Annotated in this window: 116 protein-coding genes, 4 tRNA genes and 4 pseudogenes (1 of these 124 cut by a window edge); 76 read left to right on the top strand and 48 right to left on the bottom strand. The window is 52.7% G+C overall.

Annotated features, from left to right (window positions below):
* The 13 genes from AAYN39_RS00980 to AAYN39_RS00920 all read right to left on the bottom strand — a co-directional run.
* Window positions 1-495, bottom strand: partial view of a phage baseplate assembly protein V gene (locus tag AAYN39_RS00980; RefSeq protein WP_000993754.1) — the 5' portion only. The gene continues 84 nt to the left of window position 1, outside the view; only the first 495 of its 579 coding nucleotides appear in the window; the start codon lies at window positions 493-495; the stop codon falls past the left edge of the window.
* Between the two features lie 68 nt (window positions 496-563).
* The gene (locus AAYN39_RS00975) at window positions 564-1,010 is read right to left on the bottom strand and encodes a phage virion morphogenesis protein (RefSeq protein ID WP_000829146.1); all 447 of its coding nucleotides are present in this window, start codon (window positions 1,008-1,010) and stop codon (window positions 564-566) included.
* On the bottom strand, window positions 1,003-1,434 hold the full coding sequence (locus AAYN39_RS00970; protein WP_001039939.1) for a phage tail protein: 432 nt from the start codon (window positions 1,432-1,434) through the stop codon (window positions 1,003-1,005). Before AAYN39_RS00970 ends, AAYN39_RS00975 begins: the two co-directional genes overlap by 8 nt.
* Window positions 1,397-1,645, bottom strand: a complete 249-nt coding sequence (gene lysC / locus AAYN39_RS00965; protein ID WP_223229653.1) for an Rz1-like lysis system protein LysC — start codon at window positions 1,643-1,645, stop codon at window positions 1,397-1,399. Before lysC ends, AAYN39_RS00970 begins: the two co-directional genes overlap by 38 nt.
* Entirely contained in the window at window positions 1,530-1,958 is a 429-nt protein-coding gene (gene lysB / locus AAYN39_RS00960; protein ID WP_001080928.1) for an Rz-like lysis system protein LysB, read from the bottom strand. Before lysB ends, lysC begins: the two co-directional genes overlap by 116 nt.
* Window positions 1,955-2,332, bottom strand: a complete 378-nt coding sequence (locus AAYN39_RS00955) for a DNZ54_00345 family protein (RefSeq protein WP_000727853.1) — start codon at window positions 2,330-2,332, stop codon at window positions 1,955-1,957. Before AAYN39_RS00955 ends, lysB begins: the two co-directional genes overlap by 4 nt.
* Before the next feature lies 1 nt (window position 2,333).
* Entirely contained in the window at window positions 2,334-2,846 is a 513-nt protein-coding gene (locus AAYN39_RS00950; protein WP_001069905.1) for a lysozyme, read from the bottom strand.
* Window positions 2,827-3,042, bottom strand: coding sequence for an HP1 family phage holin (locus AAYN39_RS00945; RefSeq protein WP_000171568.1), 216 nt, complete (start codon window positions 3,040-3,042; stop codon window positions 2,827-2,829). The genes AAYN39_RS00950 and AAYN39_RS00945 overlap by 20 nt, the downstream gene beginning before the upstream one ends.
* 3 nt (window positions 3,043-3,045) lie before the next feature.
* The gene (locus tag AAYN39_RS00940) at window positions 3,046-3,249 is read right to left on the bottom strand and encodes a tail protein X (protein ID WP_000868175.1); all 204 of its coding nucleotides are present in this window, start codon (window positions 3,247-3,249) and stop codon (window positions 3,046-3,048) included.
* Entirely contained in the window at window positions 3,249-3,713 is a 465-nt protein-coding gene (locus AAYN39_RS00935; RefSeq protein ID WP_000673504.1) for a head completion/stabilization protein, read from the bottom strand. The genes AAYN39_RS00940 and AAYN39_RS00935 overlap by 1 nt, the downstream gene beginning before the upstream one ends.
* Window positions 3,714-3,808: 95 nt before the next feature.
* The gene (locus AAYN39_RS00930) at window positions 3,809-4,459 is read right to left on the bottom strand and encodes a terminase endonuclease subunit (RefSeq protein WP_000059191.1); all 651 of its coding nucleotides are present in this window, start codon (window positions 4,457-4,459) and stop codon (window positions 3,809-3,811) included.
* A 3-nt stretch (window positions 4,460-4,462) separates the two neighbouring features.
* Window positions 4,463-5,521: a phage major capsid protein, P2 family gene (locus AAYN39_RS00925; protein WP_000742518.1), complete on the bottom strand. Its 1,059-nt coding sequence runs from the start codon at window positions 5,519-5,521 to the stop codon at window positions 4,463-4,465.
* Window positions 5,522-5,537: 16 nt separating this feature from the next.
* On the bottom strand, window positions 5,538-6,371 hold the full coding sequence (locus AAYN39_RS00920) for a GPO family capsid scaffolding protein (RefSeq protein ID WP_000216244.1): 834 nt from the start codon (window positions 6,369-6,371) through the stop codon (window positions 5,538-5,540).
* A 142-nt stretch (window positions 6,372-6,513) separates the two neighbouring features.
* Here AAYN39_RS00920 and AAYN39_RS00915 point away from each other — a divergent pair, with 142 nt between their 5' ends.
* Together AAYN39_RS00915 and AAYN39_RS00910 are read left to right on the top strand one after the other, a co-directional pair.
* Complete coding sequence (locus tag AAYN39_RS00915) at window positions 6,514-8,280, top strand: terminase ATPase subunit family protein (RefSeq protein ID WP_001098422.1); 1,767 nt, start codon at window positions 6,514-6,516, stop codon at window positions 8,278-8,280.
* A complete protein-coding gene (locus AAYN39_RS00910) occupies window positions 8,280-9,317 on the top strand; it encodes a phage portal protein (RefSeq protein WP_000518064.1) in 1,038 nt (345 codons plus the stop codon). Before AAYN39_RS00915 ends, AAYN39_RS00910 begins: the two co-directional genes overlap by 1 nt.
* Window positions 9,318-9,351: 34 nt before the next feature.
* Here AAYN39_RS00910 and AAYN39_RS00905 read toward each other — a convergent pair whose 3' ends face one another.
* Both AAYN39_RS00905 and AAYN39_RS00900 read right to left on the bottom strand, forming a co-directional pair.
* Window positions 9,352-10,092 carry an HIRAN domain-containing protein gene (locus AAYN39_RS00905; protein WP_000185757.1) on the bottom strand — a complete coding sequence of 247 codons (741 nt, stop codon included), beginning with the start codon at window positions 10,090-10,092 and terminating at the stop codon, window positions 9,352-9,354.
* Entirely contained in the window at window positions 10,089-11,003 is a 915-nt protein-coding gene (locus AAYN39_RS00900; protein ID WP_001146827.1) for a hypothetical protein, read from the bottom strand. Before AAYN39_RS00900 ends, AAYN39_RS00905 begins: the two co-directional genes overlap by 4 nt.
* Before the next feature lie 685 nt (window positions 11,004-11,688).
* Between AAYN39_RS00900 and AAYN39_RS00895 the strand changes: the two genes are divergently transcribed.
* Together AAYN39_RS00895 and AAYN39_RS00890 are read left to right on the top strand one after the other, a co-directional pair.
* Window positions 11,689-12,495, top strand: coding sequence for a DUF6694 family lipoprotein (locus tag AAYN39_RS00895; RefSeq protein WP_001580535.1), 807 nt, complete (start codon window positions 11,689-11,691; stop codon window positions 12,493-12,495).
* 108 nt (window positions 12,496-12,603) lie between these two features.
* Window positions 12,604-12,903, top strand: coding sequence for a hypothetical protein (locus AAYN39_RS00890; RefSeq protein ID WP_000822803.1), 300 nt, complete (start codon window positions 12,604-12,606; stop codon window positions 12,901-12,903).
* A 67-nt stretch (window positions 12,904-12,970) separates the two neighbouring features.
* Here the strand turns inward: AAYN39_RS00890 and AAYN39_RS00885 are convergent, their stop codons facing one another.
* The 10 genes and pseudogenes from AAYN39_RS00885 to AAYN39_RS00840 form a co-directional block, all read right to left on the bottom strand.
* Window positions 12,971-13,159, bottom strand: a complete 189-nt coding sequence (locus AAYN39_RS00885; RefSeq protein ID WP_001580533.1) for a hypothetical protein — start codon at window positions 13,157-13,159, stop codon at window positions 12,971-12,973.
* A gap of 153 nt (window positions 13,160-13,312) precedes the next feature.
* Window positions 13,313-15,727 carry a replication endonuclease gene (locus tag AAYN39_RS00880; RefSeq protein ID WP_000017503.1) on the bottom strand — a complete coding sequence of 805 codons (2,415 nt, stop codon included), beginning with the start codon at window positions 15,725-15,727 and terminating at the stop codon, window positions 13,313-13,315.
* A complete protein-coding gene (locus AAYN39_RS00875) occupies window positions 15,724-16,581 on the bottom strand; it encodes a DNA adenine methylase (RefSeq protein WP_000104152.1) in 858 nt (285 codons plus the stop codon). The genes AAYN39_RS00880 and AAYN39_RS00875 overlap by 4 nt, the downstream gene beginning before the upstream one ends.
* Complete coding sequence (locus AAYN39_RS00870; RefSeq protein ID WP_000752613.1) at window positions 16,578-16,805, bottom strand: TraR/DksA family transcriptional regulator; 228 nt, start codon at window positions 16,803-16,805, stop codon at window positions 16,578-16,580. The genes AAYN39_RS00875 and AAYN39_RS00870 overlap by 4 nt, the downstream gene beginning before the upstream one ends.
* On the bottom strand, window positions 16,805-17,038 hold the full coding sequence (locus AAYN39_RS00865) for a DUF2732 family protein (protein ID WP_001244218.1): 234 nt from the start codon (window positions 17,036-17,038) through the stop codon (window positions 16,805-16,807). Before AAYN39_RS00865 ends, AAYN39_RS00870 begins: the two co-directional genes overlap by 1 nt.
* 67 nt (window positions 17,039-17,105) lie before the next feature.
* Window positions 17,106-17,447 (bottom strand): DUF5347 domain-containing protein, encoded by a 342-nt coding sequence (locus AAYN39_RS00860; protein WP_000996717.1) that lies wholly within the window; start codon window positions 17,445-17,447, stop codon window positions 17,106-17,108.
* A gap of 22 nt (window positions 17,448-17,469) precedes the next feature.
* Window positions 17,470-17,694, bottom strand: coding sequence for a hypothetical protein (locus tag AAYN39_RS00855; RefSeq protein ID WP_010989252.1), 225 nt, complete (start codon window positions 17,692-17,694; stop codon window positions 17,470-17,472).
* Between the two features lie 11 nt (window positions 17,695-17,705).
* Window positions 17,706-17,861: pseudogene (locus AAYN39_RS00850) on the bottom strand (phage filamentation protein Fil family protein); the annotation flags it as partial.
* A 7-nt stretch (window positions 17,862-17,868) separates the two neighbouring features.
* A complete protein-coding gene (locus AAYN39_RS00845; RefSeq protein ID WP_000460893.1) occupies window positions 17,869-18,378 on the bottom strand; it encodes a phage regulatory CII family protein in 510 nt (169 codons plus the stop codon).
* Between the two features lie 32 nt (window positions 18,379-18,410).
* Window positions 18,411-18,632, bottom strand: coding sequence for a hypothetical protein (locus AAYN39_RS00840; protein WP_001247706.1), 222 nt, complete (start codon window positions 18,630-18,632; stop codon window positions 18,411-18,413).
* Window positions 18,633-18,757: 125 nt separating this feature from the next.
* Here AAYN39_RS00840 and AAYN39_RS00835 point away from each other — a divergent pair, with 125 nt between their 5' ends.
* The 3 genes from AAYN39_RS00835 to AAYN39_RS00825 all read left to right on the top strand — a co-directional run bounded on the left by AAYN39_RS00835 (window position 18,758) and on the right by AAYN39_RS00825 (window position 20,775).
* Window positions 18,758-19,327 carry a phage repressor protein CI gene (locus AAYN39_RS00835; protein WP_001047327.1) on the top strand — a complete coding sequence of 190 codons (570 nt, stop codon included), beginning with the start codon at window positions 18,758-18,760 and terminating at the stop codon, window positions 19,325-19,327.
* A 15-nt stretch (window positions 19,328-19,342) separates the two neighbouring features.
* Window positions 19,343-19,534: a hypothetical protein gene (locus AAYN39_RS00830; protein ID WP_000900883.1), complete on the top strand. Its 192-nt coding sequence runs from the start codon at window positions 19,343-19,345 to the stop codon at window positions 19,532-19,534.
* A 188-nt stretch (window positions 19,535-19,722) separates the two neighbouring features.
* Window positions 19,723-20,775: a tyrosine-type recombinase/integrase gene (locus tag AAYN39_RS00825; RefSeq protein WP_000290950.1), complete on the top strand. Its 1,053-nt coding sequence runs from the start codon at window positions 19,723-19,725 to the stop codon at window positions 20,773-20,775.
* Between the two features lie 73 nt (window positions 20,776-20,848).
* Here the strand turns inward: AAYN39_RS00825 and AAYN39_RS00820 are convergent.
* A pseudogene (locus AAYN39_RS00820) lies at window positions 20,849-21,049 on the bottom strand (magnesium chelatase domain-containing protein); the annotation flags it as partial.
* 351 nt (window positions 21,050-21,400) lie between these two features.
* Between AAYN39_RS00820 and ilvL the strand changes: the two are divergent.
* The 9 genes from ilvL (at window position 21,401) to AAYN39_RS00775 (ending at window position 28,982) form a co-directional block, all read left to right on the top strand.
* A complete protein-coding gene (gene ilvL, locus AAYN39_RS00815) occupies window positions 21,401-21,499 on the top strand; it encodes an ilv operon leader peptide (RefSeq protein WP_001311244.1) in 99 nt (32 codons plus the stop codon).
* Window positions 21,500-21,585: 86 nt separating this feature from the next.
* The gene (gene ilvX, locus AAYN39_RS00810) at window positions 21,586-21,636 is read left to right on the top strand and encodes a peptide IlvX (RefSeq protein ID WP_192930503.1); all 51 of its coding nucleotides are present in this window, start codon (window positions 21,586-21,588) and stop codon (window positions 21,634-21,636) included.
* Window positions 21,637-21,638: 2 nt separating this feature from the next.
* A complete protein-coding gene (gene ilvG / locus AAYN39_RS00805; RefSeq protein ID WP_001012560.1) occupies window positions 21,639-23,285 on the top strand; it encodes an acetolactate synthase 2 catalytic subunit in 1,647 nt (548 codons plus the stop codon).
* Complete coding sequence (gene ilvM, locus AAYN39_RS00800; RefSeq protein WP_000983260.1) at window positions 23,282-23,545, top strand: acetolactate synthase 2 small subunit; 264 nt, start codon at window positions 23,282-23,284, stop codon at window positions 23,543-23,545. The genes ilvG and ilvM overlap by 4 nt, the downstream gene beginning before the upstream one ends.
* Before the next feature lie 17 nt (window positions 23,546-23,562).
* Window positions 23,563-24,492 carry a branched-chain-amino-acid transaminase gene (gene ilvE, locus AAYN39_RS00795; protein WP_000208528.1) on the top strand — a complete coding sequence of 310 codons (930 nt, stop codon included), beginning with the start codon at window positions 23,563-23,565 and terminating at the stop codon, window positions 24,490-24,492.
* Between the two features lie 156 nt (window positions 24,493-24,648).
* Window positions 24,649-26,499, top strand: a complete 1,851-nt coding sequence (gene ilvD, locus AAYN39_RS00790; RefSeq protein ID WP_001127449.1) for a dihydroxy-acid dehydratase — start codon at window positions 24,649-24,651, stop codon at window positions 26,497-26,499.
* Window positions 26,500-26,501: 2 nt separating this feature from the next.
* Entirely contained in the window at window positions 26,502-28,046 is a 1,545-nt protein-coding gene (gene ilvA, locus AAYN39_RS00785) for a threonine ammonia-lyase, biosynthetic (protein ID WP_010989250.1), read from the top strand.
* Between the two features lie 280 nt (window positions 28,047-28,326).
* A complete protein-coding gene (locus AAYN39_RS00780) occupies window positions 28,327-28,644 on the top strand; it encodes a type II toxin-antitoxin system RelE/ParE family toxin (protein WP_000535854.1) in 318 nt (105 codons plus the stop codon).
* The gene (locus tag AAYN39_RS00775; RefSeq protein WP_000560819.1) at window positions 28,641-28,982 is read left to right on the top strand and encodes a helix-turn-helix domain-containing protein; all 342 of its coding nucleotides are present in this window, start codon (window positions 28,641-28,643) and stop codon (window positions 28,980-28,982) included. Before AAYN39_RS00780 ends, AAYN39_RS00775 begins: the two co-directional genes overlap by 4 nt.
* A gap of 2 nt (window positions 28,983-28,984) precedes the next feature.
* On the opposite strand, the gene ilvY is transcribed toward AAYN39_RS00775, so the two are convergent.
* The gene (gene ilvY / locus AAYN39_RS00770; RefSeq protein ID WP_000365798.1) at window positions 28,985-29,872 is read right to left on the bottom strand and encodes an HTH-type transcriptional activator IlvY; all 888 of its coding nucleotides are present in this window, start codon (window positions 29,870-29,872) and stop codon (window positions 28,985-28,987) included.
* A 164-nt stretch (window positions 29,873-30,036) separates the two neighbouring features.
* On the opposite strand from ilvY, the gene ilvC reads away from it, so the two are divergent.
* Window positions 30,037-31,512 (top strand): ketol-acid reductoisomerase, encoded by a 1,476-nt coding sequence (gene ilvC, locus AAYN39_RS00765; protein ID WP_000024943.1) that lies wholly within the window; start codon window positions 30,037-30,039, stop codon window positions 31,510-31,512.
* A gap of 91 nt (window positions 31,513-31,603) precedes the next feature.
* Here ilvC and ppiC read toward each other — a convergent pair whose 3' ends face one another.
* Window positions 31,604-31,885: a peptidylprolyl isomerase PpiC gene (gene ppiC / locus AAYN39_RS00760; RefSeq protein ID WP_001096806.1), complete on the bottom strand. Its 282-nt coding sequence runs from the start codon at window positions 31,883-31,885 to the stop codon at window positions 31,604-31,606.
* Between the two features lie 193 nt (window positions 31,886-32,078).
* On the opposite strand from ppiC, the pseudogene AAYN39_RS00755 reads away from it, so the two are divergent.
* From AAYN39_RS00755 to rep, 4 genes and pseudogenes are all read left to right on the top strand, one after another.
* A pseudogene (locus AAYN39_RS00755) lies at window positions 32,079-32,780 on the top strand (Crp/Fnr family transcriptional regulator).
* A gap of 27 nt (window positions 32,781-32,807) precedes the next feature.
* Window positions 32,808-33,551 carry a nucleoside phosphorylase gene (locus AAYN39_RS00750; protein ID WP_001182428.1) on the top strand — a complete coding sequence of 248 codons (744 nt, stop codon included), beginning with the start codon at window positions 32,808-32,810 and terminating at the stop codon, window positions 33,549-33,551.
* On the top strand, window positions 33,551-34,279 hold the full coding sequence (pnuC, locus tag AAYN39_RS00745; protein ID WP_001682173.1) for a nicotinamide riboside transporter PnuC: 729 nt from the start codon (window positions 33,551-33,553) through the stop codon (window positions 34,277-34,279). The genes AAYN39_RS00750 and pnuC overlap by 1 nt, the downstream gene beginning before the upstream one ends.
* A gap of 99 nt (window positions 34,280-34,378) precedes the next feature.
* The gene (gene rep / locus AAYN39_RS00740; RefSeq protein ID WP_001238841.1) at window positions 34,379-36,403 is read left to right on the top strand and encodes a DNA helicase Rep; all 2,025 of its coding nucleotides are present in this window, start codon (window positions 34,379-34,381) and stop codon (window positions 36,401-36,403) included.
* 39 nt (window positions 36,404-36,442) lie between these two features.
* Here rep and gppA read toward each other — a convergent pair whose 3' ends face one another.
* Both gppA and rhlB read right to left on the bottom strand, forming a co-directional pair.
* On the bottom strand, window positions 36,443-37,924 hold the full coding sequence (gene gppA / locus AAYN39_RS00735; protein ID WP_001089447.1) for a guanosine-5'-triphosphate,3'-diphosphate diphosphatase: 1,482 nt from the start codon (window positions 37,922-37,924) through the stop codon (window positions 36,443-36,445).
* Window positions 37,925-38,042: 118 nt separating this feature from the next.
* A complete protein-coding gene (gene rhlB / locus AAYN39_RS00730) occupies window positions 38,043-39,308 on the bottom strand; it encodes an ATP-dependent RNA helicase RhlB (protein WP_000047525.1) in 1,266 nt (421 codons plus the stop codon).
* A gap of 143 nt (window positions 39,309-39,451) precedes the next feature.
* Here rhlB and trxA point away from each other — a divergent pair, with 143 nt between their 5' ends.
* From trxA to AAYN39_RS00630, 20 genes are all read left to right on the top strand, one after another.
* On the top strand, window positions 39,452-39,781 hold the full coding sequence (gene trxA, locus AAYN39_RS00725; protein WP_001280776.1) for a thioredoxin TrxA: 330 nt from the start codon (window positions 39,452-39,454) through the stop codon (window positions 39,779-39,781).
* A 247-nt stretch (window positions 39,782-40,028) separates the two neighbouring features.
* On the top strand, window positions 40,029-40,112 hold the full coding sequence (locus AAYN39_RS00720; RefSeq protein WP_134820045.1) for a rho operon leader peptide: 84 nt from the start codon (window positions 40,029-40,031) through the stop codon (window positions 40,110-40,112).
* Window positions 40,113-40,199: 87 nt separating this feature from the next.
* The gene (gene rho / locus AAYN39_RS00715) at window positions 40,200-41,459 is read left to right on the top strand and encodes a transcription termination factor Rho (protein ID WP_001054532.1); all 1,260 of its coding nucleotides are present in this window, start codon (window positions 40,200-40,202) and stop codon (window positions 41,457-41,459) included.
* A 229-nt stretch (window positions 41,460-41,688) separates the two neighbouring features.
* Complete coding sequence (gene wecA, locus AAYN39_RS00710; RefSeq protein WP_000771938.1) at window positions 41,689-42,792, top strand: UDP-N-acetylglucosamine--undecaprenyl-phosphate N-acetylglucosaminephosphotransferase; 1,104 nt, start codon at window positions 41,689-41,691, stop codon at window positions 42,790-42,792.
* A gap of 11 nt (window positions 42,793-42,803) precedes the next feature.
* Window positions 42,804-43,850 carry an ECA polysaccharide chain length modulation protein gene (wzzE, locus tag AAYN39_RS00705; RefSeq protein ID WP_000193415.1) on the top strand — a complete coding sequence of 349 codons (1,047 nt, stop codon included), beginning with the start codon at window positions 42,804-42,806 and terminating at the stop codon, window positions 43,848-43,850.
* A 55-nt stretch (window positions 43,851-43,905) separates the two neighbouring features.
* Window positions 43,906-45,036: a UDP-N-acetylglucosamine 2-epimerase (non-hydrolyzing) gene (gene wecB / locus AAYN39_RS00700; RefSeq protein WP_000866686.1), complete on the top strand. Its 1,131-nt coding sequence runs from the start codon at window positions 43,906-43,908 to the stop codon at window positions 45,034-45,036.
* Window positions 45,033-46,295 carry a UDP-N-acetyl-D-mannosamine dehydrogenase gene (gene wecC / locus AAYN39_RS00695; protein ID WP_000011236.1) on the top strand — a complete coding sequence of 421 codons (1,263 nt, stop codon included), beginning with the start codon at window positions 45,033-45,035 and terminating at the stop codon, window positions 46,293-46,295. Before wecB ends, wecC begins: the two co-directional genes overlap by 4 nt.
* A complete protein-coding gene (gene rffG / locus AAYN39_RS00690) occupies window positions 46,295-47,362 on the top strand; it encodes a dTDP-glucose 4,6-dehydratase (RefSeq protein WP_000822139.1) in 1,068 nt (355 codons plus the stop codon). The genes wecC and rffG overlap by 1 nt, the downstream gene beginning before the upstream one ends.
* A gap of 32 nt (window positions 47,363-47,394) precedes the next feature.
* Window positions 47,395-48,276, top strand: coding sequence for a glucose-1-phosphate thymidylyltransferase RfbA (gene rfbA / locus AAYN39_RS00685; protein ID WP_000676077.1), 882 nt, complete (start codon window positions 47,395-47,397; stop codon window positions 48,274-48,276).
* Window positions 48,254-48,931, top strand: coding sequence for a dTDP-4-amino-4,6-dideoxy-D-galactose acyltransferase (rffC, locus tag AAYN39_RS00680; RefSeq protein ID WP_001145149.1), 678 nt, complete (start codon window positions 48,254-48,256; stop codon window positions 48,929-48,931). Before rfbA ends, rffC begins: the two co-directional genes overlap by 23 nt.
* Window positions 48,932-48,935: 4 nt before the next feature.
* On the top strand, window positions 48,936-50,066 hold the full coding sequence (gene rffA / locus AAYN39_RS00675; RefSeq protein WP_000612080.1) for a dTDP-4-amino-4,6-dideoxygalactose transaminase: 1,131 nt from the start codon (window positions 48,936-48,938) through the stop codon (window positions 50,064-50,066).
* A gap of 1 nt (window position 50,067) precedes the next feature.
* A complete protein-coding gene (gene wzxE / locus AAYN39_RS00670) occupies window positions 50,068-51,318 on the top strand; it encodes a lipid III flippase WzxE (RefSeq protein WP_000050302.1) in 1,251 nt (416 codons plus the stop codon).
* A complete protein-coding gene (locus AAYN39_RS00665; RefSeq protein ID WP_000217176.1) occupies window positions 51,315-52,394 on the top strand; it encodes a TDP-N-acetylfucosamine:lipid II N-acetylfucosaminyltransferase in 1,080 nt (359 codons plus the stop codon). The genes wzxE and AAYN39_RS00665 overlap by 4 nt, the downstream gene beginning before the upstream one ends.
* Complete coding sequence (wzyE, locus tag AAYN39_RS00660; RefSeq protein WP_000055604.1) at window positions 52,391-53,749, top strand: ECA oligosaccharide polymerase; 1,359 nt, start codon at window positions 52,391-52,393, stop codon at window positions 53,747-53,749. Before AAYN39_RS00665 ends, wzyE begins: the two co-directional genes overlap by 4 nt.
* Window positions 53,746-54,486, top strand: a complete 741-nt coding sequence (wecG, locus tag AAYN39_RS00655) for a lipopolysaccharide N-acetylmannosaminouronosyltransferase (protein ID WP_000183613.1) — start codon at window positions 53,746-53,748, stop codon at window positions 54,484-54,486. The genes wzyE and wecG overlap by 4 nt, the downstream gene beginning before the upstream one ends.
* A gap of 206 nt (window positions 54,487-54,692) precedes the next feature.
* Window positions 54,693-56,078 carry an amino acid permease gene (locus AAYN39_RS00650; RefSeq protein WP_000818378.1) on the top strand — a complete coding sequence of 462 codons (1,386 nt, stop codon included), beginning with the start codon at window positions 54,693-54,695 and terminating at the stop codon, window positions 56,076-56,078.
* A gap of 102 nt (window positions 56,079-56,180) precedes the next feature.
* Window positions 56,181-56,257, top strand: a tRNA-Arg gene (locus AAYN39_RS00645).
* Window positions 56,258-56,311: 54 nt separating this feature from the next.
* Window positions 56,312-56,387 (top strand) — tRNA-His (locus AAYN39_RS00640).
* 20 nt (window positions 56,388-56,407) lie between these two features.
* Window positions 56,408-56,493, top strand: a tRNA-Leu gene (locus AAYN39_RS00635).
* Window positions 56,494-56,535: 42 nt separating this feature from the next.
* Window positions 56,536-56,612: transfer RNA gene (locus AAYN39_RS00630), tRNA-Pro, on the top strand.
* 581 nt (window positions 56,613-57,193) lie between these two features.
* On the opposite strand, the gene hemY is transcribed toward AAYN39_RS00630, so the two are convergent.
* The 4 genes from hemY to hemC are packed head-to-tail and all read right to left on the bottom strand — an operon-like array spanning window position 57,194 to window position 61,262.
* Window positions 57,194-58,390 (bottom strand): protoheme IX biogenesis protein HemY, encoded by a 1,197-nt coding sequence (gene hemY, locus AAYN39_RS00625; RefSeq protein WP_001682176.1) that lies wholly within the window; start codon window positions 58,388-58,390, stop codon window positions 57,194-57,196.
* 2 nt (window positions 58,391-58,392) lie between these two features.
* A complete protein-coding gene (gene hemX / locus AAYN39_RS00620; RefSeq protein WP_000138976.1) occupies window positions 58,393-59,562 on the bottom strand; it encodes a uroporphyrinogen-III C-methyltransferase in 1,170 nt (389 codons plus the stop codon).
* A 21-nt stretch (window positions 59,563-59,583) separates the two neighbouring features.
* Window positions 59,584-60,324 carry a uroporphyrinogen-III synthase gene (gene hemD / locus AAYN39_RS00615; protein ID WP_000025500.1) on the bottom strand — a complete coding sequence of 247 codons (741 nt, stop codon included), beginning with the start codon at window positions 60,322-60,324 and terminating at the stop codon, window positions 59,584-59,586.
* Window positions 60,321-61,262, bottom strand: coding sequence for a hydroxymethylbilane synthase (gene hemC, locus AAYN39_RS00610; RefSeq protein WP_001521319.1), 942 nt, complete (start codon window positions 61,260-61,262; stop codon window positions 60,321-60,323). Before hemC ends, hemD begins: the two co-directional genes overlap by 4 nt.
* A gap of 376 nt (window positions 61,263-61,638) precedes the next feature.
* On the opposite strand from hemC, the gene cyaA reads away from it, so the two are divergent.
* Both cyaA and AAYN39_RS00600 read left to right on the top strand, forming a co-directional pair.
* Complete coding sequence (gene cyaA / locus AAYN39_RS00605) at window positions 61,639-64,185, top strand: class I adenylate cyclase (RefSeq protein ID WP_000281718.1); 2,547 nt, start codon at window positions 61,639-61,641, stop codon at window positions 64,183-64,185.
* Between the two features lie 107 nt (window positions 64,186-64,292).
* Window positions 64,293-64,646, top strand: a complete 354-nt coding sequence (locus AAYN39_RS00600; protein WP_000752582.1) for a hypothetical protein — start codon at window positions 64,293-64,295, stop codon at window positions 64,644-64,646.
* A gap of 72 nt (window positions 64,647-64,718) precedes the next feature.
* On the opposite strand, the gene AAYN39_RS00595 is transcribed toward AAYN39_RS00600, so the two are convergent.
* Window positions 64,719-65,416, bottom strand: a protein-coding gene (locus AAYN39_RS00595; RefSeq protein ID WP_095033700.1) for an IS1-like element IS1B family transposase whose coding sequence is annotated in 2 segments (ribosomal slippage) — window positions 64,719-65,167 and window positions 65,167-65,416 — 699 coding nt in all. Because the reading frame shifts where the segments join, the coding sequence is not laid out codon by codon here.
* Window positions 65,417-65,470: 54 nt separating this feature from the next.
* Here AAYN39_RS00595 and AAYN39_RS00590 point away from each other — a divergent pair.
* Window positions 65,471-65,794 carry a hypothetical protein gene (locus AAYN39_RS00590; protein ID WP_048664613.1) on the top strand — a complete coding sequence of 108 codons (324 nt, stop codon included), beginning with the start codon at window positions 65,471-65,473 and terminating at the stop codon, window positions 65,792-65,794.
* 71 nt (window positions 65,795-65,865) lie between these two features.
* On the opposite strand, the gene cyaY is transcribed toward AAYN39_RS00590, so the two are convergent.
* The 3 genes from cyaY to AAYN39_RS00575 form a co-directional block, all read right to left on the bottom strand.
* Window positions 65,866-66,186 (bottom strand): iron donor protein CyaY, encoded by a 321-nt coding sequence (gene cyaY / locus AAYN39_RS00585; RefSeq protein WP_000999925.1) that lies wholly within the window; start codon window positions 66,184-66,186, stop codon window positions 65,866-65,868.
* A 69-nt stretch (window positions 66,187-66,255) separates the two neighbouring features.
* On the bottom strand, window positions 66,256-66,645 hold the full coding sequence (locus AAYN39_RS00580) for a DUF3021 family protein (protein ID WP_001124435.1): 390 nt from the start codon (window positions 66,643-66,645) through the stop codon (window positions 66,256-66,258).
* Complete coding sequence (locus tag AAYN39_RS00575; protein ID WP_001773074.1) at window positions 66,624-68,633, bottom strand: hypothetical protein; 2,010 nt, start codon at window positions 68,631-68,633, stop codon at window positions 66,624-66,626. Before AAYN39_RS00575 ends, AAYN39_RS00580 begins: the two co-directional genes overlap by 22 nt.
* A 185-nt stretch (window positions 68,634-68,818) precedes the next feature.
* On the opposite strand from AAYN39_RS00575, the gene AAYN39_RS00570 reads away from it, so the two are divergent.
* From AAYN39_RS00570 to corA, 8 genes are all read left to right on the top strand, one after another.
* Window positions 68,819-69,022, top strand: coding sequence for a lipoprotein (locus tag AAYN39_RS00570; RefSeq protein ID WP_000799903.1), 204 nt, complete (start codon window positions 68,819-68,821; stop codon window positions 69,020-69,022).
* A gap of 36 nt (window positions 69,023-69,058) precedes the next feature.
* Window positions 69,059-69,883 carry a diaminopimelate epimerase gene (gene dapF, locus AAYN39_RS00565; protein ID WP_001160671.1) on the top strand — a complete coding sequence of 275 codons (825 nt, stop codon included), beginning with the start codon at window positions 69,059-69,061 and terminating at the stop codon, window positions 69,881-69,883.
* Window positions 69,880-70,587 (top strand): DUF484 domain-containing protein, encoded by a 708-nt coding sequence (locus AAYN39_RS00560; RefSeq protein WP_000812760.1) that lies wholly within the window; start codon window positions 69,880-69,882, stop codon window positions 70,585-70,587. The genes dapF and AAYN39_RS00560 overlap by 4 nt, the downstream gene beginning before the upstream one ends.
* Complete coding sequence (xerC, locus tag AAYN39_RS00555) at window positions 70,584-71,486, top strand: tyrosine recombinase XerC (RefSeq protein WP_000141123.1); 903 nt, start codon at window positions 70,584-70,586, stop codon at window positions 71,484-71,486. The genes AAYN39_RS00560 and xerC overlap by 4 nt, the downstream gene beginning before the upstream one ends.
* A complete protein-coding gene (gene yigB / locus AAYN39_RS00550; protein WP_001213563.1) occupies window positions 71,486-72,202 on the top strand; it encodes a 5-amino-6-(5-phospho-D-ribitylamino)uracil phosphatase YigB in 717 nt (238 codons plus the stop codon). The genes xerC and yigB overlap by 1 nt, the downstream gene beginning before the upstream one ends.
* Window positions 72,203-72,337: 135 nt before the next feature.
* Window positions 72,338-74,500, top strand: a complete 2,163-nt coding sequence (gene uvrD, locus AAYN39_RS00545; protein ID WP_000383444.1) for a DNA helicase II — start codon at window positions 72,338-72,340, stop codon at window positions 74,498-74,500.
* Between the two features lie 259 nt (window positions 74,501-74,759).
* Window positions 74,760-74,816: a YsgD/CorL family protein gene (ysgD, locus tag AAYN39_RS00540; RefSeq protein ID WP_212723238.1), complete on the top strand. Its 57-nt coding sequence runs from the start codon at window positions 74,760-74,762 to the stop codon at window positions 74,814-74,816.
* Window positions 74,817-74,971: 155 nt separating this feature from the next.
* Window positions 74,972-75,922, top strand: a complete 951-nt coding sequence (gene corA, locus AAYN39_RS00535) for a magnesium/cobalt transporter CorA (protein ID WP_000947139.1) — start codon at window positions 74,972-74,974, stop codon at window positions 75,920-75,922.
* Between the two features lie 48 nt (window positions 75,923-75,970).
* Here corA and AAYN39_RS00530 read toward each other — a convergent pair whose 3' ends face one another.
* The 4 genes from AAYN39_RS00530 to yigI are packed head-to-tail and all read right to left on the bottom strand — an operon-like array spanning window position 75,971 to window position 78,255.
* Window positions 75,971-76,351 carry a DUF2628 domain-containing protein gene (locus tag AAYN39_RS00530; RefSeq protein WP_000356594.1) on the bottom strand — a complete coding sequence of 127 codons (381 nt, stop codon included), beginning with the start codon at window positions 76,349-76,351 and terminating at the stop codon, window positions 75,971-75,973.
* Window positions 76,352-76,366: 15 nt separating this feature from the next.
* Window positions 76,367-76,825 carry a membrane protein gene (locus tag AAYN39_RS00525; RefSeq protein ID WP_001738611.1) on the bottom strand — a complete coding sequence of 153 codons (459 nt, stop codon included), beginning with the start codon at window positions 76,823-76,825 and terminating at the stop codon, window positions 76,367-76,369.
* Window positions 76,826-76,859: 34 nt separating this feature from the next.
* A complete protein-coding gene (rarD, locus tag AAYN39_RS00520; protein WP_000339085.1) occupies window positions 76,860-77,744 on the bottom strand; it encodes an EamA family transporter RarD in 885 nt (294 codons plus the stop codon).
* Between the two features lie 43 nt (window positions 77,745-77,787).
* Entirely contained in the window at window positions 77,788-78,255 is a 468-nt protein-coding gene (gene yigI / locus AAYN39_RS00515; RefSeq protein WP_001277136.1) for an acyl-CoA thioesterase YigI, read from the bottom strand.
* Window positions 78,256-78,419: 164 nt separating this feature from the next.
* On the opposite strand from yigI, the gene pldA reads away from it, so the two are divergent.
* The 3 genes from pldA to rhtC all read left to right on the top strand — a co-directional run bounded on the left by pldA (window position 78,420) and on the right by rhtC (window position 81,886).
* Window positions 78,420-79,289, top strand: a complete 870-nt coding sequence (gene pldA, locus AAYN39_RS00510; RefSeq protein ID WP_001201692.1) for a phospholipase A — start codon at window positions 78,420-78,422, stop codon at window positions 79,287-79,289.
* An 83-nt stretch (window positions 79,290-79,372) separates the two neighbouring features.
* Window positions 79,373-81,202: an ATP-dependent DNA helicase RecQ gene (gene recQ / locus AAYN39_RS00505; RefSeq protein WP_001533487.1), complete on the top strand. Its 1,830-nt coding sequence runs from the start codon at window positions 79,373-79,375 to the stop codon at window positions 81,200-81,202.
* 63 nt (window positions 81,203-81,265) lie between these two features.
* Window positions 81,266-81,886, top strand: a complete 621-nt coding sequence (gene rhtC, locus AAYN39_RS00500) for a threonine export protein RhtC (protein ID WP_000928814.1) — start codon at window positions 81,266-81,268, stop codon at window positions 81,884-81,886.
* 39 nt (window positions 81,887-81,925) lie between these two features.
* On the opposite strand, the gene rhtB is transcribed toward rhtC, so the two are convergent.
* Entirely contained in the window at window positions 81,926-82,546 is a 621-nt protein-coding gene (gene rhtB, locus AAYN39_RS00495; protein WP_000142520.1) for a homoserine/homoserine lactone efflux protein, read from the bottom strand.
* Between the two features lie 110 nt (window positions 82,547-82,656).
* Here rhtB and pldB point away from each other — a divergent pair, with 110 nt between their 5' ends.
* The 3 genes from pldB to AAYN39_RS00480 all read left to right on the top strand — a co-directional run bounded on the left by pldB (window position 82,657) and on the right by AAYN39_RS00480 (window position 85,469).
* On the top strand, window positions 82,657-83,673 hold the full coding sequence (gene pldB, locus AAYN39_RS00490; RefSeq protein WP_000487681.1) for a lysophospholipase L2: 1,017 nt from the start codon (window positions 82,657-82,659) through the stop codon (window positions 83,671-83,673).
* Between the two features lie 15 nt (window positions 83,674-83,688).
* The gene (gene yigL / locus AAYN39_RS00485) at window positions 83,689-84,489 is read left to right on the top strand and encodes a sugar/pyridoxal phosphate phosphatase YigL (protein ID WP_000285338.1); all 801 of its coding nucleotides are present in this window, start codon (window positions 83,689-83,691) and stop codon (window positions 84,487-84,489) included.
* Between the two features lie 80 nt (window positions 84,490-84,569).
* Window positions 84,570-85,469 carry a carboxylate/amino acid/amine transporter gene (locus AAYN39_RS00480; RefSeq protein WP_001196257.1) on the top strand — a complete coding sequence of 300 codons (900 nt, stop codon included), beginning with the start codon at window positions 84,570-84,572 and terminating at the stop codon, window positions 85,467-85,469.
* On the opposite strand, the gene metR is transcribed toward AAYN39_RS00480, so the two are convergent.
* On the bottom strand, window positions 85,357-86,310 hold the full coding sequence (metR, locus tag AAYN39_RS00475; protein ID WP_000569786.1) for an HTH-type transcriptional regulator MetR: 954 nt from the start codon (window positions 86,308-86,310) through the stop codon (window positions 85,357-85,359). The genes AAYN39_RS00480 and metR overlap by 113 nt on opposite strands.
* A gap of 248 nt (window positions 86,311-86,558) precedes the next feature.
* Between metR and metE the strand changes: the two genes are divergently transcribed.
* Together metE and AAYN39_RS00465 are read left to right on the top strand one after the other, a co-directional pair.
* Complete coding sequence (metE, locus tag AAYN39_RS00470; protein ID WP_000154198.1) at window positions 86,559-88,823, top strand: 5-methyltetrahydropteroyltriglutamate--homocysteine S-methyltransferase; 2,265 nt, start codon at window positions 86,559-86,561, stop codon at window positions 88,821-88,823.
* A 334-nt stretch (window positions 88,824-89,157) separates the two neighbouring features.
* Window positions 89,158-90,500 (top strand): annotated as a pseudogene (locus tag AAYN39_RS00465) (anaerobic sulfatase maturase).
* 79 nt (window positions 90,501-90,579) lie between these two features.
* On the opposite strand, the gene AAYN39_RS00460 reads toward AAYN39_RS00465, so the two are convergent.
* Window positions 90,580-91,392: a dienelactone hydrolase family protein gene (locus tag AAYN39_RS00460; RefSeq protein ID WP_000213959.1), complete on the bottom strand. Its 813-nt coding sequence runs from the start codon at window positions 91,390-91,392 to the stop codon at window positions 90,580-90,582.
* 258 nt (window positions 91,393-91,650) lie between these two features.
* On the opposite strand from AAYN39_RS00460, the gene udp reads away from it, so the two are divergent.
* From udp to tatD, 9 genes are all read left to right on the top strand, one after another.
* A complete protein-coding gene (gene udp / locus AAYN39_RS00455) occupies window positions 91,651-92,412 on the top strand; it encodes a uridine phosphorylase (RefSeq protein ID WP_000045169.1) in 762 nt (253 codons plus the stop codon).
* Window positions 92,413-92,551: 139 nt separating this feature from the next.
* Complete coding sequence (rmuC, locus tag AAYN39_RS00450; protein WP_000355562.1) at window positions 92,552-93,982, top strand: DNA recombination protein RmuC; 1,431 nt, start codon at window positions 92,552-92,554, stop codon at window positions 93,980-93,982.
* A 95-nt stretch (window positions 93,983-94,077) separates the two neighbouring features.
* On the top strand, window positions 94,078-94,833 hold the full coding sequence (ubiE, locus tag AAYN39_RS00445; RefSeq protein WP_000229009.1) for a bifunctional demethylmenaquinone methyltransferase/2-methoxy-6-polyprenyl-1,4-benzoquinol methylase UbiE: 756 nt from the start codon (window positions 94,078-94,080) through the stop codon (window positions 94,831-94,833).
* 9 nt (window positions 94,834-94,842) lie between these two features.
* On the top strand, window positions 94,843-95,448 hold the full coding sequence (ubiJ, locus tag AAYN39_RS00440; RefSeq protein WP_001116094.1) for a ubiquinone biosynthesis protein UbiJ: 606 nt from the start codon (window positions 94,843-94,845) through the stop codon (window positions 95,446-95,448).
* Window positions 95,445-97,085, top strand: coding sequence for a ubiquinone biosynthesis regulatory protein kinase UbiB (ubiB, locus tag AAYN39_RS00435; protein WP_000187559.1), 1,641 nt, complete (start codon window positions 95,445-95,447; stop codon window positions 97,083-97,085). Before ubiJ ends, ubiB begins: the two co-directional genes overlap by 4 nt.
* Before the next feature lie 205 nt (window positions 97,086-97,290).
* Window positions 97,291-97,545 carry a Sec-independent protein translocase subunit TatA gene (gene tatA / locus AAYN39_RS00430; RefSeq protein WP_000508972.1) on the top strand — a complete coding sequence of 85 codons (255 nt, stop codon included), beginning with the start codon at window positions 97,291-97,293 and terminating at the stop codon, window positions 97,543-97,545.
* Window positions 97,546-97,548: 3 nt separating this feature from the next.
* Entirely contained in the window at window positions 97,549-98,097 is a 549-nt protein-coding gene (gene tatB, locus AAYN39_RS00425) for a Sec-independent protein translocase protein TatB (RefSeq protein ID WP_000459611.1), read from the top strand.
* Between the two features lie 2 nt (window positions 98,098-98,099).
* Entirely contained in the window at window positions 98,100-98,879 is a 780-nt protein-coding gene (gene tatC / locus AAYN39_RS00420) for a Sec-independent protein translocase subunit TatC (protein WP_000257554.1), read from the top strand.
* A 41-nt stretch (window positions 98,880-98,920) separates the two neighbouring features.
* The gene (gene tatD / locus AAYN39_RS00415) at window positions 98,921-99,703 is read left to right on the top strand and encodes a 3'-5' ssDNA/RNA exonuclease TatD (RefSeq protein WP_000459642.1); all 783 of its coding nucleotides are present in this window, start codon (window positions 98,921-98,923) and stop codon (window positions 99,701-99,703) included.
* A 7-nt stretch (window positions 99,704-99,710) separates the two neighbouring features.
* Here tatD and rfaH read toward each other — a convergent pair whose 3' ends face one another.
* Window positions 99,711-100,199, bottom strand: coding sequence for a transcription/translation regulatory transformer protein RfaH (gene rfaH, locus AAYN39_RS00410; protein ID WP_001192407.1), 489 nt, complete (start codon window positions 100,197-100,199; stop codon window positions 99,711-99,713).
* Between the two features lie 185 nt (window positions 100,200-100,384).
* On the opposite strand from rfaH, the gene ubiD reads away from it, so the two are divergent.
* From ubiD to AAYN39_RS00395, 3 genes are all read left to right on the top strand, one after another.
* The gene (gene ubiD, locus AAYN39_RS00405) at window positions 100,385-101,863 is read left to right on the top strand and encodes a 4-hydroxy-3-polyprenylbenzoate decarboxylase (RefSeq protein ID WP_000339761.1); all 1,479 of its coding nucleotides are present in this window, start codon (window positions 100,385-100,387) and stop codon (window positions 101,861-101,863) included.
* 85 nt (window positions 101,864-101,948) lie between these two features.
* Complete coding sequence (fre, locus tag AAYN39_RS00400) at window positions 101,949-102,650, top strand: NAD(P)H-flavin reductase (RefSeq protein ID WP_000209828.1); 702 nt, start codon at window positions 101,949-101,951, stop codon at window positions 102,648-102,650.
* A 253-nt stretch (window positions 102,651-102,903) separates the two neighbouring features.
* Window positions 102,904-104,727, top strand: a complete 1,824-nt coding sequence (locus AAYN39_RS00395) for an aryl-sulfate sulfotransferase (protein ID WP_000669894.1) — start codon at window positions 102,904-102,906, stop codon at window positions 104,725-104,727.
* Window positions 104,728-104,923: 196 nt separating this feature from the next.
* Here AAYN39_RS00395 and fadA read toward each other — a convergent pair whose 3' ends face one another.
* Window positions 104,924-106,087 carry an acetyl-CoA C-acyltransferase FadA gene (gene fadA, locus AAYN39_RS00390; protein WP_000438778.1) on the bottom strand — a complete coding sequence of 388 codons (1,164 nt, stop codon included), beginning with the start codon at window positions 106,085-106,087 and terminating at the stop codon, window positions 104,924-104,926.
* A 9-nt stretch (window positions 106,088-106,096) separates the two neighbouring features.
* Window positions 106,097-108,286, bottom strand: a complete 2,190-nt coding sequence (fadB, locus tag AAYN39_RS00385; protein ID WP_000966004.1) for a fatty acid oxidation complex subunit alpha FadB — start codon at window positions 108,284-108,286, stop codon at window positions 106,097-106,099.
* A 189-nt stretch (window positions 108,287-108,475) separates the two neighbouring features.
* On the opposite strand from fadB, the gene pepQ reads away from it, so the two are divergent.
* The 4 genes from pepQ to hemG are packed head-to-tail and all read left to right on the top strand — an operon-like array spanning window position 108,476 to window position 112,468.
* Entirely contained in the window at window positions 108,476-109,807 is a 1,332-nt protein-coding gene (gene pepQ, locus AAYN39_RS00380; RefSeq protein WP_000444529.1) for a Xaa-Pro dipeptidase, read from the top strand.
* Window positions 109,807-110,421 carry an IMPACT family protein gene (locus AAYN39_RS00375; RefSeq protein ID WP_000378910.1) on the top strand — a complete coding sequence of 205 codons (615 nt, stop codon included), beginning with the start codon at window positions 109,807-109,809 and terminating at the stop codon, window positions 110,419-110,421. The genes pepQ and AAYN39_RS00375 overlap by 1 nt, the downstream gene beginning before the upstream one ends.
* 38 nt (window positions 110,422-110,459) lie before the next feature.
* On the top strand, window positions 110,460-111,911 hold the full coding sequence (gene trkH / locus AAYN39_RS00370) for a Trk system potassium transporter TrkH (RefSeq protein WP_000545686.1): 1,452 nt from the start codon (window positions 110,460-110,462) through the stop codon (window positions 111,909-111,911).
* Window positions 111,912-111,922: 11 nt separating this feature from the next.
* A complete protein-coding gene (hemG, locus tag AAYN39_RS00365) occupies window positions 111,923-112,468 on the top strand; it encodes a menaquinone-dependent protoporphyrinogen IX dehydrogenase (RefSeq protein WP_000853982.1) in 546 nt (181 codons plus the stop codon).
* Window positions 112,469-112,609: the final 141 nt, after the last annotated feature.

Raw genomic sequence — 112,609 nt, 5'->3', positions numbered from 1 at the left:
CGCTCCGCCGCCCTGGGTAACGCCACCATTGATCACCACTTCGCTGTTAATGCGCGTGCGGTCAGCCTCCAGTACAAACTCACTGGTTTTCATGGTGATGTTGTCAGCGGCCTCAATGACCATTGATTTGATGCCCCTGACATACCAGCGCCCGGTGGCGGGTTCGTATTCAAACCAGCCACCGTCAGGATGTTCTGTCACGCAGGCGTCTGCCGACGTCGACGGTGGTGCGAACTGATTCGAATAGACAGCGGGCAGCGCAAAGGCAGTTTCCAGATTGCCGCCCAGACTCAGTAGCACCACCTGCTCACCTTCCGATGGTTTCCACCATGTGCGGGCATTACCCGCGCGCAGCGTCAGCCAGTTAATCCAGTTGGTTTCAAGGTCGCCCGTTTTCACCCGACAAAGCCAGTGTTCCCGGTCCACTTCGGTGACTACACCAGTGCGGATCAGATTGGTGATAAGGCGCATGATTTCGGTTAATTGTGCGTTCATAGGGAAAGGTTGCCATCAGGGGAAGAAAGGCGGCAGTGCTGCAACTTGTATCAGTGCTGATACAAAGATCACCCCGCCAGCCATTGCAGAATCATGTCGCGGGTCATTGCCTCAACATCATCATTTACACCCAGCAGGCGACGCTCTGCGTAACGGACCTCCGGTCCTTTGCGACTGACGCGATCACGCAGGCCGTAATGGTGAACACGGGCAATACGCTGCACCTTGCCTTCAAACTGTACACTGGCAGAGTCGGCGCTGGCGGCAGTTTTCAGGTATTTTGTGGTGCGCAGCTTTGCAAACATCTGACGTTTGATGCGCCCTTTCTTGCTGCGTGCTGTTACCCTGCGCGGTTCATAACTGCTGCCATCTGGATTGCGCTGCATCCTGATATTCTGCTGCTGTGTCCGGCGCAGTTCCTGCGCCAGCTGGCGCATCATGCGGCTTCTCGTGGCTGGTTCCAGATTCGCCAGCAAGGCACTCAGCCAGTCGTCCACCTTCTGCAGTTCAGCCACGTTTCACCGTCCACATTTCTTCAGGTTCATCGGGTTCTGCTACAGCTTCAACGCTCGACACACTGCCGTCAGTGCTGACCAGCACACGTTCCGTCAGTTGCAGATTAAGGCTGATATCACAGACATCGTTGCGCAAAATATCCACATCAAAGGTGAATAGCTTTTCCCGTAACGCCGGGTTATTGATGGCATCGGGCTGGTTATCCCGAAGCCACAGTAAAACCGGGGCCATCAGCAGATTCTGGTCGCCGCTGAAATCCTCTATCACCACGTTCAGGGTATAGCGGTACTCCCATGACATGGAGCTGGCCCCCGTGGCAACCAGCGAACCGTTATCCACAAACAGATGCAGTTTGTCCGGGTTATTGCGGACATAAGGCACCGCTTTATTGAGGGCGTGGCGCAGGGATTGTGGTTTGTTCACTGTTTCGCTCCTGACACGCAATAATCATGTCCACTTTGTCTGCACAGACCGCCCAGGCGGCCTCCGTTTCATCCAGCAACGCATTCAGATCACCGTTAGTGCGCGGTGCTGCCTGCTCCAGCCGACACGGCGTCACTCGCGGACAACCACTGACGGTAAGCTGCACCTCCGGTGAGTGCCGGACGTTCCCGCAGCCGGATAATGTCAGCAGGCAAAGGAGTATCAGCCCAGTGGCGTAAATCCTCGTTCTCACGTTTCAGTTCCTCGATCCGGCGTTGTCGTTGTCTCAGCTGTGCGCTGGTCTGTTCTGCTTCGGCATAGAGCCGCGCCTGCTCCCGGTTATTGGTTTCAGTCAGAATGGACAGGCTGATAAGCTGGCTGTTGCTCTTTGCCAGTGCCTGGCTTTTGCTCTGCAGCTCGTCTGCCTGCGTGCTGATGGTCTGGCTGGCATCAGCCAGCCGCCACGTCTGCCAGCCCAGCGCCGCCAGTAATAACGCCAGCACAACCAGCAGCAACCGGTTCATGCTGCTACCTGTTGCGCCATCTGATTACGGGTGATCCAGAAGGCAATAACGGTCAGTAGATAAAAGACCAGGGTAATAGCCCACCCCGTCCAGGCGAGACTTACAACAATCAGCAATCGCATCACCCAACTGGTAAATACGTTTTCTTTTCGGGTAATTGTCTTCAGCAAAGATGCCCTTAACTCCTGCCAGAGCGGGCCATTCTTAATTAACGCAGCCAGTGCTACCGGAATTACCGCCCATGTCAGCAAACAGGCTACCCAAACGCCGGACGCTGCCAGTACCGGAAAAATCCCCTGCGGATACACCATTGCTGCGATTAACAGCGCCATCCATAACATCAGAAACAGTCCGCTGATTAATTTCTTTTTCATTTCAGTTTGCTCCCTGTAAGCACCAGGCCATCTCCCGCGCACGGCGGTTATCCAGCCCCTGATTAAAAACACCTTTCACATAAACCCAGCGCGGCAACTGTCGGCACGCATCCGCCCAGCGCCGCTGATTGAGTAATTTCACCAGTGTGGAACTGCAGGCATTGCCCGTTCCCACGTTGAAGGCAAACGACACCGCAGCGTCATACACCTTCTGCGGCGGCTGTTGCTTCACACACCTTTCCAGCGCCCGCTCCACACGCAGCACGTTGGAGATCAGCCCTTCTGCTGCCTGTCGCTCCGTAATGGTTTTGCCGGGAATGACGCCTGACGTATTACCAATGCCGTCGGTCCAGACACCCGCGCTGCACTGATACGGCTGCAGACGACAACCTTCGTAATCGGCAATCAGTTTCAGCCCCTCCACGGAGGTGTGAAGCTGCTGAAAACCCGGCAGCGTGGCAGCAATAGCCAGCACGGCCCCGACAAGGCAGCGTTTAACGATTGATGGATTCATAGTCCTCCCGCGAGATCTGCCCGTCGCGCAGAAGCTGGTAGGCTTTGTGTTTGTAGTACCAGTTGATAGCCAGCATCAGCACACCAATCATCAGGCCGCCCAGCGTTGAGGCATCCTTGATGGACAAATCGCCCAGCCAGGCCAGCACGACGGCGATGCAATACGTGATAAAGGCGCTGATTCGCTCAAGCGTCATAATTCAGTCCCATAGCTGGACGGTCTGCACGGTGGTGGTGGTCGGAATGTCCGGCAGCTCCACCTGCAGCCCGTGAGGTAAAAAGGGGCCGTATTCGGCAAGCCCCGGATTTGCCTTCAGTACCTGCTCCGTGACACCCTGCGTGCGCCCGTAATGACGCCAGCAAAGCGCGTCCACCGTGTCATACTGATGCGCACGCACTTTCATCAGATAAGCTCCACTGTGCAGTGCGGCGCATCCTGCACCCGGCTGATGGCCCAGCGGGCGTCACGCCACAAATCACCGCTGGCTTCTGCCAGTTCTTCGCCCCGCTTCACACCGGATGCCGTGGCGTCATAGTCCTGGTAACGTTCGTTGAGCATGGCGCGTGCCCAGCAGTAAACCGCGTTGAAATAGTGCTGAATGCGCTCGCTTTTGCCGTCCAGTTGTTCCGCCGGGACTTCTGCCAGCGAGGCATACCCCAGCATCTGCTGGCGTCTGCGAAACTCATACAGCTCTGCGTTGACCTCCGAAATTGCCGACAGCGCAACCTGCTTTAAACGCGGCTGCGTCACCGTGCCATCAGTGCGCATCATGCTGCGAAACTCCGACAGGTCCACATCAGGCCAGAACGGCGTATTTCTGATGATTTCCGCCTGTTCCGGTGCCTGTTCTGGCGCAACAAACTTCATGCTGCTTTCTCCTGAAATAAAGGGCGGTGGACGGGGTTTTGATGTGGCAGTGCCTTTCGCCACCCCGTGCCGCCCGTGCGCGGGGGCACGTTCTGTCAGCGGCTGTCATTGCGCAGTCTGCGCTCCAGCTGCTGTTTGTCTTTTTTCACGCCACAGCGGGGATCGAGCTGTAACGCATGGTTGAGATGATTAAGGGCGGAAGCCGGATTGCTTTCACTCAGAACAGCGCCAATCGCTTTATGCAGACGCGCCCGTGACTGGTCCGGCATATCCAGACCGTCTGTCAGCTCCAGCGTCTGCAGCAACAGATCGGCATCAAAGCCGGTGGCGGCAAGCATTGCGCTCTGCGCTGCATCTGCCATTTCCTCTGCCAGCACGGTCTGCACATTGCGGTTACCCAGCGGCATCACCCAGCCATGACGCAGGGCATGACGCCCGATCTCCAGCGCCCCGGCATAATCTCCGGCATCAATGCGCCACAGCATCACGTACATCAGCACGTCATCCTGTTGAGCGCCTCCGGCAGCCAGGACGCCCTCCGCCCAGGCGGCATATTTCGGCAGCAGCTCCACCTTTATTTCCGCTTTTTTGACCGTGGACTGAACGCCCTTGAGACGGCGGCGGTCTTCCGCCAGTTGCAGCAGCATCAGGTCATAGCCAGATGCGTGGCGAACGCTGCCGCCCTCGCGGGCGGCCTGTTCAGCCTGAACGCGCAGGCGATGCTGCCGTGCGGGACTCAGGCTCATAGGTTACGCTCCGGCTTCTGCTGCAGCGGCGCTGAAATCGCCAATCTGGATGTTTTCCACCAGTGCGGCGCAGCGGTAGTCCTCAACCACATAGGCTTCGTTAACGGATTCAAAGTTTTCAATCCGGTCACGTTTCGGGTTGTCGATAACTGAACGGCGGCGGGTGCCTTCCTGCCAGTAGATGGACAGGTTATCCAGACGGGTGATTAGCAGCGCATTCGGCGGGAAGAACGGCGCACGCACGGCCTGCAGGCCACCCATGCGTTTCTGACTGATGATCATATCGGCAGCCAGTTTTTCACTGTTTTCCTGCTCTTTGTTGACCAGCGGGAAATACTTGTCAGACAGCAGTTCACGCCCGCAAATAACCACCAGATCGTCATCGTCCTGGTAAACCACGTCGATAAGCTCATTGACGGCATCCATCACTACGGCGTCTAGGTTGGCATATTCGCCACCTTTCCCGACTTTCACCGCACCCGGTGTAGTTTCACCGCCCGTGGTGGTGCTGCCCATGACGTGATCCGGTGCATCCTCACGGATTTTCTGCAGCCAGCCTTTATTCACATCCTGCAGCAGCGGGTTTTCGCTACGGTTGGAGGTTTTCGCACGCTTCACGCCGTTAAAGCCGATCATGATGCGGTCCAGTGCCTGACGTTTCACGATGGCGTCACGGATACGCACCTGGAAATCCTGAAACTTCGCCCACAGGTCCAGCTTCGCGTAGGTCAGCACCGTGTCAAAGTTAGTCTGCTCGCATTTATATTCCACATCGACCATCAGCGTCGGATCGACAGGTTCACGCTCTTTCGCGGTGGTATCAGTGGTTCCGGCAATGGTGCTGCCAACACCCAGCCCCAGCAACTGACCGGACTGCTCAGTCACTGGCGTGACGTTAATCAGTGTCAGGAAAGCGGCGGACTGCTGGATCTGGTCTTCCAGCGTCTGCTGCACGGACGGTTCGACGGTGAACTTGCTGGACAGTTCTTCAACTGCAACACCGTTCAGACGCGCCAGCTGCTGCAGGTAAGCGTTAAAAGCAAAGCGGGTATTCTTCTTCATCGGGTTTTGTGCTCCATCAGCAATTGGTCAGAGTGTCAGCGGGGGCGTTACCGCCTGTTGCACGCTGGCGGTAGTCCTGGCGGCTGTCTTCATGACTCAGCTTATTCACCAGTTCGTTAAAGGCTGTCTGCTGTGCCTGCAGGGCAGTCTCCAGCTCAGACAGACGTTCTTCCTGCTCAGACAGGGATTTTTCGGTGCGTGCGCTCAGGTTTTGCTGCTCAGTGGCGACCAACTCCACGGCCTTATGCACATCAGAGAACCGGGCATCGTCGGACTGCTCTTTTTTGGTGAACAGTGCCGTGACGCGGGCAAACAGGGACAGCTTGTCCTCCTGGATTTCTTCCAGTTCGATCACCGTTTCCTCTGCGGCGGTAAAGAGATTGGCGGGATTCTGCTTGCGGTTTGCCAGCGGGTTATGGGCTGCACTGGCGCTGAATGTCAGCATTTCAGTGCCCAGACTGGCAGGGTCATCAGTGGCAGCCAGGCCGACCAGGTAGGCTTTGCCCGTATCAGCGAACTTCGGGCTGACTTCCATAGAGGTGAATAATTTCTGGCCTTTTTTCACCAGCTCCACCAGGGACTCCGTTGGCTCAACGTCGGCATACAGTGCCATCTTGCCCGCCAGCGGACCTTCCGTGATTTCTTCAGCAAACAGCGCCGTCACCTTGCCGTAGCGGTTAAAGGTGCTGTCCGGCAGATAAGACTTGATGTGCTCAAGGTTAATCAGCGCGGTATACACCGCCGGATTGTAGCTGGCTGCCATCTGTTCCAGCCATTCACGCTGGATTTCGCGTCCGTCGGTAGTGGCACCTTCCACCCCGATGCGAAAACGCTTTGCTTTCACTGTCATGAGCCGTGCTCCGTTAGAAAAAACTTACTGGAGCCTTATGGTTGCGGTGATGGGGGCAGTGAAACAATGCGCGGTATTTGTACCGACAACCACACAAACCGCAGGCGGGGAAAGCCTTCATTCAAGGCTGTAGGTTTGTGCCATGAACACCACACTGACACCCGCAGATCTCGATCCCCGTCGGCAGGCCATGCTGCTGTACTTTCAGGGATACCGCGTAGCCCGCATTGCTGAAATGCTGGGCGAGAAAGTTGCAACCGTTCACAGCTGGAAAAAACGCGACAAGTGGGGTGACTATGGGCCGCTGGATCAGATGCAGCTCACCACCGCCGCACGCTACTGCCAGCTCATTATGAAGGAGCACAAAGAAGGGAAAGATTTCAAAGAGATTGACCTGCTGGCGCGCCAGTCGGAACGCCACGCGCGGATCGGCAAGTTTAACAATGGCGGCAACGAAGCCGACTTAAACCCTAACGTCGCCAACCGCAACAAAGGCCCACGCCGTCAGCCGGAAAAGAACGTTTTCACCGATGAACAGATTGAGAAGCTGGAAGAAATTTTCCATTCCTCCATGTTCAACTACCAGCGCCACTGGTGGGAAGCCGGAAAAACCAACCGCATCCGCAACCTGCTGAAGTCACGCCAGATCGGCGCGACCTTTTACTTTGCCCGTGAAGCCCTGATTGACGCCCTGCTTACCGGACGTAACCAGATTTTCCTTTCCGCCAGTAAGGCACAGGCCCACGTCTTTAAACAGTACATCATCGACTTCGCCAAAGAAGTGGAGGTGGAGCTGAAAGGCGATCCGATGGTGCTTCCCAACGGGGCCACGCTTTACTTCCTCGGCACCAATGCCCGCACGGCCCAGAGTTACCACGGCAACCTGTATCTGGATGAATATTTCTGGATACCGAAATTCCAGGAGCTGCGCAAAGTGGCTTCCGGTATGGCTATTCACAAAAAATGGCGACAAACCTATTTTTCCACGCCATCCAGCCTTACACACAGTGCTTATCCGTTCTGGTCCGGTGCGCTGTTTAACCGTGGGCGCAACAAAGCCGATAAGGTGGACATCGACCTGTCCCACAACAATCTGGCCCCCGGCTTGCTGTGCGCAGACGGGCAATACCGCCAGATAGTCACCGTGGAAGATGCGGTGCGCGGCGGCTGTAACCTGTTCGACCTCGACCAGCTACGCATGGAGTACAGCCCGGACGAATACCAGAACCTGCTGATGTGCGAGTTCGTGGACGATCTCGCGTCCGTGTTCCCGCTCAGCGAACTGCAGGCGTGCATGGTGGACAGTTGGGAAGTCTGGACCGACTTTCATGCACTGGCCCTGCGCCCGTTTGGCTGGCGCGAGGTGTGGATCGGTTATGACCCGGCAAAAGGTACGCAGAACGGCGACAGCGCCGGATGCGTGGTGGTGGCACCGCCAGCCGTGCCAGGCGGTAAGTTTCGCATTCTTGAGCGTCACCAGTGGCGCGGGATGGACTTCCGCGCCCAGGCTGATGCAATCAAAAAACTGACCGAGCAGTACAACGTGACCTATATCGGCATTGACTCGACAGGCGTCGGTCACGGGGTTTATGAGAACGTGAAAGCGTTCTTTCCTGCCGTCCGGGAGTTTGTCTACAACCCCAACGTTAAAAACGCTCTGGTACTCAAGGCCTACGACATTATCAGCCACCGCCGTCTGGAGTTTGACGCCGGACACACCGACATAGCGCAGTCATTTATGGCAATCCGTCGCGCCACCACCGCCAGTGGCAACCGCCCGACCTATGAAGCCAGCCGCAGCGAAGAAGCCAGCCACGCCGATCTGGCCTGGGCAACAATGCACGCACTGTTTAACGAACCACTGCAAGGCGAGTCCGCCAATACCAGTAATATTGTGGAGATTTTTTGATGGGAAAGCGTAAGAAAAACCGCGCAGCGGCGATGAATCAGATCCAGCATAAAAGCCAGACTTCAGCCGAAGCATTCAGCTTCGGCGATCCCGTTCCTGTTCTGGACCGCCGCGAATTACTGGACTATGTGGAATGCGTACAGATGGACCGCTGGTATGAGCCACCAGTGAGTTTCGACGGACTGGCGCGAACCTTCCGCGCCGCCGTGCATCATAGCTCACCGATTGCGGTGAAATGCAACATTCTGACCAGCACCTACATCCCTCACCCGCTGCTCAGCCAGCAGGCTTTTTCACGTTTTGTGCAGGACTATCTGGTATTTGGTAACGCCTACCTGGAGAAACGCACGAACCGGTTCGGTGAAATTATCGCCCTTGAGCCTGCTCTGGCAAAATACACCCGACGCGGGTTAGACCTGGATACCTACTGGTTTGTGCAATACGGTATGACAACCCAGCCGTATCAGTTCACGAAAGGCAGCATCTTTCATCTGATGGAACCCGATATCAACCAGGAGATCTACGGCCTGCCCGGCTATCTTTCTGCCATTCCGTCAGCCCTGCTCAACGAGTCCGCCACGCTGTTCCGACGCAAATATTATATTAATGGCAGCCATGCAGGATTCATAATGTACATGACCGATGCCGCTCAGAACCAGGAGGATGTGAACAACCTCCGCAACGCGATGAAAAGCGCCAAAGGTCCGGGCAACTTCCGCAACCTGTTTATGTACTCGCCTAACGGCAAAAAGGACGGGCTTCAGATCATCCCGCTGTCAGAAGTGGCGGCAAAGGATGAGTTTCTGAACATCAAGAACGTAAGCCGGGACGACATGATGGCGGCGCATCGTGTGCCACCGCAAATGATGGGGATTATGCCGAATAATGTTGGGGGGTTTGGGGATGTGGAGAAGGCAAGCCGTGTATTCGTCCGAAATGAGCTAATGCCACTACAAAAGCGATTACAGGAGATGAATGATTGGCTTGGCAAGGAGGCGATACAGTTTAATACCTACTCGCTAGATATAGTCCCATAATAAGAAAAGCCACCGTTTGGTGGCTTTTCTTCATTTACTCAATAGGTTCAAACTCATCCTGAGGAATCAGCGTCGATTGACAGGCTTGGCTTAGTACTCCTGATAATTTACATAATAACCGATAGTTATGAGGAGCATCATCGCTAATCTTTTCGACCGTTAAAGTGATTGATTTTGGATCATCCAATAACATCTTCTTGATATCATTACTTAAATACCTAGGGCAGTAACCAACGATTTCAGCTGGTTTATCTGCACGAACGACAACAGCATCCCCATCGTATTCATTTTGAAGATCCAAGCAAAGACGCAAAATTTGCCCCGGTTTCAATTCAGATACACGAGCATTAGCTAAGCTATTTAAGTAACCAAGTCCATGTAAGAAGAAAAAATGCTCAAAGTTACCATCAGAATCAACATCAATTTTTTTGAAAATCTGCAGCTGATCAGTGCTTCGTAAGCCTCCCGAGCGAGCAAGAATATCGATAGGATTTACCTTATCTTCTTCAAATCCAAGCCATTTAATGAAACTCGGATACTCTGGACGTCTCGGTGATAAAAGGCGATTTTTAAAAAGAGGAAACAATTCTTCCGAAACATAAGTTTCACGAACATCACTCATGCCGCTAAACTTTGTAAATTTAGTAGATTTAAGAGCACCTTTGGTATACCTGAAAACATACCCCGATTTGCGCTCTTGCAAGTTACCAACAACATGCCAGTCTCTGGTATCTGGTGCCTGCCATGCGACGTAAACGGAGTTTGTATTAGTCATTCTAGTAACCTTCTGCGATTTTCCATTACCATTAACGTTGCAAATCTACGTGCACTGTCGGATATACACGATGAAGGCACTTGGTTAAACACATCTGTAATGGAATCTTCTGTTAAAACGCTCAACTTACCTAACCAATGGTCGCGAGCGGCAACTCTCCCTTCAACTGCATGTTGAAATGCTTCAACGGTCAGCAAGGGCTTTTTATCAGTTTTTGCTTTGAATAGCTCAGAGCGAGCTTTTCTTACAAAACATGGGATTTGTCGATTTTTATCTTTAGTATTAAGCCGTTCGTTACGCTCATCATCTAACATCTCCCTTCCTAAACTAGCGGCATGATCGTATGTTGGACACAAAAACTGCTCACCAGTTTCATTGTTAAGCATGATCGCCCAATTTTCATGATGGCGATCTTGATTACTCACAAGTGCATCGAGCATCAAAAATCCACAAAATACATCTGCTGCATTTAGCCCGGTTAGATCATATACACTCGGAGGAGGCTTGATAGATTCCCTATCTAAACAACCCAATACCCTTGTGACAGTGTGTTCTCTGACCCTTACCGGCTTTTCCCCGGCTTGTAAAGGCCCAGGATAATCGAATGTCGAACTGTGAAGCACTTCATTTCCCATTACCATCCGGAAACCAGATGGAATGATATTCTGAGTCACCACACCGAATCGACCATTGTATCGCGCCAAATCATAGCTAGCATGTGGAATGTTAAGCAAATGACATAACTCAGCAGCACACTTTTCAGACCAATGCTCGCCAGTACCTAGCCTAGAGTACTTAAACAACTGCAAATTTACAGTGTCATCGGAGAAATAGAACCAAAACTTCTCTTTGGTTCCTAACTGTTCAAGATCGTTAGCTACGGGGCTAAGCTCTACCAATTGGTATGGCATCTGACATCCCTGTTTAGCGGATTATGAATAAGTTAGGTTCCATTTTATCCAAACATTGTCAAATACTCTAAGATTTATTAGATGATAGAGCGATACTGTATGCATGTCCAGCAATCAAATCAATATATAACTCTTATATGACTTAGCGCGCGCTCGTATCCCCGCCACGCCTGCCCGCTTTATGTAGTGGTTTTCATGCACCTGCATGACATGAGCAAAAGCCCGCCAGTTCTGGCATGTCTTAGCCAAACCGATCCTCAAACGATCATGCGAACTCATGCAGCATAGACATGCATGACATGAAAATCGGTCAAACTTTGAAACCAGTCATAAATATGAGCCAGCTTAATACACACTAAATAGCTGCGTCTAATACTGCTACACCTGCCGTTTACTGACATGTGGCATGTCGCGTAAGGGCAACATACTGTAGGCCAGATACAGCAGGATCAGGCGAAGAAAACGGCCCCACGCCTTACCCAGCAAGGGCTAACCGAAGTGGAGCATTATTCCGCGCAGTTATTTAGTGTCAGCTCTTTTGAGCTAAAATCAAGTTTCAACATGAGGGTCTGCGCAGGCTTTCTCATCCCGCTAATTTATACAGCACACCTATATGGCTATGAGTTTGTCATGCCAGCTAATCCTGTTAGGATTAGCCTTGTTTTTTTACGATTGGGATAGGGATATGAAGAAATTAACTGGCGTAATTGCTTTTGCTCTGCTGCTTACTGCTTGTGACAAACCGAAGATCGATGCATCAAGCGATCAGTCGATGAAAGAGTCCATTCAAAAAGTAAGAGAGTCCTTACCTGCAGATAAAAAAGCTCAGTTTGATGATGCAGTTAAAGTCGTTGCCTTTAGCCAAATCAACATGAGAGAGCTAATGCAGGCTGGAACGTCTTCTGGGGACGTCTACGAAACAAAAATTAAGTCAGCGTTGGAAGGTAAAACTGGTGATGAGGTTATAAATTACGCACAAACTATTCGCCTTGAGCGTGAGAAGAGAGAGAAAGAACAGGCTCTGCAAGAAATAAAAGAACTGGAAGCCAAACAAACCTCTGCAACACAGGCTGCGGAAAAAATGAAAGCCTTCAAGGTCGAACGTTCCCGTTTTTATTTCCAGAAAGAGGATTACGGCAATGATCAGCCAATTCTGGATATTAGCGTTGAAAACGGAACAGACAAAGCGGTTGCCAGAGTATTCTTCAAAGGTGTTATTGCCAGCCCAGGAAGAAGCGTCCCTTGGTTCTCTGACGTCTTCAACTATAAAATTTCTGGAGGTCTGGAACCAGGTGAGAAAGCCAACTGGAAATTAGCCCCTAATAGATACTCTGATTGGGGAAAACTTAAAGTTCCGGCTGATGCTATATTTACCGTCACAGTCATTGGCCTTGAAGACGCAGATGGGAAATCGATCTATGGTGACGCCGAGTTTTCAGAACGCGATGCTGACAGACTGAATCAACTTAGAGATAAGTACCTTTCTAAATAATCGAAATTAAATCTACTTCAGCATAGTCCCTGAGAATATATATCAGGGACTACCAAATCACGGCAGATACCCCTTAGTTAAATAATGCTAAACGCTTAGAAAGAGACCATGAAACGTATAACTTTCTCCTTTACGTTAGTAGCAATCATCATAGCCTTGGCTGGATGTGCTTTGCCAGATAAAGACGGCGACTTCGGAGCTTATGTTCATACCTGTCAGCAATATGCATACGGAAAATCCTATGCCTTTGAGAATAGAGACTTCGCGTATAAGGTCTGTAAGGACGCGGCGAAACTGTGGAGTGACGAAGTTCCTGGCTATGTCATCAGGCAAATTCAACTACATCCTGAAATACCCAGCGAAGAAATTAAATATGCAGCCATGGCCGGCTCTTTGGGGAACAACTAAATCAACTTATGAGAAAGGGGCTTAATGCCCCTTTTCGGTTCCCTTATCAAGTCCTAACGAAACAAGCTCAACTGATTACATCCATCGACCTACTGTATTCATGGCTTCGAATTTTCGCCATCAACTCATCAGTCAATTCAGAAACCCACTGCAGAGCCAGCCCCTTCTCTTCATCGCTACACTCACTAGCCGCTACAAGCTTAAGAAAAAAATCAATGCGCTGGAGCTTCAAAGACTCCAAAAAATAGTCCTGCATCTTTCCTCCTATAACACCATACGCAATACTGTACATATAACCACTGTTTATATTTACAGTATATAATAATCTTACTGATGTAAAACGTTTTTTTACGTTCATCAGCCTGATATGCCTGGTATTATTAAGAGCACGAATTGTTAACCCGCGTAATTAATACAGATCCCGCCACTTATCATCTTCCTGCAAACGCTGGTTCCGATAGAAGATACGCAGGCCTGCTCCTGACGGAATACTGCCGCCACGAAGCAGTAAATCGACTTCTTTCTCGCTGCCATCAAATCCTCTGGACTTCAGTTCATAGACGAGCTGCTGACGCTGATGCTCTGTAATTCGCTGTTTGTGGTCTTTACGCCGTTTCGGTTTAACCAGGCGTAATCTTGCTGCCAGTTCCCGGTGCTCTTTTTTGCCCATACTGTGCAGGTAATCGTGCAATTCCTTGTCATCCATGCAGGTAATGTCCGTTCTGGTATCCCCATCTGCTGATTTATCTTTCTCATGTTGGTTCAAATTTTCAGCAAGGGGACAGTTATTGCCACGAGTCCAAGGGGCGCAAGCGCCCTGGTCGGCTGCCGCCTCCTGAACGTCAACGGCCTTACGAACCATTTTCCACTTCACCGCATGAGTGCAGATCTTGCCCTCTGCAATGGGTGACCAGATGCCATAAATACGAATACCGTGATCGCCATATGCGGTCGGTTCTTCGTTGATTTCATAAGCAGTTCTGATGAGGTGATATTTGCGGGGAACCAGTACGCCGCCCTGCTTCATGATGTAGGTGGCAAAACAACCAGCATCAGCAGCAGCCAGGATTGCATCAAGGCGCGGGTTATCCAGTACCGGCGCACCTGCTTTTTTGTCCCCCTGTTGCCTTGCCGCCTGACCAGCCAGCAATCGCAGTTCACGGTAAGCCTGACGCCCCGGAATGCCAAAGAAGCGGAATTGCTGAACACGATGCAGAGACGCCCAGGCATTAACGTATTCAGCGTTATCACGCAGGGATTTACCCGTTTCCTTGCTGATCTCGCCAGCCAGACCACGCCCGTCAATGTTCTTACTGATGTATTTCGCGATGTAGCTTGTTGGCGTACCTTTGCGCGGGTTTATCAGCTCAGACTTAAAGCGTGGTCCCGTGTTATTACCCAGCTCCTCGCGGTCTTCACGAATGGCAAACTTACGCAACAAAGCAGTAATGGTGCGGCGATCTTTTTTGCGCATAAAACACAACAGGTGCCAGTGAACTGTACCGTCATGATGCGGCTCAGCCACCCGCACGCCATACCAGCGCAATCCGGCTTTGTGCATCGCCTTACGAAATGCAGCAAACATGCCGACCAGATAATCACTGCTTTGTCTTACCGTCGTATTTGTCCAGGTCGGGTTGGGCCTGCCGTTATTTAGCGTGGAATGGAAACGTGACGGACAGGTGATGGTGTAGAAAACGGCGCAGTCACCGCGCATTTCCGCGATAAGCTCCAGACCTTTAACACAGGCCATCATCTCATTGCGGCGATGCGCAGGGTTGCTGCTGCTGGCGTTTACCACATCCTCCATGTCCAGCGTGTCGCCGTCTTCGTTCACCAGTTCATGAGAACGGAAAAACTCCAGCGACTTACGGCGCTGCTCACGTTTATGCATCATGGCTTCATAGCTGACATAGGGAGATGCTTTTTTGCTGACCAGGCAAACAGCACGCAACTGCTCTTCCCGCCATTCGCAACGCATCTTCCATAATTTCCGGTACCACCAATCGGCGCACAACATACGCGCCAGCGAACCCGGAATGAGTTCATAGGGCACGGGTTTACGGCGGTTTCTTTTCCGGCGGAGTTGCTCAAACGCAGGCGGTATGACATCCAGTCGCAGGGTTTCTGCTGCCACCTTTTCCCATGTCTTGCGGATTTCTTCTGGCTTAACGTCATCGGTGGCATACAAATCGCCACAAGCTGCATCAAGGCACATGCTCATATGCGCAGCAACAAGGGTGGACAGGCGTTTCACCTGATCCTGACTCATTTCAGGCAGAATCAGCAGGCCGTCCAGCCCTTCATGGCTTGCCATAAAGCGAAAAGAAGTGGATAGCTGACTGTCGCGTACATGCTCCAGCCGTTCCAGACATGGCTTAATCGTCTCACGTAAATAGCGGGAATAAGCCTTTGGCCTGCCAAGGCTGCTGAAGTATTCAATACGTTGCATCAGCGGCCTGCTGATATGGGAAGGCTGGGCGTTAACGTCTGCCAGAATGACCATGTCCGGGTTAAAACGCTGCTGCTCATGCGCCAACTTTGCCCGGCTAATGAACTTATCCTGCTCCATTTCGCGCTGGACAGGATCACGGGATTCATTAAAGAAATAACGCTCCCAAACCTGATCACTCAGTGCCTCGCGGCGCAGTTGTTCCTGCTCGTTATCGGCAGCGTACAGAGTGATCAGGTTTGAAAGCGCAGAAACCGGCGCAACTTCCGCCAGGTCCAGATAAGGGTTAATAGCCTTTTTCGGGCTGTTCCATGAGAATGCTGCGGCGGCCTCGTTAAAGCCGCTGCAGTTGTTCATATCAGCATGGCTCATGCACGCACTCCGTACACGGCAGAACTATCCACGCCACGCGAAGGATCAAATCCCACCCAGCAGCGCGCCCCAGAAACAGCGATGATTTCTGTTGCAGATTTACTCTCGCCAGCCGACACGCCGATGCTGCGTTTTGCCTTGATGTAGTGGTGAGTGAAATTTCGATACAGCGAACGGATCAGGGATGTGTCACTGTTAGAAACAATGACTGGATGACCTTCTGATGATCGATATTCAAGAACAGATGCCAGGTGATACTGGTCATCTTCAGTGAAGCCGTTAGTGTGATAGCCGGAAAACGTACCGTCATAAGGCGGATCGCAATACACCACATCCCCCACCTGCAGCATCGCCAGCGTTTCATCAAAGCTGGCGCAGATAAACGTTGCTTGCTGGGCTTTCTCTGCAAATGCGCGAATTTCTTTTTCAGGGAAATACGGATTTTTATAATTACCGTATGGAATGTTGAAATGCCCGCTCTTGTTATAACGACATAACCCACGGTAACCATGACGATTGAGATACAGGAAATATACCGCTTTCATGAAATCAGTAATTTCAGTTGAGTAATTAAACTCCTGCCTTATGTTGTAATAAGCCACCTCCCTGTTTGCGATCTCAAATAAAACTCTGGCGCGAGATATAAACGATTCACAATCAGCGGCAACCTTTTTATAGAGGTTGATTAAATCAGGATTAATATCCGCAACCAGATAGCTGGGATAATCCGTCTCCATCATCACAGCACAGGAACCCGCGAAAGGTTCAACCAGTCGCGGGCCAGCAGGAAGATGTTTTTTCAGTTCGGACATTATGGCAGTTTTATTTCCCGCCCATTTCAGGATGGTGCTCATACAGCACCTCCGTTGTAATGTTTGCCTTTCAGCTCTGCGATTTCCTGACAGGTAATGCAAAGCTGCACACCCGGAATGGCACGGCGGCGTGCTGGCGGAATTGGCGCTTCACACTCAATGCAAAGCACGCGGGACACGCCCGGCGTTTTGGCACGGGCAGCACGGATATGGCGTTGGCGTTCTTCTTCAACGCGCTGCTGTACGAGATCCATTGCATCAGCCATTAGTGGATCTCCTGCGCTTCGTTCTGGATTGCTTCAGCAGTCACACGAAGCAGTTCTGCCGCTTCGACGTGGGTTAGCTGGCGGGATGTGATATGACACGCCAGGCTATCAAGGCGAGCTACCATTGCTTCAGCCCTTGCCCGGCGTTCTTCCAGACGAGCCTCTGTCAGTAAAATATTAAGCCCTGCGTCATCCGGTCCGGTTTTGGTCGAGAGGGTTTCAATATTACGCATAATCAATTCTCCTGAATTTAGATAAAGGGATGCCCGGCGGGTTTACGCCATTAATTTCATTAGTTGGTTAATTCGGCATGGTTAGCCGTCTGGGAAATAAGCTCACCACTGCACGAAAATGATTCATTGCTTTAATCAACTCCCGCTTTTCGTCAGTGGTCAGCTCATTAATGCTGATGCTATGACGTTCAGCTGGAATTTTTGCCATAAAGAATATGGCAGCCAGTGCCCGTTTATTTTGTTCGTTATTGATATCCCGTGGATCACGCATATCTTTAATAAACCGCTCAAGCTCTGACTCAATATTCAGGCCAAATACTTTCGCCCTTAATTCCGCAATGTGATTAAGTCCATTCAGGCGTTCTCCGGGGCTTAATGGAACAGTCGCCGCAGCGCCATTAATTGCCATACTTCATATCCCCCAAACGCACCTATCGTTCTTTGTTCTTACGGTAACGCTCAAAGGGAGATACATTTTTTCGTACCGTCTCTTTAACCTGCTCTCCCCGTAAAAACGTCCCATCCTTTAGCGTGAAAAAGTAACTGCCATCGCCCGACAACGACGGATAACAACAGAGCAAATCATCTTCAGGTACTGAATAACTCTCCCCTCTGTAACAAAACTGATAAACCACTTCACTTTCCGCTGCATACATTTTGACTTTCTCCGTTTCCTCGTGGTCAATTCAGACAGCAATTCATCTTGTGAATGACATGGATGCCAGCGTTTTCCATCCTCACCCATGATCCAGCCGTGACCGTAGTGCATTGCCGGGCTTTGCTTTACCAGCAGCGATGCAAATGATGGTTCTTTCGTCAGCATAAGCACCTCACAGCAAACCGAATGAAGCACCGAGGCCGGTCACGGTATCAACTGCACTCGCCATCGCAGGGTTAGCCTGTAAACGGGCCTGCAATGAAACAGCAGCCAACGCCATCAGTCGTGTTACAGAGTTAATGCTGCTGATAGCATCACGACGACCTGCACTGGTTTTTACATCGCCAGATACCGCACCTGCAGCAACACGCCCGATCTCTGCGGTTGCACTCATGACGTAATGTGGCAGTTTCTCTTTTGCCACCTCATTAATCGGTACACATGGCAGACAATGAATCTGTGCCAGAAAACCATCTACCAGCGTTGAATCTTCAGTCAGATCGGTAAGCAGCCAGATTTCTGGTGCGGTTAATAGATGAGGCTGAGCTGGGTTCAGCTTGTTCCGCAGAATCTGCACATTCATGCCTGCACGTTCTGCCAGTTGCACCAGATTGTGGCGCAGTGCAAATGCACGACAGGCTTCATCAAAATGTGGATGTTTGGAAACTTGGTAATCAAACATGGTCAATGCCTCTGATGTATTTCAGAATCGAACTAATTAAGGTTTAGATTGCATTCTGAAAGCGCATCAACGGTCATGGCTGCTATGTTGATCATCACTTTTTCGCGTTTTTTATCTTTGCGCAAACGGTGACAGATAAGGCGTCCGTCAGCCAACATGTCATTGATGGTATCGATGGACAGCCCTGTCAGCTCGCTATAGCGCTCAATAGTCACATGAGGCGTGGTAAGAGTGATTGAAATGTTAGGTCTCATGATGCAACATTCCTCGTTTAATGATGATTAATCAGGACGAATACGGATCGTTTGTATTTTGTGAACACCATAAACATACGATCGCGCAATGAAATCGTCAAGATAAAAGTTCACTTGGAGTGACCATGAATTTGGAGAAAGGCGGACGAGGCGCTATAGAGCGCATGGTAGAAGCTTATGGATTCAAAACTCGACAGGCGTTGTGCGATCATTTAGGAATCTCTAAAAGTACACTCGCCACACGCTACATGCGTGACTCATTCCCAGCAGAATGGGTAATCCAGTGCGCCCTTGAAACGGGCACCTCGCTTAATTGGCTCACAACCGGACATGGTTCAAAGCAAACTTCAGGTAATACAAATACTATGGAAGTTGCTAAATATGTATTATCTGATGGTGCCTTGCGTGAAGACGGTTTTTATATTTTTGATAAGGGATTTCTACCCTCTACGTTTAAAAAACCTTTTGTCATCACAGATAACAATTCTGAATTTATTTGTGATAAAGAATTTGATGATATACGTGATGGTAAATGGGTAATAAGTATTGATGGCGAAGTAACGATCCGTGACATTACTCGTTTACCCGGTGGAAGAATCTTCGTCGAGGGTGGAAACAGAGCCTTCGAATGTAAGATAGAAGACATTGAAATAATTGGTAAAATTATAAGTTTAACAGTCAAGTATGTTAAATAGTACCGGGAGGAAACTATGCTTGGTAAGGTATTTTTTGTGGTTTTGTCATGTTCTTTGTTATTAAACCCACTAACTACCTATGCTAGAAATTATCCCTGCTCAGGGAAAAAGGGAGGTGTTTCTCACTGTACCTCAGATGGCAAATTCGTTTGCAATGATGGAACTATTAGTAAATCCAAAAAAATCTGTACTAAAAACTCACGATAACTTTTGCTTTTATATCTGCGTCTAAAATAAAAATGAGCCGCAGGTTAACCGCAAAAGTTACATGCTCACATAGCAAAAAGAATAGCCAACTTCATTATGGCTTCAGTGAGATGTATGGTCGTAGGATTTCATACATTGACACTGGTTATACATACAGTAAAAATGCTCTCTACTGGAGGGCATTTTTTATGGCAGTACGAAAACTCACCACAGGGAAATGGCTTTGCGAATGTTACCCCGCCGGACGAAGTGGGCGTCGTGTGCGTAAACAATTCGCCACCAAAGGCGAAGCTCTGGCTTTTGAGCGTCACACTATGGAAGAAACCGAATCAAAGCCATGGCTGGGCGAATCAGTGGATCGTCGAACCCTGAAAGACGTGGTTGAGCTATGGTTCAAACTACATGGTAAATCTCTGACTGCTGGGCAACATGTCTATGACAAATTGCTGCTGATGGTTGACGCTCTGGGCAATCCTCTTGCAACCGATCTCACCTCTAAAATGTTTGCCCACTATCGAGATAAACGCCTGACAGGCGAGATCTACTTCAGCGAGAAATGGAAGAAAGGAGCAAGCCCGGTCACCATTAACCTGGAGCAAAGCTATCTAAGTAGTGTTTTTAGCGAACTATCCCGTCTGGGCGAATGGTCGTATCCGAACCCACTGGAGAACATGCGAAAATTCACCATCGCAGAAAAAGAGATGGCATGGCTTACCCATGAGCAGATTGTTGAATTACTGGCTGATTGCAAACGTCAGGACCCAATTCTAGCACTGGTAGTTAAGATATGCTTAAGCACAGGCGCACGCTGGCGAGAAGCCGTAAATCTTACTCGTTCACAGGTGACCAAATACCGAATTACCTTTGTAAGAACGAAGGGGAAGAAAAACAGAAGCATCCCTATCAGTAAAGAGCTTTACGAAGAGATCATGGCGCTTGATGGGTTCAATTTCTTCACAGACTGCTATTTTCAATTTTTATCCGTGATGGAAAAAACGTCTATCGTGCTCCCTCGCGGTCAACTCACACACGTTCTGCGCCATACGTTTGCGGCGCACTTCATGATGTCGGGTGGAAACATTCTGGCCTTACAAAAAATTCTCGGACACCACGATATAAAAATGACTATGCGTTACGCACATCTGGCACCGGATCATCTGGAAACGGCGCTCCGTTTCAATCCTCTGGCAACGCTGCCAAGTGGCGACAAAGTGGCGGCAGCGGTTGGCATTACCCCGTAATAACCACCACTGACCACCAACCTAACTTATTGTTTTTAATCTAACTTGTTGTTTTCATTAACCCGTTTACATAAATGGTTATTTTTTTAGCCGGAAATTCATATCCGCTATTAATAATCGCACTACGTACCCGGTCACGCACCTCTTTTACCGTGGTTTCCGGTAGGCCAACCATGGTTAATCCCGGTAATCCATTACTGATATGCACCTCTATAGTGATAGGCGGCGCATTGACGCCAAGTGCGGCGCGAGTATGAACAATCGCCAGTGACATAATCCCTCCTGTTACGTGGATTATGCGGAATAGAAGAGAAAATCGAATTACTGACTTTTTGTTTTTTAGCGGCTGATTCCTGAATTTTGGCGTCATTTTCAGGTAAGAAACATCAAACTGGAAGAACGCTCGCAGAAGCGAAAAGAAGGAAAACAGGGTGTAAAGCGCACCAAAAGGGGGAGGAAAACGTGAAAATTTTTCAGTTGCTAATTTTTCTTATAAAAAACAAAGCCCTTTTAGGCATTCACCTGCATTATCTGAAACGTGGTTAAAAAAATATCTTGTGCTATTGGCAAAACCTATGGTAACTCTTTAGGTATTCCTTCGAACAAGATGCAAGAATAGACAAAAATGACAGCCCTTCTACGAGTGATTAGCCTGGTCGTGATTAGCGTGGTGGTGATTATTATCCCACCGTGCGGGGCTGCACTTGGACGAGGAAAGGCTTAGAAATCAAGCCTTAACGAACTAAGACCCCCGCACCGAAAGGTCCGGGGGTTTTTTTTGGCCTGAAAAACTTAAGCGAGGAGCAGAGCGTGAATAACAGCATAAAATTCTGTTTCTCAAGATTTACGACGGGGATGTAACTATGAACGGGGCACAGTGGGTGGTACATGCTTTGCGAGCGCAGGGGGTGAAAACCGTATTTGGTTATCCTGGCGGCGCAATTATGCCGGTTTACGACGCGTTGTATGACGGTGGTGTGGAGCATTTGTTGTGCCGACACGAGCAGGGTGCCGCAATGGCGGCAATCGGTTATGCCCGTTCTACCGGCAAAACCGGTGTTTGTATCGCCACCTCGGGCCCTGGCGCCACTAACCTGATCACTGGCCTGGCGGATGCGTTGTTAGATTCGGTCCCCGTTGTCGCGATCACGGGTCAGGTTTCCGCCCCGTTCATCGGCACCGATGCGTTCCAGGAGGTGGATGTGTTAGGGCTGTCGCTGGCCTGTACCAAACACAGCTTCCTGGTGCAGTCGCTGGCAGAGTTGCCGCGCATCATGGCGGAGGCTTTTGAAGTCGCCAACGCTGGCCGTCCCGGACCAGTTCTGGTGGATATCCCGAAAGATATCCAGTTGGCCAGCGGTGAGCTAGAACCCTGGTTTACTACCGTCGATAACGAAGCGACTTTCCCGCAGGCTGATGTGGAACAGGCGCGCCAGATGCTGGAACAGGCGAAAAAACCCATGCTGTACGTCGGCGGTGGTGTTGGTATGGCGAAGGCGGTTCCGGCGCTGCGTAAATTTATCGCGGTAACGCAAATGCCAGTTACCTGCACGCTGAAAGGTCTGGGGGCTGTTGAAGCTGATTATCCGTACTATCTGGGCATGCTGGGAATGCACGGTACTAAAGCGGCTAATTTCGCGGTGCAAGAGTGTGATTTACTGATCGCAGTGGGTGCACGTTTTGATGACCGGGTGACCGGTAAGCTGAATACGTTTGCGCCTAACGCCAGCGTAATCCATATGGATATCGACCCGGCGGAAATGAACAAACTGCGTCAGGCACACGTCGCGTTGCAGGGCGATTTAAATTCGCTGTTGCCGGCATTACAGCAACCGCTGAAGATCGACGCATGGCGTCAGTCTTGTGCAGAGCTGCGCGCAGAACACGCCTGGCGCTATGACCATCCTGGCGAGACTATCTATGCGCCGTTGTTGTTGAAGCAATTGTCGGAACGCAAACCCGCAGACAGTGTGGTGACGACGGATGTGGGGCAGCATCAGATGTGGTCAGCCCAGCATATGACTTACACCCGCCCGGAGAACTTCATCACTTCCAGCGGTCTGGGGACGATGGGATTCGGCTTACCGGCGGCCGTTGGCGCGCAGGTAGCGCGACCGAATGATACCGTTATCTGTATCTCCGGTGACGGCTCCTTCATGATGAATGTTCAGGAGTTGGGCACCGTAAAACGCAAGCAGTTACCGTTGAAGATAGTCTTACTCGACAACCAGCGGTTAGGGATGGTTCGACAATGGCAGCAACTGTTTTTCCAGGAGCGATATAGCGAAACCACCCTGACCGATAACCCCGATTTCCTCATGCTGGCCAGCGCCTTCGGCATTCCAGGCCAGCACATTACTCGTAAAGACCAGGTTGAAGCGGCACTCGACACGATGTTGGCAAGCGAAGGGCCGTACCTGCTTCACGTCTCAATCGACGAACTTGAAAATGTCTGGCCGTTGGTGCCGCCTGGCGCCAGTAACTCTGAAATGCTGGAGAAATTATCATGATGCAACATCAGGTCAATGTATCGGCACGCTTTAATCCAGAAACCTTAGAACGTGTTTTACGCGTGGTGCGCCATCGTGGTTTTCAGGTGTGCTCCATGAATATGGAAGCCGCGACCGATGCGCAGAATATAAATATTGAATTGACCGTTGCCAGTCCCCGGTCGGTCGACTTACTGTTTAGTCAGTTAAGTAAACTGGTAGATGTTGCGCATGTCGCAATCTGCCAGAGCGCTGCCACATCACAACAAATCCGCGCCTGAGCGCAAAAGGAAGAAAAATGACGACGAAAAAAGCTGATTACATTTGGTTCAATGGCGAGATGGTGCGCTGGGAAGACGCGAAGGTTCACGTAATGTCTCACGCGCTGCACTACGGTACGTCGGTATTTGAAGGGATTCGGTGCTACGACTCTCACAAAGGCCCGGTAGTGTTTCGTCATCGTGAACATATGCAGCGCCTGCGCGACTCAGCAAAAATTTATCGTTTTCCGGTTTCCCAGAGCATTGATGAGCTGATGGAAGCCTGCCGCGACGTAATTCGTAAAAATAATCTGACCAGCGCCTATATCCGTCCGTTGGTATTTGTAGGCGATGTCGGTATGGGCGTTAACCCGCCCCCGGGATACACCACTGACGTCATCATCGCCGCGTTCCCGTGGGGGGCATACCTGGGCGCCGAAGCGCTGGATCAGGGGATCGATGCGATGGTTTCTTCCTGGAACCGCGCTGCGCCGAACACCATTCCGACCGCCGCCAAAGCGGGCGGGAACTATCTTTCCTCACTGCTGGTGGGTAGCGAAGCGCGCCGCCACGGCTATCAGGAAGGCATCGCCCTGGATGTAAACGGCTATATATCCGAAGGCGCAGGCGAAAACCTGTTTGAGGTAAAAGATGGCGTGCTGTTTACTCCGCCGTTTACCTCTTCCGCGCTGCCAGGCATTACTCGCGACGCGATCATCAAACTGGCGAAAGAGCTGGGTATTGAAGTGCGTGAGCAGGTGCTGTCCCGTGAATCGCTGTATCTGGCCGACGAAGTGTTTATGTCCGGAACTGCGGCAGAAATTACTCCGGTACGCAGCGTTGATGGTATCCAGGTAGGCGAAGGCCGTTGCGGCCCTGTTACCAAGCGTATCCAACAAGCCTTCTTTGGTCTCTTCACTGGAGAAACCGAGGATAAATGGGGCTGGTTGGATCCGGTAAATTCATAATAAATAAAATTAATATTTTCCCAAAATAATTTGCGTCACAGGAAGGCGGCAACGCAGCGAATCCCCAGGAGCTTACTGTAGTAAGTGACTGGAGTGAGGCAGCCAACGCACCTGTGGCGTGAAGTATGAAGGGAAAAGATGGGGAGTAAATAAAGCATGCCTAAGTACCGTTCCGCCACCACCACTCATGGTCGTAATATGGCGGGTGCCCGCGCGCTGTGGCGCGCCACCGGAATGACCGACAGTGATTTTGGCAAACCGATTATCACCGTGGTGAACTCATTCACTCAGTTTGTGCCGGGTCACGTTCATCTGCGCGATCTCGGTAAGCTGGTCGCCGAACAGATTGAAGCTTCCGGCGGTGTGGCGAAAGAGTTCAACACTATTGCCGTGGATGACGGGATCGCCATGGGGCACGGGGGTATGCTCTATTCACTGCCGTCGCGCGAGCTGATCGCCGACTCCGTGGAGTACATGGTGAACGCTCACTGCGCTGACGCGATGGTGTGTATCTCCAACTGCGACAAAATCACCCCAGGGATGCTCATGGCCTCGCTGCGCCTGAATATTCCGGTGATCTTTGTCTCCGGCGGCCCGATGGAAGCCGGGAAAACCAAACTGTCCGATCAGATCATCAAGCTCGATCTGGTTGATGCCATGATTCAGGGAGCGGACCCGAAAGTCTCTGACGATCAAAGTAACCAGGTTGAACGCTCCGCCTGTCCAACCTGCGGCTCCTGCTCCGGCATGTTTACCGCTAACTCCATGAATTGCCTGATCGAAGCGCTGGGCCTGTCGCAGCCGGGCAACGGCTCGCTGCTGGCGACCCATGCTGACCGGAAGCAGTTGTTCCTCAATGCTGGTAAGCGGATTGTTGAACTGACTAAACGCTATTACGAGCAGGATGACGAAAGCGCACTGCCGCGTAACATCGCCAACAAGGCGGCGTTTGAGAATGCGATGACGCTGGATATTGCGATGGGCGGTTCGACCAATACCGTTCTGCATCTACTGGCGGCGGCGCAGGAAGCGGAAATCGACTTCACCATGAGTGATATCGACAAGCTGTCCCGCAAGGTGCCGCAGCTGTGTAAAGTGGCGCCAAGTACCCAGAAATACCATATGGAAGATGTTCACCGTGCCGGCGGTGTGCTGGGTATTTTAGGCGAGCTGGATCGCGCCGGGCTGCTGAACCGCAACGTGAAAAACGTATTAGGCCTGACGCTGCCGCAAACGCTGGAACAGTACGACATCACGGTTACGCAGGACGAAGCGGTTAAAAAAATGTTCCGTGCTGGCCCTGCCGGTATCCGTACTACCCAGGCGTTCTCTCAGGATTGTCGCTGGGATTCGCTGGATGACGACCGCGCAGCGGGTTGCATCCGCTCGCTGGAATATGCCTATAGCAAAGACGGCGGTCTGGCGGTGCTGTATGGCAACTTCGCCGAAAACGGCTGCATCGTAAAAACCGCGGGCGTGGATGACAGCATCCTTAAATTTACCGGTCCTGTCAAAGTTTACGAAAGCCAGGACGATGCGGTAGAGGCGATTCTCGGCGGCAAAGTAGTGGAAGGCGATGTGGTCGTAATCCGCTACGAAGGGCCGAAAGGCGGGCCGGGAATGCAGGAAATGCTCTATCCGACCAGTTTCCTGAAGTCGATGGGGCTGGGCAAAGCCTGCGCGCTCATCACCGATGGGCGTTTCTCCGGCGGTACTTCGGGTCTTTCCATCGGCCACGTCTCGCCGGAAGCGGCCAGCGGCGGCACTATTGCGCTGATTGAAGATGGCGACACCATTGCGATTGATATCCCGAACCGCAGCATTCAGTTGCAGTTGAGCGAGGCTGAAATCGCCGCACGCCGCGAGGCGCAGGAAGCTCGCGGCGATAAAGCCTGGACGCCGAAAAATCGTCAGCGTCAGGTTTCGTTTGCCCTGCGTGCCTACGCCAGCCTGGCGACCAGCGCCGATAAAGGCGCGGTGCGCGATAAATCGAAACTGGGAGGTTGATGATGGCGGAATCTCAACCTCTGTCAGTCGCGCCGGAAGGGGCGGAGTATCTGCGCGCGGTGCTACGCGCGCCAGTATACGAAGCGGCGCAGGTGACGCCGCTGCAAAAAATGGAAAAGCTCTCGTCACGTCTGGACAACGTTATTCTCGTCAAACGCGAAGACCGGCAGCCGGTACATAGCTTTAAGCTGCGCGGCGCTTACGCGATGATGGCCGGATTGACCGAAGAACAAAAAGCCCACGGCGTGATTACCGCGTCGGCGGGGAACCATGCACAGGGCGTGGCGTTCTCCTCCGCGCGGCTTGGCGTGAAGTCTCTGATCGTCATGCCAAAAGCAACGGCGGATATTAAAGTCGATGCGGTACGCGGTTTTGGCGGCGAAGTGCTGTTGCACGGCGCTAATTTTGATGAAGCGAAAGCGAAAGCTATTGAGCTGGCGCAGCAGCAGGGTTTTACCTGGGTGCCGCCGTTTGATCACCCAATGGTGATCGCCGGGCAGGGCACGCTGGCGCTGGAACTGCTTCAGCAGGATTCGCATCTCGATCGTGTCTTTGTGCCGGTTGGCGGCGGCGGCCTGGCGGCGGGCGTAGCGGTACTGATCAAACAATTGATGCCGCAAATCAAAGTGATTGCCGTCGAAGCGGAGGATTCCGCCTGCCTGAAAGCGGCGTTGGAAGCCGGTCATCCAGTGGATCTCCCGCGCGTTGGGTTATTTGCTGAAGGCGTGGCGGTAAAACGCATCGGCGACGAAACCTTCCGCCTGTGCCAGGAATATCTCGACGACATTATTACAGTCGATAGCGACGCGATCTGCGCGGCGATGAAAGACCTGTTTGAAGATGTGCGTGCGGTGGCGGAGCCGTCCGGCGCGCTGGCGCTGGCGGGGATGAAAAAATATATCGCCCAGCACAATATTCGCGGCGAACGCCTGGCGCACGTCCTTTCCGGCGCCAACGTCAACTTCCACGGCTTGCGCTATGTGTCTGAACGCTGCGAGCTGGGGGAACAGCGCGAAGCGTTACTGGCGGTGACCATTCCGGAAGAAAAGGGGAGCTTCCTCAAATTCTGCCAGTTGCTTGGCGGGCGTATGGTCACCGAATTTAACTACCGTTTTGCCGACGCGAAACATGCCTGTATTTTTGTCGGCGTACGCGTCAGTCAGGGGCTGGAGGAACGAAAAGAGATTATCACCCAACTGTGCGACGGCGGTTATAGCGTAGTGGATCTCTCCGACGATGAAATGGCGAAGCTGCATGTGCGCTATATGGTCGGCGGGCGCCCCTCCAAGCCATTACAGGAGCGTTTGTATAGTTTCGAATTTCCGGAGTCGCCCGGCGCGTTGCTCAAATTCCTTCATACGCTTGGCACGCACTGGAATATTTCGCTATTCCATTACCGCAGCCACGGTACCGATTATGGCCGCGTGCTGGCGGCGTTCGAGTTAGGCGATCATGAGCCGGATTTCGAAACCCGGCTGCATGAACTGGGCTATGAATGCCATGATGAGAGCAATAACCCGGCGTTCCGGTTCTTTCTGGCGGGTTAATTCAGCGTTTAGTTTTTCGGGCCCACAAAGTAAAGTGGGCCTAATATCCAGATATTATCTTCCCTCAGTTATTGGGCTTTCCTGCCAGCCCGGAGCATCCACTCATTTCATTTTGCGAGACGTTTTCCAGAAGGCGCCCAATCTGCTTGTGGTGAAACTCGGCTCCATATCATTAGCACCGCCATCACTTGCACCTGCTAAAAACAATGTATAAAATTTTATACACAAAGATGTTATGTTACTCACCCGAGCTCTCTCCAATGAAAAAGAAATTCGATGGGTGGGATCTTCTCTGGAGGATCTCCTGGCTTTTCCCATAACGGTACGTAAAGCAGTCGGTTATCAGCTTCACAAAATTCAGTATGGAATTGAACCCGATGACTGGAAACCGTTTTCAGAAATTGGGGCTGGGGTAAATGAAATTCGTATTCGTAACAACAATGGTATCTATCGCGTTATGTATGTCGCTAATTTTGCAGAAGCACTCTACGTTTTGCATAGTTTCCAAAAACAGACGCAACAAACCAGTCAGCATGATAAAAACATCGCCAGAACGCGTTATAACCGGGTGGTGCAACAACGGAGAAACAGCTTGTGATTGCCAAAACTGATAGTGATTTTCGCCATGTGACGCCATCTGGCGGTAATGTTTTTGCTGATTTGGGGTTTCATAAGCAGGACGCAGAAAAGTTTTACGCTGATTCCCTGAATGAAATCGAAAACACGTTAGCCATTAAACAACAGCTAATGGAAGAAATTACCCTCTGGATTACGCAAAACCAGATGAAGCAAGCCGAGGTTGCTACAGTTTTGCATATATCCCGACCGCGCGTTTCGGATGTCGTCAACAAGAAATGCAGCAAATTCACCATTGATGCTCTGGTGAATATGCTTAGCCGTATTGGGAAGCCTGTTCGGGTAATGGTAGGGCCGTAAAACTAATTCGGTAAAATCTTCCAGAACGCATCAATTAGCGGCTCATGCAGCCGCTTTTTTTGCGCGCAGACGCCAAGCTCAAACGGCGTTTTTTCATCACTGCGTTCTAAAATCATCACCCGGTTGCGCACCGGCTCCGGACTGTTTTCCAGCACCACTTCCGGCAGCAGCGCCACGCCGCAGCCCAGCGCCACCATTGAGACCATCGCTTCGTGACCGCCGACGGTGGCGTAAATCTGCGGATTGCTGATTTTATGGCGGCGAAACCACAGCTCAATGCGGCGGCGTACCGGTCCCTGATCGGCCATGATAAACGGCACCGTTGACCAGTCGGGCTTATCAACCGACACCTGATTACGCACCGGGCAGGGCAGCGCCGGGGCGATCAGCACCACCGCCAGATTTTCCAGCATCGAAAACGCCACCGCGCCGGGCAGCGTTTCTGGTTTGCCGGCGATTGCCAGGTCCGCTTCTCCCGTTACCACCTTTTCCATCGCATCGGCGGCGTCTCCGGTCGTCAATTTGATTTCAACAGAAGGGTGTTCGGCGCGAAAACGGTCGAGAATCGGCGGCAGGTGGCTGTACGCCGCAGTCACTGAACAGAAGATATGGAGTTCGCCGGAAAGGGACGGCCCCTGCTGATCGAGGGTATGGCGCAACTGCTGATATTGCAAAAGCGTCTGTTGGGCAAACACTCGCAGCTCTTCACCCGCTTCGGTCAGCGTGACCGTACGGTTATCGCGCACAAACAGCGGCTGGCCGAGGTCTTCTTCCAGCCGCTGAATCTGTCGGGAAAGGGTGGAAGGACTGACATGCATCGCCCGCGCGCTGCGGCCAAAATGGCGGCTTTCCGCCAGATGCAGGAAGGTTTTTAGATCGCGTAAATCCACAGACAGACCTCCGGTTTTTGACGTTGCATAAACCGCAACATAACGTTGTGAATATATCAATTTCCGCAATAAATTTCCTGTTGTAATGTGGGTTCATTCGCACAGATAGCAATCTGTAAACCGAACAATAAGCGCGACAACACAACATCACGGAGTACACCATCATGGCTAACTACTTTAATACACTGAATCTGCGCCAGCAGCTGGCGCAGCTGGGTAAATGTCGCTTTATGGGCCGCGACGAATTCGCCGACGGCGCGAGCTACCTGCAGGGTAAAAAAGTGGTCATCGTCGGCTGTGGCGCTCAGGGTCTGAACCAGGGCCTGAACATGCGTGACTCCGGTCTGGATATTTCCTACGCCCTGCGTAAAGAAGCTATTGCTGAGAAGCGCGCCTCCTGGCGTAAAGCGACCGAAAACGGCTTCAAAGTAGGCACCTACGAAGAGCTGATCCCGCAGGCTGACCTGGTGGTTAACCTTACGCCGGACAAACAGCACTCCGACGTTGTACGTTCTGTACAGCCGCTGATGAAAGACGGCGCAGCGCTGGGTTACTCCCACGGCTTCAACATCGTCGAAGTGGGCGAGCAGATCCGTAAAGACATCACCGTGGTGATGGTGGCACCGAAGTGTCCGGGCACCGAAGTACGTGAAGAATACAAGCGTGGCTTCGGTGTGCCAACGCTGATCGCCGTTCACCCGGAAAACGATCCGAAAGGCGAAGGTATGGCGATTGCTAAAGCCTGGGCTGCGGCCACCGGCGGTCACCGTGCGGGCGTACTGGAATCTTCTTTCGTGGCGGAAGTGAAATCTGACCTGATGGGCGAGCAGACCATTCTGTGCGGTATGCTGCAGGCCGGTTCTCTGCTGTGCTTCGACAAGCTGGTGGCAGAAGGCACCGACCCGGCATACGCCGAAAAACTGATTCAGTTCGGCTGGGAAACCATCACCGAAGCGCTGAAGCAGGGCGGCATCACCCTGATGATGGACCGTCTGTCTAACCCGGCGAAACTGCGTGCTTACGCGCTGTCCGAACAGCTGAAAGAGATTATGGCGCCGCTGTTCCAGAAACACATGGATGACATCATCTCCGGCGAATTCTCTTCCGGCATGATGGCTGACTGGGCGAACGACGATAAGAAACTGCTGACCTGGCGTGAAGAGACCGGTAAAACCGCGTTCGAAACCGCGCCGCAGTTTGAAGGTAAAATCGGCGAGCAGGAGTACTTCGATAAAGGCGTTCTGATGATCGCGATGGTGAAAGCGGGCGTTGAGCTAGCGTTCGAAACCATGGTCGATTCCGGCATCATCGAAGAATCCGCTTACTACGAATCACTGCACGAGTTGCCGCTGATTGCCAACACCATCGCCCGTAAGCGCCTGTACGAAATGAACGTGGTTATCTCCGATACCGCAGAATACGGTAACTACCTGTTCTCTTACGCTTGCGTACCGCTACTGAAACCGTTTATGGCGGAATTGCAACCGGGCGATCTGGGTAGTGCTATCCCGGAAGGCGCGGTAGACAACGCACAGCTTCGCGACGTGAACGACGCGATTCGTAGTCATGCGATTGAGCAGGTAGGTAAGAAACTGCGCGGCTATATGACGGATATGAAGCGTATTGCGGTAGCGGGTTGATATACCTTGTCGGGTGGCGCTAGCGCTTACCCGACCGACAAAATCAAGCAGACGATGTAGGTCGGGTAAGGCGTAGCCGCCACCCGGCTTTTTATTTACGATACAATACCTTAATGATGTGGTAACCGAACTGGGTATGCAGTGGGCCGGTTGGCTCCAGTACCGGGCAGGAAAAGACTACTTTATCGAATGCCGGAACCATCTGGCCCTGACGAAATTCGCCTAAATGACCGCCTTTTTTACCGGATGGGCAGATAGAATGCTTCTTCGCCAGCTTCTCAAAATCGCCGCCGTTTTTAATTTGCTCCAGAAGATCTAAAGCCAGTTTCTCTTCTTTTACAAGAATATGCAGTGCTGCTGCCATTTTTGCCATTATTGTGTTCTCACGTCGCAAAGATTGGCCGTCACTTTATCACTCCTTAGGCCGTCAGACATATACTCTTCGCCATTACAGGACAGATGTCCCGCCTGATTTAATGAACCGGGAGATAAGCGGCATTTTTAGCGGGCGTATTTCGGATGGGCGGGACGACGGTCCTGTCCTTTCTGACAAGGGGCGAGATACCATGAACATAATGAAAAACGCAGAATTTCCAGACGACTGGCTTTTAGGGCTACGCCAGGTCGTACGCGACCCAGTGCTCTATGAATTACTCAAATACTGCCCGTTGGAAATCATGCAGTGCTGGCGATTTGACGACATTTCCCGCGGCGCGCTTATCTGCCGCCAGGGGGAAACATGCTAGCAATTTTCGCTCATCGTGGCCGGCGAAGTGGATGTTTTTTACGAAGCTGAAGATGGACGCCGTTACCGGCAGGCGCGTTATGGCAAAGGAGACATGCTGGGCGAGCTAGAGATATTTGAGTCGCGGCATTACATCTGTTCTGTCGTAGCCGTCGGCAATGTACAGCTACTTAGCCTGCCGCAAGCACATTTTTGCCGCTGGCTGACGCTGGATAACCACTTTAACCAGCGAATGCTGCGGTTTTTCAGCCAACAGTATTACCAGTTGTCGAAAAAGGCCAGTAGCGACAATTTGTACTCGCTGCATCAGCGCGTATGCCAGGCATTATGGCTGCGTTATCAACAATATGAATCAACCACTATTTTGCTTGATAAGCAGAATCTTGGTCAGGAATTTGCGGCGACGACGCGCAGTATCAACCGGATACTGCACGATCTGAAATCGCTGAACATTATCGATACCGACGGTGAGCGGATCATTTTACTGGCTCCTGAAAAACTCAAACAGGAGGCGGAAATCTGAACCTCTCAGAACAATAAGGAGAGGGAGATGCAACCCCATATTCGGCTTAACACAAGCATGACCCGCGCGAAATATGCGCTTTTGCCCGGCGATCCCGGGCGGGTGGATAGAATCGCCCGTTTTCTTGATAAGGCTGAGATTCTGGGGCAAAACCGGGAGTTTCGCGCGGCGCGCGGCTGGTACCAGGGGGTTGAAATAGTCGTGCTCTCCACGGGAATCGGCGGACCGTCAACCGCTATCGCCATTGAGGAGTTACGCCAGGTTGGCGTCAACACGCTAATCCGTATCGGTAGTTGCGGCGCGTTGCAGGACTCGCTGGCGTTGGGCGATGTGATCATCGCCCACGGCGCGGTGGCTGACGACGGCGCCAGCAAAACCTATGCGCCCGCCAGTTATCCGGCCTGTGCGGACCCTTATCTTACCGCCACGCTGATACAGCAGGCGAAACAGATGAACATCTCTGCCGTTTGCGGGCTGGTGCGCAGCCATGACAGTTTTTATACCGATCGCGAAGCTGAACTGGATGCCGAATGGTCGGCCAGGGGAGTTCTCGGCGCGGATATGGAAACCGCCGCGCTGATGGTGGTGGGAGCGTTACGTGGGCTGCGTACCGCGTCGTTGCTAAACGTGGTCGTCGCGCATAGTGGCTGTCTGGAGAGCAGCATTAACCATTATGTTCAGCAGGAAACCTTGTGCCAGCAAGGTGAAGAGCGCCAGATTTCTCTGGCGCTTCAGGCCATTTATTTCGATAGTTTGCAAGGAGAGCAATGATGGACTTTTTCAGCATTAACAATGTAATGGTCAACATTCCTCTCGGCGAGGGTGGGTATGCGCTATCGTGGATTGAGGCTATCGGTACCGTCTTTGGCTTATTGTGCATCTGGTGCGCCAGCCGGGAAAAAATCATTAATTACCTGTTTGGCTTGATTAACGTCACTCTGTTTGCCGCCATCTTTTTTCAGATTCAACTGTATGCCAGCTTGCTACTTCAGGTGTTTTTCTTTGCGGCGAATATTTACGGCTGGTACGCATGGAGCCGGCAGAATGACGCCCGGGAAGCCGCTCTGAAAGTACGCTGGCTTTCTTGTCAACAAACATGGAGGTTGGGGGGCATATGTATTATTAGCATTCTGCTGATGACGTGGTTTATCGATCCGGTCTTCGCTATGTTGACCCGCGTTATGCTCGCTCTGCTGCAAACGGTAGGTATGCAGGTGGCGATGCCTGAACTCCAGCCGGACGCGTTCCCGTTCTGGGATTCCACCATGCTGGTGTTGTCGATTGCGGCGATGGTGCTGATGACCCGCAAGTACGTGGAAAACTGGCTGCTGTGGGTGATTATTGATGTAATTAGCGTCGTGATCTATGCAGTACAGGGCGTTTATGCGATGTCGCTTGAGTATGTTCTGCTGACGGTGATCGCGCTAATGGGTTCTTACAGTTGGATCAAGAGCGCACAGCGTAATGGCTATACGTCGCTTGCCGCCAGAGCCTGCTGATTGACCTTTTCCAGGCTGCCTGAAAAAGCAGCCTGGTCTTCTCTGGGCCTCGCTTTCTGCTACAATCCCTCCCCCGTTCGAAGATTGAGCACTATTCCCATGCGTTTAAATCCTGGCCAACAACACGCTGTCGAATTCGTCACCGGACCCTGCCTGGTGCTGGCAGGAGCGGGTTCTGGTAAAACTCGCGTAATTACCAATAAAATCGCCCACCTGATCCGCGGATGCGGCTATCAGGCCCGGCATATTGCGGCGGTGACGTTTACCAACAAGGCAGCGCGTGAGATGAAAGAACGTGTCGGGCAGACGCTCGGCCGTAAGGAAGCGCGCGGTTTGATGATCTCCACCTTTCATACGCTAGGGCTGGATATTATTAAGCGCGAGTACGCTGCGCTGGGGATGAAATCGAACTTTTCATTGTTTGACGATACCGACCAGGTCGCCTTGCTCAAAGAGCTGACCGAAGGCCTGATCGAAGACGACAAGGTTCTGTTGCAACAGCTGATCTCCACGATCTCCAACTGGAAAAACGATCTCAAAACGCCTGCACAGGCAGCGGCGGGGGCGAAAGGTGAACGCGATCGTATTTTTGCCCACTGCTACGGGCTTTACGACGCCCATATGAAGGCATGTAACGTTCTCGATTTTGATGATTTGATTTTGCTGCCGACGCTGCTGCTGCAACGCAATGACGAGGTGCGCGAGCGCTGGCAGAATAAAATTCGTTATCTGCTGGTGGATGAATATCAGGATACTAACACCAGCCAGTATGAGTTGGTTAAGCTGCTGGTTGGGCAACGCGCGCGCTTTACGGTCGTAGGCGATGACGATCAGTCTATCTACTCCTGGCGCGGGGCGCGTCCGCAAAACCTGGTGTTACTGAGCCAGGATTTTCCGGCGCTGCAGGTGATTAAGCTGGAGCAAAACTATCGTTCTTCGGGCCGCATCCTGAAAGCGGCAAATATTCTCATCGCCAACAATCCGCACGTCTTTGAAAAGCGCCTCTTTTCCGAACTCGGTTACGGCGCGGAACTCAAAGTGTTAAGCGCAAACAATGAAGAGCATGAAGCTGAGCGCGTTACCGGCGAACTGATTGCCCATCACTTTGTGAACAAGACCCAGTACAAGGATTACGCCATTCTGTATCGCGGGAATCATCAGTCGCGGGTATTTGAAAAATTCCTCATGCAGAACCGCATTCCGTACAAAATTTCCGGCGGCACCTCATTTTTCTCCCGTCCGGAGATTAAAGACTTGCTGGCCTATCTGCGGGTGTTGACCAACCCGGATGATGACAGCGCTTTCCTGCGCATCGTGAATACGCCAAAACGCGAAATCGGTCCGGCCACTCTGCAAAAGCTGGGTGAATGGGCAATGACGCGTAATAAAAGCCTGTTTACCGCCAGCTTTGATATGGGGCTTAGCCAGAAGCTGACCGGACGTGGTTACGATTCATTGACGCGTTTTACCCACTGGCTGGGGGAAATCCAGCGTCTGGCCGAACGTGAGCCTGTCGCCGCCGTGCGCGATCTCATCCACGGTATTGACTATGAATCCTGGTTGTACGAAACCTCGCCGAGCCCCAAAGCGGCGGAAATGCGTATGAAAAACGTTAACCAGCTCTTTAGCTGGATGACTGAGATGCTGGAAGGCAACGAACTCGATGAGCCGATGACGCTCACCCAGGTGGTTACACGCTTTACGCTGCGCGATATGATGGAGCGCGGCGAGAGCGAAGAAGAGCTGGATCAGGTACAGTTGATGACGCTTCATGCGTCGAAAGGACTGGAATTCCTGTATGTCTATATGGTGGGAATGGAAGAAGGATTTTTGCCGCATCAAAGCAGCATTGACGAAGACAATATTGAGGAAGAGCGTCGGCTGGCCTATGTCGGGATCACTCGTGCGCAGAAAGAGCTCACCTTTACATTATGTAAAGAGCGCCGTCAGTATGGGGAACTGGTGCGCCCGGAACCCAGTCGCTTCCTGTTAGAACTGCCGCAGGATGATTTAATCTGGGAGCAGGAGCGCAAAGTGGTAAGCGCTGAGGAGCGAATGCAAAAAGGGCAAAGTCACCTGGCTAATCTGAAAGCCATGATGGCGGCAAAGCGAGCGAAATCGTAGGCCGGATAAGCGAAGCGTCATCCGGCAATCAGACTACGGTTAGCGAACGTCCAGCGGCCAGTGTACATAGCTTTGCCACTGGCTTTCCTGATCAATCAACTCTTTACCCAGCGGGTGATGCGCCAGCCAGTCGCCAGGCAAGGTTAACGTCAGATTTTCATTTAGCGCCTGTAGCGTAATTTCTGGTACCAGATCGTCACGACGGCGACCGGCAAAAAGAATCGCCAGTCGCAGCAAACGGCATAGCTGTTCCGCAACACGGGGCGGTACCGCGTTTTGCTGATGAAGCGAAGAGAGATCGACCGGATTGGTCTGATTCAGTAAGAGGGTGGCGAGCAACTTTTTCTGCGCGGGCGTATAGCCAGGCAGATCCAAATGGCGTACTAAATAGGCGGCATGATAGGGCGCCTGTTTAAAATCAACGCTCAGACCGATCTCATGCAACTGGCAAGCGCTAAGCAACAGTTCACGACTGATAGGTTCAATATGCCAGGCATTTTCTACCTGTTTGAGGAAGTTATCTGCCAGCTTCGCCACACGATTTGCCTGATCGGTATCGACGATAAACCGACGCTGAATGTTTCGCAGCGTGCGGCTGCGGATATCCTGATCTACCGCCAGATGCAACATCCCATACACCAGCCCTTCGCGTAACGCGCCGCCTGCCAGCGTCATGCTCTGGATGTTCAGCTCGGTAAATATCGCGATTAGAATAGCCAGCCCGCTTGGGAAAACCAGCGCGCGCTCCAGCGTCAGGCCTTCGATTTCCAGCTCTTCCAGACGCCCGCACTGTATCGCGCGTTGTTTTAGCTGCTGCAGTTTGGCGAGCGTAATGCGCTCGTCCATCCCCTGCGCCATCATGATTTCCTGCAATGCCTGTACGGTGCCGGAGGCACCCACGCAGACCTTCCAGCCATGAAAACGCAGTTCATCGGCGACCGGACGCAGTACATCGCGCGCGGCTTTCTCCGCATCATCAAAGTTTTCTTGCGCCAGATTACGATCGCTAAAATAGCGTTCAAGCCACGTTACGCAGCCCATCGACAGGCTAAACAGCGACGTGGTTTGCGCGCCAGTGCCGGTAACCAGTTCAGTGCTGGCGCCGCCGATATCCACCACCAGTCGCTGATCTGCGCCGCCGGTGGTATGAGCGACCCCCTGATAAATTAGCCGCGCCTCTTCTTCGCCGCTGATAACCTGCACCGGACAACCAAGGATAGTCTGCGCTTTCGCGATAAATTCACCTGCATTGACGGCGAGACGCAATGTTGCGGTGGCAACCACGCGGATTTGTGGCTGCGGGATATCCTGCAAACGTTCAGCAAACAGACGCAGGCATTGCCAGCCGCGTTCCATCGCTTCGGCTGAAAGGTGGTTGTCGTTGTTCAGACCCGCGGCCAGACGCACCTTGCGTTTTATTCGGGTCAGCGTCTGGATGCTTCCCGCCGCCTCGCGCACGACCAGCATATGAAAACTATTGGAACCGAGATCAATGGCGGCATACAACGAGGTGGAATTCATACACTTCATCCTTCAACCTGTATCCGTGTTGGCTGCGTACTCTTCCTAAGCTCATCGGGATTTGTTTTCTTGCCGCCTTGATACAGGCTAAATGATTTTGTGTATGGCATAACTTTTCTTAACCTGAACGACGACGATTACGCGGAGCGCCAGCGCGGCGCGGACCATTGCCAGGACGCGAACGCGTCAGACGCAACGGCTTGGGCAGATCGTTCATGAGCGCTTCCGGATTGTATTTGCTGACCGGAATCGAGTGGCCGATATAGCTCTCAATAGCGGGCAGATTCAGCGCATACTCTTCACAAGCCAGGCTGATGGAATGTCCGCTGGCGCCAGCGCGACCGGTACGACCGATACGGTGAACATAGTCTTCACAATCGTCTGGCAGATCGTAGTTAAAGACGTGCGTTACGGCGGGGATATGCAACCCGCGCGCCGCGACATCGGTCGCCACAAGAATATCCAGATCGCCGCGGGTGAACTCATCCAGAATCCGCAGGCGCTTTTTCTGCGCGACGTCGCCGGTCAGCAGACCAACACGATGGCCATCTGCCGCCAGATGTCCCCAGATATCTTCGCAACGATGCTTGGTGTTGGCGAAAATAATGGCGCGATCCGGCCACTCTTCTTCGATCAGCGTTTGCAGTAAACGCATTTTCTCTTCATTAGAGGGGTAGAAAAGCTCTTCTTTAATGCGGTGGCCGGTCTTTTGCTCCGGTTCCACTTCAACATATTCGGCGTTGTTCATCTGTTCAAACGCCAGCTCGCGAACCCGATAAGACAGGGTGGCGGAGAACAACATGTTCAGACGCTGCGCAGCCGGCGGCATACGACGGAACAGCCAGCGGATATCTTTAATAAAGCCCAAATCGTACATGCGATCGGCTTCATCGAGTACGACGACCTGAATGGCGCCGAGGTTAATGTGGTTTTGTTTGGCGTAGTCGATCAATCGGCCCGTCGTACCAATAAGAATATCAACGCCGCTTTCCAGCACTTTAAGCTGCTTGTCGTAACCATCGCCGCCGTAAGCCAGGCCTAATTTTAAGCCTGTCGCTTGCGCCAGCGGCTCCGCGTCTGCGTGAATTTGTACGGCTAATTCACGCGTCGGCGCCATGATCAGCGCGCGCGGCTGGTTCACCTTGCGATCGTCGATCGCGGGATGAGAAAGTAAATAATGAAACGTTGACGTCAGAAACGCCATCGTTTTCCCGGTACCGGTTTGCGCCTGCCCTGCAACGTCACGACCCGCCAGCGTTAGCGGAAGGGCCAGTGCCTGAATGGGCGTACAATTATAAAACCCTTTTTTTTCAAGGGCTTCAACCACCTGTGGGTGCAGGGCGAAGTCGGAAAACTTCTGTTCTGTTAAATGTGTTTTGCTCATAGTGTGGTAGAATATCAGCTTACTATTGCTTTACGAAAGCGTATCCGGTGAAATAAAGTCAACCTTTGTTGGCGAAGTTAACATCAGCACCTCGTTGGTTAATGCTACACCAACACGCCAGGCTTATTCCTGTGGAGTTATATATGAGCGATAAAATTATTCACCTGACTGACGACAGTTTTGACACGGATGTACTCAAAGCGGACGGGGCTATCCTCGTTGATTTCTGGGCAGAGTGGTGCGGGCCGTGTAAAATGATCGCTCCGATTCTGGATGAAATCGCTGACGAATATCAGGGCAAATTGACCGTTGCCAAACTGAACATTGACCAGAACCCAGGTACTGCGCCTAAATATGGCATCCGCGGTATTCCGACTCTGCTGCTGTTTAAAAACGGCGAAGTGGCGGCAACCAAAGTAGGCGCATTGTCTAAAGGTCAGTTGAAAGAGTTTCTCGACGCCAATCTGGCGTAATACCTTTTATACGTCGAATGACAAAGGCGCTGTATGGTCAGGCGTCTGTCATTCGACGAATGATTAAGGTATCAGGCAGTTTCGTGGCGTCTGTTGTCCTTACGTTATTCTTAAATTGTCAGGATCTCTGGACGCCCGGTCTGAGTCGTGCTAAGTTAGTATTGACTTCGAATTAAACATACCTTATTAAGTTTGAATCTGGTTTTATCCGTCACTTCCCGTTTTTTCTCGCACGAGAAGTGGAAAGATTCCTGGCTCTTCGCTCATTCCGTCTTGTCGTTTCAGTTCTGCGTACTTTCCTGTGACCAGACAGCGAACAGACATGAGTTGATAGCCGTAAACAGGCATGGATGACCCTGCCATACCATTCACAACATTAAGTTCGAGATTTACCCCAAGTTTAAGAACTCACACCATTATGAATCTTACCGAATTAAAGAATACGCCGGTTTCTGAGCTGATCACTCTCGGCGAAAGTATGGGGCTGGAAAACCTGGCCCGTATGCGCAAGCAGGACATTATTTTTGCCATCCTGAAGCAGCACGCAAAGAGTGGCGAAGATATCTTTGGCGACGGTGTGCTGGAGATATTGCAGGATGGATTTGGTTTCCTCCGTTCTGCAGACAGCTCCTACCTCGCCGGTCCTGATGATATCTACGTTTCCCCCAGCCAAATCCGCCGTTTCAACCTCCGCACTGGTGATACCATTTCTGGTAAGATTCGCCCGCCGAAAGAAGGTGAACGCTATTTTGCGCTGTTGAAAGTTAACGAAGTTAACTACGACAAACCGGAAAACGCCCGTAACAAAATCCTCTTTGAGAACTTAACCCCGCTGCACGCAAACTCTCGTCTGCGTATGGAGCGTGGTAACGGTTCTACCGAAGACTTAACGGCGCGCGTTCTGGATCTGGCTTCGCCGATCGGTCGCGGCCAGCGCGGTCTGATTGTCGCGCCGCCGAAGGCGGGTAAAACCATGCTGCTGCAGAACATCGCGCAGAGCATCGCGTATAACCACCCAGACTGCGTGCTGATGGTGCTGCTGATTGACGAACGTCCGGAAGAAGTAACCGAGATGCAGCGTCTGGTGAAAGGCGAAGTGGTTGCCTCTACCTTTGACGAACCGGCATCCCGCCACGTTCAGGTTGCCGAAATGGTTATCGAGAAGGCGAAACGTCTGGTTGAACACAAGAAAGACGTCATCATCCTGCTCGACTCCATCACCCGTCTGGCGCGTGCCTACAACACCGTGGTGCCGGCTTCCGGTAAAGTACTGACCGGTGGTGTGGATGCTAACGCCCTGCATCGTCCGAAGCGCTTCTTCGGCGCGGCGCGTAACGTGGAAGAGGGCGGTAGCCTGACTATCATCGCGACGGCGCTAATCGATACCGGTTCCAAGATGGACGAAGTTATCTACGAAGAGTTTAAAGGCACCGGTAACATGGAGCTGCATCTCTCGCGTAAGATCGCTGAAAAACGTGTCTTCCCGGCTATCGACTACAACCGTTCCGGTACCCGTAAAGAAGAGCTGCTCACCACTCAGGAAGAGCTGCAGAAAATGTGGATCCTGCGTAAAATCATCCATCCGATGGGTGAGATTGACGCGATGGAATTCCTCATTAACAAACTGGCGATGACCAAAACTAATGACGACTTTTTCGAGATGATGAAGCGCTCATAACCTGGTCTTTACCTGAAAACGCCACGTTTTTACGTGGCGTTTTTGTTTTGCGATTCATCCTGGCGTCATGTCATATAAACTGGTCATCGGGATATGCGCTACAGAGTAACACCATGCACAATACACATTGTTTGCGGTAAAAAGTGTAATGTTCTAACAGGTCTCTTCTAGGAGCTGGCGTAACGCATTATACTTTAAGGAAATGATATATGCTGAGAGCACATACACTGTGAAGTTACTCACCGCTTTATCTGAGCTAATCAGTATTTTTTTATTCACGACCATTTTTATTTTTCTTGCGCGAAAAGTAGCCATAAAAATTGGTTTAGTGGATAAACCAAACTTTCGTAAACGACATCAGGGCGTTATCCCATTAGTCGGCGGGATTTCTGTGTTTGCAGGAATCTGCTTTATGTTTGGCCTCTCGGATTACTACATACCGCACTTATCGCTATATCTTATTTGCGCTGGTGTATTGGTTTTTGTTGGTGCGATGGATGACCGTTTTGATATCAGTGTAAAAATTCGTGCTGTGGTTCAGGCTGTTATTGCGGTTGTAATGATGGTTATCGCAAAACTTCACTTAGGTAGCCTTGGTTACATCTTTGGGCCTTGGGAGTTAGTGCTTGGCCCCTTTGGCTATTTCCTTACTCTGTTTGCCGTATGGGCGGCGATCAACGCTTTCAATATGGTGGACGGTATTGACGGACTGCTGGGTGGGTTATCCAGCGTCTCATTTGCGGCGATGGGGCTGATTTTATGGTTTGATGGTCAGACTAGTCTGGCAATGTGGTGCTTTGCCATGATCGCCGCGATTCTGCCTTACATTATGCTTAATCTCGGTATTTTGGGGCGGCGTTATAAAGTCTTTATGGGTGATGCCGGTAGTACACTGATTGGCTTTACCGTCATCTGGCTCTTACTGGAAACGACGCAGGGGAAAACTCACTCTATCAGCCCGGTTACCGCGCTATGGATTATCGCTATTCCATTGATGGATATGGTGGCGATTATGTATCGCCGTCTGCGTAAAGGGATGAGCCCCTTTTCCCCTGATCGCCAACATATTCATCATTTGGTTATGCGAGCAGGGTTTACTTCCCGCCAGGCATTTGTTCTTATTACGCTCGCAGCGGCGATTCTGGCGGGAGTAGGCGTAACGGCAGAATACTCTCATTTTGTTCCTGAATGGGTTATGTTGGTGCTCTTTTTGCTAGCATTCTTCCTCTATGGCTACTGCATTAAGCGGGCCTGGAAGGTGGCGAGATTTATTAAGCGTGTGAAGCGTCGCCTGCGCAGGCAACGTAAGAACCGGCCAAACTTAACCAAGTAAATGAGGATACGATGACACAACCATTACCGGGGGCACGCGCGGTGAGCGCTGAAAATGAACTGGATATTCGCGGGTTGTTTCGTACTTTATGGGCTGGCAAATTCTGGATTATCGGCATTGGCCTGCTATTTGCCCTTATCGCGTTAGCCTATACCTTTTTTGCTCGTCAGGAGTGGAGTGCGACGGCGATCACCGATCGCCCAACCGTAAATATGTTGGGCGGTTATTACTCCCAGCAGCAGTTTCTGCGCAACCTGGATATTAAGACCGATCCTGCTTCTTCTGATAAGCCCTCGGTGATGGATGAAGCGTATAAAGAGTTCATCATGCAACTTGCCTCCTGGGATACGCGTCGCGATTTCTGGTTACAGACGGACTATTACAAGCAGCGAATGGTCGGGAATAGCAAAGCTGATGCGGTGATGCTTGATGAACTGATCAATAACATACAGTTTACGCCCGGCGATTTTACACGCGCCATCAACGACAACGTGAGGCTGATTGCTGAAACTGCGCCGGATGCCAATAATCTGCTGCGTCAGTATGTCGCATTCGCCAGCCAGCGGGCGGCGAGCCATCTGAATGATGAATTAAAAGGTGCCTGGGCTGCGCGTACCGTGCAGATGAAAGCCCAGGTCAAACGGCAGGAAGAGGTTGCGAAAGCGATCTATTCGCGTCGTGTAAACAGTATTGAGCAGGCGCTCAAAATTGCGGAACAACATAATATTTCTCGTAGCGCGACAGATGTCCCGGCGGATGAATTACCGGACTCAGAGCTTTTTTTACTCGGTCGCCCTATGTTGCAGGCGCGTCTTGAAAATCTGCAAGCGGTTGGCCCTGCGTTCGATTTGGACTACTTTCAAAATCGGGCAATGTTGAATACGCTTAATGTGGGGCCGACCCTGGACCCTCGTTTTCAGACCTATCGTTATTTGCGTACGCCGGAAGAACCGGTAAAACGTGATAGCCCACGCCGAGCCTTCCTGATGATTATGTGGGGTATCGTTGGGGCGCTAATCGGTGCGGGCGTTGCCTTAACCCGTCGCCGCACGATTTAGCAACACCTCTGCAGTAGGGGGCTGGGCCCCTACTGTCTATTCGAAGAGAATCGATGTGAAAGTACTGACTGTATTTGGTACACGACCGGAGGCCATTAAGATGGCGCCTCTGGTCCATGCGCTGGAAAAAGATCCTCATTTCGAGGCCAAAGTATGCGTTACTGCGCAGCATCGGGAGATGCTTGATCAGGTATTAACTCTTTTTTCTATTGTGCCTGATTACGATCTCAACATTATGCAGCCGGGACAGGGGTTGACGGAAATTACCTGCCGAATTCTGGAGAGATTAAAGCCGATCCTGGCAGATTTTAAACCTGATGTGGTGCTGGTTCATGGAGATACCACCACTACGATTGCTACCAGCCTGGCGGCTTTCTATCAACGAATTCCGGTAGGGCACGTAGAAGCCGGGTTGCGAACCGGCGATCTCTATTCCCCCTGGCCGGAAGAGGCAAACCGCACGCTGACCGGACATCTGGCGATGTACCACTTTGCGCCGACGGAAAACTCGCGGCAGAATCTGTTGCGGGAGAACATTCCGGATGAGCGCATTTTTGTCACTGGCAATACCGTTATTGACGCGCTGATCTGGGTACGCGATCGCGTTCTGACGAGCGATACATTACAGGCTGAACTGGCCGAGCAGTATCCTTTCCTCAACGCGAATAAGAAGATGATTTTGGTGACCGGTCATCGGCGTGAAAGCTTTGGTCAGGGCTTTGAGCATATCTGCCAGGCGCTGGCGGAAATTGCCGCCGCGAACCAGAATGTGCAAATTGTCTATCCGGTGCATCTCAATCCCAACGTCAGCGAACCTGTCAACCGTATCCTCGGCCATGTTGAAAACGTGGTACTGATTGAGCCGCAGGACTACTTACCTTTTGTCTGGCTGATGAATCACGCCTGGCTCATTCTGACCGATTCCGGCGGTATTCAGGAAGAAGCGCCGTCATTAGGTAAGCCGGTATTGGTCATGCGTGAAACCACAGAGCGTCCGGAAGCCATTACCGCTGGTACGGTAAGACTGATCGGCACGGACTCCCGGCGCATTGTGGCGGAAGTTATGCGTCTGCTGCACGACGAAAATGAATATCAAACCATGAGCCGCGCCCATAATCCTTATGGTGACGGGCAATCATGCGCGCGCATTTTACAGGCGTTAAAAAGTTATCGGGTATCGTTATGAGTTTTACGACCATTTCTGTTATTGGGCTGGGGTATATCGGATTACCGACTGCGGCCGCTTTTGCTTCCCGCCAGAAGCAGGTTATCGGCGTGGATATCAACCAACATGCTGTAGACACCATAAATCGCGGTGAAATTCACATCGTGGAGCCGGCGTTGGGCAATGTGGTGAAGATGGCGGTGGAAGGCGGCTTTCTGCGTGCGACGACGACACCTGTCGAGGCCGATGCGTACCTGATTGCCGTGCCGACGCCATTCAAAGGCGATCACGACCCTGACATGGCCTATGTGGAAGCCGCGGCGAAATCCATTGCGCCGGTATTAAAAAAAGGGGCACTGGTGATTCTGGAATCAACATCGCCGGTCGGCGCAACGGAGCAAATGGCTGGCTGGCTGGCCGGGATGCGCCCGGATCTGACCTTTCCCCAGCAGGCGGGCGAGCAGGCCGACGTGAATATCGCCTATTGTCCGGAGCGTGTGCTGCCGGGTCAGGTGATGGTGGAACTCATTAAAAATGACCGCGTGATTGGCGGTATGACGCCAGTATGTTCGGCTCGCGCCAGCGCGCTGTACAAAATTTTCCTTGAGGGCGAATGCGTTGTCACCAACTCGCGCACCGCAGAGATGTGCAAGCTGACGGAAAATAGCTTCCGTGATGTGAATATCGCCTTTGCGAATGAATTGTCGCTGATTTGCGCCGAACAGGGGATTAACGTCTGGGAATTGATCCGCCTGGCGAACCGCCATCCGCGCGTCAATATTTTGCAGCCGGGCCCAGGCGTTGGCGGGCACTGCATTGCGGTCGATCCGTGGTTTATTGTGGCGCAAAATCCGCAGCAGGCGAGACTGATTCGCACCGCGCGTGAAGTGAATGACGGCAAACCGCACTGGGTGGTCGATCAGGTAAAAGCCGCGGTCGCAGATTGCCTGGCAGCCACCGATAAACGCGCCAGCGAAGTGAAAATCGCCTGTTTTGGGCTGGCCTTTAAGCCGAATATCGACGATCTGCGCGAAAGCCCGGCGATGGGGATCGCGCAAAGTATCGCCCGCTGGCACAGCGGCGAAACCCTGGTCGTCGAACCGAATATCCGTCAGTTGCCGAAAAAATTGGACGGACTTTGCACGCTGGCGAAACTGGACGCGGCGCTGGCCGCCGCCGATGTGCTGGTGATGCTGGTCGATCACGACGAATTTAAAGCGATTCCCGGCGATGCGGTTCATCAACGTTATGTGGTTGATACCAAAGGGGTCTGGCGCTGATGAAACGCATTCTGGTGACCGGCGGCGCAGGCTTTATCGGATCTGCGGTGGTGCGGCATATCATCCATGAAACGGCAGACGCGGTGGTGGTGGTGGATAAACTCACCTATGCGGGCAACCTGATGTCTCTGGCGTCGGTGGCGCAAAGCGACCGTTTCGCCTTTGAGAAGGTGGATATCTGCGATCGGGCATCACTGGAGCAAGTTTTCCAGCAGTATCAGCCCGATAGCGTGATGCACCTGGCGGCGGAAAGCCATGTAGACCGTTCCATCGACGGCCCGGCGGCGTTTATTGAAACGAATATCGTTGGTACTTACACCTTGCTGGAAGCCGCTCGCGCTTACTGGTCCGCGCTTGACGCGGACGCTAAAGCGGCGTTCCGCTTCCACCATATCTCCACCGATGAAGTGTATGGCGATCTGCATACTGCAGACGATTTCTTCACCGAAACCACGCCATATGCGCCAAGCAGCCCTTATTCCGCCTCCAAAGCCAGCAGCGACCATCTGGTACGCGCCTGGTTACGTACCTACGGTCTGCCTACGCTTGTCACCAACTGCTCTAATAACTACGGGCCCTACCATTTCCCGGAAAAACTGATCCCGCTGATGATTCTGAACGCGCTGGCGGGTAAACCATTGCCGGTCTATGGCAACGGTCAGCAAATTCGCGACTGGCTGTATGTGGAGGATCATGCCCGTGCGTTGTATCACGTGGTGACGAACGGTGCGGTGGGCGAAACGTATAATATCGGCGGTCATAACGAACGTAAAAATCTGGATGTGGTCAGGACGATCTGCGCTCTGTTGGAGGAACTGGCCCCGCAAAAACCGCAGGGTGTGGCGAATTATCACGATCTGATTACCTTCGTCGACGATCGACCCGGCCATGACTTACGTTATGCCATCGACGCGTCGAAAATCGCCCGCGAGCTGGGCTGGACGCCGCAGGAAACCTTCGAAAGCGGGATGCGAAAAACCGTTCAGTGGTATCTCGCCAATGAGGCCTGGTGGAAACCCGTGCAGGATGGCAGTTATCAGGGCGAACGCTTAGGTCTGAAACGCTAAACGGCAGGCTCTTACTCCTGGAGGAGAAACGAATGAAAGGCATCATTCTGGCGGGAGGTTCCGGTACCCGGTTGCATCCCATTACGCGCGGCGTATCAAAGCAGCTTCTGCCCGTCTACGATAAACCGATGATTTACTATCCGTTATCGGTGCTAATGCTGGCGGGCATTCGTGAGATCTTGATCATCACCACGCCGGAGGATAAACGCGACTTTCAGCGTTTGTTGGGCGACGGCGCAGCATTCGGTATCGATTTACATTATGCCGAGCAGCCCAGTCCGGACGGGCTGGCGCAGGCCTTTATCATTGGCGAAACGTTCCTCAACGGTGAACCCTCATGCCTAGTATTGGGCGACAATATCTTTTTTGGTCAGGGCTTTAGCCCCAAACTCCGTCAGGTCGCGGCGCGTACCGAAGGCGCCACAGTATTTGGCTATCAGGTCATGGACCCGGAACGCTTTGGCGTCGTGGAGTTTGACGATGATTTTCGCGCGCTCTCGCTGGAAGAAAAGCCGAAACAGCCTAAATCTAACTGGGCGGTCACCGGCCTCTATTTCTATGACAGCAAGGTCGTCGAGTATGCGAAGCGCGTGAAACCGTCCGGGCGTGGCGAGCTGGAGATCACTTCTATCAACCAGATGTATCTGGAGGAAGGTAAGCTGACCGTTGAACTGCTGGGCCGCGGCTTCGCCTGGTTGGATACGGGCACCCACGACAGTCTGATTGAGGCGAGCACTTTTGTGCAGACGGTGGAAAAGCGCCAGGGCTTCAAAATTGCCTGTCTGGAGGAGATTGCCTGGCGCAACGGCTGGCTGGATGATGATGGTTTGAAACGCGCCGCCAGTCAGCTTGAAAAAACCGGCTATGGCCAATATTTACTGGAGTTGCTCCGTGCCCGTCCGCGCCAGTATTGAACCGTTACACTGGGAAAATACGTTCTTTGGCGTGAATAGCGGCATTGTGCGTATCGATGCCTCAGCGCCCGAATTAACGCCAGAAGCGCTGCAGGCATGGCAACGCGTGCAGGCAAAAGTGCCGGCTGAAAACATCGCCTGGCTGTCGGCGTTGCAATCGCTGGGATTCTCTTTGGTTGAAGGCGAGGTGGATTTTGCGTTGCCGGTAAAAGGGCATCGCGACCAGCATGGCGCGGAAATTGCACATCTTACGGACATTCCTGCTTTGCGTCAGTTGGCCGGAGAGGCGTTTACGCAGAGTCGTTTTCGCGCGCCGTGGTATGCGCCCGACGCCAGCGCCCGTTTTTACGCCCAGTGGATTGAGAATGCGGTACGCGGCACGTTTGATCACCAATGCCTGGTGCTTCGCACGGAGACAGGCGCTATCCGTGGTTACGTCTCGCTGCGGGAATTGAATGATACCGACGTGCGCATTGGCCTGTTGGCCGGACGCGGCGCGGGAGCGGAACTTATGCAGGCGGCGATCTGTTGGGCGCAGAGTCGCGGCAAAGCAACATTGCGGGTGGCGACCCAGTTGGGCAACACCGCCGCGCTTAAACGTTACATACAAAGCGGTGCCAACATCGAAAGCACTGCGTACTGGTTATACAGGTGACAACATGATTCCTTTTAATGCGCCGCCGGTGGTGGGAACCGAACTCGAATACATGCAGTCTGCAATGAGCAGCGGCAAACTGTGCGGCGACGGCGGCTTTACGCGTCGTTGCCAGCAGTGGCTGGAGCAACATTTCGGCAGCGCGAAGGTGTTGCTGACGCCTTCCTGTACCGCGTCTTTGGAGATGGCGGCCCTGTTGTTGGATATTCAGCCCGGCGATGAAGTGATCATGCCGAGCTTTACGTTTGTCTCCACTGCTAACGCTTTTGTCCTGCGCGGCGCGAAAATTGTGTTTGTCGATATTCGTCCGGATACGATGAATATTGACGAAACGCTGATTGAGGCGGCGATTACTGATAAAACCCGCGCTATCGTGCCGGTACACTACGCTGGCGTCGCTTGTGAAATGGACGTCATCATGGCGCTGGCGGATAAGTATAATCTGTTCGTTGTCGAGGACGCCGCCCAGGGCGTAATGTCCACGTACAAAGGGCGCGCGTTAGGGACGATCGGTCACATCGGCTGTTTTAGCTTCCATGAAACCAAAAATTACACCGCTGGCGGCGAAGGCGGCGCGACGCTGATCAACGATCGTACGCTGATTGAACGCGCGGAGATCATCCGCGAAAAAGGCACCAACCGTAGCCAGTTCTTCCGTGGTCAGGTGGACAAATACACCTGGCGGGATATCGGCTCCAGTTACTTGATGTCCGATCTGCAGGCTGCCTACCTGTGGGCGCAACTGGAGGCCGCCGATCGTATCAATCAACAGCGTCTGTCGCTGTGGCAGACTTACTACGATGCGTTAACGCCGCTGGCGCGCGCCGGGCGTATTGAGCTGCCTTCTATTCCGGAAAACTGCGGGCATAATGCCCACATGTTTTACATCAAACTGCGGGATATCGCCGATCGCAGCGCGCTGATTAATTTCCTGAAAGAGGCGGAAATCATGGCGGTATTCCATTACATTCCGCTACATGATTGCCCGGCGGGCGATAAATTCGGCGAGTTTATCGGGGACGATGTCTACACCACAAAAGAGAGCGAACGTTTGTTGCGTCTGCCGCTGTTTTATAACCTTGCGCCCGTCGATCAACGAACGGTGATTACTACCTTGCTAAATTATTTCTCCTGATATGTCGCTTGCTAAAGCCTCCCTGTGGACGGCGGTCAGTACGCTGGTAAAAATTGGCGCCGGACTGCTGGTGGTGAAACTACTGGCCGTCTCTTTCGGTCCGTCGGGCGTCGGACAAGCGGGTAACTTCCGCCAGATGATTACCGTGCTGGGCGTATTGGCTGGCGCCGGGATATTTAACGGCGTTACCAAACTCGTCGCACAACATCATGATGACCCGGCGCAGTTACGTACCGTGGTGGGAACCTCCTCCGCGATGGTATTGGGGTTCTCTACGCTGCTGGCGCTGGTCTTCCTGCTGGCGGCGGCGCCGATTAGCCAGGGACTGTTCGGTCATACGGACTATCAAGGGCTGGTGCGTCTGGTTGCGCTGGTACAAATGGGGATCGCCTGGGCGAACCTGCTGCTGGCGCTAATGAAGGGCTTTCGTGACGCGTCGGGTAATGCCTTATCGTTAATTGTCGGCAGCTTTTTGGGCGTCGCCGCCTGGTATCTCTGCTACCGTGTCGGCGGCTATGAAGGCGCTCTGCTTGGCCTGGCGCTGGTGCCGGCGCTGGTGGTAGTGCCAGCCGGTATAATACTGATTAAGCGCGGCACCGTCCCGCTACGCTATCTCAAGCCCTCCTGGGACAACGGTCTGGCAGGGCAACTCAGTAAATTTACCCTGATGGCGCTGATTACCTCTGTTACGATGCCGGTCGCCTATGTGATGATGCGAAACCAACTGGCCGCGCACTATAGCTGGAGCGATGTCGGGATCTGGCAGGGCGTGAGCAGTATTTCTGATGCCTATCTACAATTTATCACCGCCTCCTTCAGCGTTTACCTGTTACCTACGCTCTCACGCCTGACGGAAAAACAGGACATTACGCGTGAAGTGGTAAAAGCGCTGAAATTTGTTTTACCGGCGGTTGCGGCGGCGAGTTTTACCGTCTGGCTATTGCGCGATTTTGCTATCTGGCTGCTTTTTTCCGCCAAATTCACCGCGATGCGCGATCTGTTCGCTTGGCAGTTAGTGGGCGACGTGCTGAAAGTCGGCGCCTATGTTTTCGGTTATCTGGTGATTGCCAAAGCGTCGTTGCGATTTTACATTCTGGCCGAAATTAGCCAGTTCATTCTGTTAACGGCGTTCGCTCACTGGCTGATTCCCGCTCACGGCGCGCTGGGTGCGGCACAGGCTTATATGGCCACCTATATTGTCTATTTTTCACTTTGTTGCGGCGTATTTTTACTCTGGCGTAGGCGAGCATGACTGTACTGATTCACGTCCTGGGATCGGATATCCCTCACCATAACCACACCGTGCTGCGGTTTTTCAATGATACGCTGGCCGCCACAGGCGAGCACGCGCGCGAATTTATGGTTGCCGGTGAAGATAACGGCTTCACGGAAAGCTGTCCGGCACTCTCGCTTCGTTTTTATGGCAGTAAGAAAGCGCTGGCGCAGGCGGTTATCGCCAAAGCGAAAGCAAATCGTCGACAGAGATTCTTCTTTCACGGGCAGTTCAACATCAGTCTGTGGCTGGCGCTGTTAAGCGGCGGTATTAAGCCAGCCCAGTTTTACTGGCATATCTGGGGCGCGGATCTCTACGAAGTGTCCAACGGGCTGAAATTCCGCCTTTTCTACCCGCTTCGTCGTATCGCGCAGGGGCGAGTAGGGGGCGTATTCGCGACGCGCGGCGATCTCAGCTATTTTGCGCGCCAGCACCCGGGCGTACGCGGCGAGTTGCTCTATTTCCCGACGCGCATGGATCCTTCTCTGAATGCTATGGCAAAAGAGCGCCAACGTGCGGGGAAATTGACCATTTTGGTAGGGAACTCCGGCGATCGCAGTAACCAACATATTGCGGCGTTACGGGCGGTGTATCAGCAGTTTGGCGACACGATAAACGTGGTGGTGCCGATGGGCTATCCAGCCAATAACCAGGCCTATATTGATGAGGTTCGTCAGGCCGGTCTGGCGCTATTTAGCGCCGAAAATCTACAAATTCTTAGCGAAAAAATGGAATTTGATGCCTATCTTGCGCTGTTGCGCCAGTGCGACCTCGGTTATTTTATTTTTGCCCGCCAACAGGGGATCGGGACGTTGTGTCTGCTAATTCAGGCCGATATCCCGTGCGTGTTGAATCGCGACAATCCTTTCTGGCAGGATATGGCGGAACAGCATCTGCCCGTCCTGTTTACCACGGACGATCTTAATGAGCAGGTCGTGCGCGAGGCGCAGCGTCAGCTCGCATCGGTAGATAAAAGCGGCATCACCTTCTTTAGCCCCAACTACCTGCAACCGTGGCATAATGCGTTGAGAATCGCCGCAGGAGAAGCCGAATGAGTTTAATGCAATTCAGCGGGCTGCTGGTGGTCTGGCTGCTCTCTACGCTGTTTATCGCCACGCTGACTTGGTTTGAATTCCGCCGCGTGCGTTTTAACTTCAACGTTTTCTTTTCGTTGCTTTTTTTGTTGACCTTCTTTTTTGGTTTTCCGCTAACCAGCGTGCTGGTATTTCGTTTCGACGTTGGCGTCGCGCCGCCGGAAATCTTATTGCAGGCTCTATTATCCGCCGCCTGTTTCTACGGCGTGTATTACGTGACCTATAAAACGCGTTTACGCAAACGCGTTGTGGATGTACCACGCAAGCCGCTATTTACCATGAACCGGGTGGAAACCCACCTTACCTGGGTGATCCTGATGGGCATCGCGCTGGTGAGCGTGGCGATTTTCTTTATGCATAACGGCTTTTTGCTGTTCCGACTACACTCCTACAGCCAGATCTTTTCCAGCGAAGTTTCCGGCGTGGCGTTAAAACGGTTCTTCTATTTCTTCATTCCGGCGATGCTGGTGGTCTATTTCCTGCGCCAGGACAGCAAAGCGTGGCTGTTCTTTCTGGTGAGCACCGTCGCGTTTGGTCTGTTGACCTACATGATTGTCGGCGGCACGCGCGCCAACATCATTATTGCGTTTGCTATCTTCCTGTTTATCGGCATTATTCGGGGCTGGATCAGCCTGTGGATGCTGGCAGCGGCGGGCGTGCTGGGGATTGTCGGTATGTTCTGGCTGGCGCTCAAACGCTACGGATTAAATGTGAGCGGCGATGAGGCGTTCTATACGTTTCTTTATCTGACGCGCGATACCTTTTCGCCGTGGGAGAATCTGGCGCTGCTGTTGCAAAATTACCACAATATCGATTTTCAGGGGCTGGCCCCTATCGTGCGTGATTTCTACGTCTTTATTCCTACCTGGTTATGGCCGGGACGACCCAGTATCGTGCTGAATTCTGCGAATTACTTCACCTGGGAAGTCCTGAACAACCATTCTGGCCTGGCGATATCGCCAACGCTTATCGGATCGCTGGTGGTCATGGGCGGGGCACTGTTTATTCCGCTCGGCGCGATCGTCGTCGGGCTGATTATCAAATGGTTCGACTGGCTGTATGAACTGGGTAACCGGGAACCCAATCGCTATAAGGCGGCGATTCTGCACAGTTTCTGCTTTGGCGCCATCTTTAATATGATTGTGCTGGCGCGAGAAGGGCTGGATTCGTTTGTTTCGCGCGTGGTTTTCTTCCTGGTGGTTTTTGGCGCCAGCCTGCTGGTCGCTAAACTTCTGTTCTGGTTATTTGATAGCGCCGGACTGATTCATAAACGTACAACTTCGCTCCCTCAGGCACAGATGGATGGAAAACTATGACCAATAATGCCGCTGCGCCCCTTTACTCGCTGCGTGGATTACCTCTGATTGGCTGGCGCGACATGTCACATGCGCTGAATTATCTGTTTGCCGATGGTCAACTGAAGCAAGGCACGTTGGTGGCGATCAACGCCGAAAAGCTGCTGACGGCGGAAGATAATCCGGAAGTCCGCGCGTTGATAGCAGCGGCGGAATTTAAATATGCCGATGGCATCAGCGTGGTGCGTTCAATACGTAAAAAATTTCCGCAGGCGCAGGTTTCTCGCGTGGCTGGCGCCGACCTTTGGGAAGCGTTAATGGCGCGCGCGGGGAAAGAAGGCACGCCGGTATTTTTTGTCGGCGGCAAGCCTGAGGTGCTGGCGCAGACGGAAGCAAAACTGCGGACGCAGTGGAACGTCAATATTGTGGGTAGCCAGGACGGTTACTTTACGCCGGAGCAGCGTCAGGCGCTATTTGCGCGTATCCATGCCAGCGGCGCGAAAATTGTCACCGTCGCGATGGGATCGCCAAAACAGGAATTACTCATGCGCGATTGTCGGGAAGTGCATCCCCATGCGCTATATATGGGGGTGGGCGGTACCTATGATGTGTTTACCGGTCACGTCAAACGCGCCCCAAAAATATGGCAGAACCTGGGGCTGGAGTGGTTGTATCGTCTGCTTTCGCAACCGAAGCGTATTACCCGCCAGATGCGTCTGCTGCGCTATCTTCGCTGGCACTATACTGGCGATCTCTGATTCTCCCTTCTGATGACTTGAGCAGCGGACTGTGCTTATGGCTCTGCTCATTTACAACATAATCGATGCTTTCTTACACAATAAGCGCATTTTTTTAATGCTTCATTTGCCATTTGTCCAAATTTAAGAAAATATTCGCAACAATCGATGTACCCATAACAATAACCGGTACTACCGGAACCGTTGCAAACACGACATGAGGATTTATGGCAGAGAAAAAACCGGAGCTACAGCGTGGGCTGGAAGCTCGTCATATTGAATTGATTGCCCTCGGGGGCACCATCGGCGTCGGACTCTTTATGGGCGCCGCCAGTACGCTGAAATGGGCGGGCCCGTCAGTGCTGCTGGCGTATATCATCGCCGGATTGTTCGTCTTTTTCATCATGCGTTCGATGGGGGAGATGCTCTTTCTGGAACCTGTTACCGGCTCCTTTGCCGTGTACGCCCACCGGTATATGAGTCCTTTTTTTGGCTATCTTACCGCCTGGTCATACTGGTTTATGTGGATGGCGGTCGGGATCTCGGAAATTACCGCCATTGGGGTCTACGTCCAGTTCTGGTTTCCGGAGATGGCGCAGTGGATACCGGCGCTGATTGCCGTCGGACTGGTCGCGTTGGCGAATCTGGCTGCGGTGCGCCTGTATGGTGAAATCGAGTTCTGGTTTGCGATGATCAAAGTCACCACGATTATTGTGATGATCATCATCGGCCTGGGGGTGATTTTCTTCGGCTTTGGTAACGGCGGCCAGGCGATTGGCTTTGGTAATCTGACCGAGCATGGCGGCTTTTTTGCCGGCGGCTGGAAAGGCTTTCTGACCGCATTATGTATCGTGGTGGCCTCTTATCAAGGGGTTGAGTTGATCGGTATTACCGCCGGTGAAGCGAAGAATCCGCAGGTGACGTTGCGTAGCGCGGTGGGTAAAGTGCTGTGGCGTATCCTGATTTTTTATGTTGGCGCGATTTTCGTGATCGTCACCATTTTCCCGTGGAATGAGATTGGCAGCAACGGCAGCCCCTTTGTGCTCACCTTCGCGAAAATCGGCATCACCGCCGCGGCAGGCATTATCAACTTTGTCGTGCTGACGGCGGCGCTCTCCGGCTGTAACAGCGGAATGTATAGCTGTGGGCGTATGCTTTACGCGCTGGCGAAAAACCGTCAACTGCCGGCGGCAGTTGCGAAGGTCTCTCGCCACGGCGTGCCGGTCGCGGGCGTGGCGCTCTCTATTTTGATTTTGCTGGTAGGTTCTTGCCTGAACTACATTATCCCCAATCCGCAGCGCGTCTTTGTTTACGTTTATAGCGCCAGCGTACTGCCGGGGATGGTGCCGTGGTTTGTCATTCTGATTAGCCAACTGCGCTTTCGTCGGGCGCATAAAGAAGCGATTGCGGATCATCCTTTTCGTTCCATTATGTTTCCGTGGGCGAACTATTTGACGATGGCGTTTCTGGTTTGCGTTTTAATCGGCATGTACTTTAATGAAGATACGCGCATGTCGCTGTTTGTCGGCGTCATCTTCCTGCTGGCCGTCACGCTGGTCTACAAAGTTTTCGGCCTGAATCGTCACGGAACCGCCCACAAGGTGGGGGAATAAGCGCCAAAATGCGCAAAGCATAACCAAACGCGCATTTTATTTAAAAAGGCACTGGACAGCGGGGTGTGAAGTCCGTATTATCCACCCCCGCAACGGCGCTAAGCGCCCGTAGCTCAGCTGGATAGAGCGCTGCCCTCCGGAGGCAGAGGTCTCAGGTTCGAATCCTGTCGGGCGTACCATTTATTTAGGTGCTTGAGCTGCGGTGGTTTAATACCGCGTAAAAAGTTTCAGTGGTGGCTATAGCTCAGTTGGTAGAGCCCTGGATTGTGATTCCAGTTGTCGTGGGTTCGAATCCCATTAGCCACCCCATTAATATAGAGTTGTGAAACGCGAAGGTGGCGGAATTGGTAGACGCGCTAGCTTCAGGTGTTAGTGTCCTTACGGACGTGGGGGTTCAAGTCCCCCCCTCGCACCACGACTCAATGAATTGAACTAAAAATTCAAAAAAGCAGTATATCGGCGAGTAGCGCAGCTTGGTAGCGCAACTGGTTTGGGACCAGTGGGTCGGAGGTTCGAATCCTCTCTCGCCGACCAATTTTGAGCCCCGCTTCGGCGGGGTTTTTTGTTTTCTGTTCATTTTCAACCCCTTATCCCGCACGTGTTGCCATTATGGTTTATTGGCGATATCCCAGACTTCATTTGTCGCTATTCGGTGACGAATAATCTATTGATTTATAATCACTTTATAAAAAGCATCCTGTTCTGTCTCCGCCGGGCGACACGCTAAAACCTCGCCAGCGGCGGGGGGATAACAATCGCGTGAATTCTCTACGTTTTTTTAATGCCTGCGCCTGTTTTTTAGCGGTGCAAAGATGGCACGTTATGTGCAATAATGTACGGGTAGATGCTCATTCCATCTCTTATGTTCGCCTTCTGGCCTCATAAACTCAGGAATGATGCAGAGCCGTTTACGGTGCTTATCGTCCACTGACAGATGTCGCTTACGCCTCATCAAACACCCTGGACACAACGTTGAGTGAAGCACCCCTTTATGTTGTCATACAGACCTGTTTTGACGCCTGCCCCTTAACCGGGCAGGCGTTTTTTTATGCATCCCGAATGATTTTGTGTAGGCGGTAAGCCCGGTAAGCGAAGCGCCACCGGGCAAGAGGGAATTACTGCGGGGGATTGTTCTGTAATGTCAGCATCAAGCCGTCGCGCCGCATGGCGGCGGCCTCTTCCGGTTGATGCAGTCGATCAAGCGCATCGGCAAGCCAGGCATAATCATACGCGTCCGGGCGTTGTTTCAGCGCGGCGCGGAAAGCCAGGGTCGCCTCCTGCCATTCACCGTGTTTCATTAGCGACTGGCCGAGCGTGCTCCATAACAGCGGGCGATCGCCTACCGTCTTGATTTGCTGGCGCAGCACTTTCTCCAGTTGTTCCGGATTATTGGTTCTGAGGCGAGGAATGGGCAGCACCAGCCGATCGTCATACTGGCGTTTCAGACCGTCGATGATAATCTGCTGCGCCATATCATGATCGTCACACTCGATTAGATGCTCGGCCATCGCGACCTGCAGCGCCACCTGATGGCGGGTTTTACGGCTTTGGTTTTTCCACCAGGTGCGTAATCCTTCGCTGCCCTGCTCGGCACGCGCCTGATCCATGAGTCCTATCCACGCCTGTTGTTCGAGCATGGCGCGATGCGCTTCATCGCCGACGTGCGCTTTCGCCATGGATGGGATGATATCCAGTAAAGAACTCCATGCGCTGGTGCGAATATAGGCCTGCTCCGCCAGACGCAGAACTTCCGGGTGACGCGGCGTGACCTCCAGCAGTTTGTCCACGCCGTGACGCGCTGCGTGATTTTCATTGCGCGCCAGCTGTAAGCGCACACGCGTGATCTCGACCGGGATGGTGTCGTTCCCCGCCAGCTCTGCCGCACGTTCAAGGTGCTGATTAGCGCGTGCTTCATCGCCGCGCTGCTGCGCCGCTTCTGCCGCCAGCAAATAATTTACCACCGGTTGTTCAGCATGGTCGGCATTTTTTGACATCAGCTTTTCAACCTGCTGATAGTCGCCCTCCGCCAGCTTCAGCAGCGCCTGTTCGGTCTGCTTGCGGGCGCGACGGCGTTTACGGCTGGCAAACCAACCGCGGGTGTGCGCGCCGGTACGAAACAGACGGCGTAGTAACCACTCAATGGCGAATAGCACCACCATAGCGACGATGAGAATGATCGCCAGGCCGGTGACGCTGGTTTCAATGTTGTAGTTATCGGTCTGGATTAACACATAGCCCTGGTGACCGGCTATCATCGGGCCGACCACGATACCCGCGAGCAACAACACAAAGAGCAATAATACTTTTAGCATCATTATTCTCCTTGCGGCGCGGCTGCCGGAGCGTCTGTCTGCGTGGCAGGCGCTGCCGTAGAGACTGTCGGTTGCGCCAGCAGATTACGCACGCGGGTTTGCATCAGTTTTTCAAGAATCGCCTGGCTTCCCAGAGTTTCCGGCAGATCCATCGTGATATTTTGCTGGCTTAATTTATCGACCTCCTCCAGGAAGGCTTTTGTCGCGGCGTCGTCAGTATCGTAATAAGCGCGAACCCAGGTCGAAACGTTATCCAGCGCCTGACGGTATGTTTCTTCCTGATGGCGTGGCACGGCCTGCGCGGCGACTAACAGGCGGGAGCGAATATTTTCGCGTAAATAGACGTCCTGGTTGGGCGCCAACAGCGGTACGGCGGTATCATCGCGGCGGCGAATGGTAATAAAGCTGTCCATAAAGTTCTGCCAGCTTTTTTGCAGGTTAACGCGCCATTCGCTTAGCGAGCTGGACAGCTCGCTGCTGTCAGAATCCATCGGCGAACCATCGGTATCGTTATCCGCCAGACGCAGGTTATCAATTTGGTTAGAGAGCTGATTGAGCTTGAGAATAATGCCGTCGTAGTCGATCTGCGCAACGGATGACAGGCTGGCTATATCGTCAGTAATCGCGCGTCGTGCGGTAATCAGGCTGGGGTCATTCATATCCGCCAGACTGGCGTCAGCGCTTTTGAGCAGCGCAGCGGCGGTAGTGACGTCCTGATCACTCCACAGCTTGCGTCCGGCGAGTTTCACCAGGAAATCAGCCTGTGCCAGCAGCCAGGTTTTAGCATCGCTGCCGGAAATGGTGGCGACTTTTTGTTGTACTTCATCAAGCTGTTTCGCCAGCGCCGCCTGTTGGCGATTCGCGTCATCTAACTGCGCCGCTTGTTTTTTGATAATCCCTTCCAGCTCCGCTTTTTGGCTCTCCTGCGCCTTTTGCAAGGCGGTCAGTTGCGTCGCCAGCGCATCGCTGGTTTCCGTTTGCGCGGTTGCCTGCTGTTTTCCCCAGCCATAAAGCCCAATACCTGCCGCCAGGGCAATCGCGATCGCCACCGCGCTTAATACCAGCGCGGCGCCGTTCTTACTTTTTTTCTCGGTATTAACTGGCTGTGGCGTGGTTTCCACGGTCTCCCTGGTCTCATCAACCACGGCGGAGGATTTTTCTTGTTCCGTCATTATGGCATCCCATTATGAGAGTTATTGTAATGCGCGCAACAGCGCATCGTTGTCGGCGTTATCAGCGACCTTAATATCTTGCCAGCCCAGTTCCCGGGCGAGGTGCGCCAGACGCTCACTGACGACCAATAGCCGACAGCGTAGTAACCAGTGCTCACGATACCACTGGGGAGTCAGCGACCAGAGTCGTTGCAACATCTCGCCGCTGGTAACAACAAGCGTTGTTACGCCGCGAGTATGCCAGCGCATCGCTTCTTCCGCGCCATCGTAATGTTTCGCACATCGTTGATAACATTCACAAAAACTGACTTCGGCTCCGCGAACTGTCAGGGTTTCGCCCAGCAGTTCGCGGCCGCCATTGCCACGCAAAATCAGCGCGCGTTTGCCCGCAATATTTTGTAATTCAGGTAATTGTAGCAAGGCTTCGCTGATTTCCCGATCCAATGGATAACGAATATCGAACCCGCTAACGGTATGAAGGGCGAGCGCCGTAGTGCGGCCAATCGAGAAATAGCGCGGCGACGCAGGCCAGTTTCGTCCATCCCGCTGGAGCTGGGCGTGAGCAAAGGCGACGGAGTGCTGTGAAAGGGCAAAAACCAGATCGTTTTCCGTCAGCGTTGCCAGGCGGTCGGCCAGGGTGGGTAGCTCCCGACCGGCGACAAATTCAATCAGTGGAAAACTCCAGGCCACCTGCCCCAGTGCGCGCAGACGGCTCACTAACGCTTCCCCTGCGGGAGAGGGGCGGGTGATCAGAATACTCATGCGGGCGTCTCGCCGTTATAAACTTCCGTCAGAATCGCGCGCGCGCCGTTTTCCAGCAGTTCCTCTGCAAGCGAGATGCCCATTTGCTCCGCCTGCTCGGGAGAACCACGACGTTCGCCGCGCACCATCACCGAACCGTCCGGCGCGCCAACCAGCGCGCGTAGCCAAATTTCACCGTTGATGATTTCTGCATAGCTGCCAATCGGCACCTGACAACCGCCTTCCAGGCGGGTGTTCATAGCACGTTCCGCCGTTACGCGCAGCGCGGTTTGCGAGTGATTCAACGGTGCGAGCAGCGCCTGTGTTCGCGCGTCGTCAAGACGACACTCAATCCCGACAGCGCCCTGGCCTACGGCAGGAAGCGAAACGTCAGGCGGCAAGGCTGTGCGAATGCGCGACTCCAGACCTAAGCGTTTCAGACCGGCCACGGCCAGGATAATGGCGTCATAGTCGCCGTTATCCAGCTTGCCGAGACGTGTGCCGACGTTGCCGCGCAACGAACGGATAATGAGATCCGGACGGCGTTCCGCCAGTTGACACTGACGACGCAAACTGGACGTCCCGACGATACTACCCGCGGGCAGATCGTCCAGACTGTGATATTTATTCGAGACAAACGCGTCGCGTGGATCTTCGCGCTCGCAAATGGTCACCAGACCGAGACCGTCCGGGAAGGCCACCGGAACGTCTTTCATAGAGTGCACGGCGATATCAGCGCGTTTTTCCAGCAGCGCGATTTCAAGCTCTTTAACAAACAGTCCCTTACCGCCCACTTTCGCCAGGGGAGTATCGAGAATCACGTCGCCGCGTGTGACCATCGGCACCAGTTCTACCGTCAGTCCCGGATGGGTTGCCATCAATGCGTCTTTGACATAATGTGCCTGCCAAAGCGCAAGGGGACTTTGGCGTGTGGCAATTCTTAAAACATTGTCTAACATGCTTGTTACCGTCATTATCAATCATTGACCATCCTAACATCCTTATAGAGAGTATGTTAGTTTTCCGGTCACCGTGAGTGAGAGGATAAGGCGCAGTGTCGTCAATGACAGTGAATAATGACGAGAAACCGCCAGCCCGTATTTAAGAATTTACACGCAGCGAACGGTGCTACACTTGTATGTAGCGCATCTTTCTTTACGGTCAATGAGCAAGGTGTTAAATTGATCACGTTTTAGACCATTTTTTCGTCGGTATTAGATAAAAATATGCAGGCGAGAAAGGGTAACGGTTATTTTTGACATACGGTTTATCCCGAATGGCGACGGTGAAGTATTGACCTGCACCATGACGGGTAGCAACATCAGGCGATACGTCTTGTACCTCTATATTGAGACTCTGAAACAGAGACTGGATGCCATAAATCAACTGCGTGTGGATCGCGCGCTTGCTGCCATGGGACCCGCTTTTCAGCAGGTTTACAGTCTTCTGCCGACATTATTGCACTATCACCATCCACTGATGCCGGGTTACCTTGATGGTAACGTTCCCAGCGGTATTTGCTTCTACACGCCTGATGAAACCCAACGCCACTATCTGAACGAACTTGAGCTGTACCGCGGTATGACGCCGCAGGATCCGCCGAAGGGCGAGTTGCCGATTACCGGCGTTTACACCATGGGCAGCACCTCCTCGGTCGGGCAGAGCTGCTCGTCCGACCTGGATATCTGGGTGTGCCATCAGTCCTGGCTCGACGGCGAAGAGCGTCAGTTGCTGCAACGTAAGTGTAGCCTGCTGGAAAGCTGGGCCGCCTCGCTTGGCGTTGAGGTGAGCTTCTTCCTGATTGACGAGAACCGTTTCCGCCATAACGAAAGCGGCAGTCTGGGCGGGGAAGACTGTGGTTCTACGCAGCATATCCTGTTGCTTGATGAGTTTTATCGTACCGCTGTGCGCCTGGCCGGGAAGCGTATCCTGTGGAGTATGGTGCCGTGCGACGAAGAAGAGCATTACGACGACTATGTCATGACGCTCTACGCGCAGGGCGTATTAACGCCAAACGAATGGCTGGATTTGGGGGGCTTAAGCTCGCTCTCCGCCGAAGAGTACTTTGGCGCCAGCCTGTGGCAGCTATACAAGAGCATTGACTCGCCGTACAAAGCGGTGCTGAAAACGCTGTTGCTGGAAGCCTATTCATGGGAATACCCCAACCCACGTCTGCTGGCGAAAGATATTAAACAACGTCTGCATGACGGTGAAATCGTATCGTTTGGACTCGATCCCTACTGCATGATGCTGGAACGGGTCACTGAATACCTGACGGCGATTGAAGATCCGACGCGGCTGGATTTAGTCCGCCGCTGCTTTTACCTGAAAGTGTGCGAGAAATTAAGTCGCGAGCGCGCCTGCGTAGGCTGGCGTCGGGAAGTATTAAGCCAGTTGGTCAGCGAGTGGGGATGGGACGACGCGCGTCTGACCATGCTCGATAATCGCGCAAACTGGAAAATCGATCAGGTGCGCGAAGCCCACAACGAATTGCTCGACGCAATGATGCAAAGCTATCGTAATCTGATTCGCTTTGCGCGGCGCAACAACCTCAGCGTGAGTGCCAGCCCGCAGGATATCGGCGTACTGACGCGTAAGCTGTACGCGGCGTTTGAAGCGTTGCCGGGTAAAGTCACGCTGGTGAACCCGCAGATATCGCCGGATCTGTCCGAGCCGAATTTAACCTTTATCCATGTGCCGCCGGGACGTGCCAACCGTTCAGGCTGGTATCTCTACAACCGCGCGCCGAACATGGATTCCATCATCAGCCATCAGCCGCTGGAATATAACCGTTATCTTAATAAGCTGGTCGCGTGGGCGTGGTTCAACGGCCTGCTGACGTCGCGAACGCATCTGTTTATTAAGGGCAACGGTATTGTCGACCTGCCTAAGTTGCAGGAGATGGTCGCCGATGTTTCGCACCATTTCCCGCTGCGCTTGCCTGCTCCAACGCCGAAAGCGCTCTACAGCCCCTGTGAAATTCGCCATCTGGCGATTATCGTTAACCTCGAATATGACCCGACGGCGGCGTTTCGCAATAAAGTGGTTCATTTTGACTTCCGTAAGCTGGACGTTTTCAGCTTTGGCGAAGAGCAAAACTGTCTGATAGGCAGTATCGACTTGTTATATCGCAACTCGTGGAACGAAGTGCGTACTCTGCACTTTAACGGCGAGCAGGCGATGATCGAAGCGCTGAAAACGATTCTGGGGAAAATGCACCAGGATGCCGCGCCGCCGGATAGCGTGGAGGTGTTCTGTTACAGTCAGCATCTTCGCGGTCTGATTCGCACCCGCGTGCAGCAACTGGTCTCCGAATGTATCGAGCTACGTCTTTCCAGCACCCGTCAGGAGACCGGTCGCTTCAAGGCGCTGCGGGTTTCCGGGCAGACGTGGGGACTATTCTTCGAACGCTTGAATGTCTCGGTGCAGAAGCTGGAGAACGCTATCGAATTCTACGGCGCGATTTCGCATAACAAGCTGCACGGGCTGTCGGTACAGGTGGAAACCAACCAGGTGAAATTGCCGTCAGTGGTGGATGGCTTCGCCAGCGAAGGGATTATCCAGTTCTTCTTTGAAGAAACGGGCGATGAGAAAGGCTTTAATATTTATATTCTGGATGAAAGTAACCGGGCGGAAGTGTATCACCACTGCGAGGGTAGCAAGGAAGAACTGGTGCGCGACGTCAGTCGCTTCTATTCGTCATCGCACGATCGCTTCACGTATGGCTCCAGCTTTATCAACTTCAACCTGCCGCAGTTCTACCAGATAGTGAAAACCGATGGCCGCGCGCAGGTGATCCCATTCCGTACGCAGCCTATCAACACCGTGCCGCCAGCAAACCAGGATCATGACGCGCCGCTATTGCAGCAGTATTTTTCGTAAGTGCTGCGCCGGGCAACGCTGCCCGGCCGGCGTTCACCGCTTCACATTAACTTCACCCAACTTCGTTACCGTGACCTCCGCATTTGGTTTACAGGAGGAGGTTTGAGGTGGCAGATGCGTTCATTTTGTTAGGGATAGTCATGGCGATGGTCAGCCTCGGCTTCATTCTTATAAATAAGTTATTCTGTTTTATATCCGCTGGGTGCCTGCTCTCGCTATGCGCCAGCATGGCCAGTTTGCAACTCTGGGATGCGTCTTACTGGGGGCGATGGGGAAAAGTATGCCCCGGCCTGGATGTGATCATCTCCTGCGACAATTACCATTCTCTCTATGACCTGGGATGGGGATTGTACGGTATCGCCTTTTTGTTTTTTACCGCGTTAATGCTCACATGTGTGGTCATTATTCTTATCAATATGATTATGGCTTTAGAGCGATACTGTGCCGGATGGCGGCGCTAACGCGCCTTATCCAGCCTACATTCGAAGAATGCCCATTGAGCGGAACAAGGTTTAGATGGTAATGACTCCAACTTATTGATAGTGTTTTATGTTCAGATAATGCCCGATGACTTTGTCATGCAGCTCCACCGATTTTGAGAACGACAGCGACTTCCGTCCCAGCCGTGCCAGGTGCTGCCTCAGATTCAGGTTATGCCGCTCAATTCGCTGCGTATATCGCTTGCTGATTACGTGCAGCTTTCCCTTCAGGCGGGATTCATACAGCGGCCAGCCATCCGTCATCCATATCACCACGTCAAAGGGTGACAGCAGGCTCATAAGACGCCCCAGCGTCGCCATAGTGCGTTCACCGAATACGTGCGCAACAACCGTCTTCCGGAGCCTGTCATACGCGTAAAACAGCCAGCGCTGGCGCGATTTAGCCCCGACGTATCCCCACTGTTCGTCCATTTCCGCGCAGACGATGACGTCACTGCCCGGCTGTATGCGCGAGGTTACCGACTGCGGCCTGAGTTTTTTAAATGGCGGAAAATCGTGTTGAGGCCAACGCCCATAATGCGGGCGGTTGCCCGGCATCCAACGCCATTCATGGCCATATCAATGATTTTCTGGTGCGTACCGGGTTGAGAAGCGGTGTAAGTGAACTGCAGTTGCCATGTTTTACGGCAGTGAGAGCAGAGATAGCGCTGATGTCCGGCGGTGCTTTTGCCGTTACGCACCACCCCGTCAGTAGCTGAACAGGAGGGACAGCTGATAGAAACAGAAGCCACTGGAGCACCTCAAAAACACCATCATACACTAAATCAGTAAGTTGGCAGCATCACCTGGCAACCCTACCCACACATGAAACATGCCCTTATTGTAATAATCAGGATGTATGGTTGATTATTCGCCAAAAAAGGACCCGTACATGTGGTCTGTCTCAAGCGAGAAAAAGAGATAAGTTTGGTTTAGCGATATGCAATCATTGCAGCAATGAAATCAAGGAAAAACGTTGGTCACCAGCGTTACGTCAACTTTTTACCGAGCAGAAGTCACTATTTAACCTAACCTTTTGGCAACGCTACGGTTTTTGGGTTGGTTGGTTGAGTGTATGGCCCGCGTTGTTTCTGGCAACCTGGCTGTATTTCACATTCCGGGGTTGGTAATACGACCGCATATCTCGTTAAATATACGCAGGAAAGCGCTATTCTTCTGGCTCTCCTGCGGAATTGAAAACTTAACGGAAACTCACCTTTTCACCCGCCTGCTGCGTCGCCGCCTGCTCCAGCAGATCCCAGAACGTTTCGCCGCTGCGATCGCAAACCCACTCGTCGCCTTTCAGATCGAAATGATAGCCGCCCTGTTTGGTTGCCAGCCACACCTGGTGCAACGGCTCCTGACGGTTAATAATGATCTTACTGCCGTTCTCAAAGCTGAGGGTCAGCACGCCGCCGTTGATTTCACAGTCGATATCGCTGTCGCCGTCCCAGTTATCAAGGCGTTCTTCAATGGTGAGCCACAGGGCGTCAGCCAGGCGATGAAATTCACTGTCGTTCATTGTTTTATCCCGCTATTGAGTGATAGCGCCAGTATAAGGGGAAGCGTCAGCTTCTGGAACCGATACGAATTACCGTTGTGAGCGGTAAAGGATAAAACCCAGCGGTAGATAAATGACGATAAATAGCGCACTGGTGATAAGTATGACGGACGCATTAACCGGGAAATGGTTCAGAACCGACAGCATTGCCACCATCAGTGCGACGCAGCCGCCGCAGAGGAGAAAATGCAACAGGATTAAGGGGGCGCGCGGCTTTGCTTTGATATCCAAAAGAGCGCTAAGCAGACCGAGTACCGCGCTTATCGTCAGGACTCCGGCAGCTTCAACACCGTTTATCGTGCCGTGCATAACGCTTTCAACAATGACGTAAATGCATGAACCGATCCCCACGCCCCGAAGGGCGTTTTTCAAATGTTTAATCAAGCGCGCAAAACGGCTTAGCGACGTGATTTTTGGCATTCCTGCGCCTGCGTTATGATGATGATGTCTTTATTGTCGGAGTACATATTCTGATTCAAATTGAGCGTCTTATCCGGGCAGAGGGATGCTGTTCGGTAAATCTGGCTACCAATCCACGTATAAACATAGCGGTTGTCATACGCAAAACGCTCGGTGACTTTTAGCGGCCCATTGATGCTAAAGACCTGAATATCCTGAGCCTGCTGGCTATTATGCATAAAGTAGCCGTGCTCTTTTCCGGCGTTAATTTTCTGGTTCAGGAAGGGGGCTGTGCTATCCAGTTCCAGCGTTTCCAACTGGTCTTCGCCAAAAGGTGAGAGCCTCGCAATGTATAGCCGGTCCTTATATTGCGCGATGCGATCGTTAACCAGATGAAACTGACTCGGGTCAACGTTGGGAATGGTTTGCCAACGACCCCACTCACCGTCAGGTGACAGAACCTTGCGCCAGCGAACCGCTGTTTTGCCGATGTCAAAGGTGCCATCGGTTTTAACATAGGCTGTTTTTACGGAAGGATCGCGCGGGATACCCGTGGCGATAAAAGAGCCATCCTCCATGAGAGCGCCATCTAACTGGGCTATGCGGTAATCCACCCAATAGCCGTATCCTGAGTGTGTTGTTTGCCATTTCATGCGTAGAGCTTTGGGATTGGGCGTGGGATAGCGCCACAGTTGAGCGCCATCAAACGCGTAAACATAGCGATCGTCGCGTGCGTACCATTTTTTGTAATGTGGGCTGTCGCCCAGATGCGCTTCTGTCTCGTCCGGAACGTGATAGTCCATCAGAATAAGCGGGCCAGCCGACTCGAATACCTGCAATCCGTCTTCTTCCTTAAAGTCGGATCGCGTTTTAGTGAGTAAATAACCGTGATACCGCCCGGCATTAAAACGCTTGTCTATTACCAGATTTGGGTTATCCAGCGTGACGACATCCAGTTGGTTTTCGCCGAATTCCGTTTTCCTGATGGCATAAAGCCGATCCTGAGACTGCGCCACCGCATTACTGAGCGGATGAAACTGTTCTGGGTCAAGGCCGGGGATTTCGGCAAATTTGCATCCCGGTCCTTTACGCCACAGCACGCGTTTTTCCTGCAGGTTGAACGCATCACAGTGTTTTTCAATTTGCATGTCCCAATTCAGATTGTTCTGGTTGAGAACGTGACGGTGCAAGCCGTTTTTATCGCGCCAGGTCAATAGAGAACCGGGCATCCAGCGCACCACGGAAAAGGTGTCTGGGTCGGCGTCCAGTTGGTCGCCGTTGATGATGATTTTGGTGCGTGTGCGGGCCAGCGTATCCCAGGGACCAAAGGGGACGGCGATACAAGGATTAAATGTGGCGGAAAATTTACCGCGCTGATCCCAGGACTTTTGCGCCAGAACGGTGAAACTGTCCGGGTCGCTCAGGCGATGCCCGTCGACATAAAGAAAGCGATCGTCGCGCAGCGTCAAGCCCAACAGGTCTGGTTTCCACTGGCTGCTAAATTCAACCTTACGCAATGACTGTAAATTAACGCGGTTTTCGCCGCCGTTGTCATCCGTTCGTTTGCCTTCGTCATAGAGACTATTTTTATCAACGCCGACTTTGCCAAAGGCGCGAAATGAGGCGACATCTACCGATGGCGTCCCCGGCGGATTACGCATGATTTTTCCACCGTACAGAATAACGCGTCCGTCGCTGTAGTAGGAAAAGCGCGGGAAGATAGCCTGCGCACTGGTATGAACGTAATCGGTCGTCAGGTCGGTGAGCGGCGGTTCCCTGTCCCACTCATCCTGAGTTGCCGGGTTAATCAATGAATTGGGTAACCGACGCAGGCGTTTGAAATTCACCTCCGGCAACGAAAGATTGTTCTCCTCTTCTGGCTGGAGATAAACCACGCCGCTGCCTTGCCGTTGATAAACATTGTGCGGAGGTTCACTCAGCCGGCATCCCCAAGCGGGAGGCAGCAGAAGTGAAAGCGAAAAAAGGCAAAACAAATTACGATATTGCATAAGGTCATCCGGACGTGGTACGTAAACCTAAAGTGATGAGCAAAGCATGTTTCCTGATGTAAATGCGCAATAATCATGGCAACGCGCCGCTTTTCAGATTTTATAAAGAGCCCCTAAACGCTTGCTTTTACTCCTTCTCCTGCGATGATAGAAAATAGAAAGCATGAACTTACAGGCAATCCATAATGAAAAACGTGTTTAAGACACTCGCTGTACTTCTGACTCTGTTCAGCCTGACGGGCTGCGGTTTGAAAGGGCCGCTTTATTTCCCGCCAGCCGATAAAAATGCGCCGCCGCCGACGAAAAAAGTCGATTCGCAAACGCAGTCCACGATGCCCGATAAGAACGATCGCGCAACGGGAGATGGCCCGTCCCAGGTCAATTACTGAGGATAGTTTTCTGTCCCCGCGTGAACGGAGTGAATGATGCAATTCTCTAAAATGCATGGCCTTGGCAACGATTTTATGGTCGTCGACGCGGTAACGCAGAATGTCTTTTTTTCGCCGGAACTGATTCGTCGGCTATCCGACAGACACTTGGGCGTAGGGTTCGATCAGCTGCTGGTGGTTGAGCCGCCCTATGATCCTGAGTTGGACTTTCATTACCGCATCTTCAACGCCGACGGCAGTGAAGTCTCGCAGTGCGGCAATGGCGCGCGCTGTTTCGCGCGATTTGTTCGCCTGAAAGGGCTAACCAATAAACGCGATATTCGGGTCAGTACCGCGAATGGCCGGATGGTACTGAGCGTCACGGAAGATGAACTGGTGCGGGTGAACATGGGGGAGCCAAACTTTGAACCCGCGCAGGTGCCTTTTCGCGCCAACAAAGCGGAAAAGACGTATATTATGCGAGCGGCGGAACAGACCATACTGTGCGGCGTGGTTTCAATGGGCAATCCGCACTGTGTCATTCAGGTTGATAACGTCGACACGGCGGCCGTTGAAACACTGGGGCCGGTTCTGGAAAGCCATGAGCGTTTTCCGGAACGCGCCAACATTGGTTTTATGCAGGTTGTAAGACGTGAGCATATCCGGCTGCGAGTCTATGAACGCGGCGCAGGGGAGACCCGCGCGTGCGGCAGCGGCGCGTGCGCTGCCGTTGCCGTGGGGATTCAGCAGGGGCTGCTGGCTGAAGAAGTACGCGTGGAATTACCGGGCGGTCGGCTGGATATCGCCTGGAAAGGTCCGGGTCATCCGTTATACATGACTGGTCCGGCGGCACATATCTACGACGGATTTATCCATTTATGAAGCAACCAGAGGAAGAACTACAGGAAACGCTCACGGAACTGGACGATCGAGCGGTCGTCGATTACCTGCGCCACCACCCTGAGTTTTTTATCCGTAACGCCCACGCCGTTGAAGCGATGCGTGTTCCACATCCCGTGCGGGGAACGGTTTCGCTCGTTGAGTGGCATATGGCCCGCGCGCGTAATCACATCAATGTGCTTGAAGAAAATATGACGCTGCTGATGGAACAGGCTCATGCCAATGAAAGCCTGTTTTATCGCTTGCTGCATCTGCAAAGCCGTCTGGTCGCCGCGGATAGTCTGGATGAGATGCTGATGCGGTTTCACCGCTGGGCGCGCGATTTGGGGCTTGCCGGCGCGACGCTGCGTTTGTTCCCGGATCGGTGGCGTCTTGGCGCGCCATCGCGCTATACGCATCTGGCTTTAAACCGTCAGGCCTTCGAGCCGCTGCGTATTCAACGACTGGGACAGTCGCAGCATTATCTTGGCCCGCTAAACGGCCCGGAACTGCTGGTGGTCTTGCCGGAGGCGAAGGCTGTAGGGTCGGTAGCCATGTCGATGATGGGCAGCGATGGCGACCTCGGGGTGATTCTCTTCAGCAGCCGTGACCCGCACCACTATCAGCCGGGGCAGGGGACGCAGCTTTTACAGGAGATCGCGCTGATGCTGCCGGAACTGCTGGAACGCTGGATTAAACGCGTATGACGGAGGTCGCGCTTTCTCTGGATGTCTCGCGGTTCCTGCGCTATTTAGGCGTGGAGCGCCAGCTTAGCCCCATTACCCTGCAGAACTACCAGCGTCAGCTTGATGCCATTATCGCTTTAGCCGGAGAAACCGGGCTGAAAAGCTGGCAACAATGTGACGCTGCGATTGTGCGCAGTTTTGCGGTGCGCAGTCGGCGTAAAGGGCTTGGCCCTGCCAGTCTGGCGCTACGTCTCTCGGCATTGCGAAGCTTTTTTGACTGGTTAGTCAGTCAGGGCGAATTGAAAGCTAACCCGGCGAAGGGCGTCTCCGCACCGAAAGCGCCGCGTCATCTGCCGAAAAATATTGATGTCGACGACGTTAACCGCCTGCTGGACATCGATCTTAACGATCCGCTCGCCGTACGTGACCGGGCGATGCTGGAGGTCATGTACGGCGCGGGGCTGCGTTTATCCGAACTGGTTGGCCTGGATATAAAGCACCTCGATCTCGATACCGGAGAAGTGTGGGTAATGGGTAAAGGCAGCAAAGAGCGACGCCTGCCGATTGGCCGTAACGCGGTGACGTGGATTGAGCACTGGCTGGATCTGCGCGGCCTGTTCGCCAGCGATGAAGAGGCGTTATTCCTGTCGAAGCTCGGCAAGCGTATCTCCGCGCGCAATGTCCAAAAACGGTTCGCCGAATGGGGCATAAAGCAGGGGCTAAACAGCCACGTGCATCCACATAAGCTGCGCCATTCGTTCGCGACCCATATGCTGGAATCGAGCGGCGATCTGCGCGGCGTGCAAGAGCTGCTGGGTCATGCCAACCTTTCCACCACCCAAATTTATACTCATCTTGATTTTCAACATCTTGCTTCAGTGTACGACGCGGCGCATCCGCGCGCTAAACGGGGGAAATAATGCGTTTTTACCGGCCTTTGGGGCGTATTGCCGCGCTCACCTTTGACCTGGATGATACCCTTTATGATAACCGTCCGGTGATTTTGCGTACTGAGCAGGAAGCGCTCGCTTTTATGCAAAATTATCACCCGTCGCTACGTTCGTTTCAAAACGTCGATTTACAGCGGATACGGCAGGCGGTGCGTGAAGCGGAGCCGGAAATCTATCATGACGTTACCCGCTGGCGCCATCGCGCGATAGAGCAGGCCATGCGGGATGCGGGATTATCGGCGCAGGAGTCCATTGCCGGTGCGAATGCGGCGATGATGCATTTTGCCAAATGGCGCAGCCAGATTGAGGTTCCGCAGGCTACCCATGAGACGTTACAGCAGCTTGCGAAAAAATGGCCGCTGGTGGCGATCACTAACGGCAATGCCCAGCCGGAACTGTTTGGCCTCGGCGATTACTTTAAGTTTGTACTGCGCGCCGGCCCGGATGGACGTTCCAAACCGTTTAGCGACATGTATTTCCTGGCGGCGGAAAAACTGCATGTGCCGATCGGCGAGATCCTGCATGTCGGCGACGATCTGACTACCGATGTGGCTGGCGCTATTCGCTGTGGGATGCAGGCCTGCTGGATTAAACCTGAAAATGCCGACCTGATGCGGACGCAGGACAGCCGTTTACTGCCGCATATCGAAATTTCGCGGTTGGCATCTCTCACCTCGCTGATATAATCACCAGTAGTTCTGTATAAATTCCCAGTTATTCTGGCGGATGGCGCTATGCTTATCCGCCCTACGATAAGTAGCCCCGGTAAGCGAAGCGCCACCGGGCGTTTTTAGTTTTCATGTTTTTACGCGGCGGTGCCAATGGACGTTTCTTACCTGCTCGACAGCCTTAATGATAAACAGCGCGAAGCGGTGGCCGCGCCACGTAGCAACATGCTGGTGCTGGCGGGCGCGGGAAGCGGGAAAACCCGCGTGCTGGTGCACCGTATCGCCTGGTTACTGAGCGTAGAAAACAACTCGCCATACTCCATCATGGCGGTGACCTTTACCAACAAAGCGGCGGCGGAAATGCGCCATCGTATTGGCCAGTTGATGGGGACCAGCCAGGGCGGAATGTGGGTAGGGACGTTCCACGGTCTGGCGCACCGCCTGCTGCGCGCGCATCATATGGACGCTAATTTGCCGCAGGATTTCCAGATTCTCGACAGCGAAGATCAGATGCGTTTGCTTAAACGCCTGATTAAGGCGATGAATCTTGATGAGAAGCAGTGGCCGCCGCGTCAGGCGATGTGGTACATCAATAGCCAGAAAGACGAAGGGCTACGCCCGCACCATATCCAAAGCTATGGCAATCCGGTGGAACAGACCTGGCAGAAGGTGTATCAGGCCTATCAGGAAGCGTGCGATCGCGCTGGTCTGGTGGATTTCGCCGAGCTACTGCTGCGCGCTCATGAACTATGGCTGAACAAGCCGCACATCCTGCAACACTATCGCGAGCGGTTTACTAACATTCTGGTGGACGAATTCCAGGATACCAACAACATTCAGTACGCCTGGGTTCGTCTGCTGGCGGGCGATACCGGTAAAGTGATGATTGTCGGCGACGATGACCAGTCGATCTACGGCTGGCGCGGGGCCCAGGTAGAGAACATCCAGCGCTTCCTCAATGATTTCCCCGGCGCGCAGACCATTCGTCTGGAGCAGAATTACCGCTCGACCAGCAACATTCTTAGCGTGGCGAACGCCCTGATTGAAAACAACAACGGGCGTCTGGGCAAAAAGCTGTGGACTGACGGCGTTGACGGCGAACCGATATCGCTGTACTGCGCTTTCAACGAACTGGATGAAGCTCGCTTTGTGGTTAATCGTATCAAAACCTGGCAGGACAACGGCGGCGCGCTTGCGCAATGCGCCATCCTTTATCGCAGCAACGCCCAGTCGCGCGTGCTGGAAGAAGCGTTATTACAGGCCAGTATGCCGTACCGCATTTACGGCGGTATGCGCTTCTTCGAACGCCAGGAGATCAAAGATGCGCTCTCTTATCTGCGTTTGATTGCCAATCGCAACGATGATGCCGCCTTTGAACGCGTGGTGAATACCCCAACGCGCGGTATCGGCGACCGCACGCTGGACGTGGTGCGCCAGACCTCGCGCGATCGCCAGCTAACATTGTGGCAGGCGTGCCGTGAATTGTTACAGGAAAAAGCCCTGGCCGGGCGTGCGGCCAGCGCGCTGCAACGCTTTATGGAACTGATCGACGCCCTGGCGCAGGAAACCGCCGACATGCCGCTGCATGTGCAGACTGACCGGGTGATCAAAGATTCCGGCCTGCGCACCATGTATGAGCAAGAAAAAGGCGAGAAAGGCCAGACGCGCATCGAAAACTTAGAGGAACTGGTGACGGCAACGCGGCAGTTCAGCTACAACGACGAAGATGAAGATTTAATGCCATTGCAGGCCTTCCTCTCTCACGCGGCGCTGGAAGCGGGCGAGGGGCAGGCGGATACCTGGCAGGATGCGGTACAGCTGATGACGCTGCACTCGGCCAAAGGGCTGGAGTTCCCGCAGGTGTTTATCGTCGGGATGGAAGAGGGGATGTTCCCCAGCCAGATGTCGCTGGATGAGGGCTGGCGTTTGGAAGAGGAGCGTCGTCTGGCCTACGTCGGCGTTACCCGTGCCATGCAGAAACTGACGCTAACCTATGCCGAAACTCGCCGTCTGTATGGTAAAGAGGTTTATCATCGCCCGTCGCGTTTCATCGGCGAGTTGCCGGAGGAGTGCGTGGAAGAGGTCCGTCTGCGCGCCACCGTCAGTCGTCCGGTGAGCCATCAACGAATGGGAACGCCGCTGGCGGAAAACGACACAGGCTACAAACTCGGCCAACGCGTGCGCCATGCGAAGTTCGGCGAGGGAACTATTGTCAACCTGGAGGGCAGCGGCGAACATAGCCGGTTGCAGGTGGCTTTTCAGGGGCAAGGGATCAAATGGCTGGTTGCCGCGTATGCGAAGCTGGAAACGGTTTGACCGGCTCTCATATTGCCGGATGGCACCTCTTATCCGGCCTACGCGCTGGCTAACATTTTGATTTGTAGGCCGGATAAGGCGAAGCCGCCATCCGGCGATATATTGATGTTAATATTCTGAAATCATAGATAAATACTCTCACTCTGCTAACCTTTCTGCATAAGGGGAAATTATTGCTTTTTCGCGTTTCGTTGCGTGTTGACGGCAAATTTTTGCTGGCGTAACATGCGCCCACGATTACGCTAAGAGGACATTCGCCTTGGACACACCCAGTAGATACTGGCTCATTATCCTGTCATCCAGGATCAACTCCTAAGGCTATCCCTTTTTGCTGATAGCCTTAGCGGTTGTCAGCGACCTTTCATTTTTTCCCGTCGCGTTGAGTCAGGCTGTTTAATGGTCTGAAACCCAATTTGTTTCTGTGTGCCCATCTGAACTGTCCGATATTTTTACGCATTGGGAGTCCCGGTCATGCTGAGCGCATTTCAACTGGAAAAAAACCGACTGACCCGGCTGGAAGTCGAGGAGTCACAAAGCCTGATTGATGCCGTATGGGTCGATTTGGTCGAACCGGACGACGACGAGCGATTGCGCGTACAATCTGAGCTGGGCCAGAGTCTGGCGACGCGTCCTGAACTGGAAGATATCGAAGCATCCGCGCGCTTCTTTGAAGACGAAGACGGACTGCATATCCACTCCTTCTTCTTCTTCGAAGATGCGGAAGATCATGCCGGTAACTCTACGGTGGCATTCACTATTCGCGATGGCCGTCTGTTTACGCTGCGTGAACGCGAACTGCCCGCCTTCCGTTTGTATCGTATGCGCGCCCGCAGCCAGGCGATGGTCGATGGTAATGCTTACGAACTACTACTCGATCTGTTCGAAACCAAAATTGAACAGTTGGCGGATGAAATCGAAAACATCTACAGCGATCTGGAAAAACTGAGCCGCGTCATTATGGAAGGGCATCAGGGCGATGAATACGACGAAGCGCTCTCCACGCTGGCGGAACTGGAAGATATCGGCTGGAAGGTACGCCTGTGTCTGATGGATACCCAGCGCGCGCTGAACTTCCTGGTGCGCAAGGCGCGCTTACCGGGCGGACAGCTGGAGCAGGCGCGTGAGATCCTGCGCGATATCGAATCTCTGCTACCGCACAATGAATCGCTGTTCCAGAAGGTGAACTTCCTGATGCAGGCGGCGATGGGTTTCATCAACATTGAACAGAACCGCATTATCAAAATCTTCTCGGTGGTTTCCGTGGTGTTCCTGCCGCCGACGCTGGTCGCTTCCAGCTATGGGATGAACTTCGAGTTTATGCCGGAACTGAAGTGGAGCTTTGGTTATCCAGGCGCGATTATCTTTATGATTCTGGCGGGGCTTGCGCCGTATCTGTACTTTAAGCGCAAGAACTGGCTGTAAGACATTAAGGCCAGGGTGATTCAGCTGCGGCTGAACCACCCTGAAAAGTTACAGGCTCCAAGTATTGATACCTTTAACCTCTTTTTCATAGAACCACTTATTTGTATTGACGCCGACATAAGCTGCGACAACAAGTCCAAGTATGTTAACGCCGATTAATGCTCCAATAAATATTGCAACGATCCCTAATAAAATAACTATAATTGCTTTTTTCCACAGACCCAGTACAAACAAATAAATCCATGAGAAGAAAAAGGCAATAAAGTTTATTTGAATAGTCAACCGTTGTCGGGGCTTTAATGCTTTAAATGCCTGTTTATATTCTGGGCTTACTTTCCAAAATCCAGGGAAACCATGTTGATCGTAAAATGAAAAACGGTATTTCCATTTTTCAGATAACGAACCATCATTAATATAATCCTTGTCCATGTAAACTCCATTAAATTACTTGTTGAGTGAATTCGAATCCGGGGGGGCCAGAAGTAGCAGAGAAAAGGTTGCAAAATACCAGATTAGAAAAAGAGGCATACCAAAGCCATCGCAAGCGAAATCTTCAGCAACCATTATCACGAAGGAGGCAATATAGATTACAAGCGTACCCCATACATAGAATTTTATATATTCAAAGCCACTGTCTCTGAATCGCTGACAGTTTAAATTAATGACGAGATAATGTAGTAAAATTGTGAATAAAATTGCCAGTATCACAAAGCTTAAATATAATAAAACCCCAACCAAAATGGAAAATATTATATTTATTAGCGCGAATGATAATAAATAACGACATCTGGAAACACATCTCTCAGATGAAGGAATAAAAACACTTAACATTAATTTCACATCCATATGTTGGGTTACGTCGTTAGCATGACAATATGCTACCCCCCTTACAAGGGGAGGCATATTTTTTCAGATTATATTTAGAATAATAGTCGCGTTATTTTTTACGCTGCGTATAAATCGCATCCATCACGAAAATCGCCAGCGCGACCCAGATAAACGCAAATGTCACCATCTTATCCGCGCCCGGCACTTCGCCATAAAACGTCACCGCCAGTAAAAACATCAGCGTTGGGCCGATATACTGGAAAAAGCCCAGTGTAGAAAGACGCAGACGCGTAGCCGCTCCGGTAAAGCACAGCAGCGGAATCGTAGTGACCACACCCGCCGCCATTAACAGCAAGTTCAACGATAGTGCGTTTTGCCCCATATGGCTGGTGGCGCTATCGGCGATGCTAAACAGATAAATCGCGGCGACCGGCAACAGCCATAGCGTTTCGACCAGCATACCCGTCTGCGCTTCAACGGCGATCTTCTTACGCACCAGGCCGTAAAACGCAAAACTAAACGCCAGCCCCAGCGCGATAATCGGCAGCGAGCCAAAGGTCCAGAGTTGCACCAGCACGCCGCACACCGCCAGAATCACCGCCAGCCACTGCATTCGACGGAAGCGTTCGCCAAGAAAAATCATCCCCAGCAAGATGTTAACCAGCGGATTAATGAAATAACCCAGGCTGGCCTCCAGCATATGGTGATTATTTACCGCCCAAATGAACAATAGCCAGTTACCGCCGACCAGTACGGCGGACAGGGCCAGCAGGAAAATCTTCTTTGGCGTTTTCAGTAAACGCTTAACCTGTCGCCACTGCCGGCTGACGCTAAGCAGCGCCACCATAAAGAAAAATGACCAAATCACGCGGTGCGTCAGGATCTCATCTGCGGGAACGTAATAGATCAGCTTGAAATATGCGGGGGCGATCCCCCAAATAAAATAGGCGGCAAGAGCGAGTAATACGCCCTGCCGTGTTTGTTTTGCGTCCATCCGGAAAACTCGTATCTGAAGTGTAACAACAGTTTACCTGCTTTTATCCCACCATATAAGTAGCGGTGGCGCTGGCGATGTACAGCTGATCTTCATTGTGTAATTCCACGCGGGCGACGGCCACTTTATTCCCTGCGCGCAGCAGGCTACTGGTGGCCGTAAAGCGGTTGCCTCTGCCCGGACGCAGGTAATCGACGCGCAGGTCAATCGTTCCCATCCGCGACAGGCGCTGGCGTAGTTCATCTTCGCTGATGGTTTCGTGGCGAGTTAGCGTGCTGCCGACGCATACCAGTCCGGCGGCGACATCCAGCGCAGAGGCGATCACGCCGCCGTGTAAAATGCTTTGCGCCCAGTTGCCGACCATCATCGGCTGGTTGTTGAAGGCCAGTTGGGCGAACGCTTTTTCATAGCGTTCCAGCTCCAGCCCTAACGCCCGATTAAACGGCATGTGGTAGACAAACATTTCACCCACTAATTTCAGAGCTTGTTCAGCGGTAAGTACAGCGGACATAGATTCCTGATACTCCATTGGTTAATGAAATGTTGATATTATGCTTCTTAATTGTTGTTTTCTACTTTAAGAAGGGATAACTAACGGCTATGTGTGTAAATATGTAAAAATGGTTGGCAGAGAATGATTCAAGCTGAAAATACTTCGTCAGGAGAACGTCAAGAATGCGGGCGATTTTGAGAGGGTTGTTGCCAGCCACGCTACTGCCATTAGCGGCATATGCACAAGAAGCTACGATAAAAGAGGTTCATGATGCGCCTGCAGTACGGGGAAGTATCATCGCTAACATGCTACAGGAGCATGATAACCCTTTTACGCTTTACCCTTATGACACGAACTACTTGATCTACACGAACACCAGCGATCTGAACAAAGAGGCCATAAGTACCTACAACTGGTCTGAAAACGCACGTAAAGATGAAGTGAAATTTCAGTTGAGCCTGGCGTTTCCGCTGTGGCGCGGAATACTGGGGCCGAACTCGGTACTGGGCGCTTCCTATACGCAGAAATCCTGGTGGCAGCTTTCCAACAGTAAAGAGTCTTCGCCGTTTCGCGAAACCAACTACGAACCGCAGCTTTTTCTTGGTTTTGCTACCGATTATCGCTTTGCCGGCTGGACGCTGCGCGACGTAGAGATGGGCTACAACCATGACTCTAACGGACGTTCGGACCCCACCTCGCGTAGCTGGAACCGTCTGTATACCCGTCTGATGGCCGAAAACGGTAACTGGCTGGTAGAGGTCAAACCATGGTACGTGATTGGCAGTACCGACGATAATCCGGACATCACCAAATATATGGGTTATTACCAGCTTAAAATCGGTTATCACCTGGGCGAGGCGGTATTAAGCGCCAAAGGCCAGTACAACTGGAATACAGGCTACGGCGGCGCGGAAGTTGGATTAAGCTATCCGGTCACTAAACATGTCCGGCTTTATACCCAGGTGTATAGCGGCTATGGCGAATCGCTGATCGACTATAATTTTAATCAGACACGTGTCGGCGTCGGCGTGATGCTTAACGATATCTTCTGATTGGATTGTGTTTTAAACATTGCAGTTTCTCTCGCAGGCGCTGAAAATAGCGCCTGTTTTGATTTATGGTGAACGGGGTTAATGTGGCGCAGGCGGAAGTGTTGAATCTGGAATCAGGGGCCAAACAGGTTTTGCAGGAAACCTTTGGCTACCAACAGTTTCGCCCGGGCCAGGAAGCGATTATTGATACTGCGCTCTCCGGTCGCGACTGTCTGGTCGTCATGCCCACCGGCGGCGGCAAATCTCTGTGCTATCAAATCCCCGCGTTGTTGCTGGACGGATTGACCGTCGTCGTTTCGCCCCTGATCTCGTTGATGAAAGACCAGGTCGATCAGCTACTGGCGAACGGGGTGGCGGCGGCCTGTCTGAACTCCACTCAAAGCCGCGAGCAGCAGCTTGAGGTGATGGCGGGGTGCCGTACCGGACAGATTCGTCTGCTGTATATTGCGCCGGAACGCCTGATGCTGGACAACTTTCTTGATCATCTGGCGCACTGGAATCCGGTATTGCTGGCGGTGGATGAAGCGCACTGTATCTCGCAATGGGGACATGATTTCCGTCCGGAATATGCGGCTCTCGGTCAGCTTCGCCAGCGTTTTCCCGCTTTGCCGTTTATGGCATTGACCGCCACCGCCGACGACACCACGCGCCAGGATATTATTCGTCTGCTTGGGCTTAACGATCCGTTAATCCAGATCAGTAGCTTTGACCGACCGAATATCCGCTACATGCTGATGGAGAAGTTTAAGCCGCTCGACCAGCTAATGCGCTATGTTCAGGAGCAACGCGGCAAATCGGGTATCATCTACTGCAACAGTCGGGCGAAAGTGGAAGATACCGCCGCGCGCTTGCAAAGTCGCGGCATTAGCGCGGCGGCCTATCATGCGGGGCTGGAAAACGCTATTCGCGCCGATGTGCAGGAAAAATTTCAGCGCGACGATCTGCAAATCGTGGTGGCGACCGTCGCTTTTGGAATGGGCATAAACAAACCTAACGTACGTTTCGTCGTGCATTTCGATATCCCGCGTAATATTGAATCCTACTATCAGGAAACGGGCCGCGCCGGGCGCGACGGACTGCCTGCGGAAGCCATGCTATTTTACGATCCGGCTGATATGGCCTGGCTACGTCGTTGTCTGGAAGAGAAACCAGCCGGACAGCTTCAGGATATTGAACGGCATAAGCTGAATGCGATGGGCGCTTTTGCCGAAGCGCAAACCTGCCGCCGCCTGGTATTGCTTAATTACTTTGGCGAAGGCCGACAAGAACCGTGCGGCAACTGCGATATCTGTCTCGATCCGCCCAAACAATATGATGGCTTAAACGATGCCCAGATTGCGCTTTCTACCATTGGTCGGGTTAACCAGCGTTTTGGCATGGGCTACGTTGTCGAGGTGATCCGCGGCGCGAATAACCAACGCATCCGCGATTTCGGTCATGACAAACTCAAGGTTTATGGCATGGGACGCGAAAAGAGCCATGAGCACTGGGTGAGCGTGATTCGCCAGCTCATTCATCTGGGGCTGGTAATGCAAAATATTGCGCAGCACTCCGCATTACAGTTGACGGATGCCGCGCGTCCGGTACTCCGTGGAGACGTTCCGCTAAAGCTTGCGGTGCCGCGCATTGTCGCCCTCAAACCCCGCGTGATGCAGAAATCGTTCGGCGGTAATTACGATCGCAAATTGTTCGCTAAGTTGCGCAAGCTGCGTAAAGCTATCGCTGATGAAGAGAATATCCCGCCGTATGTGGTCTTTAACGACGCCACGTTGATAGAAATGGCGGAACAGATGCCGGTTTCCGCCAGCGAGATGTTAAGCGTTAACGGGGTTGGGATGCGCAAACTGGAGCGCTTCGGGAAAGAATTCATGGCGCTCATCCGCGCGCATGTCGATGGTGATGACGAAGAGTAGTCAGCCCGGCAAAAAAGTGCCAGGATGGTGACTCACTGAACTATTTCCCCGCGAGCCATTTTTATGTTGATGCTATTTTTCACCGTGGCAATGGTGCACATCGTTGCGCTAATGAGCCCTGGCCCCGATTTTTTCTTCGTGTCTCAAACTGCCGTCAGCCGTTCGCGTAAAGAAGCGATGATGGGCGTACTGGGCATCACCTGCGGCGTGATGGTATGGGCGGGCGTGGCGCTGCTTGGCCTGCATCTCATCATCGAAAAAATGGCCTGGCTGCATACGATCATTATGGTAGGCGGCGGCCTGTACCTGTGCTGGATGGGCTATCAGATGCTGCGCGGCGCGCTGAAAAAACAGGATGCGGCGGCGTCTTCTCCGCACATTGAACTGGCGCAGAGCGGGCGCAGTTTTCTCAAAGGGCTGCTGACCAATCTGTCGAATCCGAAAGCGATTATCTATTTTGGTTCCGTTTTTTCACTGTTTGTCGGCGATAACGTCGGCGCTGCGGCGCGCTGGGGTATTTTCGCGTTAATTACCCTGGAAACGCTGGCCTGGTTTACCGTAGTCGCCAGCCTGTTCGCGCTGCCGAAAATGCGCCGTGGCTATCAGCGTCTGGCGAAATGGATTGATGGCTTTGCCGGCGCTCTGTTTGCGGGCTTTGGTATTCACCTGATTATTTCGCGTTAATTTACCTCCGGGCCGGATAAACATCATCCGGCACGACTATCACGCGTGTCTTGCCGACGCCAGGAGCGCGCCTACCAGCATAAACAACGAACCAAACGCTTTATTCAGCGCCTTCATCTGCTTTGGTCCTTTAATCCAGGCGGCAATGCGCTGCGCCAGCGTGGCGTAACCGGTCATCACAATCATATCCACCACAATCGTGGTGACGCCGAGAATGAGGTACTGCGCCAGTTGCGGTTGCTGCGGCATGATGAATTGCGGAAACAGGGCGGCAAGAAAGACAATACTTTTGGGATTGGTTAGATTGACAAATATCGCCCGTTTGAACAGCCGACCCCGCGATTGCGTCTGGGCGAGAGTATGCAGATCGATAGCGCCTGCGGCGCGCCATTGCTGGATACCCAGCCAGATAAGATAAGCCGCGCCAGCCCATTTCAGAATTTCAAAAGCGATGAGCGAGCGCGAAAAGAGCGTACCCAGTCCGACGCCCACCAGTACGATATGTATCCCCAGCCCGGTCTGGAGCCCGGCGATAGAAGCCGCTGCGCCACGATATCCATGGTTGATAGACGTCGTCATGGTATTGATGGCGCCTGAACCCGGAGAAAGACTCAACAGAGTTGAGGTCAGTAGATAGGCGAACCACCATTCAAAGGTCATGCGAAACTCCTTGGTTGTCTGTTTTTGTGCCACAATACGCTACTGCCGCTGTGTTGTGTCAGGCACGACGCAAAAAACGATTTTACCTGGTAAACGAGGCCGAAAACCCGATGTTTCAGCAGCAAAATGACTGGGAAACAAGAGAAAATGCGTTTGCCGCTTTTGCTATGGGGCCGCTGACCGATTTTTGGCGTCAGCGGGAAGAGGCGGAGTTTATCGGCGTGGATAACATTCCGGTGCGCTTTGTCCGTTTTCGGAATGACTCCAACGATCGGACGATCGTCATTTGTCCTGGCCGCATTGAGAGTTATGTAAAATACGCTGAACTGGCGTATGACCTTTTTCATCTCGGTTTTGATATCTTCATCATCGACCACCGTGGTCAAGGGCGCTCCGGGCGGATGTTATCGGACCCGCATCGGGGTCATGTCGATCATTTTAACGATTATGTTGAGGACTTAGCGGCGTTCTGGCAGCAGGAAATTGAGCCGGGGTCGTGGCGTAAGCGTTATATCCTGGCGCACTCAATGGGGGGCGCGATAGCCACCCTGTTCCTGCAACGCCATCGTGTGCGGTGCGACGCTATTGCGCTCACCGCGCCGATGTTTGGTATTGTGATACGCTTGCCTTCCTTTATGGTGCGCCATATTCTCGACTGGGCCGAAGGGCATCAGCGTATCCGTGAAGATTACGCTATTGGTACCGGTCAGTGGCGGGCGTTGCCGTTTGGGATGAATGCGCTGACCCACAGCCGCCAGCGTTATCAGCGCAACTTACGATTTTATGCCGACGAGCCGCAGCTGCGCGTTGGCGGCCCCACCTGGCATTGGGTACGCGAAGGCATTCTGGCGGGTGAGCAGGTACTGGCTGGGGCGAGCGATGACACGACGCCTACGCTACTGATTCAGGCGGAAGAAGAGCGGGTAGTGGATAACCGCACCCACGATCGTTTTTGTGAAATTCGCGCCGCGGCGGGATACCCTTGTGAAGGGGGAAAACCGCTGGTTATCAAAGGCGCGTACCATGAGATCCTTTTTGAAAAGGACGCCATGCGCTCAGTCGCGCTTAACGCCATTGTTGAATTTTTCAACAAGCCTAATTTATCCAGCGGAAATCGCTTTGCTTAGAGGTTAAATTTTATTATGTATCAGGTTGTTGCGTCTGATTTAGATGGCACGCTGCTCTCCCCCGACCATACGTTGTCCCCTTATGCCAAAGAGACTCTGAAGCTGTTGACCGCACGCGGCATCCATTTTGTCTTTGCCACTGGTCGTCATCATGTCGATGTAGGGCAAATCCGCGATAATCTTGAAATCAAGTCTTACATGATCACCTCCAACGGCGCGCGAGTGCACGATACCGACGGGAATTTGGTTTTTACGCATAATCTGGACAGCGACATTGCCAGCGACCTGTTCGGCGTGGTGAATGCGAACCCGGACATCGTGACTAACGTTTATCGCGACGACGAATGGTTTATGAATCGTCATCGCCCCGATGAAATGCGTTTTTTCAAAGAGGCGGTATTTAACTATTCGCTGTTTGAGCCTGCGCTGCTGGAGCCGGAGGGCGTCAGCAAAGTGTTTTTCACCAGCGACACTCATGAAAAGTTGTTGCCGCTGGAGCAGGCGATTAACGCGCGCTGGGGCGATCGGGTAAACGTGAGCTTCTCTACGCTAACCTGTCTGGAAGTGATGGCGGGCGGAGTGTCGAAAGGTCATGCGCTGGAAGCGGTCGCTCAGGCGATGGGGTACAGCCTGAAAGAGTGTATCGCCTTTGGCGACGGAATGAACGACGCTGAAATGCTCACGATGGCGGGCAAAGGCTGCATCATGGGCAATGCGCACCAGCGTCTGAAAGACCTGTATCCCGAACTTGAGGTGATCGGCATCAACGCGGATAACGCCGTGCCGCATTACCTGCGCGATCTTTTCTTACGCTGATGTGATTGTTTGTTAGTTGACCAGTTGTCAACCTCACTCTCCGCTACAATGGGTGTTCCCTGTTTTAAGAGACATCCATTGTGGCGCTACTCATCATCACCACTATCCTGTGGGCTTTCTCCTTTAGTCTATTTGGCGAGTATCTTGCCGGGCATGTCGATAGCTATTTCGCGGTGCTGATACGCGTTGGGCTGGCGGCGCTCGTTTTTCTGCCGTTTTTGCGTACTCGCGGGCACAACCTAAAAACCATCAGCCTGTATATGCTGGTGGGGGCGATGCAGCTTGGCATCATGTATATGTTGAGCTTCCATGCTTACCTCTACCTGACCGTATCCGAACTGCTGCTGTTTACCGTTTTGACGCCGCTCTATATCACGCTGATTTACGATGTGATGAGTCAGCGTCGTTTGCGCTGGGGCTATGCATTTAGCGCGTTGCTGGCGGTGATTGGCGCCGGGATTATTCGCTACGATCGCGTGACCGACCATTTTTGGGTCGGTTTGCTCCTGGTGCAGCTTTCTAATATCAGTTTCGCTATCGGAATGGTGGGGTATAAACGTCTGATGGAGACCCGTCCCATGCCGCAGCACAACGCCTTTGCGTGGTTCTATCTGGGGGCGTTTTTGGTGGCGGCGGTGGCGTGGTCGCTGTTGGGGAACGCGCAAAAGCTGCCGGAAACCACGCTGCAATGGAGCATTCTGGTGTTTCTCGGCGTGGTGGCGTCCGGCATTGGCTACTTTATGTGGAACTATGGCGCTACCCAGGTAGACGCCGGGACGCTGGGTATCATGAATAATATGCATGTTCCCGCAGGACTGCTGGTTAATCTTGCCATCTGGCATCAGCAGCCCCACTGGCCAAGCTTTATTACAGGCGCGGCTGTGATCCTGGCTTCGCTGTGGGTGCATCGAAAATGGGTCGCTCCGCGCTCCGCACAAACGGCAGATGATCGCAGGCGTGATCCCGCGTCGAGCGAATAAACGCCTCGGTCACCGCCTGACGCTGGTCGCCGTCGCGCACGGCGGCATACAGGCGGCTCCACAGACCATCGCCCAGGGTTTTGGTCACCACCAGACCCTGGCGCTCAACGCTTTCCACCACCCAGTGCGGCAGGGCGGCAATACCCATTCTGGCCGCCACCATCTGAATCAGCAGTAGCGTATTATCCACGCTTTTCAGCAGCGGACTGATACCCGCCGGTTGCAGGAAATGTCGCCAGACATCCAGCCGGCTGCGCTGCACCGGGTAAATCAACAGCGTTTCGCTGGCTAAATCTTCCGGCGTAATCTGCGTTTTGCTGGCCAGCGGATGGTCGGGCGCCAGCACCAGTCGGACTTCAAAATCAAACATCGGCGAATAATGCAGCCCGCTGCGCGGCAAAATATCCGACGTCATCACCAAATCCAGCTCGCCTTGTTGCAAGGCCGGTTGCGGATCAAAAGTGACGCCGGATGTGAAATCCATTTCTACCTGCGGCCAGCTTGCACGGAAGTTTTCCAGCGCCGGGGTCAGCCACTGAATACAGCTATGACATTCAATAGCGATGCGCAGACGAGTTTGCTGCGGTTCGTTGCACGCCTGCAGCGCACGGCTGATTTGCGGCAGCACCTGGTTTGCCAGTTGCAGCAGAACTTCCCCCTGCGGCGTAAAGCGCAGCGGCTGGCTTTTACGCACGAACAGGCGGAAGCCAAGGCGTTGTTCCAGATCGCTGAACTGATGAGACAGAGCGGATTGAGTCTGGTGCAGCACCGCAGCAGCAGCAGCCAGCGATCCACTATTCCGCAATGCCTGGAGTGTTTTCAGATGTTTAATTTCGATCATGAAAGTCCTTCACTTCGCCATGAACAAATTGCGCTTGAGGAATATACAGTACCTTTACATTATGGATGTGTAAACATCCAGACGTCTAAAACTCGTCATATTTCGACTTGCAGATGCGTTGGCTTCCTTGCTTACCCCAGTCACTTACTTCAGTAAGCTCCTGGGGATGCGCTGTGTCGCCGCCTTCCTGCAAGCCGAACTATTTAGAGTTTTACTTTCAGATTCAATAAAATAAGAGAGGAAGTAAAATGACAATATTGACTCATACCCTCGGTTTTCCTCGCGTTGGCCTGCGTCGCGAGTTGAAAAAAGCGCAAGAGAGCTACTGGGCGGGGAACACAACGCGTGAAGCGTTACTGGCGGTGGGCCGCGAACTGCGCGCGCGTCACTGGGAGCAGCAGAAACAAGCGGGTATTGACCTGTTACCGGTAGGCGACTTTGCCTGGTACGACCATGTTCTGACCACCAGCCTGCTGTTAGGCAATGTGCCGGCTCGTCATCAGAACAACGACGGTTCCGTGGACATCGACACTCTGTTCCGCATTGGCCGTGGTCGCGCGCCAACCGGCGAACCGGCGGCGGCAGCGGAAATGACCAAATGGTTTAATACTAACTATCACTACATAGTACCGGAGTTCAGCAAAGGCCAGCAGTTCAGGCTTACCTGGACACAGTTGCTGGAGGAAGTGGACGAAGCGCTGGCGCTGGGGCATAAGATCAAACCCGTACTGCTGGGGCCTGTCACGTATCTGTGGCTGGGTAAAGTGAAAGGCGAGCCGTTTGACCGCCTGACGTTGCTGAAAGACATTTTGCCGGTGTATCAGCACGTGCTGGCTGAGCTGGCGAAGCGTGGTGTTGAGTGGGTCCAAATTGATGAGCCAGCACTGGTGCTGGAACTGCCGCAGGCGTGGCTGGATGCCTTCAAACCGGCTTACGACGCGCTCGCCGGCCAGGTGAAGCTGTTGCTGACGACCTATTTTGAAGGCGTGACGCCAAACCTGGACACTATTATCGTGCTACCGGTACAGGGGCTACATGTTGACCTCATTCATGGCAAAGATGATGTAGTGGAACTGCATCAACGTCTGCCGGTCGACTGGCTGCTCTCCGCAGGCTTGATTAACGGGCGTAATGTCTGGCGCGCCGATTTGACCGAAAAATACGCGCAGATTAACGCCATTGTGGGCAAACGCGCGCTGTGGGTAGCATCCTCCTGCTCTTTACTGCACAGCCCGATCGATCTCAGCGTCGAAACGCGTCTGGATACGGAAGTAAAAAGCTGGTTTGCCTTTGCGCTGCAAAAATGCGGTGAACTGGCGTTGCTGCGCGATGCGCTGAACAGCGGCGAAACGGCGGCGCTTGAGGAATGGAGCGTACCGATTCAGGCTCGTCGTCACTCCCATCGCGTACATAATGCCGCAGTAGAAAAACGCCTGGCGGCGATCACCGCGCAGGACAGCCAGCGTGAGAATCCGTATGAGGTGCGCGCTGAAGCGCAACGCGCCCGCTTTAAACTTCCCGCCTGGCCGACGACGACTATCGGTTCGTTTCCGCAAACCACGGAAATTCGCGGCCTGCGTCTGGACTTCAAAAAGGGCAACCTCGACGCGAACAACTACCGCACCGGCATCGCCGAACATATCAAACAGGCTATCATCGAGCAGGAGCGTTTAGGGCTGGATGTGCTGGTACACGGCGAAGCCGAGCGAAACGACATGGTGGAATACTTCGGCGAGCATCTGGACGGCTTCGTCTTTACCCAGAATGGTTGGGTGCAAAGCTATGGCTCCCGCTGTGTGAAACCGCCGGTAGTGATTGGCGATATCAGCCGTCCGGCACCGATTACCGTGGAGTGGGCGAAATATGCCCAGTCGCTGACCGACAAGCCGGTAAAAGGGATGTTGACCGGCCCGGTGACTATTCTTTGCTGGTCATTCCCCCGCGAAGACGTGACCCGCGAAACGATTGCGAAACAGATTGCGCTGGCGCTGCGTGATGAAGTCGCGGATCTGGAGGCGGCGGGGATCGGGATTATTCAGATTGACGAACCGGCGCTGCGTGAAGGTTTACCGCTGCGTCGCAGCGACTGGGACGCCTATCTGGAATGGGGTGTGGAAGCCTTCCGCATCAACGCGGCGGTGGCGAAGGATGAAACCCAGATCCACACCCACATGTGTTACTGCGAGTTCAACGACATTATGGATTCGATCGCCGCGCTGGACGCGGATGTGATCACCATTGAGACCTCCCGCTCGGATATGGAGTTGCTGGAGTCGTTCGAAGCGTTCGACTACCCGAACGAAATCGGGCCGGGCGTGTACGATATTCACTCGCCGAACGTGCCGAGCGTCGAGTGGATTGAAGCCCTGCTGAAGAAGGCGGCACAACGTATTCCGGCACAACGCCTGTGGGTGAATCCGGACTGCGGTCTGAAAACTCGCGGTTGGCCGGAAACCCGCGCGGCGTTAGCGAACATGGTCAAAGCGGCGCACAATCTGCGTCAGGCGAAATAACCCATCCTGACCGCTGCGTTTATCCGGCAGCAATGCGGCGCTACCCTTTGACGGGTAGCGCCCGTGTCTGACCTGATTAACAGCGCCTCTTTCTTCTCATTTCCCTTTTTCTTATTTTCCGCGCTGTCTTTTTCAGGATCTGGCTATTTGGCGATCTTGATAATAAAAAGGTTCTCCGTATGAATGACAACCAGGCGGATAGCGTCCCCGGAAGCAGCGCGGCGGATTTTATTGCCTCGCAGATCGTTTTTCCTGTCATGATCGCCCAGCGCTCTCATAGCACAAAACGAGGTTTTCCATTCTGTTATGTTCCCTGGCGACGATAAACGTCGCATTGTCTCATGGCGCTGGTGAACCTTATTTTTTAACGGAGATGTCTGACATGGCGGTAGCAGGTTGTCACGTAATGGCCAAACCCGGCGGCGCGATCTGCAATATTGATTGCACATATTGCTTCTATCTTGAAAAAGAGGCGCTGTACCCGGAACGCAATAAAAACTGGCGAATGTCGGACGAGACGCTGGAACAGTTTATACGCCAGCATATTGCCGCGCAGAGTGGCGACCGCATTGACTTTGCCTGGCAGTGCGGCGAACCGACCATGATGGGGCTGCCATTTTTCCGCCGGGTTGTCGCATTGTGTGAAAAGTACGGCGATGGGCGAAAAATCACTCATGCGTTACAGACGAACGGCATCCTGGTGAATGACGAGTGGGCGCGCTTTTTCGCTGAACAGCATTTTCTCATCGGTCTCTCTATCGACGGTCCGGCGTCGTTACACAACCACTATCGGCTTAATCGCGCTGGAAAAGGAACTCATGAACAGGTCGTCGCAGCCATGGCGCGGCTTAAAGCGCACCATGTTGACTTTAATACCTTAACCGTCGTGGGAAAACATAACGTCGGTCATGCAGCAGACGTCTACGAATTTCTTCTGGCGGCGGGATCGCGTTTTATTCAGTTTATCCCGCTGGTAGAGCGAATGAGCACCGATAACTCATCGGTACTTAATCTGGTGATGCCCGGCGAAAGCGCGGCAAAGCTGGCGCCATGGACGGTACCGTCGTGGCAATATGGCGAATTTCTCAACCAGATCTTTGATATCTGGGTTCGTCGCGACGTAGACCGCGTCTATGTGCAGATGTTTGACGTGGCGTTAGCCGCCTGGACGGCGCAGCAGCCGGTACTGTGTGTACATTCCGAGACTTGTGGACATGCCTTCGCGTTGGAGTCGAACGGCGATCTCTACAACTGTGACCACTTTGTCTACCCGGAGCATCTGCTGGGGAATATCCACCAGCACAGCATCAAAACCTTAAATAATAGCGAGCGGGCTATTGCGTTTGGCGAGGCCAAGCGGGAGACCCTGACCGCCGATTGTCGTCGCTGTGACTACCGCTTTGCGTGTCATGGCGGCTGTCCGAAGCATCGCTTTGCCGTCTCGCCGTCCGGTCATCCTGCGCATAATTACTTGTGTACGGGCTATAAACATTTTTTCCAGCACGTTACGCCGTATATGAATGTCTGGCGGGAGCTGCTGGCGCAAGGCTATCCGATGGCATCGATCATGCGCTGGCTGGCGCAGGACGCGCGTAAAGACACAGGAGCCGTCAGTCGTAACCATCTCTGTCCCTGCGGCAGCGGCAAAAAATATAAAAATGCTGTGGTAAAGCATAGCTAACGTGGCGATGACGATTTGTTGAGCCTACACCGACTCCGGTCTCGTAGGCCCAACAAACATCGTAATGCGCTGTGGTTAGCCTTTTTTCCCACCGTACTGCGCGAACCATTCCAACATTCTTTGCCAGCCGTCTTTCGCTGAGGCTTCGTGGTAGCCCGGACGATAATCGGCATTAAACGCGTGCCCTGCATCGGGATAGACCACGATTTCCGCCTTCGCATTAGCGGCGCGTAGCGCCTGACGCATGGTTTCCACGCTCTCCTGTGGAATACTGGTATCCTGCCCGCCGTATAAACCCAGTACCGGCGCGTTAAGATCGGTGGCGATATCAACGGGATGCTTCGGCGAATTGAGTGACGTGTCGCCCACCAGCTTGCCGTACCACGCTACCGCTGCTTTTAACTGTGGGTTGTGCGCGGCGTATAGCCAGGTAATCCGGCCTCCCCAACAAAAACCGGTGATCATCAGCCGATGCGCATCCCCGCCGTTGCGCGAAGCCCAACTGGCGACGTGATCCAGGTCGGCAAGGACTTGCGAATCGGGTACTTTAGCCACCAGCCCGCTCAATAATGTGGGTATATCGGCGAAATCATTGGGGTCGCCTTCGCGGAAATAGAGCTCCGGCGCGATAGCGAGATAGCCTTCCAGCGCCAGTCGTCGGCAAATATCGCGAATGTGTTCATGTACGCCAAAAATTTCCTGTACCACAATGACCACAGGCAGCGCGCCGTCGCTTGCCTTTGGTCTGGCGTAATAGGCTGGCATATCGTCGCCCTGAGAGGGGATCGACGTTATCCCCGCGCTAATGGCCCCATCAGGTGTATGAATCATCGTAGGGGCAAGTGGGGAAGCTGCAGGTGCAAAGCCGGATGGATGTGTCGTTGTCATGGTATTCTCCGTACCCTTAAAAAATAGCGCAATCTTAACTATAGACAGTGTGTAACAAACCACATTGCCTTAAAGCGGCTATCTTTTGTGCAATGCTTGGCGATATTGATTATTTATTGTGATGCACATCACTTTTTAATGGTAAACGAGTGCAATTGTTTTACGCCATAGTGATGGCTGTCACGAAAATATCTTTATGCCTTAGGTAAAGTGTCTTTTTGCTTCTTCTGACAAACCCGATTCACAGAGGAGTTTTATATGTCCAAGTCTGATGTTTTTCATCTCGGCCTCACCAAAAACGATTTACAAGGGGCCCAGCTCGCCATCGTCCCTGGCGATCCTGAGCGTGTGGAAAAGATCGCCGCGCTGATGGATAAGCCGGTTAAGCTGGCATCTCACCGCGAATTCACCTCCTGGCGCGCTGAGCTGGATGGTAAAGCAGTTATCGTTTGCTCTACCGGTATCGGCGGCCCGTCTACCTCTATTGCCGTGGAAGAACTGGCGCAACTGGGTATTCGTACCTTCTTGCGTATCGGCACCACGGGGGCTATTCAGCCGCACATCAACGTCGGCGACGTTCTGGTAACGACCGCATCCGTACGTCTGGATGGGGCAAGCCTGCATTTTGCGCCGATGGAATTCCCGGCGGTTGCCGACTTTGCCTGCACCACCGCGCTGGTTGAAGCCGCGAAATCGATTGGCGCCACGACTCACGTTGGCGTAACCGCCTCTTCCGACACTTTCTATCCGGGTCAGGAACGTTACGACACCTATTCTGGCCGCGTTGTTCGTCGCTTCAAAGGCTCTATGGAAGAGTGGCAGGCAATGGGCGTGATGAACTACGAAATGGAATCCGCTACGCTGTTAACCATGTGCGCAAGCCAGGGTTTACGCGCAGGTATGGTGGCGGGCGTTATCGTTAACCGTACCCAACAAGAGATTCCGAATGCGGAAACGATGAAACAAACTGAAAGCCACGCGGTGAAAATTGTCGTGGAAGCGGCCCGTCGTCTGCTGTAATTCTCCTCTCTTTTGCAAAGGCCGACGCGTTCGGCCTTTTCTTTTTGCGTGGCGCCTCGCAGGAAATCCCTTTTAAACTGGACGTTTATACAGCACAATTCTATTTTGTGCAGGACAGTGTGGTTCCAGGAGAGGTGTTGTGGATATTACTCTTATGATAAGCGCCGTCGTGGCGCTGGCGGCTGGGGCGGTGATTGGCTGGCTGGCGACGAAAGCGCACGCCGATCAAATCCGCGCCGATCTTATCGAAGAACGGCGTGAGCTGGATATTGAACTTAGCGCGGCCCGGCAGCAATTAGCGCAAGAAGCGCACTGGCGCAGTGAATGCGAGTTACTTAATAACGAACTGCGTAGCCTGCACAGTATTAATACCTCTCTGGAAGCCGATCTGCGTGAAGTCACGACTCGTCTGGAAGCGACTCAACAACACGCGGAAGACAAAATCCGTCAGATGATCAACAGCGAACAGCGTTTAAGCGAGCAGTTTGAAAATCTGGCGAACCGTATCTTTGAACACAGTAATCGTCGCGTAGACGAACAAAACCGACAAAGCCTGAATAGCCTGCTGACGCCGCTGCGTGAGCAACTGGACGGTTTTCGCCGCCAGGTTCAGGAGAGTTTTGGCAAAGAAGCGCAGGAGCGGCATACGCTGGCGCACGAAATTCGTAATTTGCAGCAGCTTAACGCGCAAATGGCGCAGGAAGCGATCAACCTGACGCGCGCCCTGAAAGGGGACAATAAGGCACAAGGAAACTGGGGCGAAGTTGTGCTGGCGCGGGTGCTGGAGGCATCCGGACTGCGTGAAGGCTACGAATACGAAACCCAGGTCAGTATTGAGAACGATGCGCGCTCGCGGATGCAGCCGGATGTCATCGTCCGCTTGCCGCAGGGCAAAGATGTGGTCATCGACGCTAAAATGACGTTAGTCGCCTACGAGCGTTACTTTAACGCTGAAGATGACTATACGCGCGAGGCCGCTTTACAAGAGCACATCGCCTCGGTGCGCAATCATATTCGCTTACTGGGGCGTAAAGACTACCAGCAGCTTCCCGGCCTCCGCTCGCTGGACTATGTTCTGATGTTTATCCCCGTAGAACCCGCTTTCCTGCTGGCGTTAGATAAACAGCCCGAACTGATAACCGAGGCGCTGAAAAATAACATTATGCTGGTAAGCCCCACGACGCTGCTGGTGGCGTTACGGACAATCGCCAACCTGTGGCGCTATGAACACCAGAGCCGCAATGCGCAGCACATCGCAGACAGAGCCAGTAAGCTCTACGATAAAATGCGGTTGTTCGTTGATGATATGTCAGCGATCGGTCAGAGTCTGGATAAAGCGCAGGATAACTACCGCCAGGCGATGAAAAAACTTGCGTCGGGGCGTGGCAACGTTTTGGCGCAGGCGGAGGCCTTCCGGGGGCTAGGCGTGGAAATCAAACGCGAGATTAATCCGGATTTAGCGGAACAGGCCGTTACGCAAGATGAAGAATATCGTTTACGATCGATCCCTGAAGGGCGGCAGGATGAACATTATCCCAATGATGAACGGGTGAAGCAGCAGTTAAGTTAACCCATACGGAGTAGTTTAGTCCTGGCGCAGAGTAGGGCAAATTGGCCCAATCTGTTACACTTCTTGAACATTTTTATCGATAAGCAGGCACTGAGATGGTGGAAGATTCACAAGAAACGACGCACTTTGGCTTTCAGACCGTCGCTAAAGAGCAGAAAGCTGACATGGTGGCCCACGTTTTTCATTCTGTGGCGTCAAAGTACGATGTGATGAATGATTTAATGTCATTTGGCATTCATCGTTTGTGGAAGCGCTTCACCATTGATTGCAGTGGCGTGCGTCGTGGACAAACCGTTCTCGATTTAGCGGGCGGGACGGGCGATCTTACCGCGAAATTTTCACGTATGGTCGGGGAAACTGGCAAAGTTATCCTGGCGGATATTAATGATTCTATGCTCAAAATGGGGCGTGAGAAGCTGCGTAATATCGGCGTGATCGGCAACGTAGAGTATGTGCAGGCGAATGCCGAAGCTCTGCCTTTCCCTGATAATACGTTTGATTGCATTACCATTTCGTTTGGTTTGCGCAATGTAACGGAAAAAGAAAAAGCGCTGCGGTCAATGTTCCGTGTGTTGAAACCCGGCGGACGTTTACTGGTGCTTGAATTTTCCAAGCCTATCATTGAGCCGCTGAGTAAAGCGTATGACGCCTATTCTTTCCATATTTTACCGCGTATTGGCTCGATGGTCGCGAACGATGCGGATAGCTATCGGTATCTCGCGGAATCCATCCGTATGCATCCCGATCAGGATACCTTAAAAGCCATGATGCAGGACGCCGGATTTGAGAGCGTGGATTATTACAATCTGACGGCGGGCGTTGTGGCATTGCACCGTGGTTATAAATTCTAGGAGGGTGGAATGCCTTTTAAACCCTTAGTGACCGCAGGAATTGAAGGTCTCCTCAATACGTTTCTGTATCGTTCGCCAGCGCTGAAATCAGCCAGAACGCGCTTACAGGGAAAAGTACTGTGTGTGAAACTAAAGGGATTTTCGACGCCATTAGTCCTGGTATTCAGTGAACGCCAGGTTGATGTGCTGGGGGCATGGGAAGGCGAAGCGGACTGTACGGTAATCACTCAAGCTAGCGTTTTGCCAAAACTACGCGATCGTCAGCAGTTGGCCGCGCTTATTCGCAGCGGCGAACTGGAAGTGCAGGGCGATATTCAGGTCGTGCAAAATTTTGTGGCGCTCGCCGATCTCGCCGAATTCGATCCTGCGGAGCTGTTGGCGCCATACACGGGTGATATTGCGGCGGAAAGTATCGGTAAGGTCGTGCGTGGCGGGGCTAAATTCCTGCGCCACGGGTTTCAACGCCAGCAGCGTTATGCCGCTGAAGCGATCACTGAAGAGTGGCGTATGGCGCCTGGCCCGCTGGAAGTCGCATGGTTTGCCGAAGAAACCGCGGCTGTTGAGCGCGCCGTAGATTCTCTGACCACACGGCTGGAAAAACTGGGGGCCAAATGACGCCAGGTGAAGTACGGCGCCTATATTTCATCATCCGCACGTTTCTAAGCTACGGCCTTGATGAACTCATCCCCCGAATGCGTCTTACACTGCCACTCCGATTATGGCGCTATTCGCTGTTCTGGATGCCAAACCGGCATAAAGATAAATTGCTGGGTGAACGATTAAGACTGGCGTTGCAAGAGCTGGGACCGGTCTGGATCAAATTTGGTCAGATGCTCTCCACGCGCCGTGACCTGTTCCCGCCGCAAATCGCCGATCAGCTCGCTTTGCTCCAGGATAAAGTCGCGCCATTCGATGGTCGGCTGGCGAAAGCCCAGATTGAAGAGGCGATGGGGGGGCTACCTGTCGAAGCCTGGTTTGACGACTTTGATATCCAGCCTTTAGCGTCGGCGTCAATCGCCCAGGTACATACCGCGCGATTGAAATCAAACGGTAAAGAAGTGGTTATTAAGGTCATTCGCCCGGATATTTTGCCGGTAATTCAGGCAGACCTGAAACTGATTTATCGCCTTGCTCGCTGGGTACCACGCCTGTTGCCGGATGGGCGTCGTCTGCGCCCGACGGAAGTGGTGCGTGAGTATGAGAAAACGCTGATCGATGAGCTGAATCTGCTGCGGGAATCGGCCAACGCGATTCAGTTACGTCGCAATTTTGAAAATAGTCCCATGCTGTATATCCCGGAGGTGTACTCCGATTACTGTAGCCAGAACATGATGGTGATGGAGCGGATATATGGCATTCCGGTTTCGGATGTGGCGGCGCTGGAAAAGAACGGCACCAACATGAAACTGCTGGCGGAACGCGGAGTTAAAGTTTTCTTCACCCAGGTTTTCCGCGACAGCTTTTTCCATGCGGACATGCATCCGGGAAATATTTTTGTCAGTCATGAACACCCTGAAAATCCGCAATATATCGGCATTGACTGCGGTATCGTCGGGTCGCTAAACAAAGAAGATAAGCGTTATCTGGCTGAAAACTTTATCGCGTTTTTTAATCGCGATTACCGAAAGGTGGCGGAGCTGCATGTCGATTCAGGTTGGGTTCCGCCAGATACCAACGTTGAAGATTTTGAGTTTGCCATCCGCACCGTCTGTGAACCTATTTTTGAAAAGCCGCTCGCGGAAATCTCGTTTGGTCATGTGTTGTTAAACCTTTTCAATACAGCGCGTCGATTTAACATGGAAGTCCAGCCGCAACTGGTGTTGTTGCAGAAAACATTATTGTATGTTGAAGGGGTTGGGCGGCAACTTTATCCTCAGCTTGATTTGTGGAAAACGGCGAAGCCGTTTCTTGAGTCCTGGATCAAAGATCAGGTGGGTATTCCGGCTCTCACGCGGGCTCTTAAAGAAAAAGCGCCGTTCTGGGTCGAAAAAATGCCAGAAATACCTGAACTGGTGTACGACAGTTTGCGCCAGGGCAAATATTTACAGCACAGTGTTGATAAGATTGCGCGCGAGTTACAGGTAAACCATGTGCGCCAAAGTCAGTCTCGTTATTTATTGGGAATTGGCGCAACGCTGTTACTGAGCGGGTCATTCTTACTCGTCAACCGCCCTGAATGGGGATTGATGCCTGGCTGGCTCATGGTCGGCGGCGTAGTGGTCTGGCTGGTTGGCTGGCGTAAAACTCGTTGAGATTTTTTATCGCTCAACGCCGGTTGTGTCACGCAGGTACATATTATCACTCGAGGCAATACTCAGGCCGCAAGTCAATGTCGTCCCGGTCGTATGTAAAAGTATGTGAATAGGACGGGCGAAAGCGGCTAACAAAGAGGCAGCGCGAAGGATAATGTGTATAATGCGGCCCTAATAATTCATCATCTATCACAGAGGAACATGTATGGGTGGTATCAGTATTTGGCAGTTGTTGATTGTTGCCGTTATCGTCGTACTGCTGTTCGGCACCAAAAAACTCGGTTCCATCGGTTCCGATCTTGGCGCGTCTATCAAAGGCTTTAAAAAGGCCATGAGCGATGATGATGCCAAACAGGATAAAACCAGTCAGGACGCTGATTTTACCGCTAAATCTATCGCGGATAAGCAAGGCGAAGCGAAAAAGGAAGACGCTAAAAGCCAAGATAAAGAGCAGGTATAATCCGTGTTTGATATCGGTTTTAGCGAACTGCTGTTAGTGTTCGTTATCGGCCTCATTGTGTTGGGGCCGCAACGATTGCCAGTAGCGGTAAAAACGGTAGCGGGCTGGATTCGCGCGTTGCGCTCCCTTGCGACAACGGTTCAGAATGAACTGACTCAGGAACTGAAACTTCAGGAGTTCCAGGACAGTCTGAAAAAAGTCGAAAAGGCGAGCCTGGAAAATCTGACTCCCGAACTGAAAGCATCTATGGATGAACTGCGTCAGGCGGCGGAGTCGATGAAACGCACCTACAGCGCTAACGATCCCGAACAAGCGAGCGATGAAGCGCATACCATCCATAATCCGGTGGTAAAAGGGAACGAAACGCAGCATGAGGGCGTCACCCCTGCCGCCGCTGAAACACAGGCGAGCGCGCCGGAACAAAAGCCGGAGCCCGTTAAAGCTAACGTGCCTGAGTCGACGGAAACCGCTTCCGTAGCCGCGATAGACGCCGAGAAGAAATCCGCTGCGCCTGTTGTCGAATCTTCCCCCTCGTCGAGTGATAAACCGTAAACATGGCTGTAGAAGATACTCAACCGCTTATCACGCATCTGATCGAGTTGCGTAAGCGCCTGCTAAACTGCATCGTCGCAGTACTTCTGATTTTTCTGGCGTTAATTTATTTCGCCAATGATATTTATCATTTAGTCGCCGCACCGCTGATAAAACAGATGCCGCAAGGGGCGACAATGATTGCGACGGATGTGGCGTCGCCGTTTTTTACGCCTATCAAACTCACCTTCATGGTGTCTTTGATCTTATCCGCGCCTGTCATTTTGTACCAGGTTTGGGCCTTTATCGCCCCGGCGCTGTATAAACACGAGCGTCGTCTGGTCGTACCGCTGCTGGTATCCAGTTCGCTGCTTTTTTACATTGGTATGGCCTTCGCCTATTTTGTCGTATTCCCTTTGGCCTTTGGTTTCCTGACGCATACGGCGCCGGAAGGGGTACAGGTTTCGACAGATATCGCCAGCTATCTGAGCTTTGTCATGGCGCTTTTTATGGCCTTTGGCGTAGCCTTTGAGGTGCCGGTGGCGATTGTGTTGCTGTGCTGGATGGGCATCACCACGCCAGAAGATTTGCGTAAAAAACGGCCTTATATCCTGGTCGGGGCATTCATTGTGGGGATGCTGCTTACGCCGCCAGATGTCTTCTCGCAAACGTTGCTGGCGATACCGATGTACTGCCTGTTTGAAATTGGCGTTTTCTGCTCACGCTTTTATGTCGGTAAGCGACGGACGCGCGACGAAGATAACGAGGCCGAGACCGAAAAGGCCGAGCACACTGAAGACTAAACACAACCGCCCGCCAGGGCGGTTGTCATATGGGGGCAAGCATGTTTGATATTGGCGTTAATTTAACCAGTAGCCAGTTTGCAAAAGATCGTGATGATGTGGTCGCCCGTGCGTTTGCGGCAGGAGTAAAAGGTATGCTACTGACCGGAACGAACATCCATGAAAGTCAGCAGGCGTTAAAACTGGCGCGGCGCTACCCCCATTGTTGGTCGACGGCTGGCGTCCATCCCCATGACAGCAGTCAGTGGTCATCTGCGTCTGAAGACGCCATTATTGCGCTGGCGAACCAGCCGGAAGTCGTCGCTATCGGTGAGTGCGGGCTGGATTTCAATCGCAATTTTTCCACGCCGCAGGAGCAGGAGCGTGCCTTTCAGGCGCAGCTACAAATTGCCGCCGAATTGCAGATGCCAATCTTTATGCACTGCCGGGACGCGCATGAGCGATTTCTGGCATTGCTTGATCCCTGGCTGGATAGTCTTCCTGGTGCAATACTGCACTGCTTTACCGGTTCACGCCAGCAAATGCAGGCCTGTGTGGACAGAGGGCTCTATATCGGTATTACCGGGTGGGTTTGCGACGAACGACGCGGGCTTGAGCTACGTGAACTCTTACCGTTTATTCCAGCGGAAAAGCTACTGATAGAAACCGACGCGCCGTATCTGTTGCCCCGCGATCTTACGCCGAAACCAACGTCACGACGCAACGAGCCCGCATATCTGCCTCACATCCTGGAGCGCATAGCGCTATGGCGTGGTGAAGATCCGCAATGGTTAGCGGCGATGACAGATGCCAATGCCAGAACCTTATTTGAGGTCGTATTCTGAACGATCGCTAAATCTTGCGAAAACCGGTGTTTTTTACGCTCTGCTTCACTTCTTTATTGAGTAAATTAAGCAGTAACATCGAACGCGTTTCGCCATCCGGTTCGGTAAAAATCGCTTTCAGCCCTTCAAATGCGCCTTCCGTGATGATGACGCTATCGCCGGGATAGGGGGTTTCAGGATCGACAACGCCTTCGGGCTTGTAGATAGAAAGCTGATGAATAACGCTGGAAGGCACGATCGCAGGATGCGCGCCAAAGCGCACAAAATGGCTGACGCCGCGCGTGGCGTTGATTGTAGTGGTATGTATCACTTCCGGATCAAATTCAACGAACAGATAATTAGGAAAGAGCGGTTCGCTGACGAAGGTACGTTTTCCGCGTACCATTTTTTCCAGGGTGATCATCGGTGTCAGGCAACTTACCGCTTGTCTTTCGAGGTGTTCCTGAGCACGCTGAAGTTGCCCGCGTTTGCAGTACAGTAAATACCAGGATTGCATAATGACTCTTATCCGCTTGTTCGGGGCGCAAGCATAGCAAAAGCCATGCGCGAAGTTAATTATACACTTCATCCTTTAAGCCGTATCTGGATTAGCGTTGGTTGCCAGAGTTCACGCTAATTTAACAAAAATACAGCATCCCGATGATGAACGCCGTATAATGATGCGCTTACCAAGAGGCTACAATGGACGCCATGAAATATCACGATTTACGCGACTTCCTGACGCTACTTGAGCAGCAGGGGGAACTAAAACGCATCACGCTACCTGTGGATCCTCATCTGGAAATCACGGAAATCGCTGACCGCACGCTGCGTGCCGGTGGACCGGCGTTGCTGTTTGAAAATCCTAAAGGTTACGCCATGCCGGTGCTGTGCAACCTTTTTGGCACGCCAAAACGCGTGGCGATGGGCATGGGGCAGGATGATGTTTCCGCCTTACGGGAAGTGGGTAAATTATTAGCGTTTCTGAAAGAACCTGAGCCGCCGAAAGGCTTTCGCGATCTGTTTGACAAGCTGCCGCAGTTTAAGCAAGTGCTGAATATGCCGACGAAACGGTTACGCGGCGCGCCTTGCCAGCAGAAAATCGCGTCTGGCGATGATGTCGATTTAACGCGTCTTCCTGTCATGACCTGTTGGCCGGACGACGCCGCGCCGCTGATTACCTGGGGACTGACGGTAACGCGTGGCCCGCACAAAGAACGGCAAAACCTGGGCATTTATCGTCAGCAGTTGATAGGTAAAAATAAGCTGATTATGCGCTGGCTGTCTCACCGCGGCGGCGCGTTGGATTTTCAGGAGTGGTTAGCCGCGCGTCCGGGTGAACGTTTCCCGGTCTCCGTCGCATTGGGCGCCGATCCGGCGACGATACTTGGCGCCGTGACTCCTGTTCCCGATACTCTGTCGGAGTATGCCTTTGCGGGCCTGCTGCGCGGCACGAAAACTGAAGTGGTTAAATGCCTTTCTAACGATCTGGAAGTGCCTGCCAGCGCCGAGATTATCCTTGAAGGTTACATTGAGCCGGGAGAGATGGCGCCGGAAGGACCGTATGGCGATCATACGGGCTATTATAATGAAGTGGATAACTTTCCGGTCTTTACCGTCACGCATATTACGCAGCGTGAGGATGCCATCTATCACTCCACCTATACCGGGCGTCCGCCCGATGAGCCTGCGGTATTAGGGGTGGCGCTCAATGAAGTCTTCGTGCCTATTCTGCAAAAACAGTTTCCGGAAATCGTCGACTTTTATCTGCCGCCGGAAGGGTGTTCTTACCGCCTGGCGGTAGTGACGATGAAAAAGCAGTACGCTGGTCATGCGAAACGCGTCATGATGAGTGTCTGGTCGTTTTTGCGCCAGTTTATGTATACGAAATTTGTTATCGTTTGCGATGATGACGTTAACGCACGCGACTGGAATGATGTGATCTGGGCGATTACCACCCGTATGGACCCTGCGCGGGATACGGTGCTGGTTGAAAATACGCCGATTGACTACCTGGATTTTGCCTCGCCGGTCTCCGGGCTGGGTTCAAAAATGGGGCTGGATGCCACAAACAAATGGCCGGGCGAAACCCAACGCGAGTGGGGTCGTCCTATTGTTAAAGATCCTGAAGTTACCGCGCGTATTGATGCGATTTGGGATGAGCTGGCTATCTTTAAATAACTGAAAGCGGACATCGACATTTCAGGCTGCGGCGACTCGGCTTGAAAAATGTCGGTATTGACCCGACACCCGACAGAGGGAGCGCATGACAACCTTAAGCTGTAAAGTGACCTCGGTAGAAGCTATCACCGATACCGTATATCGGGTTCGTTTAGTGCCGGACGCGGCGTTTTCATTCCGCGCTGGTCAGTATTTGATGGTCGTAATGGACGAGCGTGACAAACGCCCGTTTTCGATGGCCTCAACGCCGGACGAGAAAGGGTTTATTGAATTACACATTGGCGCTTCCGAGCTCAATCTGTATGCGATGGCGGTCATGGATCGAATTCTGAAAGACCGGGAAATCGTCGTCGATATTCCGCATGGCGACGCCTGGCTACGTGACGATGAAGAGCGTCCGTTGATTCTGATCGCGGGCGGTACGGGCTTTTCTTATGCACGCTCCATCCTGTTGACGGCGTTAGCGCGCAACCCGGCCCGCGATGTTACCATTTACTGGGGCGGTCGCGAAGAAAAGCACCTCTATGATCTCTCTGAGCTGGAAGCACTCTCTGTTAACCATCCTAATTTGCGTATTGAACCTGTTGTCGAGCAGCCGGAAGAAGGCTGGCGTGGACGTACAGGAACGGTACTTACGGCGGTATTGCAGGATTATGGTACGCTGGCGGGGCACGATATTTATATTGCCGGACGTTTTGAGATGGCGAAAATCGCCCGCGATCTGTTCTGTCATGAGCGTAATGCGCGGGAAGATCGTCTGTTTGGCGATGCGTTCGCATTTATTTAACTATTTTATGGGACGCAGTAGCGTCCCTTTTTACGTTAGCCTACCTAAAAGTCCTCTTAAATATTAATTAATCGTCAACTATAAAACCTTATGATATTGAATATCTACAGGCTTTGTATTGCGTGTAATAAATTAAGTAATATTATGTCCTGAGGCTATCAATAAAAATAGTTAATTATATATGCTTCATTTATTTTTATAAAAGAAACATAAAATGGAAAGTTAGTTATTTATTTATAAGATGGAGAGTGTTATGAAATTTAAATATGCTTTAACTTCTCTCGCATTATCTGTTGCAATTTTGTCATCAGTACCTTCTACTGCTTTCGCCATCGGCGGCGCCAGCGGCGCTAAAGTGGACTATCAGGTCCAGGGAAAAATTGGCGAAGTTGTTATGAACCCCTATGATATCGCGCCGCTAACCGCCGTTATTCGTAATGGCGGTTACCAGTTACGTGACGTGCATGTGCGGATTGTACCCAAAGAAAATGGCCAGGAGATCGCGTATAAAGTTAATAATAAATACCTTTTAACGTATGGCGGTATTCCCGTCTTTGGTCTTTACCCGGATTATGTCAATACCGTTGAAGTTGAATATACAAGAATCCAGGGTAGTAAAACCGAAAATATAAAAGAAAGCTATAAAATGTATGCACCGCCTGCTTATAGTGAATCAGCGGGTACAAAAGAAGAACAATCAGCACTCTTTACTATCGATGTTAAAAAGGTTTCCCCAGAATTTAAAGATCGCTTGTATCTTTTGAATAATACGAAAGATAAGTCTGGGAATGGAACGCGTACTGTCTGGAACAACCCTACTGGGGGTGCATTAGAATGGAACTTCACTACAGCTAACGCTATTATCGACACCTCCGGTGATATTCGTTGGTTTATGAATCCAAGTTCAATTTATGATTTAAAGTCAATTTATCGTGCTGGCGTTATGATGGGCTTTAAACAAAACCAGGATGGCGCACTATCGTGGGGCTACGGTCAGCGTTATGTGAAATACGATATCATGGGGCGTGAAATCTTCAACCGCCGCCTGCCGGATAATTATAACGATTTTTCACACTCAATGGATAACGCGCCCAACGGTCACTACTTCCTGCGTGTAGCCAGCTCTAACTATAAACGTCCTGATGGGAAAAATGTTCGTACCGTGCGTGATGTGATTGCCGAAGTTGATCAGAACGGCGTGGTAGTGGATGAATGGCGTCTGTTTGATATCCTCGATCCTTATCGTGATGTGATAATGAAAACCCTCGATCAGGGCGCAGTGTGCCTGAATATCGACGCCAGCCAGTCCGGCCATACGTTGAGCGAAGAAGATCTGGCGGCGCTGGACTCCTCCGACAAATTCGGGGATATCGTGGGTAGTGGGGCTGGCCGCAACTGGGCGCATGTCAACAGCGTCGACTATGACAGTGAAGATGATTCCATCATCATCAGCTTCCGCCACCAGAGTGCGATTATCAAAATCGGTCGCGATAAGAAAGTGAAGTGGATACTTGGTACGCCTGCTGGCTGGAAAGCGCCATTTAATGCCGCAATTCTGACGCCTGTGGATAGCAAAGGCCAAAAAATTTCCTGCCAGGAAAGTGGCTGTGAGGGTGACTTCGACTGGACATGGACGCAACATACGGCCTTTAAAATTGATAGTAAGAGTAAAGGCGATATCTTATACCTTTCCGCTTTCGACAATGGTGATGGCCGCGGCTTAGAACAGCCTGCTATGCAGAGTATGAAATACAGCCGCTCCGTGATTTACAAAATCGACCAGAAAAACAAGACAGTCCAACAGATCTGGCAATACGGTAAAGAGCGCGGGAACGAGTGGTTTAGCCCGGTAACCTCTATCACCGAGTACCAGACTGACAAGAATTCTGTGTTCGTGTATTCCGCAACAGCAGGTGGTGAGTTTGATTTGTCGGTAGGCGCATTTACCAGCTTGCCTAACCCGTATCTGGAAGAGTTCAGATGGGGAGAAAAAGAGCCTGCGGTCGAAATGCAAATACATGGTGCGCGTGGATATCAGGCTATGCCATTTAGCCTGACCAAAGCGCTTACTGAGTAGAGCAGGCCACACGGTGAAAAAACCCGCCCCTGACGGGCGGGAAAAACGGCAACTAAACTGTTCCCCGTCATAACTCACGCTGCCTCTTTGTTGGCTGCCTTTGTTCACCCCGGGCATATAGTTATCTATGTTCCCGGGGATTCGCTCAGTTGCCGCCGCGCTGCAACGTGAATTATTTAGGGGACATTATCTTTAATTAAACCCGCTCAAACACCGTGGCGATGCCCTGACCCAGACCAATACACATCGTCGCCAGACCAAACTGCGCGTCTTTGCGCTCCATCAGGTTGATAAGCGTGGTGCTGATACGTGCTCCGGAGCAGCCGAGCGGATGGCCAAGCGCGATCGCGCCGCCGTTGAGGTTGATCTTCTCGTCTATCTGCTCCATCAATCCCAGATCCTTAATGCATGGCAGGATCTGTGCGGCAAACGCTTCGTTCATCTCAAACACATCGATATCGCTGGCCGACAGTCCCGCTTTTTTCAACGCCAGTTTTGACGCCGGAACCGGCCCGTAACCCATAATTGACGGATCACAACCCACCACTGCCATTGAGCGAATACGGGCGCGAGGTTTCAGACCCAGCTCACGGGCACGACTTTCGCTCATTACCAGCATGGCGGCTGCGCCATCGGAAAGCGCGGATGAGGTGCCCGCCGTGACCGTGCCACTAACCGGATCAAATGCCGGACGCAGCGTTGATAGCGCTTCGACCGTGGTTTCCGGGCGGATCACTTCATCGTAGTTAAACTGCTTCAACACGCCGTCTGCATCATGACCGCCAGTCGGGATAATCTCCGTTTTGAATGCGCCAGACTGGGTGGCGGCCCAGGCGCGAGCGTGAGAACGCGCGGCGAACTGGTCCTGCATTTCCCGGCTAATGCCGTGCAGGCGGGAGAGCATTTCCGCCGTTAGCCCCATCATCCCTGCTGCTTTGGCGACGTTGCGGCTCAGACCCGGGTGAAAATCCACGCCGTGGCTCATCGGCACGTGCCCCATATGCTCCACGCCGCCAACCAGACAAACCTGCGCATCGCCGGTCATGATCATTCGCGCTGCATCGTGTAACGCCTGCATCGAGGAACCACACAGACGGTTGACGGTGACCGCCGGTACCGAATGGGGAATTTCTGCCAGCAGCGCGGCGTTACGGGCAATGTTGAAGCCTTGCTCCAGCGTTTGTTGTACGCAGCCCCAGTAAATATCATCGAGGGTCGCCGCTGTAAGCGACGGATTACGCGCCAGCAGGCTACGCATTAAGTGGGCGGAGAGATCTTCTGCCCGCACGTTGCGAAACGCGCCGCCCTTCGAACGGCCCATCGGGGTGCGAATGGCATCGACAATGACAACCTGTTCCATTGTGACTCCTTAAGCCGTTTTCAGAGAACCAACCGGACGGGCTGGTTCAACCGGGGGATAATACGGTTCGTTATGGCGCGTTTTATCACGCAGCCCTTCCGGCACTTCATACAGCGGGCCGAGGTGTTGATACTGCTGCGCCATATCAAGATATTTCGCGCTGCCCTGTGTATCCAGCCAGCGGAATGCGCCGCCGTGGAACGGAGGGAAGCCCAGGCCGTAGACCAGCGCCATATCGGCTTCCGCCGGGCTTGCGATAATGCCTTCTTCCAGACAGCGAACCACTTCGTTAATCATCGGGATCATCATACGGGCGATTATCTCGTCGTCGCTGAAGTCGCGTTTCGTCTGACTGACGCTTGCCAGCAGGTCATCCACCGCAGCATCTTCTTCTTTCTTCGGCTTACCCTTGCTGTCTTCTTTATAGCGCCAGAAGCCCAGACCGTTTTTTTGCCCAAAACGGCTGGCGTCAAACAATGCGTCGATCGCGTCGCGATACTCTTTCTGCATCCGTTGTGGGAAGCCTGCCGCCATTACCGCCTGCGCGTGGTGGGCGGTATCAATACCCACCACGTCGAGCAGATAGGCCGGGCCCATCGGCCAGCCGAACTGTTTTTCCATCACTTTATCGACTTTGCGGAAATCCGCGCCGTCGCGCAGCAGTTGACTGAAACCGGCGAAATAGGGGAACAGCACGCGGTTAACAAAGAAGCCGGGGCAGTTGTTGACTACAATCGGTGTCTTGCCCATTTTGCTGGCCCAGGCGACGACTTTGGCAATGGTTTCGTCTGAACTCTTCTCGCCGCGAATGATTTCAACCAGCGGCATCCGGTGTACCGGGTTGAAGAAGTGCATTCCGCAAAAGTTTTCCGGACGTTCCAGGGCGCTTGCCAGTTCGCCAATTGGGATGGTGGAGGTATTTGAGGCCAGCACGGTTTCTGGGCGCACTTTCTGCTCGGTTTCCGCCAGTACCGCTTTTTTGACTTTCGGATTTTCGACTACCGCTTCGACAACAACATCTACGCGATCGAAACCGGCATAATCGAGAGTCGGGTGGATGGTCGAAATGACGCCCGCCAGCTTCAGACCGTCGATCTTGCCGCGCTCCAGCTGTTTGTTCAGCAGCTTGGCCGCTTCGGTCATGCCGAGGTTCAACGATTTATCGTTGATATCTTTCATGATGACCGGTACGCCTTTCCAGGCCGACTGGTAAGCGATACCGCCGCCCATAATGCCCGCGCCCAGTACGGCTGCCTGTTTCGGCGTCTCAATATCTTTGGTCAGCTTTTTGGCTTTACCTTTTACATATTGATCGTTGAGGAAGATACCGACCAGCGCACGAGCCTCATTGGTATGCGCCAGCGGAACAAAGCTTTTATTTTCCAGATTCAGCGCTTCTTCACGACCAAAACGCGCGGCGGCTTCAATGGTTTTCACTGCGGTCATCGGCGCCGGATAATGTTTACCCGCCGTTTGTGCGACCATGCCTTTAGCGATGGTAAAGCTCATCGCCGCTTCAATTTTGCTGAGTTTCAACGGTTCCAGTTTCGGCTGGCGTTTAGCTCTCCAGTCGAGATCGCCGGTAATGGCCTGGCGTAACACCGCTATCGCGCCTTCAATTAGCTTCTCTTGTTTGACCACGCCGTCCACAAGGCCGATTTTCAGCGCGTGCTCAGCACCGACATCTTTACCTGCCGCGATAATCTCCAGCGCGCTGTCCGCGCCCAGCATACGCGGCAGACGAACGGAGCCGCCGAAACCCGGCATGATGCCCAGTTTAGTTTCCGGCAGACCGATACGGAGGTCTGGCGTCGCCAGACGGTAATCGGTCGCCAGCACGCATTCACACCCGCCGCCCAGCGCATAGCCGTTTACGGCGGCAAGGGTCGGTACGGGTAAATCTTCCAGACGGTTAAAGACGCTATTAGCGAAATGCAGCCATTGGCTTAACTGCTCTTCGGGGACGAGGAACAGTGAAAGAAATTCGGTGATGTCCGCGCCGACAATAAAGGCCGCTTTATTAGAGCGCAGCAGCAGCCCTTTTAAATCGTGTTGCTTTTCCAGCACCTCAAGCGCCTGGCCGAGGCTGGCGACGGTTGCGGTGTCGAGTTTATTGACCGAGCCTGGAGCATCGAACACCAGTTCGGCGATGCCATCTTCCAGCCAGTCGAGGTACAGGGTGTCGCCTTTATAAAGCATGTCAGTCTCCTGAATCCACAAGGTGATCTGGTCGTATCAGATGAAGCGAAGTGTGTATTTTGTGTTAATAAAATGCAAATAAATGATTAAAGAAATGCCGATGTGATCACGCTCGGCAGAGATCACGCTCTCGTGGGGCGATGTGCTAAGATGCGGAAACTTGAGGTCAAAAAAACAGAAGGGTAAAAAATGGAATCACTGGCCGCGCTCTATAAAAATCATATTGTTACCTTACAAGAACGGACGCGCGATGTTCTGGCGCGCTTTAAGCTGGATGCGTTACTTATTCATTCCGGCGAGCTTTTCAACGTCTTTCTCGACGATCACCCTTATCCGTTTAAGGTCAATCCGCAGTTTAAAGCGTGGGTGCCGGTAACTCAGGTTCCAAATTGCTGGCTGCTGGTCGATGGCGTCAACAAACCCAAATTGTGGTTTTATCTGCCGGTCGATTACTGGCATAACGTTGAACCGCTGCCAACGTCATTCTGGACAGAAGAAGTCGAGGTCGTCGCCTTACCGAAAGCGGATGGCATCGGCAGCCAACTTCCTGCCGCGCGTGGCAATATCGGCTATATCGGCCCGGTTCCTGAGCGCGCGCTACAATTGGATATCGCCGCCAGCAACATCAACCCGAAAGGTGTTATCGACTATCTGCATTACTACCGCGCCTATAAAACGGATTATGAACTGGCCTGTATGCGCGAAGCGCAGAAAATGGCGGTGAGCGGTCATCGGGCGGCGGAAGAGGCCTTCCGTTCCGGCATGAGCGAGTTTGACATCAACCTGGCGTACCTGACCGCCACGGGACATCGCGATACCGATGTTCCGTACAGCAACATTGTGGCGCTGAACGAACATGCCGCCGTGCTGCATTACACGAAACTGGATCATCAGGCACCGTCTGAAATGCGCAGTTTCCTGCTGGATGCGGGCGCGGAATACAACGGCTACGCGGCGGATCTGACGCGGACCTGGTCGGCGAAAAGCGATAACGACTACGCCCACCTGGTGAAAGATGTTAACGACGAACAGTTGGCGCTGATCGCTACCATGAAGGCGGGCGTTAGCTATGTGGATTATCATATTCAGTTCCATCAGCGCATCGCAAAGCTGCTGCGTAAGCATCAAATCATTACCGACATGAGTGAAGAGGCGATGGTGGAAAATGATCTCACCGGGCCGTTTATGCCGCACGGTATTGGTCATCCGTTGGGTCTGCAGGTACACGATGTGGCCGGGTTTATGCAGGATGATTCCGGTACGCATCTCGCCGCGCCGTCCAAATACCCGTATCTGCGCTGCACGCGTGTGTTACAGCCGCGAATGGTGTTGACCATCGAACCGGGGATTTACTTCATCGAATCGCTGTTAGCGCCGTGGCGCGAAGGGCCATTCAGCAAGCACTTCAACTGGCAGAAAATTGAAGCGCTCAAGCCTTTCGGCGGTATTCGCATTGAAGATAACGTGGTCATCCACGAAAACGGCGTGGAAAACATGACGCGGGATTTAAAACTGGCGTAATGGACAGTTGGTTAATCCCTGCAGCGCCGGTCACCGTTGTTGAAGAGATCAAAAAAAGCCGCTTTATTACGCTATTGGCGCATACCGATGGCGTAGAGGCGGCGAAAGCGTTTGTTGAGTTAGTCAGAGCTGAGCACCCTGATGCGCGCCACCATTGTGCGGCGTGGGTGGCGGGTGCGCCGGACGACTCACAACAACTGGGCTTTTCAGACGACGGCGAGCCGGCGGGAACGGCAGGCAAGCCGATGCTTGCGCAATTGATGGGCAGCGGCGTCGGAGAAATTACTGCCGTCGTCGTGCGCTACTATGGTGGTATTCTGCTGGGTACGGGCGGGCTGGTAAAAGCCTATGGCGGCGGTGTGAATCAGGCATTACGTCAGCTTGCCACACAACGCAAGACGCCATTAACCGAATATACTTTGCAGTGTGAGTACGGTCAGTTGGCCGGAATCGAAGCATTATTAGGACAGTTTGCCGGGAAGATCGTTTCCAGCGATTATCAGGCGTCTGTTCGGCTCAGGGTGGCGCTTCCTTTTGCTCATGTGAATGCATTTTCCACAAAACTGGCGGATTTTAGCCGTGGTTCATTGCAATTGTTAGCGATTGAAGAATAATCCCCACCTCATTTTTAAGAATAAAGGAAGCGGCAGAGATGCATTTTCGCGCCATTACCCGAATCGTTGGACTACTGGTTATCTTATTTTCGGGGACAATGATTCTCCCGGGACTGGTAGCGCTAATATATCGTGATGGCGCAGGAGGAGCGTTCACGCAGACCTTTTTTGTCGCGCTGGCGATCGGTTCCATACTGTGGTGGCCAAATCGTAGGGAAAAGGGCGAGCTGAAATCCCGCGAAGGATTTCTTATCGTGGTGCTGTTCTGGACCGTGCTGGGCAGCGTGGGTGCGCTGCCGTTTATTTTCTCGGAAAGCCCAAACCTCACCATTACCGATGCTTTTTTTGAATCGTTCTCCGGGTTAACCACCACGGGCGCCACTACGCTGGTGGGGCTGGATTCATTACCGCACGCCATTCTCTTTTATCGTCAGATGCTGCAATGGTTTGGCGGTATGGGGATCATTGTGCTGGCGGTGGCGATTCTCCCTGTCCTCGGCGTCGGGGGGATGCAGCTCTATCGGGCAGAAATGCCGGGGCCGCTCAAAGATAACAAAATGCGCCCGCGTATTGCCGAGACGGCGAAAACGCTGTGGCTTATCTATGTCTTGCTAACGGTAGCCTGCGCGCTGGCGCTATGGTTTGCAGGGATGCCCGCGTTTGACGCTATCGGACACAGCTTCTCCACTATCGCTATCGGCGGCTTCTCAACGCATGACGCCAGCGTAGGCTATTTTGATAGTCCCACTATTAATACCATCATCGCTATTTTCCTGCTGATCTCCGGTTGTAACTATGGCCTGCATTTCTCTTTATTAAGCGGGCGTAGCCTGAAGGTATACTGGCGCGATCCGGAATTCCGCATGTTCATCGGCGTACAGTTGACGCTGGTGGTGATCTGCACGCTGGTACTGTGGTTCCATAATATCTACGACTCGGCGCTGACAACGCTAAATCAGGCGTTCTTCCAGGTTGTGTCGATGGCGACAACGGCAGGGTTTACCACGGACAGCATTGCGCGCTGGCCGCTGTTTTTGCCCGTCTTGCTGCTATGTTCCGCGTTTATTGGCGGTTGCGCCGGGTCAACGGGCGGGGGGTTAAAGGTCATCCGTATTCTGTTGTTATTTAAACAGGGGAACCGCGAACTCAAACGTCTGGTGCATCCGAATGCCGTTTACAGTATTAAGCTGGGGAACCGGGCGCTGCCAGAGCGTATTCTGGAAGCCGTCTGGGGATTCTTTTCTGCCTACGCGCTGGTATTTATCGTCAGTATGCTGGCCATTATCGCTACAGGCGTAGATGATTTCTCGGCTTTCGCCTCGGTAGTGGCTACGCTTAATAACCTGGGACCGGGGCTGGGGGTGGTTGCTGATAACTTCGCCAGTATGAATCCGGTTGCGAAATGGATACTCATCGCCAACATGCTATTTGGTCGTCTGGAAGTATTCACTTTGCTGGTACTTTTTACCCCGACTTTCTGGCGTGAATAATGGAGTAACACGTGAAAACATTGATTCTTTTCTCTACCCGGGACGGACAAACGCGCGAAATTGCCTCTTATCTGGCTTCTGAACTCAAAGAGATGGGGATCTGGGCCGATGTCGTTAATCTGCATCGCGCAGAAGAGCCTGACTGGGATAGCTATGATCGCGTAGTGATTGGCGCGTCTATTCGTTATGGTCATTACCACAGCGCCTTTCAGGAGTTTGTTAAGAAATATGCCACGCGGTTGAACGGAATGCCGAGCGCCTTTTATTCCGTTAACCTGGTGGCGCGTAAAGCTGAAAAACGGACGCCGCAGACTAACAGCTACGCGCGTAAGTTTTTAATGAGTTCTCCGTGGCGACCTGACTACTGTGCCGTCATTGCAGGCGCGCTTCGCTATCCCCGCTATCGCTGGTATGACCGTCTGATGATCAAGCTTATTATGAAGATGTCGGGCGGCGAAACGGATACCAGTAAAGAAGTGGTGTACACCGACTGGGAGCAAGTTGCGCACTTTGCCCGTGAAATAGCCCATTTAACCAACAAATCGTCGGCAAAATAAACGCAAAGAATAAAAAGTGCGCACTCAGAAAATTATTTTAAATTTCCTCTTGTCAGGCAGAAATAACTCCCTATAATGCGCCACCACTGACACGGAACAACGGCACACAGGCCGCCGGGTCAGCGGGGTTCAGACCAGAAT

Source organism: Salmonella sp. K21076 (genome assembly GCF_039650795.1).
GTDB classification, from domain to species: Bacteria; Pseudomonadota; Gammaproteobacteria; order Enterobacterales; family Enterobacteriaceae; genus Salmonella; species Salmonella enterica.
The sequence above is the reverse complement of the archived record's forward strand: the minus strand, read 5'-3'. Positions and strand labels throughout refer to the sequence as shown.

Excerpts from the sequence above, each read along its gene's own strand:
- AAYN39_RS00900 (WP_001146827.1), bottom strand. The coding sequence starts at position 11,003 with ATGCCATACCAATTGGTAGAGCTTAGCCCCGTAGCTAACGATCTTGAA.
- AAYN39_RS00870 (WP_000752613.1), bottom strand. The coding sequence starts at position 16,805 with ATGGCTGATGCAATGGATCTCGTACAGCAGCGCGTTGAAGAAGAACGC.
- ilvL (WP_001311244.1), top strand. The coding sequence starts at position 21,401 with ATGACAGCCCTTCTACGAGTGATTAGCCTGGTCGTGATTAGCGTGGTG.
- fadB (WP_000966004.1), bottom strand. The coding sequence starts at position 108,286 with ATGCTTTATAAAGGCGACACCCTGTACCTCGACTGGCTGGAAGATGGC.
- gppA (WP_001089447.1), bottom strand. The coding sequence starts at position 37,924 with ATGAATTCCACCTCGTTGTATGCCGCCATTGATCTCGGTTCCAATAGT.
- AAYN39_RS00830 (WP_000900883.1), top strand. The coding sequence starts at position 19,343 with ATGCTTGGTAAGGTATTTTTTGTGGTTTTGTCATGTTCTTTGTTATTA.
- AAYN39_RS00750 (WP_001182428.1), top strand. The coding sequence starts at position 32,808 with ATGCAACCCCATATTCGGCTTAACACAAGCATGACCCGCGCGAAATAT.
- AAYN39_RS00930 (WP_000059191.1), bottom strand. The coding sequence starts at position 4,459 with ATGAGCCTGAGTCCCGCACGGCAGCATCGCCTGCGCGTTCAGGCTGAA.
- ilvM (WP_000983260.1), top strand. The coding sequence starts at position 23,282 with ATGATGCAACATCAGGTCAATGTATCGGCACGCTTTAATCCAGAAACC.
- rfaH (WP_001192407.1), bottom strand. The coding sequence starts at position 100,199 with ATGCAATCCTGGTATTTACTGTACTGCAAACGCGGGCAACTTCAGCGT.
- AAYN39_RS00825 (WP_000290950.1), top strand. The coding sequence starts at position 19,723 with ATGGCAGTACGAAAACTCACCACAGGGAAATGGCTTTGCGAATGTTAC.
- AAYN39_RS00530 (WP_000356594.1), bottom strand. The coding sequence starts at position 76,351 with ATGGACAAGGATTATATTAATGATGGTTCGTTATCTGAAAAATGGAAA.
- udp (WP_000045169.1), top strand. The coding sequence starts at position 91,651 with ATGTCCAAGTCTGATGTTTTTCATCTCGGCCTCACCAAAAACGATTTA.
- AAYN39_RS00905 (WP_000185757.1), bottom strand. The coding sequence starts at position 10,092 with ATGACTAATACAAACTCCGTTTACGTCGCATGGCAGGCACCAGATACC.
- wzzE (WP_000193415.1), top strand. The coding sequence starts at position 42,804 with ATGACACAACCATTACCGGGGGCACGCGCGGTGAGCGCTGAAAATGAA.
- ilvD (WP_001127449.1), top strand. The coding sequence starts at position 24,649 with ATGCCTAAGTACCGTTCCGCCACCACCACTCATGGTCGTAATATGGCG.
- rep (WP_001238841.1), top strand. The coding sequence starts at position 34,379 with ATGCGTTTAAATCCTGGCCAACAACACGCTGTCGAATTCGTCACCGGA.
- AAYN39_RS00945 (WP_000171568.1), bottom strand. The coding sequence starts at position 3,042 with ATGACGCTTGAGCGAATCAGCGCCTTTATCACGTATTGCATCGCCGTC.
- hemX (WP_000138976.1), bottom strand. The coding sequence starts at position 59,562 with ATGACGGAACAAGAAAAATCCTCCGCCGTGGTTGATGAGACCAGGGAG.
- tatA (WP_000508972.1), top strand. The coding sequence starts at position 97,291 with ATGGGTGGTATCAGTATTTGGCAGTTGTTGATTGTTGCCGTTATCGTC.
- ubiD (WP_000339761.1), top strand. The coding sequence starts at position 100,385 with ATGGACGCCATGAAATATCACGATTTACGCGACTTCCTGACGCTACTT.
- AAYN39_RS00375 (WP_000378910.1), top strand. The coding sequence starts at position 109,807 with ATGGACAGTTGGTTAATCCCTGCAGCGCCGGTCACCGTTGTTGAAGAG.
- AAYN39_RS00860 (WP_000996717.1), bottom strand. The coding sequence starts at position 17,447 with ATGGCAATTAATGGCGCTGCGGCGACTGTTCCATTAAGCCCCGGAGAA.
- AAYN39_RS00525 (WP_001738611.1), bottom strand. The coding sequence starts at position 76,825 with ATGCCTCCCCTTGTAAGGGGGGTAGCATATTGTCATGCTAACGACGTA.
- trkH (WP_000545686.1), top strand. The coding sequence starts at position 110,460 with ATGCATTTTCGCGCCATTACCCGAATCGTTGGACTACTGGTTATCTTA.
- AAYN39_RS00395 (WP_000669894.1), top strand. The coding sequence starts at position 102,904 with ATGAAATTTAAATATGCTTTAACTTCTCTCGCATTATCTGTTGCAATT.
- rho (WP_001054532.1), top strand. The coding sequence starts at position 40,200 with ATGAATCTTACCGAATTAAAGAATACGCCGGTTTCTGAGCTGATCACT.
- AAYN39_RS00885 (WP_001580533.1), bottom strand. The coding sequence starts at position 13,159 with ATGCAGGACTATTTTTTGGAGTCTTTGAAGCTCCAGCGCATTGATTTT.
- hemD (WP_000025500.1), bottom strand. The coding sequence starts at position 60,324 with ATGAGTATTCTGATCACCCGCCCCTCTCCCGCAGGGGAAGCGTTAGTG.
- AAYN39_RS00920 (WP_000216244.1), bottom strand. The coding sequence starts at position 6,371 with ATGACAGTGAAAGCAAAGCGTTTTCGCATCGGGGTGGAAGGTGCCACT.
- AAYN39_RS00910 (WP_000518064.1), top strand. The coding sequence starts at position 8,280 with ATGGGAAAGCGTAAGAAAAACCGCGCAGCGGCGATGAATCAGATCCAG.
- ilvC (WP_000024943.1), top strand. The coding sequence starts at position 30,037 with ATGGCTAACTACTTTAATACACTGAATCTGCGCCAGCAGCTGGCGCAG.
- xerC (WP_000141123.1), top strand. The coding sequence starts at position 70,584 with ATGACGGAGGTCGCGCTTTCTCTGGATGTCTCGCGGTTCCTGCGCTAT.
- cyaY (WP_000999925.1), bottom strand. The coding sequence starts at position 66,186 with ATGAACGACAGTGAATTTCATCGCCTGGCTGACGCCCTGTGGCTCACC.
- wecG (WP_000183613.1), top strand. The coding sequence starts at position 53,746 with ATGACCAATAATGCCGCTGCGCCCCTTTACTCGCTGCGTGGATTACCT.
- yigI (WP_001277136.1), bottom strand. The coding sequence starts at position 78,255 with ATGTCCGCTGTACTTACCGCTGAACAAGCTCTGAAATTAGTGGGTGAA.
- ubiE (WP_000229009.1), top strand. The coding sequence starts at position 94,078 with ATGGTGGAAGATTCACAAGAAACGACGCACTTTGGCTTTCAGACCGTC.
- AAYN39_RS00575 (WP_001773074.1), bottom strand. The coding sequence starts at position 68,633 with ATGCAATATCGTAATTTGTTTTGCCTTTTTTCGCTTTCACTTCTGCTG.
- AAYN39_RS00460 (WP_000213959.1), bottom strand. The coding sequence starts at position 91,392 with ATGACAACGACACATCCATCCGGCTTTGCACCTGCAGCTTCCCCACTT.
- AAYN39_RS00665 (WP_000217176.1), top strand. The coding sequence starts at position 51,315 with ATGACTGTACTGATTCACGTCCTGGGATCGGATATCCCTCACCATAAC.
- ilvA (WP_010989250.1), top strand. The coding sequence starts at position 26,502 with ATGGCGGAATCTCAACCTCTGTCAGTCGCGCCGGAAGGGGCGGAGTAT.
- AAYN39_RS00560 (WP_000812760.1), top strand. The coding sequence starts at position 69,880 with ATGAAGCAACCAGAGGAAGAACTACAGGAAACGCTCACGGAACTGGAC.
- ilvG (WP_001012560.1), top strand. The coding sequence starts at position 21,639 with ATGAACGGGGCACAGTGGGTGGTACATGCTTTGCGAGCGCAGGGGGTG.
- trxA (WP_001280776.1), top strand. The coding sequence starts at position 39,452 with ATGAGCGATAAAATTATTCACCTGACTGACGACAGTTTTGACACGGAT.
- rhlB (WP_000047525.1), bottom strand. The coding sequence starts at position 39,308 with ATGAGCAAAACACATTTAACAGAACAGAAGTTTTCCGACTTCGCCCTG.
- AAYN39_RS00940 (WP_000868175.1), bottom strand. The coding sequence starts at position 3,249 with ATGAAAGTGCGTGCGCATCAGTATGACACGGTGGACGCGCTTTGCTGG.
- rarD (WP_000339085.1), bottom strand. The coding sequence starts at position 77,744 with ATGGACGCAAAACAAACACGGCAGGGCGTATTACTCGCTCTTGCCGCC.
- ubiJ (WP_001116094.1), top strand. The coding sequence starts at position 94,843 with ATGCCTTTTAAACCCTTAGTGACCGCAGGAATTGAAGGTCTCCTCAAT.
- yigB (WP_001213563.1), top strand. The coding sequence starts at position 71,486 with ATGCGTTTTTACCGGCCTTTGGGGCGTATTGCCGCGCTCACCTTTGAC.
- wzyE (WP_000055604.1), top strand. The coding sequence starts at position 52,391 with ATGAGTTTAATGCAATTCAGCGGGCTGCTGGTGGTCTGGCTGCTCTCT.
- rffA (WP_000612080.1), top strand. The coding sequence starts at position 48,936 with ATGATTCCTTTTAATGCGCCGCCGGTGGTGGGAACCGAACTCGAATAC.
- lysB (WP_001080928.1), bottom strand. The coding sequence starts at position 1,958 with ATGAACCGGTTGCTGCTGGTTGTGCTGGCGTTATTACTGGCGGCGCTG.
- AAYN39_RS00915 (WP_001098422.1), top strand. The coding sequence starts at position 6,514 with ATGAACACCACACTGACACCCGCAGATCTCGATCCCCGTCGGCAGGCC.
- hemC (WP_001521319.1), bottom strand. The coding sequence starts at position 61,262 with ATGTTAGACAATGTTTTAAGAATTGCCACACGCCAAAGTCCCCTTGCG.
- AAYN39_RS00890 (WP_000822803.1), top strand. The coding sequence starts at position 12,604 with ATGAAACGTATAACTTTCTCCTTTACGTTAGTAGCAATCATCATAGCC.
- fre (WP_000209828.1), top strand. The coding sequence starts at position 101,949 with ATGACAACCTTAAGCTGTAAAGTGACCTCGGTAGAAGCTATCACCGAT.
- pldB (WP_000487681.1), top strand. The coding sequence starts at position 82,657 with ATGTTTCAGCAGCAAAATGACTGGGAAACAAGAGAAAATGCGTTTGCC.
- ppiC (WP_001096806.1), bottom strand. The coding sequence starts at position 31,885 with ATGGCAAAAATGGCAGCAGCACTGCATATTCTTGTAAAAGAAGAGAAA.
- wzxE (WP_000050302.1), top strand. The coding sequence starts at position 50,068 with ATGTCGCTTGCTAAAGCCTCCCTGTGGACGGCGGTCAGTACGCTGGTA.
- AAYN39_RS00865 (WP_001244218.1), bottom strand. The coding sequence starts at position 17,038 with ATGCGTAATATTGAAACCCTCTCGACCAAAACCGGACCGGATGACGCA.
- ilvE (WP_000208528.1), top strand. The coding sequence starts at position 23,563 with ATGACGACGAAAAAAGCTGATTACATTTGGTTCAATGGCGAGATGGTG.
- pepQ (WP_000444529.1), top strand. The coding sequence starts at position 108,476 with ATGGAATCACTGGCCGCGCTCTATAAAAATCATATTGTTACCTTACAA.
- AAYN39_RS00875 (WP_000104152.1), bottom strand. The coding sequence starts at position 16,581 with ATGAGCACCATCCTGAAATGGGCGGGAAATAAAACTGCCATAATGTCC.
- rhtB (WP_000142520.1), bottom strand. The coding sequence starts at position 82,546 with ATGACCTTTGAATGGTGGTTCGCCTATCTACTGACCTCAACTCTGTTG.
- AAYN39_RS00895 (WP_001580535.1), top strand. The coding sequence starts at position 11,689 with ATGAAGAAATTAACTGGCGTAATTGCTTTTGCTCTGCTGCTTACTGCT.
- pldA (WP_001201692.1), top strand. The coding sequence starts at position 78,420 with ATGCGGGCGATTTTGAGAGGGTTGTTGCCAGCCACGCTACTGCCATTA.
- uvrD (WP_000383444.1), top strand. The coding sequence starts at position 72,338 with ATGGACGTTTCTTACCTGCTCGACAGCCTTAATGATAAACAGCGCGAA.
- wecC (WP_000011236.1), top strand. The coding sequence starts at position 45,033 with ATGAGTTTTACGACCATTTCTGTTATTGGGCTGGGGTATATCGGATTA.
- ubiB (WP_000187559.1), top strand. The coding sequence starts at position 95,445 with ATGACGCCAGGTGAAGTACGGCGCCTATATTTCATCATCCGCACGTTT.
- metE (WP_000154198.1), top strand. The coding sequence starts at position 86,559 with ATGACAATATTGACTCATACCCTCGGTTTTCCTCGCGTTGGCCTGCGT.
- rffG (WP_000822139.1), top strand. The coding sequence starts at position 46,295 with ATGAAACGCATTCTGGTGACCGGCGGCGCAGGCTTTATCGGATCTGCG.
- AAYN39_RS00580 (WP_001124435.1), bottom strand. The coding sequence starts at position 66,645 with ATGCCAAAAATCACGTCGCTAAGCCGTTTTGCGCGCTTGATTAAACAT.
- AAYN39_RS00955 (WP_000727853.1), bottom strand. The coding sequence starts at position 2,332 with ATGAAAAAGAAATTAATCAGCGGACTGTTTCTGATGTTATGGATGGCG.
- AAYN39_RS00925 (WP_000742518.1), bottom strand. The coding sequence starts at position 5,521 with ATGAAGAAGAATACCCGCTTTGCTTTTAACGCTTACCTGCAGCAGCTG.
- AAYN39_RS00935 (WP_000673504.1), bottom strand. The coding sequence starts at position 3,713 with ATGAAGTTTGTTGCGCCAGAACAGGCACCGGAACAGGCGGAAATCATC.
- AAYN39_RS00880 (WP_000017503.1), bottom strand. The coding sequence starts at position 15,727 with ATGAGCCATGCTGATATGAACAACTGCAGCGGCTTTAACGAGGCCGCC.
- AAYN39_RS00950 (WP_001069905.1), bottom strand. The coding sequence starts at position 2,846 with ATGAATCCATCAATCGTTAAACGCTGCCTTGTCGGGGCCGTGCTGGCT.
- tatC (WP_000257554.1), top strand. The coding sequence starts at position 98,100 with ATGGCTGTAGAAGATACTCAACCGCTTATCACGCATCTGATCGAGTTG.
- tatD (WP_000459642.1), top strand. The coding sequence starts at position 98,921 with ATGTTTGATATTGGCGTTAATTTAACCAGTAGCCAGTTTGCAAAAGAT.
- pnuC (WP_001682173.1), top strand. The coding sequence starts at position 33,551 with ATGGACTTTTTCAGCATTAACAATGTAATGGTCAACATTCCTCTCGGC.
- AAYN39_RS00855 (WP_010989252.1), bottom strand. The coding sequence starts at position 17,694 with ATGTATGCAGCGGAAAGTGAAGTGGTTTATCAGTTTTGTTACAGAGGG.
- metR (WP_000569786.1), bottom strand. The coding sequence starts at position 86,310 with ATGATCGAAATTAAACATCTGAAAACACTCCAGGCATTGCGGAATAGT.
- rfbA (WP_000676077.1), top strand. The coding sequence starts at position 47,395 with ATGAAAGGCATCATTCTGGCGGGAGGTTCCGGTACCCGGTTGCATCCC.
- fadA (WP_000438778.1), bottom strand. The coding sequence starts at position 106,087 with ATGGAACAGGTTGTCATTGTCGATGCCATTCGCACCCCGATGGGCCGT.
- yigL (WP_000285338.1), top strand. The coding sequence starts at position 83,689 with ATGTATCAGGTTGTTGCGTCTGATTTAGATGGCACGCTGCTCTCCCCC.
- hemY (WP_001682176.1), bottom strand. The coding sequence starts at position 58,390 with ATGCTAAAAGTATTATTGCTCTTTGTGTTGTTGCTCGCGGGTATCGTG.
- rhtC (WP_000928814.1), top strand. The coding sequence starts at position 81,266 with ATGTTGATGCTATTTTTCACCGTGGCAATGGTGCACATCGTTGCGCTA.
- dapF (WP_001160671.1), top strand. The coding sequence starts at position 69,059 with ATGCAATTCTCTAAAATGCATGGCCTTGGCAACGATTTTATGGTCGTC.
- AAYN39_RS00650 (WP_000818378.1), top strand. The coding sequence starts at position 54,693 with ATGGCAGAGAAAAAACCGGAGCTACAGCGTGGGCTGGAAGCTCGTCAT.
- AAYN39_RS00840 (WP_001247706.1), bottom strand. The coding sequence starts at position 18,632 with ATGAGACCTAACATTTCAATCACTCTTACCACGCCTCATGTGACTATT.
- AAYN39_RS00845 (WP_000460893.1), bottom strand. The coding sequence starts at position 18,378 with ATGTTTGATTACCAAGTTTCCAAACATCCACATTTTGATGAAGCCTGT.
- AAYN39_RS00570 (WP_000799903.1), top strand. The coding sequence starts at position 68,819 with ATGAAAAACGTGTTTAAGACACTCGCTGTACTTCTGACTCTGTTCAGC.
- corA (WP_000947139.1), top strand. The coding sequence starts at position 74,972 with ATGCTGAGCGCATTTCAACTGGAAAAAAACCGACTGACCCGGCTGGAA.
- AAYN39_RS00835 (WP_001047327.1), top strand. The coding sequence starts at position 18,758 with ATGAATTTGGAGAAAGGCGGACGAGGCGCTATAGAGCGCATGGTAGAA.